Source organism: Planctomycetota bacterium (genome assembly GCA_016235865.1).
In the GTDB taxonomy this organism is placed as follows: Bacteria; Planctomycetota; MHYJ01; order JACQXL01; family JACQXL01; genus JACRIK01.
The window spans coordinates 1-115343 of sequence record JACRIK010000030.1; the positions used below are offsets into that span (position 1 = coordinate 1).

Below are 115343 nucleotides of genomic sequence, written 5' to 3' on the forward strand. Positions count from 1 at the left end.
CAGCACCAACAGCTCAGGTATCGCCACCTTTAGCAATCTGAGCATCACCACGACCGGGACGGCGTATCAGTTGCAGGCGCGGTCAGGCGCAGCCGGGCCGGTTAGTTCAGGCAGTTTCAATATCACGGCCGGGGCGCCGGGCAATTTGGTGTTCTTCCAGCAGCCGACCAATACCGCGGCTGGAGCGACAATATCAGAGGTTGATGTTAGCGTCAGGGACGCATACGGTAACCCGGTTGGTTTCGGAGTGCCTGTTTCTCTGACCACGACCGCTCAATTAAACGGGACCACCACGAAAAACACGAATACTTCAGGGATTGCCATATTCGATAACTTGAGCATTACCGCGAGCGGAATTTATCAATTGCAGGCGCGCTCCGGCGCAATCGGGCCGGTAGGCTCAAGCAGTTTCAGCATTACGGCCATAGCTCCGAACAACCTGGCGTTTGTCCAGCCGCCGACCACTACCGTTTCAGGCGCTCTATTTGCGCCGGTAATCACGGTTCGAATCCGGGATATCTACGGTAATACCGTAACAACCGCCTCCAATCCGGTAAGTATTACAGTCAGCGCTGGTTCAGCGTTCAGCGGGACAACTACCGGCGTGGCGGCTTCATCAGGCATAGCCACATTTAATAATGTTGGCATAACCGGAGCCGGCACCCTGCGCACCATGACTGCTACAGCAGCCGCTTTGACTATTGCTACCTCTGGCACCTTTGATGTTCTAAGCTACGGCGCGGCCGATAATCTGGCGTTTGTCCAGCAGCCGATTACTAATGGGATTGGCGCCATCATAACGCCGCCGGTTACAGTCATAGTCCGGGATGCCTACGCGAATCCTGTCCCGGCTGTCTCGGTCTCTGTAACCACCACCACCGGCGCCCTGATGAATGGCACGCTTATTACCCAAAGCAATGTCTCCGGCATTGCCACGTTTAATGATTTAAGCATTCCGGCAGAGGGATCCGGCTATGTCTTAAGCGCTACGGCCCTGTCCGGCGCCATCAGCGCCACCTCTGCTGCATTTGATATCGGCACCGCGCCGGTTATTACCATTACAGGAGCGACTACGGTTACAGGTACATCGGCCGTGCTGAATGCAACAGTCAATTCCACCGGGTTGTCAACCATAGCCTATTTTGAGTGGGACATCACTAATACATCTTATACCTATAGCACCACGGCGCAGGCCATCGGGTCCGGTTTAAGCGATGTTATTGTTACCGCAACACTAACATCTCTTAACCCCGGCGTTACTTACTATTTCAGGGCAGGCGCCACCAATATGGCCGGTACGACCACCAGTCCGGCCATATCCTTTACGGCGCTGGGGGTACTGCTGTCCAATGACGGCGGCGGCAACTGGCCGTATTACCGGCCCATGACCATCACCAATAACAGCGGCGCAACCCTGACGGATTATCAGGTGATGGTAGAGCCGTTCCGCGACTCGGGCGATTTCATCGGCAATAATATTACTAACACCGGTTTGGCCTGCTCTTTGCCGCTCTCTGAAGGCACGGGCGGCACTACTGCGGATGCCTCTGGTAATAACAATACTGGTACCCTGGTCAACAGTCCAACCTGGACGCAAGGCAGGTTTGGGAACGCTCTGCAATTTAATGGCTCAACTACCCGCGTCACTACTGCTGATAGCTCATCATTAGATTTCGGCACAGGTGATTTTACTATTGAAGGCTGGGTTAATTATTCATCTTTCGGCGGTGTTATGAGACTTGTAGCCGCGGGCAGTGATGCCGACGGAGCTAGTAATGAATGGTTTTTCGGCAACTGGGTTTCGCCTTACCGGCTGAATTTTGCCTGCCGGAACGCAGCTGGAAATGGTTACTATGAGGGGGGCTCTAATAATATAACGGTTAGTGCCGGCAACTGGTATCATATTGCCGTGGTTCGTTCAGGCACAGCGGTAACTTACTATTTTAACGGTAATAATGTAGGAGGTTTTACTATCCCTGTTAGTAATCACCCGATAAACGGCGGAAGCACCGGCGCGTTAATAGGCGCTAGATACCAAACCAATGCCTCAACCATTATTGAATATACCAATGGCTTGATAGATGAGATCAAGATTCACAAGCGCGCACTGTCGGCTGAGGAAATCTCTATGCGTTACGGCTCAGGACTGGTTGGCTCTTGGCACTTCTCCGAGCCGCTGACCGACACCTCCATTACCACGACTGATCTGTCAGGTTCAAGCAATAACGGCACGTTGGTCAACAGCCCAACCCGGGTAGCCGGACGCTTTGGTAATGCGCTTTCCTTTGATGGCACGGATGACAGAGTAGATGTCAGCGACACAGACAATCTATCATTTACTAATGGGATGTTTACAACAGAATTCTGGTTTAAAGCGCCGACTCAAATCGGCTCAGGTGATACACGTAATTATCTTGTTGCAAAAGGTGCTACCAGTAATTATGAGTATGGCGTTAATATTGACAGGATTACCGGGCTTGTCCAATTTGAAACATGGACATCTGCCGGCGCCGGCGCCGGATATATTACTTCTTCAATACGTTATGACGATGATACATGGCATTATCTGGTGGCGACAAGAGATGGTAATGGCACATCTTCAAATAGGGTTCGGCTTTATATTGACGGGCAAGAAATTGGTAGTGGTGTTCTGGTGACTAATAGTATGTCAAATACGACGAGTGGGATTCGCTTCGGCAATCGCAGTGACTTGACTGCCAGTTTTTATCGCGGATTAATAGACGAAGCCCGTATCTATAACCGGGTTCTTTCCGCCGCTGAAATTACGGCCCGCTATAATGCTGGCACACCCAAGGTCAAGCACGATTTGGCGGATATTCGGTTCGCGAGTTCGGATGGTTCGCAGGAGTATTCTTACTGGCAGGAAACCGATAGCCGATTTTGGGTGAAGGAGCCGTCTATCTCAGCGAGTGTGACCACCGGCATCAGAATGTACTACGGTAATATCTCGGCTACCTCGTCATCCAGTGGCACTAATACCTTTGCACTTTTTGATGATTTTGAGGGTTCGGGACTTCTTGCATGGACTAATAATGCTGGAACATGGTTAAATGAGGGGGGATATAGAAAACAAAAATCAACATCAGCCGTTTACTATAAAGCATCATATGTATCTACTAACTTAACTGATTATATTGTACATGCTAAAATGTATATCAATTCAGCAACTTTGGGTTCTGGACGACAGGGATTGACAATAGAAAGAGACGGCACATCTACTTGGTTTGCTGGAGTAATTTATGAATTCAGCCTCTCTCAAAGCGCAATTCTGGAAGAAGGGGCAGCATGGCGAAATACAGGTGCGATAGGATTTACTCCCGTGGTATATACGTGGTATGACTTGGATATGTTGAGACAGAATAATATTCAAAAAGTATCAATCTGTAAGGCGGGAACTCAACTATCATGGCAGGCCTCGGACACACGACCATTAAAACCGACCACAATTGCTGGATTATGGGGAGGTTTCGATACTGAGGTATGGTATGATGACTTCTTTGTCCGCAAATACTCGGCCATAGCGCCGATTCATTCAGTGCCGGGCGTTGAAAACGGGGTATTCGCCCCGACCAACCTGAGCGCCGTTGTTGTTTCCGAGAGCCAGGTCAATTTAACCTGGCAGGACAATTCAGACAACGAATTCGCCTTTAAGGTTGACCGTTCCTTTGACGGGGTTACCTACGGGATGCTGGCTAATATCGGCGTCAATATCACTTCATGCACCGATAGTACCGTCACGCCCACCGGCACCTATTATTACAAGGTGGCGTCTTATAAGGATCTGAGCAGCTATTTATATTCTAATACGGTAAGTGTTACCATCTCGGCTCCTGTGTCGCCTTCCAATCTGATTACCACTACAGGCGGCACCTCACCCATAACCCTGCAGTGGAGTGACAATTCATCCAATGAAACCGGGTTTTACCTGGAACGTTCATTGGACGGCGTGAACTGGGCCGTGACCATAACCGTGCCGGCTAATATCACCTCATACGCTGATGCAAGCGTGTCTATAAGTACCACGTATTATTACCGGATACGGTCATTTAACGGTATCGGCATCAGCGATCCTTCAGGTGTGATTTCCAATACGGTCAATGGCCTTTCCAACAGCGGCGGGGGAATCTGGCAGTATTTGCGCCCGATAACCGTAACCAATACCGGTTCTAATCTGATTGACTACCAGGTTGTGGTCAGTCCGTTTATGGATTCATCTTTTATTAATAATGCAGGTCTGGTCGGCTCCTGGCACTTTTCCGAGGTAGTTACGGCCACGACCACGGCGGATATGTCCGGTTATTATAACACCGGCACATTAACTAACGGAGCTGTTATTACTTCATCAGGCCGGTTTGGAAATGGATGCTCGTTTAACGGGACAAATAGATATGTAAATTGTGGTTCTCGCACAGTTTCAATTCCATTTACTTTTGAAGCTTGGGTAAATCCATCCACTTGGCCTACATCTGTGGGAATTGTTGAAGTATCTAACGGCGCATCCGTCAGGGTGGGTCTTGATAGTCAAGGCGTTGCCGGAAGGCTGAGCATATGGTATCAAGGTTCGGCCGGTAATTACGTTTCTTATATGACAGATGCTCCTGCCACCGGCAGCTGGACGCACATAATTGGCGTAATAAGCGGAACCGGAAGTTCCGACGGGATGTTATATTATAATGGTGTTCCGCAAACAATGACTTTTACATCCGCCGGAACTCCGGCTGCTTCTGTAAGTGCTACCTGTTTTATCGGGGCTATTGATACGGTGCCAAATTATCCTTTTGATGGCATTATAGACGAAGCCCGCATCTACAACCGGGCTCTGTCCGACACTGAGATAGCCACCCGCTACAACTCAGGCATACCCAAGGTCAATGGCGATTACGCCGATATCCGGTTTACCGATGCGGCCATGACCCGGGAATTGCCTTATTGGCAGGAAAGCGATAATAAATTCTGGCTCAAGATGCCGTCCCTGCTCAGCGGAACCACTCAGTTGAAGATGTTCTATGGTAATGTTTCAGCCACATCTTCATCTAGCATTACTAACACCTTTGTTTTTGGCGATGATTTCACCGGCGCAACTATAGATGTTGCTAAATGGGTAGAATATGATACGGGTAGTTGGCTTAACCAGAACAACCGATTAGTTTCCACCGGTGGTTCTAGTACATGGGGCAATCCCTCTGTCTACAGTATTGGTAATTTTAACAGGACAGATTCACTGTCGTTGGAGTTTGATTATAAATGGACCGGTTCCGCCTACAGTAACTTCTTTGGTTGGAAAGATGCAACCACGGGTCGAGATTATACAGATATGCCTTATGGATTTTATTCCAATGCCAGTCAAGCCGATGATGTTTATGAGGATGGTACGAATAGAGGTGATGTTGGTCAGAACTGGACCTCAGGTCAAGCATATAAAATTAGGATGCGGCTCAAGACCTCATCCGGTTGTATATATGAACGCTCTACCGATAGCGGTTTGAGTTGGGTTACTTGGTATGATTCGGTCTATTCATCCGAATCGTTGCTCAAGGTCGCTTTAATCAGCGGCGGTCCGAGCGGCGCATTATTTGATTCGGACAACTGGCGCATCAGGAAATATTCGGCCATTGAGCCGGTTTTGGCAGTCAACTCTGAAGTCCAGGTTAATACACCGTCTAATCTGACCGCTACGGTTGTTTCCGGGAATCAGATTGACCTGAACTGGCAGGACAACTCGGTGGGCGAACTGGGCTTCAAGGTTGAACGCTCATTTGACGGCAGCGCTTGGACCCAGATCGGAACAGTCATAGGCAATGTGACCATTTATTCCGATACCACCATAACTCCCAATAATTATTATTACTATCAAGTCAGGTCGTATGATGCCAATGGCGATTCTCCGTATTCCAATATTGAAACGATTTGGAGTTCTTTGCCCAGCCAGCCGGATACCCTGATAACCACGACAGTTACCGCTGGTTCAATCACTTTGCAATGGGCTGATAATTCCAGTAACGAGACCGGATTTGAGGTCTGGCGCTCGATGAACGGCGTGACTTACACCTTGGTGGCCACGCTGGCTCGTAATACCACTTCTTATACTGATAACGGGCTACTGATGTCAACCGCCTATGCCTACCAGATTCGGGTTTATAACGGTATGGGCACCAGTAATTATTCCGGTTCGGTTAGTCAAATAACAGGATCTTTCTACCCGGTATATATAACCTTTAACAATACCTCAACCGGCCAAAATGGCACCATACAAACGAGTACTATAACGCAGACCGGAGTTTACCGGATAGAGGCTTGGGGTGCCCAAGGCGGTAGTGGAACCTCATATACAGGAGGTCTGGGTGCAAGAATGATGGGAGATTTTACTATAACTGCCGGGACACAGCTAAAAATCTTAGTCGGACAACAAGGATTAAATCAGGCCACCTATAAATCAGGTGGCGGTGGCGGTGGAACGTTTGTCACTGATAACAGCAATAACCCGCTAATCATTGCTGGTGGTGGTGGTGGTGGTGGTGGAAACTCTAACCCCCAAAATGGACAGCCTGGATTGACAGGAACCTCTGGCGGCAATGGTTCTCAGGGGGTAGCTACTGGTGGAACAGGCGGTGGCGGCGGTGGTGCTTCCGGTGGCGGTGGCGGCGGTGGTGGACTTACCGGGAATGGTACTGCTGGTTGGACACCCGGGGGGATGAGTTTTATAAATGGCGGTACAGCTGGTGGCTTGAACGGTGGATATGGCGCTCAAGGTGGCTTTGGTGGAGGATCTAGTGGTGAGTGGAATAATCAAGGTGCAACAGGAGCAGGGGGAGGATATTCTGGAGGTGCAGGCACAGGTTCAAATGGTGTAGCAGGTGGTGGTGGTTCTTACAACGCCGGAACAAACCAATCTAATTCTAGTGGCGCGAGAACCGGACAAGGGCTGGTGACTATTCAGGGTATTTCTGGCGCGTCAGAAAATTTAAATATTACCACCAACCTGATGGCCACGGTGGTCTCCGATACCGTTGTTGCCCTGACCTGGCAGGATAACTCGCCGGGTGAAAACGGGTTTAGAATTGAACGCTCATTGGACGGGGTTGACTGGACCGTGACTTATACCCTGGCCGCCAACACCACGGCCTATACTGATACGGCTGTTTCAGCCGGCACGACTTATTATTACCGCGTCCGGTCTTATAACTTCCTTACAGAACATCCCAATTCCAACATTGAGCAGACCAGGACTTCACTGCCCAGCGCGCCGAGCGGTCTGGTAACCGCCACGGTTTATTCGTCTTACATCATGTTGCAATGGGCAGACAATTCCAATAACGAAACCGGGTTTGAATTGGAACGCTCTGTTAATGGTATTACCTATACCCTGCTGGCCACGCTCATGCGCAACACCACGGTTTATACCGATACCGGGCTGGTTAGTGGCACGCCTTACGCCTACCGGATCCGGGCCTATAACGCTATCAGCGCTAGCGGTTATTCCAATATACTCAACGTAACTACCCTGGGATTTGCCGCCTTCGGTGGGACCATCACATTCAGCGGCGGCTATACCATTCATACTTTCACGGTCTCCGGGACATTCACGGCGAATAGCAATAGGAATGTTGATGTCCTGGTGGTGGCCGGCGGCGGCAGCGGCGGAAATCATAATACCACCAATGCCAACGGTGGCGGCGGCGGCGGCGGCGTTATCTACAATACTTCTTATTCCGTAACGTCCGGGGCTATTGCGGTGACGGTCGGCAATGGCGGCGCGGCTATTACAAATGTTACTACCAGCGTGGGTTACAACGGACAAAACTCTGTCTTCGGGTCGCTGGTTGCCCTGGGCGGCGGTGGTGGTGGTTCGACCGGCTCCGCGAATGTGGCGGGCAGCGGCGGCAGCGGCGGCGACAAGGCCAATAACGGCGGCGCGGCCGGGGTCTCTGTTCAAGTGGGCGGCTATGGTAATTCCGGTGGTGCCAGCGCTATCGCCTGGACCGGCGCAGGCGGCGGCGGCGCCGGCTCAGCCGGATTTATCGGCAGTAGCTCTGTAGTAACCGGTGGCAATGGCGGAACCGGGATATCCAGCACCATATCGGGTTCGCTGAAATATTACGGTGGTGGCGGCGGCGGCGGCGCCAACAGCACCGAGCGGGCCGGTGACGGCTATGACGGCGGCGGCCGCGGCTGCGGAAACACCACTTATTACGCCTACAATTATTACCCTGACGAGGTTAATTCCACGACCAGGGGCAGCGGCACTCCCAACGCCGTGGCCAACACCGGCGGCGGCGGCGGCGCTGGTTCCTATTGGTCAGGTAGTGGCGGCGGCAATAACTATTGGACTACCGGTTCCGGAGCCGGAGGCTCAGGTATTGTCATCATACGCTATTTGACCAACGATATCCAGGTTAATGCTACCACCAACCTGCGGGCCACGGTGGTCTCCGATACCATTGTTGCCCTGACCTGGCAGGATAATTCGCCGGGTGAAGAGGGCTTCAGGTTGGAGCGCTCCGAGGACGGGAATAACTGGACTGTGACTTATACGCTGGGTGCCAATACCATGGCCTATACCGATACGGCTGTTTCAGCCGGCACGACTTATTATTACCGGGTCAGGTCTTATAACTTTATAGGGGATAACGCAAATTCCAATACTGAGGTAACCAGGACTTCGTTGCCCAATGCGCCGAGCAGCCTGGTAACTACCACGATTTATGCCACGGCTATCGTTTTGCAATGGGCCGATAATTCCAATAATGAAACTGGCTTTGAGGTCTGGCGCTCTACGGACGGCGTGACCTACACCCTGGTTGCCACGCTGGACCGTAATACCACCTCGTATACCGACAGCGGCTTGGCTATGGCTACCTCCTATGCTTATCAGGTTAGGGCCTATAACGGCATCGGAACCAGCAGCTATTCCAATGTGTGTATTGCGACTACTTATGCAATAGAAGCAACGGGCGGTACAACATCTGTTAGTAATTATACCACTCATATTTTTACTTCAGGCGGGACATTTACAGTTACAGCAGGTAGCGGGAATGTTGAAGTCCTGGTGGTTGGTGGTGGCGGCGGAGGTGGAACACAACATGGCGGCGGTGGCGGTGCGGGTGGATTGATTTATAACCCGTCTTTTGCTGTGGTCGTTGGTTCATATCCTATAACTGTGGGTGCCGGAGGCGCTGGTGCTCCAGCTGGAGGAAACGGAGATAGACCACGTGGAACTAATGGCTCTGATTCAGTATTCAGCACATTAACCGCAATAGGGGGCGGTGGGGGCGGTTCTTATAGGACCGGCGCGGCATTAAGTGGTAATGATGGCGGCTCAGGTGGCGGCGGTGGTTCAGGAGGAAGTAGCGGAGCCGGCGGAGCTACGACACAAACAGGTGGATTTGGAAGCGCTGGCGGTTCTGATACGCTAAATGTAGCCCCTTGGAGGGGCGGCGGTGGCGGTGGAGCTGGAGCAGCCGGCGCTACCGGTATGACGACCGGTAATGGCGGAGCAGGAAAAGAATATTCTATTTCCGGCGTTAGCACCTATTATGCGGGCGGCGGCGGTGCCGGCAGCAATACTGGAACTGGCGGCGCAGGCGGTCTTGGCGGCGGCGGGGCTGGCTCATCAAATGGAGCATCAGGCCCCGATGGAACTGCGGGAACTCCTAACACCGGCGGCGGTGGCGGCGCCGGCGGGGCATATAATTATGCCGGCGGCGCTGGCGGCTCGGGCATCGTTATCATCCGTTATCTTCCTTCAAGTGGTATTGTTGCCACCGGTGGGACAATCATACCTGCTGGCACAAAAACTCATATCTTTACTTCAAGCGGCACATTGGCTGTTACCGGCGGCGGTAATGTTGAGGTCTATGCCTGGGGTGGCGGAGGGGCCGGTGGCAATGTCGGCGGATGGGGTTATGGAGCTGCGGGCGGTGCCGGCGGGGCTGCCCAGGGAACCTTGAATGTAGTTTCCGGCACATATAATGTTGTCGTGGGCGGTGGCGGAGTGATTAACAGTTATGTCGGCGCCGCGGGCGGCGGCGGTCCGGGTTCAAATAATAATGTTGATAACCAGTACGCTGGCGGCGGCGGCGGCTATTCCGGAATATTTGCATCATCTGTTTCCCAGGCTAATGCCCGTATTATTGCGGGCGGCGGCGGCGGCGGCGGCAGCAGCCGGGCCGGCACGGGAAATGCCGGTGGCGCGGGTGGCGGCGCATCAGGCGAAAGAGGATTTTCACCTTACGACAGCAAGACCTCATATGGCGGTAACCCTGGTACCCAGGCGGGTCCGGGCGCCGATGCCAGCTGCGATAGCGCCCAGGCCATTGGCGGGCAATGGGCCCTGCAGGGCGGCGTGGTTAGGATTAATAGTGCGGGCGGTGGCGGCGGCGGCGGCTATTGGGGCGGTTCTGCCGGCGGTTACAGCGAATCCAATACCATGGCCGGCGGCGGCGGCGGTTCTGGATATCTGCATCCAACCCTGATATCCGGCGGCGTGTTGACAGCCGGAACTGGTATAACACCGGGTGATTACGCCAATGCTTACCGAGGCACGGCCGGTACTGCCGGCGTAGTAGCCGGCAATGGCAATAATGGCGTAGTCATAGTCAGGTATTTACAAAGCGGCAATAATATTACCGGCAACCTCGCGGCCCAGGCGCTTTCCAACACCACGATTGCCCTGACCTGGCAGGATAATTCGCCGGGTGAAAACGGGTTCAAGATTGAACGTTCGCCGGAAGGCATTACTTGGACGCAAATAGTCACTGTGACGGCCAATGCCACGGCCTATACCGATACGGCTGTTTCAGCCGGTACGACTTATTATTATCGTATCTGTTCCTATGATTTGCTCGCAAACCATCCTTATTCCAACATTGAGCAGACCAGAACTTCGTTACCCGCCGCGCCGAGCGGACTGGTAACCGCCACGGTTTATGCCTCAACCATCGGTTTGCAATGGGCGGATAATTCCAACAACGAAGACGGGTTTGAAATCGAGCGTTCTATTGAAGGCATCACCTACTCCCTGTACGCCACGGTTACGCGTAACACCACGGTCTATACCAATACCGGGCTGGTCAGCGGCACGGCCTATGCCTACCGGGTCAGGTCCTATAACGATTTCGGCCCGAGCGGTTATTCCAATACGATTAACATAGTTACCTCTAATGTATTCTTGGCTACCGGTGGGACTATAACATATACCGGCGGCTATACCATCCATACCTTTACATCTTCCGGGACATTCACGCCGAACGGCAGCCAGAATGTCGAGGTCCTGGTGGTGGGCGGCGGCGGCAGCGGCGGAAACCACTCCACCACCAATGCCAACGGCGGCGGCGGCGGCGGCGGCGTCATCTCCAATAGCGCGTATTCAGTGGCTCCGGGCGCCATGGCGGTGACAGTCGGCAATGGCGGCTCGGCCATTCCTGTTGTTGCTGCTGTGGGCAACAACGGGGGGAATTCGGTCTTTGGTTCGTTGGTGGCTCTGGGCGGCGGCGGCGGCGGTTCGACCGGGTTGGTCGCGATTGCGGCTAGAAGCGGCGGCAGCGGTGGCGGTAAGGCCAATGGCGGCGGCGCGGCCGGGTCTTCTATTCAGGCGGGCGGCTATGGTAATTCCGGCGGTGCCAGTGCCGTAGCCTGGACCGGCGCGGGCGGCGGCGGAGCCGGCTCAGCCGGGTTTGCCGGAAACACCGGCGCAACCGGCGGTAATGGCGGGACTGGGATATCCAGTACCATATCGGGTTCGCTCAGATATTACGGCGGCGGCGGCGGCGGCGGTGGCAACAGTAGTGAGCGCGCCGGTGATGGCTTTGACGGCGGCGGACGCGGCTGCGGCCAAACCTCTTACTACGTCTATAATTCTTACCCGGTCGAGGTCAATGCCACGACCCGGGGCAGCAGCACTCCCAATGCCATTACCAATACCGGCGGCGGTGGCGGCGGTGGTTCATACTGGGCGCCCAACGGCGGCTGGACTACCGGCTCAGGCGCCGGCGGCTCCGGCATCGTCATCGTCCGTTATTTAACCAATAATCAGGTAAATATTTCCGGCAACCTCCAGGCCACGGTTATTTCTGACACTGAAATTACCCTGACCTGGCAGGATAACTCGCCCAGCGACCAGGGATTTAGACTGGAGCGCTCCGAAGACGGGAGTAACTGGACCGTGACTTATACTTTGGCCGCCAACACCACGTTCTATACTGATACGGCGGTTTCAGCCGGCACGACTTATTATTACCGGGTCCGGTCTTATAACTTTATAGAGGATAACCCCAATTCCAACATTGAGCAGACCAGGACTTCCCTGCCCAATGATCCGAGCGGCCTAATAACCGCCACGCTTTATTCCTCTGCCATCGTCTTGCAATGGGCGGATAATTCCAATAATGAAAATGGTTTTGAAATAGAACGCTCCACGGACGGAATTACTTACTCCCTATGCGCCACGGTCACGCGCAATACTCAGGTCTATACCAATACCGGGTTGGTCAGCGGCACGGCCTATGCATACCGGATTAGGGCCTATAACGCGGTCGGCGTGAGCGGTTATTCTAATATAGCCAGTGCAACTACCCTGGGGTTCTCGGCCACCGGCGGCACAATATCTTATGGTAATTATACCACTCATGTCTTTACTGCCAGCGGGGCATTTACCGTTACCGCAGGCAGCGGGAATGTTGAAGTCCTGGTGGTGGCCGGCGGCGGTGGTGGTGGTTGGCATCACGGCGGCGGCGGCGGCGGCGGTGGTGTCGTTTACGATACTGCTCTTGCTGTAGGTGCTGGTTCTTATCCTATAGTTATAGGAGCGGGCGGAACTTCCCCCGGTCCCGATGATACTTATGGGAATAATGGCGGTGATTCTACAGCATTTGGGTTACTTGCTTCTGGTGGCGGTGGTGGAGGTTACTACAGCAATAACGCTGGGAAGGCTGGCGGCTCTGGTGGCGGTGGTGGTGGTTATAACGGAACAGCCGGTTCATCAGACCAATCTTCTCGTATGGCTTCAAGTGGTACACGAACAGTTTATGGAAATGCTGGAGGTAATAGAACCGGTTCCGGGAGCAATACCAACGGTAACGGTGGTGGAGCAGGTGGCGCATCAAGCAGTAGTCAGGGTGGTCCTGGTATCTACATAAGTGCGTTTTCGTCATTTGGTTCAAACGGTTATTTCGGAGGTGGCGGCGGAGGCGGCAACGATGGTGTCGGAAATAGCGGTATGCACGGAGGTGGAAATGGTGGAAATGGTGGTGGTGGCGCCGGCACAGCAGCCACTGCAAATACCGGTTCCGGCGGCGGCGGCGGCGGCGGCAGTTCTGGAGACGGTCGTCCAGGCGGTTCCGGTATCGTCATCATTCGTTATCTGGCTTCAAGCGGTATTGTTGCCACCGGCGGGACAATTATACCTCCATCTGGCACAACAACGCATATTTTTACAACCTCCGGAACATTCACGCCGAACGGCAGCCAGAATGTCGAGGTTTTGGTGGTAGGCGGCGGCGGCAGCGGCGGAAACCATAGCACCACCAATGCCAACGGCGGCGGCGGCGGCGGCGGTGTCATCTCTAATAGCGCGTATTCAGTGGCTCCGGGCGCCATGGCGGTCACAGTCGGCAATGGCGGCGCGGCTATTACAAATGCCACTATGAGCGTGGGTTACAACGGAGAAAATTCGGTCTTTGGGTCGCTGGTTGCCCTGGGTGGCGGCGGCGGTGGTTCCACCGGTTCCGCGAGTCCGGCCGGTAGCGGCGGCAGTGGTGGCGGTAAGGCCAATGGCGGCGGAGCAGGCGGGACTTCTACCCAAACAGGCGGTTATGGTAATTCCGGCGGCAATGATTCTCAAAACTATACCGGTGCAGGCGGTGGCGGCGCCGGCTCGGCCGGGGTTGGTGGCAGCGGCGGTACAGCACCGGCTGGCAATGGTGGGGCCGGGATAGCCAGTACCATATCGGGTTCGCTCAGATATTACGGCGGCGGCGGCGGCGGCGGCGCCAACAGCAGCGAGCGCGCCGGGGATGGCTTTGACGGCGGCGGACGCGGTTGCGGAACTACTTCTTACTATGGTAACACTTCTTACCCGGTCGAGGTCAATGCCACGACCCGGGGCAGCAGCACTCCTAATGGTATTGCCAATACCGGCGGCGGCGGCGGCGGCGGTTCCTACTGGGCGCCCAACGGCGGCTGGCTCAACGGCTCGGGCGCCGGTGGCTCAGGCATCGTCATCATACGTTATAATGACACCCAAACAAATATTGCCTCCAACCTGCAGGCCACGGTTATTTCTGATACGGAAATCGCCCTGACCTGGCAGGATAATTCGCCCAGCGACCAGGGATTTAGACTGGAGCGCTCTTTAGACGGGAATGACTGGACCGTGACTTATACTTTGGCCGCCAACACCACGTCCTATACTGATACGGCGGTTTCCGCCGGCACGACCTATTATTACCGGGTCCGGTCTTATAACTTTATCGAGGATAATCCCAATTCCAACATTGAGCAGACCCGGACTTCCCTGCCAAATGATCCGAGCGGCCTGATAACCGCCACGGTTTATGCCTATTCCATCGTCTTGCAATGGGCGGATAATTCCAATAACGAAACCGGGTTTGAATTGGAGCGCTCCACTGACGGCATCACCTACTCCCTGTGCGCCACGATTACGCGCAATACTCAGGTCTATACCAATACCGGGCTGGTCAGCGGCACGGCCTATGCCTACCGGATCCGGGCCTATAACGCTCTCGGTCCGAGCGGTTATTCCAATATCGCCAGCGCAGTTACCTTTGGATTCTCCGCCATCGGAGGCACAAAATCTGATGGTAATTACACCACTCATATCTTTACTTCCAGCGGGGCATTTACCGTTACCGCAGGCAGTGGGAATGTTGAAGTCCTGGTGGTGGCCGGCGGCGGCGGCGGCGGCAAAGCAGAACCTAATCCAAGCGGCGATGGCGGCGGTGGCGGCGGCGCCGGCGGTTTGATTTATAATTCGTCTTATGCTGTGGCTGTTGGTTCATATCCGATAACTGTCGGTGGCGGTGGTAGTGGTTCCACTGCGAATGCCAGCCGGGGTGGAAACGGCTCTGATAGTGTTTTTGGTACGCTTGCCGCGGTCGGCGGCGGCGGCGGCGGGTCGGATAATGATGATGCCACCGGCGTAAATAGAGGGGCAGATGGCGGCTCTGGCGGTGGCGCGGCAAACAGATATAATGTCAGTACCGCTGCGAGTTCGGGAACCTCCGGACAGGGGAATGCCGGAGGTGATGCTACATCAAATACAACTTCATGGCGCGGTGGTAGCGGCGGCGGCGGCGCCGGTGCGGTAGGAGTAACACGATCAAGCAACGTAGGCGGCGCGGGTGGCAACGGTTTGTTAAGCAGTATTAGCGGTTTCCCCGTTACTTATGCCGGCGGCGGCGGCGGCGGAACGTGTAATAGTAGCGGTGGCCAGGGCGGTTCAGGCGGCGGCGGAGCCGGCGGCGGAGTTAATACTGCCGGGATATCCGGAACTGCCAACACCGGCGGCGGCGGCGGCGGCGGTGGTTCGGGCAGCGGTGGCGCCGGTAACGGCGGAGCCGGCGGTTCAGGCATCGTTATCATTCGGTATCTGGCTTCAAGCGGTATTGTGGCCACCGGAGGGACAATTATACCTCCTGGCACAACCATGCATACCTTTACCACTGCCGGGACATTTACGGTGGAAGGCACTGGAAGCGTTGAGGTCTATGCCTGGGGCGGCGGCGGTGCCGGCGGCACGGTCGGCGGCTGGAACTATGGCGCTCCGGGCGGGGCCGGCGGCGCGGCCCGGGGAACCTTGAGTATAAATTCCGGTACATATAATGTTGTGGTAGGCGGCGGTGGGGTGGTTAATAGCGTAGTCGGCGCGGCCGGCGGCGGCGGCCCGGGCAGAACTCCTACTGACAGTGATGGTAATAAATATGCCAGTGGCGGCGGCGGCTATTCCGGGATGTTTATGTCATCTGTTTCCCAGGCTAATGCTCTTATCATTGCCGGCGGCGGCGGCGGCGGCGGCAGCAGCCGGGCCGGCACCGGTAATGCCGGCGGCGGCGGCGGCGGCTCGGTGGGTCAGGTGGGATATTCTCCTTACGATAGCAAGCCCCAATACGGCGGTAATCCCGGTACCCAGACCGCGGCCGGAGCCGATGCCAGTTGTGACTCTGCTAATTATCCCGGCGGACAGGGCGCCCTGCAGGGCGGCGTGGTTAGGATTAATAGTTATGGCGGCGGCGGCGGCGGCGGCTACTGGGGCGGCTCAGCCGGCGGGTATAGCGAATCCAACACCATGGCCGGCGGCGGCGGCGGCTCGGGATATCTGAATACCACCCTGATATCCGGCGGCGTATTAACGGCCGGCACCGGCATCACGCCGGGCGATTACGCCAATGCTTATCGGGGTACGGCCGGAAATGCCGGCGCGGTGGCTGCCAATGGCAGTTCCGGCACCGTAATAATCAGGTATACAAACACTTCAGCCACTGCAAATGCTACCAGCAACTTACGGCTGGCGGTGGTTTCTGAGACCGCCATTACACTGACTTGGCAGGATAACTCGCCGGGTGAAAACGGGTTCAAGATTGAACGTTCGCCGGAAGGCATTACCTGGACCCAAATCGTTACCGTAACGGCCAATACCACGGCCTATACCGATACGACCGTTTCAGCCGCCACGACTTATTATTACCGGGTCCGGTCTTATAACTTCCTGGAAGATAATCCTTATTCCAATATTGCGTCAACCCTGACTACGTTGCCCGACGCGCCGAGTGCCCTGACCGCCACCACGGTTTCCGCCCTTTATATGCGCTTGCAATGGGCGGATAACTCCAATAACGAGACCGGCTTCAGGATAGAGCGCCAGACCATTCCGACCGATAGCGGATTTTCATTGATTGCCACAGTATCCCAGAGCGCCACTGCATATACCGATACCGGTTTAGCCATGGGCACCAGCTATAATTATCAGGTTTACGCCTATAACGGCATCAGCCCGAGCGGTTATTCCAATGTGCTCAGCGCCACTACCCTGACGGCCGAGAATCTAAGTCTGACCTTTACCAACACCTCAACCGGCCAAAACGGGAGTATCCAGACACTGACCATAACATACAGCGGCACTTACCGCATAGAGGTCTGGGGCGCCCAGGGCGGCATAGCCGGTAATACTGGAGGTTTGGGTGCCAGGATGCGTGGAGACTTTTATCTGAACGCGGGTGATGTGCTTAGCATTGCTGTTGGACAACAAGGTGTTAATGGTGCTTCAGCAGGGGGAGGCGGTGGTTCATTCGTGGTTAGAAGTGGCGTGCCGCTGATAATCGCCGGCGGCGGTGGCGGCGGCGGTCAAACTGGTGCCGGGATGGATGCCGTTACCGGGACCTCGGGTACCTACGATAGACCAAATGTTAACCCGGGCGGGTCAGGTGGTAATGGCGGTTCGGCTTCTGGTTCTTGGGGAGGCAGTGGCGGAGCTGGATTTTCTAGTAACGGAACTACCGGGGCAAATAGTTGTACCGGTGGGCTTAATTGGGCTAATGGATTAACCGGCGGGGCGCAGGGTAGTAGCTATGGCGCTGCTGGCGGATATGGTGGTGGCGGCGGTGCTACCTGGCCGGCTGGCGGCGGCGGCGGCTATTCCGGCGGCGGCGGTGCCTGGTCTAATGGCTCTGGTTCTGACAGGGGCGGCGGCGGTGGTGGTGGGTCTTACAACGCGGGTACTAACCAATCCAATTCCGATGGCGTTCGGACCGGACAGGGCCTGATGACTATTATCAGCCTTGATTTTTAGAGCCGGCGTAATGGTATTATCTTATGAAGGAATTACAGATTAAAGTTCAGAACAACAACGACGGCAGCGCGAACATCTCTATTCATGGCATGGTAGACGCCTATTCTTACGGCCAGTTGGAGCAGGCATTCAATAACCTGATTAATCAGGGTATTTATAATTTTGTGGTGGACCTGTCAAATGTGGATTATCTAAGCAGCGCCGGGGCCGGTATTTTTATCGGCACATTGGGCATAGTCCAGGAAAACAAGGGCAGTATTAAATTGGTTGACCCCAGGCCCAAGGTGCGCGAAACCTTTAACCTGCTCGGGCTGTCGCAATTCTTCGATATCACCGGCAATAAATAGCGCCGGCTGATAAATATATCTTGACTTTCGCCGCCTGATATCCTATTGTTTATAAGGAAATGATAAGCAAGATTATCAGCGCGGCGGTTAAGGGCATTGATGCCTGCCCTCTGGAGATAGAGGTCGATATCACCCGCAAGCACCTGCCCAATATCATCCTGGTCGGCCTGCCTGATGCCGCGGTCAAGGAGAGTATTTCACGGATTCTTACCGCCTTTACCAACGCCCATTACAGGTTTCCGGGCGAGAGTAAAATCACCATCAATCTGGCCCCGGCTGATATCAAGAAGGAAGGCCCGGTTTATGACCTGCCGATTGCCCTGGGCATCCTGGCCTCGTCCGAACTGATTAACAAGGATGCGCTGAAGGATTACGCGGTTATCGGAGAACTGGCTTTAGACAGCAAGGTTAGGCCGATAAAAGGCGCCTTGTCTATGGCCATGCTCTGCCGGGAAGAGGGCATAAAAGGAATTATCCTGCCCAGGGAGAATTCGGCCGAGGCCGGGGTGGTGGACGGCCTGGAGGTCATCGGCGTCAGGAATCTGGCCGAGGCAGTCGGGTTCCTGAATAAGCAGATTGTTATTAAGCCAACTATTATAGATATAGATGCCATATCCAAAGAGACCGATGACTATGACCTGGATTTCTCAGAGGTCAAGGGCCACGAATATGTCAAGCGGGCGCTGCTGGTCGCGGCCAGCGGGATGCATAACTGCCTGATGATTGGGCCGCCCGGATCGGGCAAGACCATGCTGGCCAAGCGGGTGCCGACTATACTGCCCAACCTGACCCTGCAGGAGGCCTTAGAGACCACCCGCATCCACAGCGTTACCGGCCTGTTGCCGTCCGGCCAGGCCCTGATAACCGTCCGGCCGTTCCGCGCTCCACATCACACCTTATCAGAACCGGGCCTGCTGGGCGGCGGCGCCTATCCCAGGCCGGGCGAGATAAGCCTTTCTCATAACGGCGTCCTGTTCCTGGATGAACTGCCGGAATTCCACCGGAATCTGCTGGAAGGCCTGCGCCAGCCGCTGGAAGAGGGTGGCATCACTATCGGCCGGGCCACCACCTCGGTCAGCTATCCGGCCAAGTTTATGCTCATCGCGGCCATGAATCCCTGTCCCTGCGGGTTTTACGGCGACAGCCGCAAGGAATGCCGGTGCACGCCCCGGCAAATCCAGAACTACATCGGCAAGATTTCCGGGCCGCTGCTGGACCGGATAGACATCCATATCGATGTGCCGGCCATTGCCTACAAGGAACTGTCCGCCAAGTCCGAAGGCACCTCGTCAAGCCAGATGAAACAGAGCGTGCTAAAGGCGCGCCGGACACAGGCCGAACGCTTTAAAGCGGAGAAGATTCTGGCCAACTCCCGGATGAATAACCGGCAGGTCAAGAAGTTCTGCAAGCTGGACGAAGAATCGGATGCGCTGTTAAGGCAGGCCATTGATGAACTGGGCCTGTCAGCCCGGGCATATACCCGCATCCTCAAGGTAGCCCGGACCATTGCCGATATCGAAGGCGCGGCTGATATCAACGCCCAGCACATCTCCGAGGCCATTCAATACCGCAGCCTGGACCGCAATAGTCGCATATAATATGTTTTTACCCACTACCATAGAAGAAGCAAATAAACTCGGATACAAGGAACTCGACATTATTCTGGTCACCGGCGATACATACATAGACAGCCCATTTATCGGAGCGGCTGTTATCGGCAAGGTGTTGGTTAATGCCGGGTTTCGGGTCGGTATTATTGCCCAGCCGGACATCAAGAGCGACAAGGATATCACCCGCTTGGGTGAGCCGGAACTGTTCTGGGGCGTTACCGCCGGTTCGGTTGATTCAATGGTAGCCAATTATACGGCATCAAAGAAACACAGACGTAATGATGATTTTACCCCGGGTGGAGAGAATACCAAACGGCCGGATAGGGCATCTATTGTCTATTCCAACCTGATAAAGAGATACTTTCCCGCCATTCGGCGGGACTCCGCTTCACAGCTCCGTAAAAATACCAAGCCCATTGTCCTGGGCGGGATAGAGTCCAGCCTACGTCGGATTGCCCATTATGATTACTGGGATGACGCGATCAGACGCTCAATACTGTTCGATGCCAAGGCCGATATCCTGGTCTATGGAATGGGGGAACAGGCAGTGGTGGAATTGGCTCATGCGCTAAAAACCCAACCTGTTTACACTGAGCGTAGCGAACACCGCAGTGACCACGAGCCCCTACTGGGGCGTAGTGAATGTGTCATTCCCGTCCAGCCGAAGGCGGGAGGAATCCAGAATTGGCAGGATATTAAGGGCCTCTGCTATATATCAAGTGAACCCAGGAAAGACTATATGCTCCTGCCATCATACGAAGAGGTTAAAGATGATAAGCATAAATTCATAGAGATGTTTCACACCTTCTATAACAACAACGACCCGATAACGGCTAAGGGCCTATGCCAGAAACAGGATACCAGATACCTGATTCAGAATCCGCCCTCGGAGAATCTGACCACAAAGGAACTTGATGCTATCTATGAACCCAGCCCCGGCACGCAGGGGCTGGGCGAGCTGGATTATGAGAATGAGGTGCATCCGTACTACCTCAAGCAGGGCAAGGTTCACCCCCACACTAAAATCTTTGGTGTGGGGGTAAAAGCCTTAGAGACCATCAAATTCTCCATCACCAGCCATCGGGGCTGTTACGGCGAATGTAATTTCTGTTCCATCACGGTCCATCAGGGCCGGACTGTTATCTCGCGCAGTCTTGAATCCATCATCAGGGAGGCGGAGAAACTGGCCAAAATGCCTGATTTCAAGGGCTATATCTCTGATGTGGGCGGCCCCACGGCCAATATGTATGCCATAGAGTGTGCTAAGAAACTAAAGATTGGAGCGTGCGTAGCCGCAGCGGAGTCCCGATTATTTCGGGACGGGGGCAAACGATGTCTCTATCCTAACATTTGTAAAAACTTAAAGATAGACCATTCCAGACAGATAGAACTCCTGCGGGGCTTAAGGCAGATACCGGGCGTCAAAAAGGTCTTTATCGGCTCAGGCATTAGGCACGATATGGTCATGGAAGACGCCAAATACGGGCTGAAGTATCTGGCTGAGGTGGTCGAGCATCACACCTCAGGCCAGCTCAAGATTGCGCCGGAACATACGGAAGATAATGTATTAAAACATATGGGTAAACCGAATCGGGATTATCTCAAGCGGTTCAAGGATGAATTTTATCGACTTAACAAGCAGTTTGGCAAGCGTCAATTCCTGACCTATTATCTCATCGCCGCGCATCCGGGTTGTTCGTATCAGGATATGCTGGAATTGAGGAAATACACCCGTCAGGAACTGAAAATCACGCCCGAGCAGGCCCAGGTCTTTACGCCTCTGCCATCCACCTATTCGGCCCTGATGTATTATACCGGGATCAATCCTTTCGCTGATGAAAAGATATTTGTGGAAAAGGATATTGCCAATAAGCAGAGACAGAAGGAAGTGATTACTAAATAAGTGTTTGAAACCACAGATTTCACAGATTACACTGATTCATCAGAAATGACTTGACTGATGATAGGTGATATGTATTCTATTACTGTATTACATGTTATTAGTTTATAATTAGAGTTAAACTGAAAAGTATTGTTTATGGAATTAGCTGAAATAATAAAGAATATAGCCGATATTCTGAAGACTCACGATTCAACAAATCCTAGAGACGAAGAAAAGAATTTTAAACCCGGAATTGGTCCTTTAGAAGAAACTCAAATTGTCCAGGAAATAGCGAAGCGTCTTATGGAAAAGGGAGTTGCTTCACAAATACATCAAGCTCCTGATTTATCAATCAATGATGAATGGGCCATTGAATTCAAGTTGGCTAGACCATTTGGTGATAACGGAAAGGAGGCTGAACATTGGTCTAAAAAGATTTTGCATCCATATGAAGGTAACAAATCTTTGTTAGGCGACTGCTTGAAATTAATGAGAGAAAAATCTTATCCTAAAAAAGCAGTTATTGCGATCGGTTATGAACATAATCCTGCAAAAATATCATTGGATCCTGCAATAAAAGCTGTAGAGGCGGTTGCGGCCGGTGTTTTAGACATTAAATTATCTGAACGAATAGAAGAAGTACGCGGCGATTTGGTCCATCCAGTGCATGAAGTTTTGAGGGTAATAGGGTGGGAAGTGAAATAACTGCTTAAAAGACATGTAAGACATATTCGGAATTATACTTCATAACATGAATTACACCTTCCCTAACCCCTTGAAATACAAGGATTTACTTGGGAAATGTGCTACGTAGCACATTTTAGCCCCTCCGCTTTGTCCTATGGGCTAACTGGCTCTATTCCCGACAAAAACTGCCGGGATAAGAGCCGGTAATTCATTACATTCATAACCGGCTCTAATGTGTGACGTCACACATTTTTACCGGCTTTGTTGGACGTCCAACATTTGACCCTACCATCTTATCTATGTAACCATATCCCCTATGCAGGAGGTTGGGCTGGGGTATGAGAGGTGCTCAGCCGGGGTATGAGAGGTGCTGAGCTGGGGTATGAGAGGTGCTGAGCTGGGGTATGAGAGGTGCTCAGCCGGAGTATGAGAGGTGCTGAGCCAGGGTATGAGAGGTGCTGAGCTATGGTATGAGAGGTGCTGAGCTGTGGTATGCGAGGTGCTCAGCCAGGGTATGAGAGGTGCTGAGCCAGGGTATGTGAGGTGCTCAGCCAGGGTATGCGGGGTGCTGGGCTATGGTATGAGAGGTGCTGAGCCAGGGTATGCGAGGTGCTGAGCTGGGGTATGCGAGGTGCTGAGCTAGGGTATGAGAGGTGCTGGGCCAGGGTATGCGGGGTGCTGGACTAGGGTATGGGAGGTGCTGGGCTAGGGTATGCAGGAGGCCCCTATCCCCCTATGTCATATTTTGCCTGATACAATATTTTATGAAACGCATCATCGGCCGGATTACGCAACGTCTTATTTATTCAGTGTTTATTGACAATGACCGGCCGGGAATGCGGCTGATTTCTCTTGAAATCAGGCGAAAACATGCATAGATAATACTGAATCAAGATTAACCCCCGCTCATATATTTATGCAAAAATATGACATTCCTGACTTGAGTTCCGAGGAAGGCCACCGGCTTTTTCATTACTTCCGTTGGCCCAAGGGCATCAGATGCCCCAGGTGCAACGTCCTGCAAAACAAGATTTACCGTGATAAGAAAACCAATCGCACCAAATACTACTGCGAGAAGTGCCGGTTATGGTTCAATGATTTCGCCGGCACCATCCTGGAAGGCACGCGGCTGTCCCTGAGCCAGTGGTTCAAGGCCGTATATATGTTCCTGAAATCAAACGCCACGGCAGCCGGGGTGGCCAGCGAGCTTAAGGTTAACCGCAATACGGCCCAGGCGCTGCATAAGAAAATAAACCGGGAAAAATTATGGTGCCAACTACTGCTTAACCGGTTTTGCGGCCGGACCAAGAATCGGGCGGTGGTCCAGTTTTCCCTTAAAGAGGTGGCTCATTATCTTGATATGAGCCGGCGCAATCTTTATCGGCTGGTCAAGAAGGGGAGTATCAAGGCCGTCCGGTCTGGTGGCCAATGGCGCGTCTATCCGGAAGAGGTTCAGAAATACCTGGCGGCCAAACTCACGTATTACGGGATATCCGGCAGATGGGCGGTCCGGGAACACCATTTCTTCCGGCCCGAGGTGCTGGATAAATACCGTAAAGACCCGGTTGAGTATTACATAAACGAAGACGTTTATCAGGGCTGGGTGGGTTCCAACAAGGACCATCACTATGTCCAGAAACTATTGGAGATAGCCGGTCGGAAACGATGGCATGCGGTCGGCCGGATGATATATTATAATATCCATTATTTCAGGATGATTACGCCCGAAGGCCGGCCGGCCTTGGCCGTCAGCCACCGGGATTACCAGGAAATGCCGGACGAACAGTATGTGCATTGGTCGGGATTTATAATTTCCGAGGGACGTAAGGGGTAAGTCGCCTACAAATGGTCGGTCTTGCGGATGTAGGTTTCCTTGATGGTCTGGGCACGCTGGATGAGATGCAGGTATTTTTCCAGCGGCGCTTTTCGGTGTTTGAGGGAATCCTGGAAGAGCGAGCGAATCTCGGCCCGCTTGATTACGCCCTGCAGGACGCCATCATAGAGTTTGTCGCCCAGCATATAGCCCAGGGCGTGTGAGTTGCCGATGAATTCATCCGTAGAGAGATAGGATACCTTTTTATAGGTCGGCCATTTATTCGTTTCCGTAAACTCCTTTTCCCGTTTCTTGTGTTCTACTACGAATAATGATATCTGATAGACCTCTTTGAGATGCCGGGTAGTCAGGCGTTTGCCCTTGTTTTGGGCCAGAAAGTCCACGAAATCCAGTTCCTTGTAGCACATCCGCTTGTGATTAATCACCTTGGAGCCAAAGAATCCCATGGCCTCGCGCAGGACGGCGTAGTAGAATTTGTCCTGTGTAGAGCGTTTTGCTTTATGGGTTCCACTTTCTGTGTATTTGTGATGGATGAAGTGGGACGCCTGTTCCGCGGCGTGGTTTAACGAGAGGTTAGTGAGACAAATGGTATCCGCATCCTCGATAAAGTAACTCTCGGTCTTTAACAGGTCGGTTTCAAGGTGCTTGGCCTCTTCAGCCGAGAGGGTTTCTTTCTTGATGTGTTTCAATAATTCCATATCCTGGGCCGTGCAGACGGTGAGCGAGTCGGTCTTGGGCACCTCCATCTCCAGGAATTCGCAGATAGTTCTGATTAGCTGGGCTACTTCGTCAATAAATGAGGTGCCGATATCGCCATCCGACCAGTCCTGATGCGCCGGATGGGTCTGCATCTGGCGCTCTTGGTTATACCAGTGGATGCAGGATTGGAACAGGGTCAGGGGCGTGCTGTTCATCACGCCATAGACATTGTCCTTGATTTTGACCACGTCTATCTTCTGTTCCTCGCCGGCCAGGGCCAGTTGCCAGTAGATGCGTTCGCTGTTCTGGCAGATGATGAGTTTCTTGGGCGGCGGAGTGATAATCTTATCCACCTGCAGGGGCAGGTGGTTCTCGCTGATATGCAGGTCGCCGAACAGGATGATGATAACGGCATTGGGGTTGTCAATATGGGCCTTGGCAATTATTTTGGCGGCGACGGAGTCGCGGCGGTGCAGGGACGAGACCTTCTCGCCTTTGGTTGAGAGCGACGGCTCGGAATTCAGGGCGATGACCTTGAGTTTATGCTCGCGGGCATAGTCCAGGATGACCTTATAATGGCTCCATTCAAAGCCCCAGGTTTTGTCGTAGTCAATCGCCTTTAGGAAGGCGGCCTCATCCGTCTTATTGTCCAGATACTGGTCTAAGATATCCTGGTGTTTGCCCTGAATCATTTCCAGGGCAAGGATAATCGGGCGTTGCGCCACGGCTTTCGGGGCGATTAAGCAGGCCTCCAGCAGGCGAATCAGGGTTTTTTGCGATTGCCTCAGGGTATGATAATCACCCAGATAGACAATATCAGACGCCAAAACCTGTTCGACTAATTCCTGCTTGGTGGCCGTGCGCTCATAACGGCTGGTGAGGTGCTTGTAATCCTCGTAGTATTGGTCAATCTGGGGGTTATGGCGGCAGTAGTCCTGGTAGAGGTCGGTCTTGAGTTTCTTGACCAGCCGTTTCTGGATTTCGATCAGTTCTTGGCGGACGGACATAGGGTATCAGTAGTCAGTAGACAGTATGCAGTAGTCAGTGGGGAAGGGAATGATTATACACTGTCTTCTGTTTATTTCTTTTTATTAAGGTATTCTTCCAGCTTCTTTAGTTCGGCTGGAGAGATAGAGAACGAGTGTTCGGGCTGGGGGAACTGGCGGTTCTTGACCTCGACCTGGTACCGGCCCAGGGCTTCTCCGATAACAGATGCGAGATTGGCGTACTGTTTTACGAACTTGGGCGTAAAGAGCTGGTATAGCCCGAGGATATCGTGGATGATGAGGAGTTGGCCGTCAACCGCATCGCCGGCGCCGATGCCGAAAATCAATACGGATGAGCGTTCGCGGATAATCGCCGAGACCTTGGTCGGCACGCTTTCCAGGAGTATTGCGAATGCGCCGGCTTCTTCCAATGCCTTGGCGTCCTGGACCAGCGCCAGGGCGGTGTCGGCGTCCTTGCCCTGGGCCTTGAAGCCGCCCAGCATAGAACTTGATTGGGGCGTCAGGCCGATGTGCCCGACCACCGGAATACCGGCATTGACAATGGCTTTGACCTTGTCGGCCACGCGGACGCCGCCTTCAAGTTTAATAGCGTCGCAATTGCCTTCCTTCATAAAGCGCCCGGCATTGCGCACGGCTTCTTCCACCGAGACCTGGTAGGACAGGAAGGGCATATCGCCGATAAGAAAGACATTGGGCGCGCCGCGCCGGACGGCCTGGCAGTGTCCAATCATGGTATCCATGGTAATGGGCAGGGTGGAGGAATTGCCGTAGACGACCATGCTGGCCGAGTCGCCCACCAGAATCATCTCAATGCCGGCCTGTTCCACCAGGACGGCGTTGGGATAATCGTAGGTGGTAATCCAGGAGATGGGCTCGCCTTTCTTCTTCAGTTCATAAAGATACGGGATGGAGATTCTTTTTATTTCGGCCATAAGCGCACCTCTGACTTTCTAAATTACCGTATATTGTAAAGGGTCAACCCCGTTAGAAGCAGGTCGCCACGGGCGACCGTATCATCGAATCTTTAACTTAGCGATAATTCTATTGCTGATATAGATATTTATATGAATATGGAACCAAATACTTCTAACGGGGTCAAGATATTTTGAAGGCATTTTAGCCCTGCGGTAGCCAGATAGAGAAGGTCGTGCCTTTGTCTAATTTACTTTCCACCGTGACGTTGCCGCCGTGGTTTTCGATGATTCGCTTGGCAATGGAGAGCCCCAGCCCGATGCCGTCTGATTTGGTGGTGAAGAACGGGTCGAATATCCGGGGGATATTATGCGGCTGGATTCCCTGTCCGCAATCGGTGATTTCTATCATAATACCTTCCTGTGAGGATATAAGCAGGGGGTTGGTGGATTTACGGGCTTTTACGGAGATGTCGCATTTTTCGCTGGCCGATGATTCCAGGGCGTTAATAATGATGTTATAGATGACCTGCTTGACTTGCTCGGCATCGATGTGGCAGATGAGTTTGCCGGCCGGCAAATCTGTTTTGATTCCAATTCCGTTTGGCGGGGCCTGGCGTATCATCAAAACGACCTCATTGATGATTTCCACGACATTAGCCGGCTGGACAACCGGTTTGCGGTCACGGGTAAAGTCAATAAAGTTGCTGACCAGATGGTCCAAACGCTCGGATTCTTTTATAATGGTTTTTATCAGGGTATTCTGGTCTTCGGAGAGCTGGGATTTGAGTTGGTTGGATATTTCCTGGACCCCGCCCCTTACGGAAGTGAGGGGATTACGGATTTCGTGGGCGATACCCAGGCTCATCTCACGCAATGAGTTGAGGAATTCACTCTGCTTCGAGATGTCCTCAAGTTTCTGCTTCAAGGTGATGTCGTTGATGATGACAATAAATCCCTTGAGTTGCATATCATCCGACTTGAGGAGCGAGGTTTTTATCTCCAGCAAACTGCGTTCCTGATTATGAGGTGAAGGTATATTCAGGATAAACGGCAGCTGGGAATCGGTTTTGGGGGAATCCTGGTTTAAGAACGTCTGGCTGAAGGCCAGGAATTTATCCTTTTGCTGCTTGTCCAACCTGGCCGCATCGTCAAGGAATTCTTTTAATAAGGTATCGGTGGGCGGATTTTCCAGCGATGATAGTTTGATGCCGAACATCTGCTGGACCGGCGGATTGGCATACATAACCTTGCCTTGAGGGGAGAGGACCAGGATGCCGCTGGTCATATTCTGGAGGATTCTGGCCTTAAGCAGCCGTTCGTAATTCAGGGCGATGACCAGGCGTCCCACGAAAAAAGCCACGAAGTGGATGATAATCGTGAAGAATAACAGGTATGGGAAGATAAACCTGAAACCCTGGGCGATATTTTTGACATAGTCCGGCGGCAGGAGAGGCAGGTCAAACCGGCCGGTAGCGCTGAATGAATAGATGATGGTAATCAGCGCCAGCAGGATGGCAGAAACACTGGCAAAGAATAGTCCAACCTTGGCTGAGATCAGGATATTTGCCGCCAGAATCAGCGCAAAATATATGGAGACGAAAATGCTGGCCGAGCCGCCGGTGCAATAGGCCAGAGAAGAGGTCAGGATGATGTCAACGCCTATCTGGAGCAGGGCAATGGTTCTTAAATTATCGCGGGCTATTTTGAGCAGGATCAGGTAGATGATATTGCTGAAACAGGCAATGGTTAGTATGATGTAGGCGGCCAGGAAGCGCGGTTGGAGAAAAAGGGTTTCCTTTAGCGGAAACTGGGAGATGATAACGGCCACCAGGGCCAGGATGGCGATGCAGAGCCGCCAGAACAGGACCCATTTCAGGCGTGAGAGCAGGATATTATGAGGTACTTGCATTAGGATGTTCTGCCAGCACTATTTTTTCTTGCCAATTGATTTCTGTATTTCGAAAATAGGCATCATTATGGCGATAACGATGCCGCCGACAATTACGCCCATCATACCAATCATCAGCGGTTCAATCATAGAGGTTAATCCCTCGACGGCAGTTTTGACCTGCTGGTCGTAGAATTCCGATATTTTTTCCAGGAGGGATTCCAGGGCGCCTGATTTCTCGCCGATGCCGATCATCCGGGTAACCATGGGCGGGAATATTTTACTCCGGCTCAGGGGCTCGCTGAGCGTTTCCCCCTTGCGGACATTTTCCTTAGCGGTATTTATGGCATCCTCAAGGAGCCGGTTGCCGGAGGTAGAGGCGACGATTTCCAGGGCGCCTAATATCGGCACACCGCTTTTAATGAGCGTCGAAAATGTGCGGGCAAAACGGGATACGGCTACTTTCTTAAACAGGTCTCCGAAGACCGGCAGCCGCAGGCTGAGCCAGTCGTAATAATATGCGCCTTTATTGGTTTTGATAATGGCCATAAGCCCCACGATAATCCCAATAATTCCCGGGACCCACGCCCAGTAGTAGGATTTCATTATCAAACTGATCAGCATAAGTACTCTCGTAGGCAGGGGCAGGTCTACCCCTAATCCCTTGAATATTTTCTCGAACTGGGGGATGATGAAAACCATCAGACCGACGACAATTAAAAGAATCAATGTAAGAGAGATGACCGGGTAAGTCATGGCTGATTTAATTTCACGTTTGAGTGCCTGGGCGCTTTCCAGATATTCCGCCAACCTGATAAGGATTATGTCCAATTGTCCGCTGGCTTCGCCGGCCTTAATCATGTTGATGTATATTTTCGAGAAAACTCTTGGGTAGGCCGTTATGGATTCCGAGAAATCAGAGCCGCTGCGCACTTTCTCAATAACCTCGCCGAGGACTAATTTTAACCCGGGCTTATCGATTTGTTCCTGCAGAACCTCAAGGCATTCCAGAAGGGGGATACCGGCTGAAATCATTGTGGATAACTGCCTGGTAAAGATAACCAGCTCTTCAGTGGATGCCTTTTTAGCCGGGGTTGATGAGAATAACCCACCGCTTTTTTTACCGGCTTCCTCGATAGTCAGGAGCGTCAGTCCTTTTTTGCGTAATTCGTTAGTGGCTTCAATACGATTGACGGCATTGACAGTGCCCTTGCTTTGTTTGCCGGTGGTTGACCTTGCCGTGTATTTGAATTCTTTCATAATCTCATGGTCTCCTCGATTTCAGGATATTATAGATTAAGTATTCTTTGATACTTCGTCAATGGATGTCAACCCCTGCATTGCTTTAATGATAGCACCGCGCCTGATAGTTGTCAAACCTAATTTGTTAATGGCGTAATCGCGGATTTCCAGCGGGGAAGAATCGTTGATAATCATTCTTTTTATCTCGTCATCCAGCTCCAGGACTTCATAAATAGCCACGCGCCCTTTATAACCTCCGGTGCACCGTGAACAGCCCACCGGCTCAAAGAGGGTGGCTTTGCTTATGTCGTCTTTCTTGAATCCGAGAGTGAGTAATTTTTTCTCATCAATGGTTTTTATCGGTCTCTTGCAATTGGTGCATAATTTTCGTATCAGGCGCTGGTTAGCAACCAGAAGGACTGCGGAGGAAATCATAAAACGGTCAATGCCCATATCAGCCAACCGTGAAACCGTGGAGACGCTGTCATTGGTATGGAGCGTGCTGAAGACCAGGTGGCCGGTGATAGCGGCCTTGACTCCGATATCGGCGGTTTCCAAGTCGCGCATTTCTCCAATCATAATGATATCGGGGTCCTGTCTTAAGATGGAACGGAGCGCCGCGGCAAAGGTCATGCCCTGTTTGGCGTTAACCGGCACCTGAATGATACCGGGGAGCTGATATTCCACCGGGTCTTCCACGGTAATGATGTTATCCTGCGGGTTGAATATCTTCTTGACCGCGCAGTAAAGCGTGGTGGTTTTACCGCAGCCGGTTGGTCCGCTTATCAGGACCATTCCATAAGAAGCGTCAATGGCCTTTTCGAAAGCCTTGAAATCCTTTTCTTCGAACCCTAAATCCTCAATTTTTAGGTTCAATGCCGATGAGTCAAGGACTCTCATCACGACTCTTTCTCCATGGACAGTTGGTATGATGGAGACGCGGATATCAACCCGCCGGTCCCCCTTTTTTATCTGGAACTTTCCATCCTGCGGAAGGCGTCGTTCGGCAATATCGAGGTGTGATATAATTTTAATACGTGAGACTACGGCATTATGGAGTTTCTTTGGCGGCGCAAATGCTTCTTGCAGGATACCGTCATAACGGAAGCGGACGGAGGTTTTCTTTTCATATGGTTCAATATGAATATCCGACGCCCCCTCATCCATTGCCTTGGAGAGCATCATGTTTACCAGCTTGATAACAGGGGATTCGCCGGCTTCATCTGATATTTGCGTTAAATCCAGTTTTTCATCCTTGTCCGCGGTGGATTTGCTTAATTCTAAATCAAGTGTTTCTCCGGACATATCTTCCATTAATTCATCCATTTTGTGTTCTTCGGGGTGATATGCCCGGACAATGGCATCTTTTATCCAGCGTTCCAATGTCAAAACTAATCTCAACTCGCATTTACTCAGGATTCTTAAATCGTCCAGTTTCACGACATCGAAGGGATCTGATACGGCGATGGTGAGAATATTGCCTATCCGGGAGATAGGCAATATATTATATTCGGTCGCTTTTTTCTCGGGAATTACCACCACCACTTTTTCGTCAAATGTGATTCTTTCAGGCACCACCGGCGGTATATTTACATCTGAAGATATGGCGGACAGCAAAGTGCTCTCGTCTATTACTTTTTTATCAATAAGAAGGTCAACAAAGGTCTTTTTCTCCTTATCGGTTAGCGCGATTATCTCTTCGGACTTTTCCTGGGTTATGGCTTTATTCTTTAATAGAATGCGGTTAAATTTCTTGTCGATACTGGATAACATAATGGATTAATTTAGTTATACTTCGGTCATCCTCAGGACTTCTTCAATAGAGGTTTTACCGCGTAATATATTAAGTATGCCGCAACGCCTTAAGCTGATCATGTTTTTTTGTTTCAGGGCATAATCCTTGATATCCATGACCGAGGAGCCTTTGATAATCATCCGGCGCATTTCATCGTCAATTTCCAGGGCTTCCAGGAAGGCAAATCGGCCTTTGTATCCTTTATTACAACGCGGACAGCCAGTGGGGCGATAAATAGAGGATGATTTGCATTCCGATTCCTTGAATCCGATCTCCACCATTTTTTCTATTACCGGTAACTTTTCCATCGGTTTCTTGCAGCTATCGCAGAGTTTTCGGGCCAGGCGCTGGGCGGCTATCAGAATTACCGAGGAGGCCACCAGGAATTTGTCCACGCCCATATCAATTAACCTTGAAATGGATGAGGCGGCATCGTTTGTATGTAAGGTGCTGAGAACCAAGTGCCCGGTCATGGCGGCTTTAATGGCAATGTCAGCGGTTTCGCCATCTCTGATTTCTCCGACCATTATTTTATTCGGGTCTTGGCGCAATATCGAACGCAGGGCTGTAGAGAAAGTAAAACCTCTTTTAGGGTTTATAGGGACTTGTCCGACCCCTTCTAGCTGGTATTCAACCGGATCTTCCACGGTCATTACGTTATCTTCTACGGACATGATTTCCTTAAGAGCCGAATACAATGTGGTGCTTTTACCACTGCCGGTTGGTCCGGTTACCAGAAGCATGCCGTATGGGGTATTGATTGCCCGCCGAAAGGCATCTAATGCTTCAGGCTCAAATCCCAAAACATCCAGGCCCATGGTAATGCTTGAGGAGTCAAGAACACGCATCACGACCTTTTCTCCAAAAATAGTAGGCAGGGTTGAAACGCGGAAATCTATCTGCCGTCCTTCGAACTTAATCTGAAATTTGCCGTCCTGAGGGATTCTTCTTTCGGCGATGTCAAGAGAAGTCATAATTTTCATTCTGGAAATAATCGCATTAAATATCTTCTTGGGGGGCGACATGGCTTCGTGAAGGACGCCGTCTTTGCGGTAACGAATCGAGACCATTTTTTCGTACGGTTCCACATGGATATCGCTGGCTTTTTCCTCCAGCGCCTTGTAGATAATTTTATTGACGAATTTAATAATCGGTGCGTCCTCGCCTGATTTGGTTAGCTCGGCGATGCTCATATCATCGCCGGTATCGATTTTCGTTATTTCGACATCATCCGTTAAGCTCTCATCCAATAATTTTTCCATTTCCTTTTCGCCGGGGTTATAGACAAGCTCTAATTTCTGCTTTATTTTTGCCGGCGTTGAAATGACCATCCGGATGTCGCAGTTGAAGAGCATTTTGGCTTCGTCGAGTTTTACAATATCATAGGGGTTAGAAAGAATAACCGTTATGAGGTTGTTAAGCTTATCTATAGGTATCATGCTGTATGATTCCAGCCGCTCTCTGTCGAATGACAGGACTAAATCCTCATCCGGCTGAATTTTATCTATATCGATAGGGGGAATATTAGTATCCAGGGCGACGAGAGCCAATAGGGTTGCCTCGGGTATGACATTGTTCTTGAGAATAGTATCCACATAAGACAGGTCGCTGTTGAGTGACTGGCTGATAATTTCCTGGTTTTTATCAGCGGTTATGATATTTTGCTTGAGAAGCAGGCTGCTTATTTTTTTATCTAAACTCGTTTTCATCTTGAGTAATTACGGTTTCTTTTTATCGCCGCTCTGCATTGATTGCATTATCTGTTTAATCTGAGAGCTGGTGCTGACGAACGCGAATATCTGGCAAGAAGTCTTCTTTTCTATCTCCTCAAATATTTTCTCGCCGAGGGGCGATGAGATCGCTATGATGATGATATTGCCGATTTTATCGAGGATGATGAACTGCTTCATAAAATCGACCGGCATAAGGTTAAACGCTTCTTTAGTGATGTTGTAACGGGTGGCGTCTATATAGGGTAAATTGAACTGGGTTGACATGGCGGCGGCGATATCCAGTTCGGTGACATAACCGAGTTTAATTAAATTCTCGCCCAATAACCCGCCGGTCTTTTGCTGCTCGCTGAGTCCTTCCTGGACTTGTTCATTGGTGATTAATCCCTCATTAATGAGGATTTCCCCTAATTTTCTTTTAGTTATTTTTGTGATATTTGGCATATAAGTATTTTATTGGTTTTTTTATATTAATTCAATTGCCAGAGCAACAGCGTTGCCGCCTCCGAGGCATAGCGTTGCCAATCCTTTTTTTAGATGGCGTTGTTTTAGGGCGTAAATAAGGGTTGTTAAGATTCGGGCGCCACTGCACCCAATTGGGTGTCCCAGGGCAACGGCGCCTCCGTGGATATTGACTATTTCCGGATTAGCCTTTAACTCGTTGGTTACCGCCACAGCCGCGGCCGAGAATGCCTCGTTGATTTCTATCAAGTCAAAGTCGGTTATTTTCATCTTTGTTTTTTGCAGCAGGTTCTTTACCGCCTCGACCGGCGCCATCATTACCCATTCCGGCGAGAGACCTCCCGCGGCATAATCTATTATGCGCGCCATTGGTTTTAAGCCCATCTTTTCCTGTTTCTCGGATGACATTATCAGCAGGGCGCTGGCGCCATCGCTTATCTGAGATGCATTACCCGCTGTAACCGTTCCGTTTTCCTTGAACGCAGGTTTTAACTGTCCCAGTTTTTCTGCCGTGGTATCTTCGCGCATGCCCTCGTCTTTATCTAATGTGATAGGTTCCTTGCCTTTTGGGGCGGGTATTTTAACGGACATGATTTCATCCTTAAAACTGCCTTCTTTTGCTGCTTTAACCGCTTTTTGGTGGCTTTGGGCGGCAAAGAAGTCCTGCATTTCACGGGAAACTTTATATTTATCCGAGACCAATTCAGCCGTAATGGCCATATGGAAATTATTATAGATATCCCATAAGCCGTCCAAAACCATGGCATCCACAAGTTCCGCGTGCCCCAATCGTTGCCCGAATCGCGCAGACGGTAAAACATACGGGGCATTGGTCATGCTTTCCATTCCGCCGGCAATGATTGACTGTGATTCTCCAGCCTTGATTGAATTAGCTGCCAGCATAACTGCTTTTAAGCCTGAGCCGCAGACCTTATTTATTGTCAGGGCGGGGACTCGATCCGGGACGCCGCCATAATGCGAGGCTTGGCGGGCCGGGTTCTGTCCCAATCCGGCAGCTACGACATTGCCCATTATTACTTCATCAACAATATCCGGCGAGACACCGGCTCGTTTAATTGATTCCGCTACTACCAGGCTGCCTAATTTTGGTGCCGAGAATGTACTCAATGAACCGTTAAATCTCCCAATGGGCGTGCGAACCGCACTTATAATCATAGCCGAATTCATAACTCGCCCTTTCTATGTTTCAAAGCGCAATAAATTCCTTGACTCCTCTTACGGATAAATTATAATTTAATCATCACTGATATGGATTTCCCCAGACTTCAATGATATTAAGGCTAGCCTAGCTCAATGGCAGAGCATCCCGTTCGTAACGGGAAGGTTATGGGTTCGACTCCCATGGCTAGCTTTACCTATCACACAGAAGCAACCGCCTGGTTTATTTCTTAATGGTCAGTTTGCCTTTTACGCCTATTTTCTGGAAATCCAACAGGCATTTGGTCGCTTCTTCTTTAGTTACATCTTTGAGAATAGGCACCAACAGGCGGGTTGTCAGTATCTGTGCCTGTTTCACGGGGATGCCTTTCATTTTTGCTATCAGTTCAGCCGTGGCCACTTTTTTCTCCGGGGGTATTGAAGTCAGGAATACGCTGCAGGTGCATAATTCCTCGGGAATGGGTGCCGTGCCAGGTTCTTCAACGGCAACTGGGGCCTCTACAATTTGTCCGTTTTCTTCTGAGCCGTTTTGGGTGGCCGTAGCCGGGGCTTCTTTGTTGCCATCAAGAATATCTATGGGTTCCAGGACATCGGCGTTATTCTGTGATTGGTCTTCTACCGGGGCTAATTCCACAACCTCATCGCTGTCTGAACCTGACTTGGTATCTGTCAGCGGCGGTAATTCCACCACGTCGCTTTCGTTCATATCCGGTGTTGGTTCCTTTGGTTTCACTCTGGTTGATGTAGTAGTTGATGTCTGTTTTAGCGGAGTTTCTTCTTTAACCTGGAGGTAACGAGCCAGGGGGTTGCCAATTCTTTTGAAGACAAATGTCTCGGCGCAATTAGGGCAGACAAAGGCATTACCGCGCCATTGGAAATCCACATATTTAATCAGTTCGCCTGTTGGGGCTACGGCGTAATTCGGCATCTTACTGGGCCAGACCACGCGCGGGATAGTCGGTGACAGGCGGGTGGAAATCATAAATTCTATTCCCGCCTTGGAAAGATTCACCAGGCGGTCTTTTAGTATTTTGAGAGTGTCTTTATTCAGGCCGGTCAGTAACACTATCGGCGCGCTTCTTAATATCTGCTCGGCCGGCTCTATTTCTAATGAGAATGAGTCTGCAAACTGCTCAATCACGGAAGGAAGGTTATGTTCAGCTACCCGCATAATTATTAAGTTATGGCCGGCTATTATTTGGCTTGATTCTGGATTCATAAATTACCTCCTATATCTAAATCCAACCATTTTCCGAATACCAGTTTGCTGTTTCTTTCAGCCCTTTTTCGATGGGCGTTGAAGCCCCAAAACCAATGCCTATTCTAATCTTTTCAGTCAGACAAGTCCAGTAATTCTGACTTAATTCCAACACTTTTTGGCTGTTTATCATGGACGGTTCACGGCCTAAGATATAGCAGAATCCTTCGTATATTTCCGCCGCCGTTTTGATAAAGCCGTCTGATAGTTTAACGCTGACGGCATTTTTGTTGACGATGTTACTGATGATTTTAATAACCTCATTGATAGAGTAATACTCTTTGTTAGCCACAAAGTATGTTTGGCCGATAGCGCGATGATCTTCTGCAGCAAGAATAGTGGCGTCAATCAGGTCATGGACATATATCAGACTGATATGTTTTTTATGGTTGAATTGCGGCTTGATGCCGCGGGCAGCCGCCTGGAAGAAAAATAATAAACCGCTGTCACGGGGGCCGTAAACCGGAGGCGGCCTGAGTATTGTTATGGGTAATAATGCATCATAGCTCTTTACGGCAATTTCGCCCTTGAGCTTGCTTTGGCCGTAATAGGAAATCGGCCGGCAGGGGGCATCTTCGGTTATTCCGTTAATGGTATCAGACGGCCCGGCTGCGGCCAAACTGCTTAAATGCAGGAAACGTTTCAGGTTTTTGTTATTTGCCTTGGCCATGGCTTCTATGAGATATTTGGCGGCTAGGAAATTGGCCTGGTCATAATCTTCAGCCCGATACGCCTTTATCAGCCCGGCCAGATGATAGACATAATCAGCATCTTTCAGGATATATGTTAAGGTGTTATAAGAAGCGGGGTTTGAGATGTCCAGATTAACAAACTTGAGGTTATCGGAGTGGGGGAGCGACTTAAGGTGCTGCAGGTTGCTGGTGTTTCTGCAGACGCAGTGTACCTCGTATTTTTTCTGTAACAACCGTTCAACGAGGTGCCCGCCGACAAAACCCGTTCCGCCGGTAACCAGAACTTTCATAGGCCAGAGATAATAGTAAATTTATCCGGTTAAGGCAATAAAAATGGTTGCTACCGCTGCTGCAGGCGATTTCTGAGGGATGGCGGGAATAAGACGATATCGCCGGCTTTAACCTGATTGTCCTTGAACCAGCCGCGATTGGTTTCTAATGCATATTGCGCCGGAGCGCTTGAAGTAATGCTTTCTAAGCTGAATGGTTTCATATCCTGGATTTCCAATATTGAGCCGTCCGGTTTGATAAAGGCAATGGAAAGCGGTATTGAGGTGTCTTTCATCCAGAAATTCAGTATCTTTCCCTCCGGGTAGGCAAAAAGCATTCCGTGGCCGGGCGCTAATGAAGTCCTGTATTGAAGTCCCTTGGCGCGCGTCTGTTCAGTGTCTGCCAGCTCTATCACGATTGATTTCCCGTTGATGGTTAGTTTATAGGTTGTCGGTGTATCCGACTGGCATCTCAACAGGAATATGATGCCTAGTAAAATGAATAATAAGCGTTTTATCGGCATGGCCTGATTTTAGATATGTTTTTATTCCGGTTTCGGTTTATCCTCTTTTAGGATACCGTCTTTCTTCTTTTCCTCTAATACTTTCTCTGCCGCCTTGGTTTCTTTCAGCAGTTCGGAGAATTCTTTCATTATATTGGGCTTGATGAATATGCACAGATGGTATTTACGGACGGAATCAGTGTCCTTCCTGAATAGATAGCCCAGGAGAGGTATATCTCCCAGCAGGGGGACCTTGGAGGTGGTCTTGGAGGTTACTTCGCGGGTCAGCCCGCCGATGACCACCGTATCCTTATCCGGCACGGTAACCGTGGTCTTGGCGGTCCTGGTGGTTTTGGGTGTTTTTTGGTCCGGTTCTCCCAAAAACTGTTCGGATTTCTGTTCAATCGCCAGTCGGACATAGTTATCCTCGCTGATAACCGGCGTGATTTTTAGGCTCATTTCTGCTGAGACATATCCAGTCCAGGAAGTTTGCGCCGGTTGCCCGACACCGCCGGGATAAGTCGTGGCAAAAGAGGGCGCCTGGTCTGACATAACAATTGATGCCTCGGTATTATCGTTGGCTAATATAACCGGGGCGGCCTTGAGGTTTATGCCGCTGTCTTTTTGAGCCGCCTGCAGTAAAAACGGGATATTATATCTGGTATCTTTCCAGGCGCCGATGGTTAAACTGCCCACGCCTTTTTCAGTTGCATTGGGAATAACAGGAATCTTGCCGCCGGTGGCGTCAAATGTAGAAATCCCGGTGCTGGTTCCGCCAAACCCGCCCAGGGCGCTGGTTGGCTCTTTGACCGATGCCAATTCTATGCCTAACTGGACCATCTTCTCGTCAGTCAGTTCCGCGATGATAACCTCCAGCAATACCTGCATCTTTCTGACGTCTATCTTTTTTATAAGTTCCAGCATCTCCTCATACATCGCCTTGGGCGCGCTGATAATCAAAGAATTGGAGTTTTTGTCTGCCTGGATGCTCACGGTTTTTTCCGATGGCTTGATCGCGGTGCCTAAAGTGTTTAACGGCTGTTTGAATACCGCATCCAATATCCTCTGGACATCTTCGGCATTGGTGTTGGTTAATTTATATATATAATAATCATTATCCTTCTTGGGCGCTTCGGCGTCAAAGACGTCGATAATCTTGAGGATATCCTTCATGTCTCTTTCCTGCGCCAATATTATGAGAGAATTGGTGCGTTCATCATGGAAGATACGCGGGGCGCCGCGCGCTTTGGTGCTGAATCGCAGCTGGATATAACTGTCTAAATTAGCCTTTACGGGCATTACCGACACGTTCTTTAACTGCCTGGTCTCGAAAATAATACCTTCCTGGTCCAGCAGCTTGATGATTTCCCAGTGTCTTTTGATATTTGAGGCATAATCGGTAATTATAACAGTATTATTTTCCGGTATAATAAGATATGAGGCCTCCATACCCTTGCCTCTGAGCGGCGCCAGTTGTTGTGAAACGGTGCCGGCGTCAATATATTTGAGTTGGATGACCTGCGTAATTATCCGGTCATCGCTGGGCAGGTTTTCTATGTCTGAATTGGAGTTAATCGTTGCCGGATGTTCCCTGGCATCGGCAATCTTTACCAACTTCCAGGCCGGTTCGGTTCTGAGCAGGGTATAACCCTTCATTCGCAGGGTGGTGTCCAGGATGGAATTAACCACGCTGTCATATTTGTCCTCCGGAACCTTGAATGATAGGGGAATGGTATTAAATGTTTGATTCTTGATTTGGTCAATGTCACCCAGGACTATTTTATTTTCTCTTTGTGCAACATATTGCAGAAAGGTGGTTATCTGGACGCCGCCGATGGTAACGGTGTTCATCTTGGGCGGTTGTGCTGTTTTATCCGCCCCTGATGCGCCTGAGCCGCCTGTAGCGCCGCCCTGGGGGGCATCCTGGGCCAGCCCGCACAGCGAGAATAAGGCGGATAACGCCATGATACCGATTAACACCGACCATGCCTGCCGGCTGGCAGGTAATTTGTTTGACATAAAGGTGTCTCCTATAATTAGCATTAACCGTTAAAAAGTTACCTCATTTATATTGAACCCCTTATTTGTGTATACTATTATACCCCCAAGACAGGGTAATGTCAAGAGCTTTTATAAATATCGGCAGATTATGAACAATACTCAATTGGTAAAGAATATCCTCAAAGGCCATAAGGTGGCTGTCTCCCGGGCCATCTCGCTGGTGGAGAACGAGCACAAGGAAGCGGACAAACTGCTGTCTCAGCTCTATTGTTATGTGGGTAAGGCCAAGCGTATCGGTATCACCGGCCCGCCCGGCATCGGTAAGAGCACTTTAGTTAACGAATTGGTCATTGCTATGCGCAAACAGAACAAAAAGGTCGGCGTCATTGCCATAGACCCGAGCAGTATCTTTTCCGGCGGGGCTATTTTGGGCGACCGAATCCGGATGCAGCAGATTGGCGTGGACGAGAATGTCTTTATCCGGAGCATGGCTACCCGGGGCGTGCACGGAGGCCTGAACCGGACCGCCTCAGAAGTGGCGGATATCCTGGATGCCGCGGGTAAGGACTATATCATCTTTGAGACCGTGGGCGTGGGCCAGTCCGAGGTGGAGATATTCCGCACGGCTGATGTCACGGTCGTGGTGCTCTCGCCGGAATCAGGCGACTCCATCCAGGCAATGAAATCAGGACTGATGGAGATAGCTGATATCATTGCCGTCAATAAATCCGACCTGCCCGGGGCTGATGCCTTTGTCGGTAACCTGCGCAATACTCTTGAAATTAGTCGCTCAGGGCGTGGTAACAATAAACACATCGCTATTATTAAAACGCAGGCCAACCAGGGCATTGGCATTACCGAACTCTTAGACACCATCACCGGTTATCTGGGGCAGATAGCCCAGAGCGGGCAACTGGCCATAAAGCGTCAGGAACTCCTCAAGGAGCGCATCAAATCGCTCATCCTCTGCAAGATAGAAAACACCATCACCACCCACCCGCAAATCACCAGGCAGATAGAGGAGTATCTGAAGGAATGTAATACCAAGCCAAAGATAACACCGTATGAACTCGTCGACAAGGTTATAAAAAGAGTTGTAAAGTGATAAACGCTGATTATATCTTGTGCAACGATAGTAAATACGACGAGACCGCGGAGCGAACCCGAAGGGACCGGGAAGAACGAACCGGCAACGAATGCGAAGCAAATTGGTGGATAAGGTAATTAGAGCCAGTTAGGAGCACAGCGACTTATCCCTCTGACGGGATCCCGTTGAGGGACTGGCTCTTATCCTGTTAAGGATAAGGAAAGTGGTTAAGAAATAGCCACAGATTAACACTGATAATTAGGAGGTATTACCGATGAAAACATATCGTTGCCCAACTTGCAAGAAACCTCTCACGAAAAATGAATTTGAGAGAGCTCTTGGTATACTTGACAAACGTGAGAAGTACTACAAAAACAAAGAAGCATCCTCACAAAAGAAGGTCCAAGACCTAAAAAATATGTGGAAAAAAGACAAACAGGCACAATCAAAGAAAATTAAAGACGCAGGGAAGTCAGGTGAGCGTAAAGGAATACGGAAAGCGGGACGCATGGTGACCGGTTTAAAAACAGAAAATGAAAAACTACACAAACGAATTAGCCAACTTGAAAAAGGTAAAACACCTCAAACTGAAGGTTTAGAATTTGAGGAGAAACTTGCCGCTCGTTTAAGAAGAGAATTCCGCGAAGATGACATTCAGCACAAAGGTAAAGGTGGAGATGTTCTTCACATTGTAAAGTTCAACCAAGAACCTGTTGGTGTTATCATCTACGAGTGTAAGAGGGAGTCAAAAATAAAGCCTCAACATATTCGTCAAACATATCTTGCAAAACAGTCTCGTGAAGCGGAATTTGCCGTCTTAGTAACAACTGGTCAAAAGAAAGGTTTTAGTGGGCTCTCACAAATGGACGGAGTTTTGGTAGTTTCTCCTCTTGGCACCGTTCCTCTTGCTTCTCTGCTCCGGGGTTATCTTAAAGAAATGAATAAAGCAAAAATCCCTAAAGATAAGCGGACAATAATTGCACAGCAACTTATGAAATACATAACAAGCCCACAGTTCAAGAATCCTATTGATGAAGTGGTGCAACTTTCTTCTGAACTTCAAGGCATGGTTATAGAGGAATATAAGGATCATTGTCGTACGTGGAACAAACGATTGAATAATTATAAAACGATTGAATGGGATAGTTCACAGATTCGGAAGAATTTACAACTTGTTCAACACGGCAAGAAACCAGAAGTAAGTATTCATCCGAAAGCTACCTTGTTACAATTGCCTGCTCCTTTATGATGATGGAATTCTGGGGGCGGTGAATGGTTCACTGACGTCTCCGAAAGGTTCGTACAGGGCGGGGAATGATTCACTGATGTCTCCAAACGGTTCGCTCAGGGCGGGGAATCATTCACTGATGTCTCCAAGCGGTTCGTAGAGGGCGGGGAATGGTTCACTGATGTCTCCGAACGGTTCGTAGAGGGCGGGGAATGGTTCACTGATGTCTCCGAACGGTTCGTAGAGGGCGGGGAATGGTTCACTGAAGGGGCTGAATGGCTCGTTTATATGAGCGAATAAGTCATCTAACTGTATAATATTTAATGGGTTGTAGCTAATTCCCCATTGTTAAAGGGGGATAAAGGGGGTTATTACAACCCCCCGGCCCCCTTTGTTAAGGGGGAGTTCTGGAAAAGAGGTGTAAAATGCCAAAAAAGGACTATATACCGTATTCGGATGCGGAGTTTGACGAGTGGTTCCGCAATTTTGCGGCTAATATTGGGCCGATTGCAACACGGCTCGAAATGCCACCGGCTTTGATTACCGCGGTACTTGATGCCTATGCCAACTGGAAGCCGGGCTATGTGGCGCAACAGACGGCAAAGAATGCTCACCAAGCCGCCACGGCAATCAAGGATGAATTACGCGACACGGGCAAAGAAGCGGTCAGGCCTTTGGTCGGGATAATGCAGGCGAATCGGGACCTGACCGACGGAGAACGGGCCACACTGCGTATTACAGTGCCGGACCGGAAGCTGACCCAGGCCTCTCCGGACTATGTGGCGGCTTTAGACCCGCCTCTGTTACTACTGGACTGGTCCGGGCGCGGATTGGTAGTCGTTCATTTCGGCGTCAATCCGTCCAATGAAAAGAATAACGGCAAGCCGCTGGGGCTTTTCGGCGCGCAAATCTGGTGCCGGCAGGATGGCAAGGACTGGGAGTATGTGGCGGTTGATACCAACAGCCCCTATACGCACAATTTTTCTATCACCGAACCGGTCAAGGTGGAATACCGGGCTCAGTGGATAGATAAACAGATGCGCCCAGGTGGTTTTAGCCAGACGGCTAAGTGCGTGGTAACGCCCTGAGCCAGCCGAAGGGTAACACCTTAAAGAGAACACGAACAATTCGTGCTATTCGTTACATTCGCTTCGCGGTCTCTTCGAGTTCGTGTGATTCGTGTTTATCTTTTTCTTGACCTTTTTCAAGGTGTTTATTATACTTTCTGTCTATGCCACAAGCTACAACAACAAGCAAGCCGACTCATACGGATGCTGAGTCCAAACCGGAAAAGGTCCTATACAAGCCCGAAGACTTGCAGGGTTTCTCTTATGAGAAAGACCTGAATAATCCGGGTGAATTCCCGTTTACCCGGGGTGTGCATCCGGATATGTATTCAGGCCAGCTCTGGACCATGCGCCAGTTCTCCGGTTTCGGTACTGCCAAGGATACCAACCAGCGTTATAAATTCCTGCTCTCGCGCGGCCAGACCGGGCTGTCGGTCGCCTTTGACCTGCCGACCATAATGGGTTATGATTCAGACCATGCCCGGGCCAAGGGCGAGGTGGGCAAGTGCGGCGTGGCTATCTGCTCCCTGGAGAATATGGAGACGTTGTTCAGCGGGATTCCGCTTGATAAGGTCTCGACCTCAATGACCATCAATGCCCCGGCGTCAATCCTGCTGGCATTCTATGTGGCGGCCGGCGAAAAGCAGGGAGTGTCATCGGATAAACTGCGCGGCACCATCCAGAACGATATCTTAAAGGAATACATCGCCCAAAAATCCTGGATATTCCCGCCCAAGCCGTCTATGCGCATAATCACGGATATCATGGCATTTTGCGCCGAACACGTGCCTCAGTGGAATACGATTTCCATTTCCGGCTATCATATCCGCGAGGCCGGCTCAACGGCCGTGCAGGAATTGGCATTTACATTAGCCGATGGTTTCGGCTATGTCGAGACCGGGATAGCGGCCGGGCTGGATGTGGATACCTTTGCGCCCCGGCTGTCTTATTTCTTTAACGCGCACCTGGATTTCTTTGAGGAGATTGCCAAATACCGGGCTGCCCGGAGAATCTGGGCCCGGCATATGAAGGATAAATATCATGCCAAGGACCGGCGTTCCTGGTTGCTACGCTTCCATACCCAGACCGCCGGATGTTCTTTGACGGCCCAGCAACCTGAGAATAATATCGTCCGGACTGCCTATCAGGGCTTAAGCGCGGTCCTGGGCGGCACCCAAAGCCTGCATACCAATTCCATGGATGAGACCCTGGCATTGCCGACTGAACACGCGGTGACTATCGCCTTGCGCACCCAGCAGTTAATCGCCTATGAAAGCGGAGTGACCAAGACCGCTGACCCATTGGGCGGTTCGTATTATGTAGAGGCGCTGACCAATAAGTTGGAGGCCGAGGCCGAAGCGTACTTTAAAAAGATAGAGGAATTGGGCGGGGTGGTTAAGGCAATTGAGCAGGGCTTCTTCCAGCGCGAGATTGCCAAGTCCGCTTACGATTACCAGAAGGATATAGAGTCCAAGAAGCGGATTGTGGTGGGGATTAATGAATTCGTGGATGATAAGGAGCCGGATATTGATTTGCTCAAGATTCCGGCCTCGGTGGAGAAGAATCAATGCGCCCAGTTGAAGGCATTGCGCAAACGGCGCGATAACCTCAAGGTCAAGCAGACACTGGAAGAAGTCCGCCAGCGCGCCAAGGACGGCCGTAACCTGATGCCGGCTATTATAGATGCCGTGAAATGTTATGCCACCGAAGGTGAGATTATCCAGACCTTGAGAGCCGAATTCGGGGAATACCGGGAACCGCCAATTTACTGGTGAGCCCCGTTAGAAGCGTTCCCGAAGGTTGGTTAGAATATAGTATTAGTTTAGATACATCACTATTGTTCGCTTCTAACGGGGTAAGTACCCAAAAAGTTGACATTATCCACAAAATATTATAAGTAAGGGATTCTGTATATGAGCCGAAAAATCAGAGTATTGGTGGCCAAGCCGGGCCTGGACGGCCACGACCGCGGCGCCAAGGTGGTGGCCTGCGCCCTGCGTGATGCCGGGATGGAGGTCATTTATACAGGTCTGCACCAGACCCCGGAGATGGTGGTCCAGTCGGCCGTGGAAGAGGATGCGGATATCGTGGCCATGTCCATCCTGTCCGGCGCGCATATGACCCTGTTCCCGGAGGTCTTAAAACTGATGAAGAAACAGGGCTTGAAGAATGTTCTGTTATCCGGCGGCGGAATCATATCGGATGAGGATATAAAGAAACTCAGTAAGCTGGGCGTGGGAAAACTCTTTACCCCGGGCGCGCCTTTAGCTGATATTGTAGATTACTGCACTAAAGAAGGTGCTAAGATTATAGCCAAAAAGGAGAAATAGAAATGAAGACCGCGACAAAAGATATTGATACTGATATTCTGCTGGAGAAAGAAAATGTTGATTTGGATGAGCTGATGGGCATGCGCAAGGCCATGTTGCTCTCGATGAAGACCAGAGGGCAGTTGGAAAAGACCTTCTCCCGGGCTGACGAGGCCAAGAAGGAATTATCATCCCAGGCCAAGGCCATTGCCCGCAAGGGCGTCATCTGCTGGATGCTGGACAAGACCGAGGAAGCTATTAAATACCTGGAAGAGGGCTCGTCCACTGATGAGGCGACCTATATCCTGGGGCTGTGTTATATGGAAACCGGCCGGAACGAGAAGGCCCATAAATTACTGGCCGCGTCTTATAAGACATATTCTGATTCGCCCGAAGTGTTTGCTTCTTACCTTGATTCCCTGATAAAGACCGGGCAGATTGACGAGGTGTTGCAGATAATCCAGAAGGTTAAGGGGAAATTTGCCAAGTCGCCGATGCTGTCGTATTATCACGGCCTGTGCTTGGAACAGCAGGGCGATTATGACAAGGCCGAGGAAGAATACGAGAACGCCCTGGATATTGATTCTGAATACGCGCCGGCTATTTTCCGCCTGGCCTACCGGTATGACCTGAGCGGCAAGGACGAGGACGCATTGGAACTCTACGAGAAGTTACTTCACATCAAGCCGACCCATATCAATGCCCTGATAAACCTGGGCATATTTTATGAGGATAATGATGAACCCCAGAAGGCATTGGAATGCTATGAGGCGGTGTTAAATATCCATCCCAATCATTCCCGGGCAAATCTTTATAAAGAGGACGCCCGTTCGTCTCTGGTGATGTATTATGACGACAATCTCAAACGCAAGGAACAGGAACTAAAACGGCTGCTGAGCCAGCCGCTTTCCGAATTCCAGCTGCCGACCCGGGCCAGGAACGGGTTGGATGAATTGAATATTAAAACTATCGGCGAACTGGTCAGGAAAACAGAAGATGAATTACTTTCCCACGAGAATTTCGGCGCCAAGTCATTAGTTGATATCAAGGATTTATTAGCCCGGCGGGGATTAATGCTTTCTGCGGAAAACCGGCCGATTACCCTGGAATCACTGCTCAAGTCCTATATCTCCGCCGAAACGCCCAAGCAGGTCGACGTGGTTAATAAGCCCATTTTTGAGATTGATTGGTCCGCGCGCGTTAAGGCATCGTTAACCAGGCTGAAGGTTTACACCTTCGGTGATTTGGCCAATAAGAGCGAGAAGGATTTTATGGATTTGCCCAATTTCGGCCAGACCTCCCTGGATGAGATAAGGCGCCGGCTGGAGCAATTTGGATTATCCCTGAAATCTTCAGAATAGATAGATTAAAAATTGGAATACTTCTATTTTACCGTCATTTTCCTCTTCGGGATTATCATTGGCAGTTTCCTTAATGTCTGTATCTTTCGTCTGCCCCGGGAGGGCATGTCCATCCTGAAGCCCGGCTCATTCTGTCCGGCTTGCAAGATCCCGATCAGGTGGTATCAGAATGTTCCTTTATTCTCTTTTATTATTCTGGGCGGGAAATGCGCCCAGTGCTCGGCTCGGATTCCCTTGCGTTATCCGCTGGTTGAATTCCTTACCGGGGCGCTCTTTGTCCTGTCCGCCTACTGGTACCTGGCGCCTTTTGATAGCCCGGCGGACGGCGAACGGATAGTCCGTTTTGCGGTCACAATTTATCTGGCAAGTATCCTGGTCGTGGCGACATTTATTGATATAGATTTTCGTATCATACCTGACGAATTGACCGTCTCGGGTATCATCCTGGCATTATTAGTCAGCGCGCTGTTCCCCTTGCTCCATAAGCCGGTCTTTCAGGCGCTGCCTTCTTTTGCCAATGGATTGTTCAGTTCGTTAGCCGGAATCATTGTCGGAGGCGGAGTGGTTTATTTAGTCGGTGTCTTCGGCAAACTGGTTTTCCGCAAGGATGCGATGGGATTCGGCGATGTCAAACTGATGGCCTTCTTAGGCGGGTTCCTGGGCTGGGAGTCCACGCTCTATATCTTCATCGTGGCTTGTTTCATCGGTTCCATCATCGGCATCACCCTGTATTTTATCACCAAAGACCATTATATCGCCTTTGGCCCGTATATTGCCCTGGCGGCGCTGGTGGTGATGTTCTTCAAGCCGCAGATAACCGATATCGCTTTCCACCGGTACCCGGAGTTTATTCGGGGGATCTTCCTTACTTAGAATATTTGTTTTATTTTATTGACATAGAATAAGATATAAAATATCGTCAGTTACAATATGACAAACAAGTTCCAAAAATACTATGCGTCATTAACCCCCGAAGAGCGGATGTTGCTGACTTTAAGGGATGAACTCTATGGCGGGCAGTGGGAACGGATGACCAAAGACCTAAATGACCGCCTCAAAGGGCGGCCTTATATCTTCAAATTAGTCGAGCGCATCAAAGACGACCTACAGCGCGTTGAGAAACTCCAGGAGTACGAGAAGAAGCATGGTATCAACCTGGCTGACTTTGTCAATGCAGAACCAGAAAAGCAATAAGAGTTATATTATGAAATCCAAGTCTGTATTACCGATGCTGATAGCGGCGATGGTTATTGCCGGCCTGACCTCCTGCGGCTTATTTGAAAAGAAGTCCAAGCAGACGCCTTCGGGAGACAGTGTTGGAGCCGAATTGCGCAGCAGTGACATAAAACAGATGGAATATTACCGGGGCTATATAGCCAAGAATCTGCCTTTCAAGCAAATACGCTGGGAAGCGGTCTTCAGCGGCGAGAAGGTGCGCCAGATGTCCAGATACGGCGATTCGTTCTACGTTGAAACCAATGCCCATCGTTTTTATAGTCTGAACAGCAAAACCGGTTTCCGGCAATGGCAACTGCAGCTGCCCGGGCCCATAGATTACTTCATCTCCACGGTCGGCGATTTGCCCAAGAAAGAAGCCGAATTAAGAAAGAGTCTTGTAACGGTGGAAAAAGAAATATCAAGCGAGAGCAAGAGCAAAGACCGGGACGAGGACAAAATCAAGTCGCTCAAAAGGCAGCTCCAGGCCCTTCAGCAGGAGTTTATCTCGCTGCGACTGAGGGATGTGCTTTACTTGACCTGCAAAGGCAGCTTATATTGCATAGATCGCTCGGTCGGAACTATTCTCTGGCAGGCACAGCTGGAGTTTGTTCCGGGTACCGCTCCCTGCGCCACGATTGCATCGGTTTTTATCGGCTCGTTGGATGTGCACCGCGTCTATCAGGTTGATACCACTTTAAGATACGAAAAGGACTGGTTCAAGATAGCTGAGCCGGTTAACACCACGCCTCTTTACGAAAACCTCATTCTCTATTTCGGCTCGCAGGACGGCAAGGTTTATGCCTATGATACCGTGGAACACAAGTTATTATGGTCTTATCAGACCGAGAAAAGTATTGTGGCGGATATGATTCTGGACGGGGATATCCTTTATGTTCCTTCTGCTGATTTTGCGATATACGGGATTGACCGTTATGCCGGCATCCTGCTCTGGAAGTTTGAGACCGGCTCGGCTGTTACCACGCCCATGAGAGTGGATAAGATGGTTACCAAAACGGTAATACCGGTCAAGGCGCCGGCGGCTGAAGCGGGAAGCGAAGGAGCCGAAAATCCGGCCGAGAGCGCCCCGGTCAAGATGCAGGATACTATTTCCCGGACCCTGTATGCCTACAGCGACAATAACGGCCTTTATGCACTGGATTTGATAACCACCTCCGTTATCATCAAGGACGAAGACCCGTCAAGACCTGACCGGGAAAAGATAATGCGCCGGGCAAACCCCAGATGGAAATTTGAGGATGGCCGGGATTTCCTAATCAGGGGGCAAAAACGCATTTACGTCACGGGTCTTGATAATCGGACGCTTTATGCGCTCGGCACAGGTGAGCGTTTGGATGTAAAAGAAAAATACGACCTGTCTTATTTCCCGGCCCGCTTCGGAGATTTGACTGAAGGCATACTTTATCTGGCCACTCCGGATGGATACCTCTTCTCGGTCAAGGAACCGTAATTTTCTACCCTCTGAAGAAGATAAATGTCACCAGGATGAATATCGGAATAAGAATCAGTATCGAATAAGCCATATATCCGAAGAAGGACGGCATTTTAATCTTCGATTCCTCGGCAATCGCCTTGACCATGAAATTAGGGCCGTTGCCGATATAGGTATTTGCGCCCATAAAAACCGCGCCGCAGGAAATGGCGGTTAAGAGGAATACCCCCTGTCCGCCAACAGCCAGAAGGTCCTTAAGATACATTGCACTCAAGGGAACATTTAATATTCCGCTGGCCGCAGAGGTCATGGTCAGGTAGGTCGGCGCGTTATCCAGGAAACTGGACAGCGACCCGGTGGCCCAGAAGAAGTGCCACGGCTGGGTCAGCCCCAGCTCTGTCCCGCGGGCATTGAGTATCATCAGCGCCGGTATCATGGTCACGAATATTCCGGCAAATAATACCGCCACCTCGATTATCGGGCCAAAGGTAAATCCGTTAGATTGCCGGGTATGTTTCCTGGTAAACAAGAGTGAACACACGGCCATCAGCATCATCAGCGCCTCTTTGATTCCGAATTCCCAGTTTAGGTATCCGGACAGGAATATGGCCGCGACCACGCCGCCCAGGAAGAGGAAATTCAGGGTGCCTTCCATACCCAATGCTTTCTTGGGCTCTACCTGCTGGTCCAGGTCGCCGGGTGTGGCGATATCTTCCTTGTGGAATTTCCATTGGTCATAGATATTAAAGGCGACCAGCAGGATGCCGCAGACAAACAGCCATTCCCAGACCAGGTTAAATGTCCAGAGAAAAGGCACGCCTTTGAGGAATCCCAGGAACAGAGGCGGGTCGCCCAGCGGCGTCAATAACCCGCCGCAATTGCTGACGATGAATATGAAAAATATGATGATATGGGCCTTAGCGCGGCGCGCCTTGTTGGCCCGGATGAGCGGCCGGATTAAGAGCATGGAAGCGCCGGTCGTGCCGATGAAACTGGCCAGGACGGCCCCGATGGCCAGTACCACTGTATTGATTAAAGGCGTGCCGGCTAAAGAACCTTTGATGTAAATACCTCCGGCAATCACATAGAGGGCGCCTAATAAGATAATAAACGATACGTAATCCAGGGCGACCACTCCTAGTTCAGGCGCATGCACCTTGAGAATATAGATAGCCACCGGGATGCCTAAAATCAGGGAAATAATCCCTTTGTGCAGGTTACTTTCCCACCAGTGGGCAAAGGCCAAAGGAATAATGGCGATGGACAAAAGCATCAGGGCAAAAGGTATTACGGACCATAAAGGCAGGTGTTTGCCGACCTCGGAGGAACTTTCTCCGCTGGCCCAGGTCAATCCGGCGATGCCCAATAGCATAATCAGTCCGCTGGCGATATGTCGTAATTTAATCATAGCTGCATCACTTTCTAAATAATTAAAGCCCCAATATGGCAAGGACTAAAGAGTCTGTCAAGGTTTTTAAATCCTCATTTTATCGGCCAAAAAGTAATAACTTATCTTGACCTTCCGGTCGATATTGTTTATATTGCGTGCCTAATATCGGGGCCCGTAGCGCAATGGTAGCGCAGCGGACTCATAATCCGTTGGTTGCCCGTTCGAGTCGGGCCGGGCCCATTAGAAACTCTTACGAACGCAGTGAGTTAGAGTTTCTTACCCCGCACATAGCTTTATTCTATGCGTCTGCGAAGTAGTGGTTTATGTGCGGGGTTAGATGATTTATAGTAGTAGGATAAATTACGTGAACTTCAACTTTACTCCAACCGGTATCGGCAGTATTCCTTATATTGACCCCAAGGCATCGGTCCATCTGGTACTGAAGTATTTCAAGCAGATTCCTTTCTGGCCCCAATTGCCCCAGCGGATATTTTTTGAAGGCATGGGCACCCAGTTCAGCGAAGGCCTGCCCGGACTGGTAATTAGCCTGGAACAGAATGCGTTCTACATTGATACCGCATCCGGGCAACTGGAGAAGGAAACAGCCCGCTTTTACGAGAAATACCTGGCTGGCGACTTGGATGCCTTTGCCATTTCACCGGATTATGCCTCGGGTTTCCACGAGCTAATCAGCCAGATCAAGTCCAAGAAACTCAAGCCGATGTATGTCAAGGGCCAGATAACCGGGCCGCTGACCTTCGGCGCCTTGGTGACCGATAAAGATGGCCAGGCCATCATGCATCATTCCTTATTGTCCGACGTGCTGATTAAGAACCTGATAATGAAGGCCCGCTGGCAGATTAAGGAATTTAACGAGCTCGGATTAAAGAGCATCATCTTCCTGGATGAGCCGTATCTGATGGGCTATGGCTCGGCTTTCATTCCCTTGAGCCGTGAGATTGTTATCAAGCAGTTGACCGAGGTGATAGACGCGATTCATCAGGACGGCGCCCTGGTCGGCATACACTGCTGCGGCAATACGGATTGGGCTATGATTATGGAGACGCCAGTTGATGTCCTGAATTTTGACGCCTACGGGTTTATGGACAAGCTGTCGCTATATGCGGATATGGTGAAAAAATATGTCGACCGGGGCGGGGTGATTGCCTGGGGCATCGTGCCTTCGATTATGCTGGATGGTCTGCCGTCAGCCAAAGAGCTGGCCGGTATATTGAATAAAGGGCTGGCTGAGTTGGTTAAAAGGGGAGTGGATAAGAAGCGGCTGATGAGCCAGTCAATCCTGACGCCGTCCTGTGGATTAGGCGGGCTTCAGGAAGCGCAGGCCGAGGAGCGGCTGAAGTTGTTGATAGAGGTTGTGGAGAGCGTAGAGCGTGGTGCCTAAGGCGAATAGTTATGGAAGATATTAACAAGCTGATGCAGAAATTCAGCATTTTCGAAAACGATATTATTGAATCGTTCATATCATCCGGCGGGCCGGGCGGGCAGCATGTCAATAAAACCGCGTCTTGCGTGTATCTGAAACATATTCCCACCGGCATAGAGGTTAAATGCCAGAGCCAGCGTTCCCAGGCGGCCAACCGCATTACGGCCCGGAAGATTCTGGTGAAACGGATAGAAGAGCTTTATTTGAAGCGGGCGCTGGCCAGACGCCAGGCCATGGAAAAGATTCGCCGCCAAAAACGCCGGCCGTCCCGGGCCGCCCGGTTAACACGCCTTGAAGCCAAACACCGGCATTCCGTTAAGAAGAAGTTGCGCTCGGACAGGGAAGAATACTAAAGAAATTTTTTACAACAGGCCCTTTGCGTAGCAATGGTCGGCAGCATTTAGCCGGTGGCTAAAGCGCACCGGGTACTTAAGCGGATTTAACGGATATTAATCCTAATCGGTTTAATCAGTTAAATCCTGTTGTAAAATACCGTTGTTAAACCACGTCGTTAACCGCCAGTAAGGTATTTATCAATAGAGCGAGCGGCTATTTTCCCTTGTCCCATAGCTTCTATCACCGTAGCCGCGCCGGTTACAATATCACCGCCGGCATAGACACCCTTCATGGTGGTGGCCAAGGTCTCGGGATTGGCATTGATATTGCCCCATTTATTCAGTTCTATTTCGGGCGTGGCTTTTAGCAGGAGCGGATTAGGCCCGTTGCCGATAGCTACTACCACCGTATCAACTTCTATTTCAAATTCCGAGTCCTTGATGGGAATCGGCCGGCGCCGGCCTGATTCATCCGGTGCGCCTAATTCCATCTTGATACATTTTATGCCGCGGACACAGCCGTCCTTGCCCAGAACCTCAATGGGATTGGTCAGCAGTTGGAAATCGATGCCTTCCTCTTGGGCGTGATGAATCTCTTCCTTCCGGGCCGGCATCTCTTCCGGCGACCGGCGGTAAACGATATAGACCTTTTCCGCGCCCAGGCGCAGGGCAGTCCGGGCTGAGTCCATGGCTACATTGCCGGCCCCGACCACGGCTACCTTTTTGCTCTTGACCATAGGGGTATCGTATTCCGGGAAGAGATAGGCCTTCATCAGATTGACCCGGGTCAGATATTCGTTGGCTGACAGCACGCCGATAAGGTTCTCGCCGGGGATATTCAGGAACATGGGCAGTCCGGCGCCGGTGCCGACAAACGCGGCTTTATAGCCTTCCTTGAACAGCTCGGTCAGGGTAGCCACCTTGCCGACGAGCATATTGGTCTCCACCTTGACGCCCATCATAGTCAGGTAATTCACCTCGGCCTGGACAATCACCTTGGGCAGTCGGAATTCCGGGATGCCATAGACCAGGACGCCGCCGGTTTTATGGAGCGCCTCAAAGATGGTCACGTCATAGCCCTTGAGCGCCAAATCGCCGGCGCAGGTCAGTCCGGCCGGGCCTGAGCCAACCACGGCCACCTTGATATTCTTTTTCTCGGCGATATTCGGGATTTTAACGGCGTTGGTATTGCGTTCAAAGTCAGCCACAAATCGTTCCAGCGAGCCGATAGCTACCGGCTTGTCCTTCTTGCCGACGATGCAGACCTTTTCGCACTGGCTTTCCTGGGGGCAGACCCGTCCGCAGACGGCCGGCAGGGCATTGGTGGACTTTACCTTGCGGGCCGCTTCCACAAACTTGCCTTCGGCTACCAGCTTGATAAATTCCGGAATCGCCACCTCAACCGGACAGCCCTTGACGCAGGCCGGCTTTTTGCATTGCAGGCAGCGCTGGGCCTCTTTCATGGCGATTTCCTGGGGGAATCCGAACGGGACTTCGTTGAAATTCTTGATGCGGTCGTGCGGTTTCTGTTCGGGCATCTTCTGGCGTTCAATCTTTTCTTTCGGCATACATGTCCTCTCTAACTTAATAACTAAGAAAACTTCGTAACTTCTGCCACGAAGGCACAAAGACACTAAGAAGAAATTAATGAGTTGTTTTCTTCGTGCCTTAGTGTCTTGGTGGCTATAAACATTTTTTTAATTCGTGTCTTACTTCACCTGTTTCTGCGCGGCCATCGCCAGGTCAATACAACTCGGGCTATGCTGGAATTTCTCCACGGCCGTCTTTTCCTGGACATTATAGGTCCGGAGCCGTTTCTGGAGTTCGTCAAAATCCACCAGATGTCCGTCGAATTCCGGGCCGTCCACGCAGGCGAATTGGGTTTTGCCGCCGACCGTCACCCGGCAGACACCGCACATGCCGGTGGCATCGAGCATAATTGGATTCAAACTGACCATGGTCTTGAGATTGTATGTCTTGGTCAGGTTAGCCATGGCCTTCATCATCGGCACCGGGCCGATAGCCACGGCCAGGTCAACCTTGATTCCGCGGGCCATGACCTGTTTGAGCAGGTCTGAGGTGAATCCCTTGATGCTGTAAGAGCCGTCGTCGGTCGCCACCAGGAGTTCATCCGAGACCTTGGCCATTTCTTTTTCCAGGATGAGCAGGTTCTTGGTGCGCGCGCCGATGAGCGAGATGACCTTGTTGCCAGCCAGCCGCATGGCCTGGGCAATCGGATAGACCGGGGCAATGCCGATACCGCCGCCCACGCAGACCACGGTACCGTATTTCTCAATGTGGGTGGCCTTGCCCAGCGGGCCGACCAAGTCGTGAATACTCTGTCCGGGCTCCATCTGTCCCAGTTGCATGGTGGATTTACCCACGGCCTGGAAGACAATGGTGAGCGAGCCGGCGACCGCATCCGCATCGCAGATGGTCAGGGGCACCCGTTCCCCGTTTTCGTCTATCCGGAGCACCACGAATTGGCCGGCCTTTCTGGCTCGGGCTATGCGTGGCGCGTCTATGACCATCTTATAGACGCAGTCCGAAAGCACCTCTTTGGCAAGTATCTTGAACATAAGAATTCCTCTCTTACTGGCCGCTTGTCATTCCTGCCCCGTATGTCATTCCCGCGAAAGCGGGAATCCAGCGGAACGACTTACGACTATTAAAATCCAAAACGAATTTCTTCAGTATAATTTATTATTTATGGATTCCAAGTTTTTAGATGAATATTTTGTATCGGGTGATAAGAGGGGGCAGGGTATCCCCCAGATATATAGGGGGTATATCCCATATACTTGAGGGGTATATCCCATATACCTGGGGGGTATATCCTATATACCTGTATGGTATATCCCATATACCCGTGGGGTATATCCTATATACTTGAGGGGTATATCCCATATACTTGGGGGGTATATCCTATATACTTGGGGGGTATATCCCATATACCTGGGGGGTATATCCCATATACCTGAGGGGTATATCCCATATACCTGTGGGGTATATCCCATATACCTGGGGGGTATATCCCATATACTTAGGGGGTATATCCCATATACTTAGGGGGTATATCCCATATACTTAGGGGGTATATCCCATATACCTATGGGGTATATACCACCCTACGGGGTGGTATAGGGGGAATCCCCCTAACTTATATTTGATATGTATAGTTTAATTTTATCTTAGATGCAGGGTATTAATTAATTCATTGGCCAGACGTTTGGTTTCATTCAGATGGCGGGTGAATCTGCGGCTGAGCCAGTAATACAGGAGCATCAGGCCGATAATGAAAATGAGTTCTATCAGCATTACAAAGGATGTTTCAATGATGTTATTCAACAGCACAGGAAGACATTTGAATATTGTTAAGCTGGTTTTCATCTCATGGAGCAGGGAAAATAAATTACCCATAACAGCGAAATAGGTAACGATTACTGATATCATCCCGGCCAGGAGCAGTAAACTTAACCTGATATCAAATCTAGCGGTCTCGCGTTCAATAGCCAAATCGGCGGCTTTATTGATTTCCTCTTTGCCCTGTCTCTGGAAGGGAATCAGGGAGCGGATGATATTGAATAGTCCACTTCGGTTAGTATCGCATAAAGCCAAAGCTTCCTGATGTTGCTTTGCTTTAAGATGTTGCCTGAGTTGAGGCATCAAGGAGTTAATTGATTTTTCATCACGGCTGAGGCCGGAGAGATATAGGGTGGCCAGCCAGCTGACTATGGCGGCCAGTATGATGATAATCCAACCGTTGGTATTAACCTTGAATTCAAAGCGCGGCTTTTTTACCGGCGGAGTTTCTTTATAGTTTATAACAGGCGGACTGATTACACTGGTGCTTTCCGGGGCTTTTGAATCATAGTAATTCGGTATAATCACATAGCGGCTGATATTACACTTTCTTAATATATTTAATGCGTTTACCAGCGCCTGGTGCGGCACCCGGTCATCCGGATATATCCTAATCAGCAGGTTTGAGTGCTGGGTCTTTAATGCCTGATAGAGCGAATCCCAGTCCGAATAAATCCGCTTATTGAATTCTATGGTGGTGCACAGGGGTTTATCAGGGTTATATTTCAGGCGGATTAACAGGGATTGCTTATCTGCGATACTGGTCTTTGGCGCATAATAATAAAATATGCCTTCGAAAGATTTGTAACCAGAGCCATAAAATATCAGGGAAACATCTGCTGTCTGTAAGGCCCAGATAAAGATGGGGATTAACAGGCATCCCAGTAGGATATAGACATCCAATCGGAAGGTGTGGGTAATCTTCCGGGCCCATTCACTGGCGTATTTATTCATCTTATAATCCTGATTAGTAACCAGGCGGCATTTCCACGGCGATTTCCATCTTCCATAGCCGGGTCTTGGAGCAGGCTTCACGGATAATCCTGAATAGTCTACAGGGAGCGTTCCCGTCTGCCCTTATCATAACCGGGCGATTGGACCAGCTTTTGGGGTCGTCTCTGATTTCCCGGTCTAAATTTCCTTCAACTTGTAATCTTTGTTCTAATTCTAATCTTGTTAATTCCTTGCCTTTTATCTTTATCCTCCAGTGCTCTTCAATCTGGCAGGGCTGAATCAATATGCCGTTTTTATATCTTAACTCCGGACAGTCTTTTCCATACGGCACCTCATGGTTGATATTCACCATCAGCCGGTACTTATTCGGATGGTCGTCTGCCACAGCCGCATCGGCCTTGGCCAAATATACCCGCTCAAGTTTCTGGTTGAGGGTATCTGTACTGAACAGGATAAATAAAAATATCATCGGGCATAATAAGAATATCATGATGACGGCCAGACCTAAGAAGTTGGGTAGTTTGGACTGGCTGGCTAAGTTAGATGCTTGTTTTAGGTTCATATAAATAATAATACTATGTTCGGAACCTGGATATTATTTTTTCAGCTATGATATTCAATTCGAGGATATAATAATTAATCCTGTTCTTGTTCAGGAAGTAGAAAAAGACAGCGACAAGCAAGGCCAGAATACCCAGGCATATGGATACCAATGATTCCTCGATGCCCTGTGCCAAAGCAGCAGGGGATGGAGAACACATTGTCTTCAAGACCCCGAAAGTTGCCAGTATGCCCAGGACGGTGCCTAATGTTCCAATGATAGCTGAGAGCGTGGCAATAAACAGGTATTTATTCGGGGCGTTGGCAATTTTGAAGGTGTGTTTTTGCAGTGTTCCATCCATTGCGCTGGCAATGGCGTTCGTATCCTTGGTATCCATATCAAACCCGGCCTTGACGATTTCAGCCAGATGGGCATCGGTGGCCTGGCATAGCTCTAATACCTTAACATGGTCGCCACTTGATAGCAGTTCATCTAATTTAGATGCGGTTTGCGGTGATGCCATGTTTCCTGTGCGGAACTTAAAGAAATCCATAATGCCATATACAATCGCATTAAAACCCAGGAAGGCGAGGATATAGCTGTAAATACCGCCGGCCTTGAACAGGTCCATTAATGTAGTCTCCCGCCATCCTTCGTGGGGCTCCGGCTTGGTTAACCAGTAAGTACAAAACATTATACCGATTATTGCAAAGAAGATTAAAATTTGCTGTCCTATAAATCTTGTCTTGTTCATCTCATTCCTCCTTTTGTTTGGCGTTTAGTTGGAATCTGTGAATAATTCTGGCGTTAATCAATGATGCTACTCTTAAGATGGATAATTTAATACACTATTTCTTCTTGCTTTGTCAAGACAATCAGTGGCTATTCTTTTCTGGCCTCTAACATCAGGGCTTTGTTAGTTAACACCAGGGTTTTGTTAGTCAACAACGGGGCTTTGTTAGTCAACAACGGGGCAGTTGTGACTACAATCAGGGCAGTTGGACATACAATCGTGGCAGTTGGACATACAATCGGGCCAGTTGGACATACAATCGGGCCAGTTGGACATACAACCAGGGCAGTTGGACATACAATCGGGGCAGTTGGACATACAATCGGGGCAGTTGGACATACAACCAGGGCAGTTGGACATACAATCGGGGCAGTTGGACATACAACCAGGGCAGTTGGACATACAATCAGAACAGTTGTATATACAACTGGAGCAGTTGGACAGGGGTTAAAATCACCTGAAGATGATATAACCTATATAAAATATAGAGTTATGATAAAAATGGCGCTAAAGACGCTCCAGCCAGTGGGGGACAATAGTTACAGGCGTTTATAGGGAAATACACACCCCTACCCCTCTTATTAGAGGGGATTAAAACGGGTACTTTTTCCCCTGATAAGAGCCTCTTTTGGTCAATTCCTCTTCAATCATCCTGATAATAGCGCTTTTGCTTACCCCCCATTTGGGGGCAATGAGCAACTCGCCACTCAACTCGCCGGTCAGGCGCATCAGCACCATTTTAGGTGGTAAACGTTCTATGGTATCGCAGACCAGAGGGATGTATTCCTCTAATGTCAGTAGTTTTATGGGTGCTTCCTTATGCATTTTAGCCAGTTGGGTATTCTGCGCCACATAGAGGTGGTGTAGTTTAATGCCATCTACGCCGAAGTCAATCACCTTTTGCACGGATTGGAGCATATCATCTCTGGTCTCGTTCGGCAGTCCCAGAATCAGATGCGCGGCAATGGAGATGTTTCTGCCCTTGGTCCGCTTAACCGCATCCTCAAAATCAGCGTATTTATGGCCCCGATTGATGAATTCCAGTGTCTTGTCGTGAGCGGATTGCAGTCCGTATTCCAGCCAGACGTCATACTTTTTCGTATATCCGGTAATCAGGTCCAGGGTTTTATCCGGGACGCAGTCAGGCCTGGTGCCGATTGACAGCCCGACAATATCCGGGTGGGCTAATGCTTCGTCATAGAGGGCTTTTAGTTTATCAACCGGGCCCAGGGTATTGGTATATGCCTGGAAGTAAATGATGAATTTATCGGCCTTGTGGCGCTGGCGGTAGAAGTCCATGGCCTTGGCGATTTGTTCGCTGATGGGCGGACGGATTGGTAGACGGGCATAGGGACTGAACGAGCGGTTCTCGCAATAGATGCACCCTCCGGTGCGTGTATCAGACGAACGATGCGGACAGGTAAATCCGGCGTCCAGGGCGATTTTGTAGACCTTCAGGCCGGGGAACCTGTCCTTGAGATAGTTCTTAAAGGAATAAAATAACATATATAAAAATAGTATCGGAAATTATAAACACGAATAGCACGAATGGAACGAATCACACGAATGTCATTGCGAGCGGAGCGAAGCAATCTCCATCAGATTACTTCGTCACTTTGTTCCTCGTAATGACATTTTATTCGTCTCATTCGTCGTATTCGTCTGATTCGTGTTAGTATTTTCCCTGGCCGCTTAGTAAATGCGCGAAGACCTTGGTATCGGTAATCATATTCTTAATCAGGCAGTATTCGTTGGGCTGGTGCGCCATTTCACCCAGCGTTGACCAAACCACGGCCGGGTATCCGTGTTGCCGGAAATGGGCCGCAAAGGTTCCGCCGCCGATGCCGACCAGCACCGGCTTCTTGCCGATGACATACTTGATTGATGCGCTGAGCATCTTGACTGCCTGGGCGGACGGGGCAGTGTATGACGACGCTGATTCATTGACCGGCTCTATGGTAATCTTGAGCTTGAACCCAGCCCTTGCGTGCACCCCGCCCTTGCGTGCAAGGGCTGGGTGCAAGGGCTGGGTGAACTTCCTGGCTATTCTGGCGGCTTCCTGCCGGAATATCCGTTTGATATGTTCCGGTTTGTATTTGGGCAATATCCGGCAATCGAAGTAGAAGATATCCTCGCCCGGAATGGTATTGACGTTCTCCACATTGGCGTCTTTTCGGGTCGGCTCAAAGGTGGAGACCGCCGGATTGAATAAGCGGTCTTTGAGTTTGAACTGCCGGTGCAGGACATTATCCAGTTGGCAGAGTAGATGCGCTCCGGCCCGATGGGCATTGATTCCTTTGTGGGGCATCGAGGCGTGGCATTGTTTGCCCTTGATGGTAATCTTGAGCCAGAGAATTGATTTCTCGGCAATCTCAATCTCGCGGCTGTCCGGGCTTCCGCTATCCGGCACGATGATGATATCCTGTTTTCTGAATAGTTTTTTGTTATCCAATAGCCACTGGATGCCGAAATGGCTGCCGGTCTCTTCATCAGCCAGGAATCCCAAGGCGACGTCGTATTCCGGCACCAGATTCAGGTCCTTCATGGCCTTGGCCGCAAAGATAGAGGTGACGATGGCCTGCTGGTTATCCTCGGTGCCTCTGCCGAATACCTTACCATCTTTGACCACGGCTTTATACGGGTCGGTGTGCCAGAGATTCCGGGCGCCGGGCGGGACAATATCAATATGGCTGATGAGCCAGATGGTCTTAGAATGGTTTTTGCCTTTGATACGGGTAATCAGGTTAGGCCGATATCCGCAGGGCGCTGATTTGTCAGGCGCGCGGTATTCTTCGATATTGCTGAAACCCAATTGCTTGAGCGCCTTTTTGAGATACTCGGCCTTTTTCACCTCGCCGATGCCTTTGCTTATCGGTGACAGGGCCGGGATAGCGGTCAGTCCGGCTTGGAGGCGAATCATCTCTGGCTGGAGCTGTTGGATGCGCCTGAATACCTTGTCGATGATGTTGTTGTGTTGCATAGTTGTTCACTCGCTTTCTTGCAGTACAGGAAATTATAAACACGAATAGGACGAATTGAGGCGAATCACACGAATAAGAAATTATCAGTTAAGATTCATATCCCTAAAGGATATTCGTGACATTCGTTTCATTCGTGTTATTCGTGTTCCTCTTTTTCCTGCCTACTTTTATTATCAGTATCAGTCCAATAGTCAGGGCTATAAAGATGCCGAATCCCAATAATGATTCCATTGGCCCGTCCGGGATTTCACCCCTGAGATTAAGTACCTTATCTACTGAAACCGATGCCAGCAGGGCCAGGATGATGCCGACCAGGGCGTCACCGGCTACCAGTCCGGAACTGAACAGGATTCCTTTTTCATTTATCTTCTCGAATTCATCTTTTTTGGTGGTCGTTGATACCAGTCCGGCCACCAGCCCGCCGATGATTATCGGCGCGGACAGGGTAAAGGGCAGGTATAGTCCGATGGCAAACGGCAGTGACGAGATGCCCAGCAGTTCGACGCAGATACCGATAAATATGCCGATGAGCAACAACACCCAGGGCAGTTGCTGCGAGATGACGCCTTTGACGATGATGGACATGAGGGTGGCCTGGGGCGCCTGTAATTTCCCTTCCGGGCCGAGCCCGTATGTTTTTTGCAGGAGCAGGAGCACCCAGGCAATGACCAGGGCCGGGGCCAGGACGCCGATAAACTCCGCAATCTGCTGTTTGTAAGGCGTGGCGCCGACCAGATATCCGGTCTTGAGGTCCTGGGAAATATCGCCGGCCATGCAGACCGCGATGCAGACAATGGCGCCGATAGTCATGGCGATAATCATACTGCTCTGGTCGGTCCAGCCGAATGCCACGAATATCAATGAGACCGCGACCAGGGTGGTGATGGTCATGCCCGATACCGGACTGGAGGACGAGCCGACAATGCCGACAATCCGCGAGGCGACGGTGATGAATAATCCGCCCAGGACCATTATCAGCAATACGCCGACCAAGCCCTTGGGCCAGGATGAGGCGGTGCCGACAGCCGGCTTGTAGAAGACCAGATAAGCGATAGCCGCAATTATGGTCAGGATGGAGATGATGAAGATATATTTGAATTTGATATCTTTATCGGTTCGGCAGACGGTTGATTCTGCCTGCTTGTTGAAGAGTTTGCTGAAACCCTGGCGGATGGAACTGATAACTATAGGCAGTGATTTGAGCAAGCTGACGATACCGCCCAGCAGGACTGCGCCGGCGCCGATGTATCTGATATACACCTTCCAGATGCCCATGGCGTCGAGTTGGTTGATAGGGCTGGTAGCCGGCGGGACAGCTGAAGCCAGATTCGCGCCGATGAACTGAATCATTGGAATCAAGACCAGCCAGCCCAGGACCGCGCCGGCAAACATCAGCGCGGCGATGCGCAGGCCGATGATATAACCAACACCCAGGAGAATCGGCGTGACCTCGGCGCCTAATGTGGTCTGGACCTGAGGATTGTTTGATAATTTCAGGTTGAAGCCGACCACGTCTTTCCAGAGTCCCAAGCCATACATCAGGAATTTATAGAGCCCGCCGATGATGACGCCGCCGAAGACCAGTTTGGCCTTTGAGCCGCCTTCCTGGCCGGCTACCAGAATCTGGGCGCAGGCCGTGCCTTCAGGATAGGGCAGGGTGCAGTGCTCGCGGACTATCAGAAAGCGCCTGAGCGGAATCATAAACAGGATACCCAGGCATCCGCCCAACGCGGACATGATAAATATCTCCAGGATAGAAGGCGCCACGCCTAGGAATATCAGGGCCGGGACGGTGAAGATGATGCCGGCGGCCAGCGATTCGCCGGATGAGCCGATGGTCTGAACCATATTGTTTTCCAGGACCGTGCCCTTGCGCAGGATGCCGCGTAAAATGGCCATAGAGATAACGGCAGCCGGGATAGAGGCCGAGACGGTCATGCCGACCTTCAGTCCGACATAGGCATTGGCCGCGCCGAAGACGACGGACAGGATGATGCCCAGGATGATGGCCCGGACGCTGAATTCGCTGATGGATTGTTCGGCCTTGATATATGGCTGGAAATTATCCTTATTATCTTGCATAGGGGGTAATAATATATTAAATTCTAATGAAAATCAAATTTAATATCAGTAACATTACATGAGGAGGTTTTATGTTAGGATTTTTGCAGAATATCGGGATGACGGAATTGATAGTCATATTAGTAATTTTAGTGTTTCTTTTCGGCGCCACCAAGATACCGCAAATCGCCCGGTCGTTAGGCAAGTCGGCCCATGAATTCAAGAAGGGGATGCGCGAAGGCGACGAAGAGGTAAAGGATAAAAAAGACGAGGACAAGAAAGAAGCTTCTAAGTAAGAACTAAGCGAAGCGTGACCGTGAGCAATCCCCCGAATGCTTTCGGAGGGGATGCGGAACGAACCCGCTACTGCGGGACTGTAACATGCCCACAATACCTGGACGATTAGCTCAGCTGGTTAGAGCGCTTGGATCACACCCAAGAGGTCACAGGTTCGAATCCTGTATCGTCCACCATTCAAAACCACAAAGCCAGACCAAAAGTCGGGCCGTTGAGATTCCTGGTCTTATTATTTATCAGGGAATGATACCCGCCGAATATTTCCAACGAACCGCTGTGCCAGCCGACCGTGGTATCAAAATTGGTGGTTCTGACGTCAGACGGAGAGGCGAAACTGGCCGATGTCCGGATACTCCAGGGCTCGGCCGGGAAATAGTCAGCCCTGACCTGGAATGAACCGCTGCTGTGCACTGTATCAGTCGCATCGGTCAGGAAGGCCAGCCCAAATCCGACCTCGGTAACAAAGTTGGTGTTCGGCGTCAGGCCGATGGTGTTGAAATGGGTGGTAAAGTAGTTCATCGACAATGTATTATTGCTCACCTCTTCCAGGTAATGATTATTCTCCATATCCCAGGTCCAGCTGGAGGGGAACAGGAATTTACCGTATAATCCGTAGGATTTGATGTTACTGTCGATCGTATTGTAGTAGGTCCGGAACTGGAACGCCGTCATATTGCCTGATTCGTTGTCAGTGAAAACATAAATCCCCGGCTGGGGCTGTTGTGGCTGGTTGTACGGGCAGGAACTATAGCGGTAGCCGAAATCGCCGAATATCAGGGCGCTGAAGACATCGCTGAATAAGTCCGCCCAGAACTCGTCCCAGAAATCACCGCCGTCATCGTCATCGCCGTAATAGGTATCGTTATCGTGCGACTTCTTTTCGCGTCCGGAGGTGTCTTTATCCTTATATGGCTCGGAGAATTCCTTTAATTTGCTCTTTTCTTCCGGTTTAGATGGTTTTGGCTTATCTTTGTCGTGTTTGGGTTTTTCCTTGTCCTTATCGCGATTATCATTATGCCCTGATTTTTCCTTATCTTCTTTAGGTGGCTTAGTTTTGTCCGTCTTATTTTTATCCGCTGATATTTCCAGTGAGGGACATATATGGAAAATGGCAAAAAGGCATCCCAGCATTAATAGAATCCTGATATATTTTGTCATCTACTTTCCTTTCCTTCCGTGGCCCGGCGGTCCGTCATCATCGTCGTCCTTGTCTCCCAGGCCGGGCGGCATGTTTTTATCGCGGTTGGGTCTTGACTTCTCCTGGCCGGGCGGAACCCTGAGATGTCCGGGCGGTATCTGGCCGAAGCGGACCGGCAGCCGGTGCGCCTCGATCACGCCCCAGGGACCGTTGTAAGAGTAACTGACATACCATGAGTTATTGGCAAAATAGTACCAGAGATTATCGTAAAAGAAGATATTGACATAGCCCTTGACATAATAGACCTCCGGCACGGTGGCAATGACAATAATCTCAGGCCTGGCCTTGAAGACCGGCGGGACAAATACGGTTACCTCGGCTTGTTTGGCCGGCTTCGCGCACCCGGCCAGGATGATAAGGCAGAACAATATGCTGGATAATCTGGGCATAATAGATTTCTCCCTTCCCTTTAATTATAACAAGCGCTGATTTATCGGTCAAATAAAATCCTGGCTAATAGTATTTGACAAATTGATTTAGATATGTATATTAAACTATATGGAAAGAAGAAGTTTCTTGAGGCTGGTGGCCATCAGCGGCGCCGGGTTATTTATCCTGCCGGACAGATTCAGTCCGGGCCTGTTTGCCGCACCGGCCAAAACCCGGGTGGTGATAATCCGGAATTCCCAGATGAGGAATTCAGAAGGGGAGACCGGCAAGATGGAGGTAAAGCGCACGGTCTACGAGGCGCTCCGTTCGCTTTCAGATGCAGGTTCGGGCGAGGAATTGCTCCAGTCAATCATTTCTCCAAAGGACGTGGTCGGTATCAAGGTTAACGCCTATCTGGGCGATAAGAATAACGCCACCAGGCCAGACGTGGCATACAGTTTGGCGGAATTCCTGATAAAGACAGGCGTCAAGGATAATAACATTATCATCTGGGACCGGGCCGCGGACGAACTGGAGCAGTCCGGTTATGTTATTAAGGACAATAAGGTAGATATCAGGTGTGTTGCCACCAATACCAAACGGGTTCAGCGCCTGAGCAAGCCCATGGCCGGGTTTGACGATAACGCCGTCACGGTCGGTTCAGCTCAGATCAAGGTGTCCAGTATTGCATCCAAGGCCTGCAGTGTTTTGGTGAATATGCCGTCCCTGAGGACATTCAAGTTCAAGGAAAATACCGGTATCAGCAATGCGATAATGAATATGTACGGTGCAGTGGAGATAACCGAGGAGAATACCCAGGCGTTGTATGGCAATGACTGCAATCCGGGCGCGGCTGATATTTATAATATCAAGCCGATTAAGAGCAAGACCAAACTGGTGATTTGCGATGCGATTTACCCGCTGTATAACGGCGGACCGGCCGAAGACCAGCGGTATCACTGGAATTATAACGGCATCATCGCCGGCCTTGACCCGGTAGCGGTTGATATAGTGGCCCAGGGCATCATCCAGAAACATCGCGACAAGGTTTTAGCGGACACGCCTAAATTAAGGTCTGATTATCTGGAAACCTGCGCCGGCAGTAAATATCGCTTGGGAATTGTCGACCTCAAGGAGATAGAGGTCATAGAAAAAGAGATTTAGTTAAGTTTAATATCGCCTTCAAACACCATTTCGGCCGGACCGGCCAGCGAGATTTTACCGCTTTTAAGCTTAGAGATTTCCAGAACTCCGCCCGGCAGGCTGACCTTTACTTTATTATTCCGCAGTTTGCGTGTGGCAATTCCGGCCATAACGGCCGCGCAGGCGCCGGTGCCGCAGGCCAGGGTTTCGCCTACCCCGCGTTCCCAGACCCGCATATCTATCGCGCCTCTGTTCTTCACCCGGACAAACTCCACATTAGTCCTTTGGGGAAACAGGTGATGCCTTTCCAGCAACGGACCGTATTTGGCAACAGGAAATCTGCTTACATCTTCATCAATGAAAACCACGCAATGGGGATTGCCCAACACCACCTTTATTTTTGATGCTGTTATCTTACGTACGGATGATGGAGCAGGTAGGGTGACGCTGACCTTAGCGACTTTATTCCTGTTAATAAGGAGTTTTAGCGGGATATTTCCGCTAAGAGTTTCAATGATGAGTCCGTGTTTATTTGTTAGTCCCTGCTCGAATACCAATTTGCCCAGGCAGCGGATGCCGTTGCCGCACATCTCGGCTTCAGAGCCGTCGGCATTGAATATGCGCATCCTGAAATCGTGATTCTTATGTCGCGCCGGCAACACCAGGATTACGCCGTCCGCGCCAATCCCGGAATGGCGGTCGCATAATCGCCGGATTAGGGGCCGGGTGAATGATGATTGTTCCTTGCCGGATGGGACAAATAGTATGAAATCGTTGCCGATTCCGTGCATCTTGAAGAATTTCATACTGTGCTTAGTAAAGATTATTTTTTAGGCGGCCCGGCCAGTGTTTTTACGGCGTTAGTAATGTTGTCTGCCGTCTGGATAAAGTTGAACAGTCCGAATATCTGCAGCGCCTCCTTGACGGCCGGTTGGGGCTGGACGATGACGACATTGCCGTAGTTTTCCCGGCAGGAGTTGGCTATTTTTATAAAAGACCCGATGCCAGATGACGTAATAATATTCAATCTGGACAGGTCAAAGATAAACCGGTGGGTCCCTTCATCTTGTATTTTGGTTATCGCTTCTCCGAACTGGTCTTCGGTGTTATTGTCCAGGATTCCTTCCAGCCCGATAACCGCGATATCATCCGGCATTTTCATTGTCTTAACCACCAGGTTAGTCATAACTTATCCTTTATCTGTTTTTATGGATAAATAATATGTTAGCATTTTTTAATACGGAGTCAATGAAAATCATTTTCGACTTAATATGCTAATAATATCAGACATCTCAACGGCCGACAAGAAAGTGCCGATTAGAGGGATATTTTTTTCCAGCGTCCGGTTTTATAGATGATATTATAGATGACAGAGCGGATGAGCCAATCAATCGGCATGGTCAGCCAGGCGCCGGCCAATCCCCAATGAAGTATGCTGACAAAAAGGAAGGCGAGCGGCAGGCGAATCAGCCAGACGCCTATGAAATTAATGTAAAGCGGAGTGGTGGTATCTCCGGCGCCCCGGAAGGTCCCCTGGTGTATCATGGCATAGCCCAGGAAGGGCTGTTCGATGGCGGCAATCATCAGGCAGAATATCCCGAGCGTCCGGACATCCGTATCTCCGGTAAAAACGCTGATAATCTGGGATGGAAATAATAAGAACGCCAGTCCCAGAAGTCCCATTATGACCAGGGCGAACCTGATGGATTGCCGGCAGGTCAGGTTTGCCAGGTCAGTTCTTTTGGCGCCCAGATACTGGCCGACCAGCGCTGCAGTTGCCATTGACAGGCCCATTCCGGGCATAAATGATAGGCTTTCTATCCTTAAGATGATATGGTGGGTCGCCAGTGATGCCTGGCCCAAACCGGCCACTATTTTCAGGACGACCAGTCCGCCCATCGAGGTTATCATTGGTTCAAATGCTGCGGGCAGGGCTATCTTTACCATGGTTTTCAGGGTAGCTTTGTTGACCAGCCAGAAATCCTTGATTGATAATTTGACGGCTGATTTCTTTGAGAACAGGAAGGAAAATAATATCAGGCCTTCAATAACCGACGAGCCGAAGGTGGAAATCGCGGCGCCCTTGACCCCCATTTCCGGGAAACCCAGTTTCCCGTAAATCATGATATAGTCGCCGATGATATTGAGGATGTTTGCAAAGATGGTGACCATCAGGGACGTTCTGGTATCGCCGGCGCCCCGGAGTATGGCGGTGGATATGAAGAACAGATAATTCATCACAAAAGCCGACAGGGTAATGGCCAGATAAGTTACCGCCTCTTTGTGGAGGATTGAAGATGCCGGGGTGAAAATAGCCACGATATTCCCGGCCAGTGCCGCGCCAAACAGCGATATTATTCCGCCCAGGATAATTCCGATGGTCAGGGCCGTAACGGCATTAGTTTTGGTTTTGAGCCCGTTTTGTTCTCCGATTGAACGAGCCACCATTGCGGTAGCGGCAATAGGGATACACAACATGGTCAGGCGAATCATCATTGTGATAGGACCGCTCAAGCCCACGGCGGCCAGAGCCGACTGGCTATACCAGCCTAGCATGATGGTGTCGGACAGGAACATGAGCGACATCAGGAGATGCTGGAGCATCACAGGCCAGGCCAGATGTGTCACGGCCCGGCGCACGGCTTTGATGTCTTCCTGGTTTTGTTGCATAAAACTGAATTATATATCAAAGCAATTAACAGGTAAACCCCGCACATAATTATAGTGATAGGTTAACGATGTGCAGTGCATTACTCTGTATCAGCAATATGATATTTTATTAACATTATTTATGTGCGGGGTAAAGTAATTGTTGCATTGTCGGGAATAATGGATATAATAAAGCCATGAAAGTAATCGGCATCGAGACCTCATCCATCCAGGGCGGCGTGTCCATCCTGGAAGAGACGGATAATTCAATAACCTTACAGCGAAGTACGGCGTTCAGGCGCGGCCTGGTTCACGGCAAGCTGCTGGTGCCAGCCCTGGACAAACTGCTTAAAAGGGCGCATTGGCGGAAAGATAAAATAGACCTGGTGGCGGTGGATATCGGGCCCGGCTCTTATACCGGTCTGCGGGTCGGACTGGCGATTGCCAAAACCATGGCCTATGCGCTCAAGACAAAGATTGTCGGGGTAGTTTCACTTGATGTTTTGGTAAGAAATGTTAGTGCCAATGATGTTCATCAATATATCTGCCCGGTAATCGATGCCCGCTGGAACCAGGTCTACACGGCCATATACGAGAAGTCAGCTGATGGCTACAAACGGCGGACGGATTATCTTGCCATAACCCCTGAAGATTTGCTAAAGGTAATCAATAGATACCGGGGGGAAATCCTGTTGTTTGGAGACGGGCTCAGGGCTTACAGCGATATTTTCAAACGGCTGGCCAATCGGGCCGAATTCGCCCCGGAGCATTTATGGCTTCCCAGCGCAGCGAATGTGGCTACCCTGGGATACGAATCGTATCAGTCCGGGAAACGGGATGACCCGATAAAACTGCTGCCTCTTTACCTGCGGCTGACCGAGGCAGAGCTGAACCTGAAATCTTGCAAGAGGAGGACTACAGGATAAATGAAAAAGTATCGCACCTGGTCAGAGGTTAATCTCAAGACGCTGTCGGATAATGTCCGGAACCTGCGCGCCAAGCTCGGCCCTGAGGTCCGGATAATGGTGGTGGTCAAGGCCGACGCCTACGGGCACGGGGCAGTGCCGGTGGGCAAGACCGTGCTGGAGAGCGGCGCCTCCATGCTCGGCGTGGGCGATTCATCCGAAGCCATTGAACTGCGCCAGAGCGGTATCCTGGAGCCAATCCTGATTTTAGGCGCGGTGATTGAGGAGGAAATCGGCTGGATGGTCAGCTACAACATCACGCCGACCATTCACTCAATGGACCTGCTGGAGTTGTTCAATGAGGAGGCCCGGCGCCAGGCCAAGCAGTTCAATATTCATCTCAAGATTGATACCGGTATGAGCCGGCTGGGTTCCACCCCAAAGCGGGCCCTGGAAATAGCCCGTAAGATGGCCGCGTTCCCCAATATAAAATTGGAAGGGGTCTGTTCGCATCTGTCCTGTTCCTCCAACCACAAGGAAAAGAGTTTTACCGAGAAGCAGATAAATTCATTCCGCCAGACCGTGGGAGAAATGGAAAAAGAGATGGGCAGAGCGATTCCCTTAAAGCACATCGCCAATACCGGCGCGATTCTCTGCAACCGCGACGCCTGTTTCAGCATGGTCCGGGCCGGCGGAATCATCTACGGCATCGACCCGGGCAACCTGCGCGAGGTGTCCGACCTGTTCAATCCCATCCTGTCGCTCAAGTCGCAGATTGCTTTCCTGAAGATAGTGCCGACCGGAACGCCGGTTGGCTACGGCCGAACCTACACCACCAAGAAACGCACCAAGATTGCTACCATTCCGATTGGTTACAACGACGGTTATCCTTATCATCTTTCCAATAAAGGATATGTGCTGGTCAACGGCCTGAAGGCGCCGATTATCGGCTCGGTGACCATGGACTATATTATGGTTGACGTGACCGATGTCCAGCAGGTAAAGGTGGGCGATGAGGCCATTCTTATCGGCAAGTCCGCGGACCGGGAAAACCGGATTACGGTTGAGGAATTATCCGCGCTGACCGGCACCTCGCCTTATGTCATTACCTGCGGGCTGGGCAAGCGGGTGAAGAGGATGTATATAACATAATATATGATATACCTCCTTTCTGTGTCATTCCGTGCTTGACGCGGAATCTATAATTCTTGTGGATTAATGGATTCCCGCCTTCGCGGGAATGACATTGAACGAACATTATGAAAAAGACCAGATACAAGAAGCTGGGTTTTGCCACGATTGATATCGAGCGTGAGAAGCGGTGCGGGTTTCCCGAGGTGATATTCTGCCAGGGCAAGATGCCGGCCGACACCGCCCGGATTGCCCGGGAAATACTAAGGCATCACAAATATCTGCTGGCCACCCGGGCTGACGAGAAAACCTATCGGGCCGTTAAGCGCATCGCCAAGGATGCCGTATATCACATGAGGCCGCGGATTATCACCATTGACCGTAGAAGCAAACCGGAATGCCGGATTAAGCCGGGCTTGATTGTGGTTATTACCGGCGGGACCTCGGATATCCCGGTGGCAGAAGAGGCCAGAATCACGGCCGAGATGATGGGCAATCGGGTCGAGACCCTTTATGATGTCGGCGTGGCCGGCATCCACCGGATTCTGGACCATTCTCAGCTGATCCGAAAAGCCAATGTGATTATTGTGGTGGCCGGAATGGAAGGGGCGCTGGCCAGCGTGGTGGGCGGCCTGGTGGACAAGCCGGTGATTGGCGTGCCGACCAGCGTGGGCTACGGGGCGCATTTCCAGGGCCTGGCGCCGCTGTTGACCATGCTCAATTCCTGCGCGGCCGGCGTGGCAGTCGTCAATATTGACAACGGATTCGGAGCCGGTTATATGGCTTCGTTAATTAATAAATAAATCATAAGAATTAGCCACGAAGACACTAAGACACTAAGAAGAAATGACTGGGTGTATCTTCGTGCCTTTTAGGGGCAGTTTGGAATCCCATAGGGATGACCTTTACTCCCCTTATACCAGTATGCGTTAGCATGCATTGGCATGTGACTTAGTGGCTATACTTTTAATTCTATACAATGAAATATATCGCGATAATTATTCTTTTCCTATTCCTGTCGCTATTTCTGGCGGCTGAAGACGCCACTAAAGGCATCAATTATTCCATCAAACCGCTGTTAAAGCAGGACGGGTCGGCGTATTTCCTGTCTGTCAGCGGAACCACCAACCTGCCTGACAAGGCGCTGTTGGATATTACCTTCACCTATCGTTTCCCGGGCGGAGACAACGAGCGATACCTTGATTACAAGCGATGTTTGGTTACAGCCAGCGCTTATCAGGCCCAATTAGGGCCGCTCAGGCGCAAGCCCCCGGCCGGCGAGTATCTATTTAAGGTGACCTTTGACCCGGACCGGCAATCCGATGAGGTGCGTAAATACCTGTCCTCCGAAGGCGGATCCGCCTCTGGCGGAGAATCAAAATACCAGGTCGTGGAAAACCTCAGCAAGACCGAGGTCCTGGCCATCGGCGCCTCGGCCGAGGATGCGCCCAAGGAACGCCGGCAGATGATGGCGATTATCCAGAAGGAAGGCCTGACATTAAAGGCCGTCTCTGATGACATCAAGGGGCATTATTCTAAGTATCAGGAGACGCTCCGGGCTGCGGAGCCGCAGCGGAGTCCCGATAATTTCGGGGAGGATATCAAGGCGTTGCGTCAATGGTCAGCGGACATCATTGGTAAACTGGAATCGCTGGTCAAGGCCATCCTGCTGGAGGACGAACTGCGGGTATTTGAGAGCGTGACCCAGGCCAAGGCGTCAATAGAAAACAGCGCCTTTTTGCTTAAATCGCTCCTGAAGAAACAGGACGAGATGCTGGTCTTAAAAGAGCAGCCGGTGAAGGATGCGGCTGAATTCAACCGCAAACTGGCCGTGATTACGGAAGAGATTGACGGGCTATATAAGCTGACCGACCGGGAGGTGACCAAGAACCTCAGGGAGCTGGGCATATTCTCGCTCAATAAGGATGCGCTCCTTGGCTCGTTGGGTAAAATAGAAGCCATCATAAACCAGGCGTCTGAGAATGAGCCGTTAAAAGACGCGGGTAAATCTGTTATTATGCAGGAGGTGGTGGCGTTGTCCCAAAACCTGCCGGAGATGTTCTACGACGATATGCACAAACTGGTATCTGAAATTATCGGCCTGATGAAAGGCAATGACCCAATAGCCAAGCAGGCAAAAGATGGGATTATCCTGAGGATAAAAACATTAAGGAGTGAAATAGAAGGGAAGTAGGCAAAATTCTTGTAAGCGGATTAAGCAGATTCTGCGGATTTAGCTGATGATTTTATCCGTTTAATCTGCCAAATCCGCTTAAGTACCCGGTGCGCTCCAGTGGGTGCTGTCCGACCATTGCTGCGCAAAGGGCAGTTTACGAAATTAATGACAGTATAGAGGAGTGATATGAAAAAGCTATTCGGTTATTTTGTCAAGGGCCTGCTGGTGAGTGCGCCGCTGGCCGCGACGGTTTACGTGGTTTACCTGGTCTTTAACTGGGTGGACGGCTGGTTGCGCATCCCTTATCCCGGGGTGGGTTTTGTGGCCACGATTATCCTGATTACCCTGACCGGGTATCTGGCCTCGGGCCTCTTTTTCAAAGGGCTGATGAAGATGCTTGATGCGCAGGTCAGCCGGATACCGCTGATTAAGCTAATTTACTCATCATTAAAAGACCTGATGAAGGCGTTTGTCGGCGAGAAGAAGATGTTTGACCGTCCGGTGCTGGTGAAGCTATATGACACCTCCGAGGCAATGGTTATCGGGTTCATCACCCGTGACGACCTGTCCATGCTGGGCATCAAGGACTCGGTGGCGGTTTACCTACCCCAGTCGTATAACTTTGCCGGGAATCTGATAATCGTGCCGCGGCGCAATGTCACGCCGCTGGACAAGAACGGCCCGGAGGTCATGGCCTTCATCGTCTCAGCTGGCCTGAGCGGGAAATAAGTCAGAAAAATTGACCCTTTGCGTAGCAATGGTCGGGAGCACCCACTGGAGCGCATCGGGTACACGTGTCCCCGGATTACGCAGAATTAGCACCGAGTTGAGGAGTTTGTATCATGGGTATTTTATCGTTTCTATTCGGGAAAAGTGGTTCTCGAAATGTCAGTCCAGAAAATTTGCCATGGTATGGAGCCACTTCTATTTATAAATTCATAGAGAATCATCTTGATAAAGAAGGCGCAAAATTGACCAAAATTGGAGAAAAGCTACCGGATGATGAGAAGTTTAACAAAGGGAAAAGACTAAAATTCATAGCCGGGTGTAAAGATAATGTTTTCTGGGAAGCGCCATTAAAGACACGGAATAAAAACATCAAGCAAGTTTTTTCTTTGGTGAGGCAAATAGTCCGGAAGAAAGAATTAAGCGGAAAGATATCTTTATATAATTTGCTGATTAAAGATGAATTGTCTTTGTTTGTAGACCAGGTGCTTGAGCTAATCGTTAAAAATAAGACTTTCTCGGACCCTTACCTGCACGACTATGCTGTCTGGCTGGCGAAGGGATCTCCTGATAGAGGACCGGTCAAATTCGGAATTGCCTTGCTGGGGGCTAGCGGGGGCGAAGCTGACGTTGAAATTATTAAACTGCTCGGTAAGCACGACGAATTCACGCTGTATAGCGTGGTTGCTATGATTAACATATTAGAAAACCCTCTTAATGAATTATGGGATTTAGCTAAATGCGTGGATGGTTGGGGAAAAATCAATGCGGTTGAGAGAATGCCAAAATCAGACAATCCGGAAATTAAAGACTGGTTATTACGCCATGGTTACAACAACAATATTATGAATGAATATCTGGCATATCAATGTGCCACTAACGGAGATTTAAAAACGGCCTTGTCGCAGGATAATTTAGATGATGAATTGTTAAACTCGGCTGGCGATATAATTAAAGCACTTATTAACGGCGGTCCAACCAAAAATATAATGGATTATGAGGATGGAATCTATGTAATTGAAAGATACCTTAAGCTCATCGAGTCAAAAGCAAATACGATAGAGCATTTCATTACAATAGCTGTAATTAGGGATTTCTTATCATCATATAAAAACAAAGAGGAAAAGACTAAAAAGCTCATCCTGGAGGATGGCTTACGTGATAACCTGTTGCAGATTACTCAAGGTATTATTAATCGACCGAAATGGTCAGAGATTGTTAAGAGTAAATTTAAGACAGATAATTATGCGGAATTCTTTGACGTCAACCGGGTCGCCAAATGGCTTGGATTGGATATGTGGGATGTTTACTGGGAACGACTAAACAAAAAGCCGTTCGAGGACGGACGTTGGTATGATATAATGACCGCGGTAAACTCCGAGCGCATTAAGGTTATTGTGGATTACGCCTTAAAAGTACTCCCCTTAGATAAAGTTGCAACCGGTCCCGCAGATGAGGCTGGAGGTGGAGAAGAGTATAAGATTCACAGGTGTTTGGATTTTATCTTACAGAATCTGGGCAAATATCCATCTGTTGGGATCTTTTTGGTAAAAGCAGGATTGAGAAGTCCGGTAGTCAGGAACAGAAACCTAGCTCTAAGAGTATTATCCGAATGGGGCAAGAAGAATTGGGATGCAGAGGTGGAAGACATCTTGAAAGAATTACTTTCGATTGAACCTCTCGAAGATGTTAAAAAAAGAATCAAACAAGTATTGCAAAATAAACCCTTAAAGTAATGCAATACACATCCTACATCCTGAAACACATGTTCACTACGTTGTCTCGCAGTAGCGAGTTCCCAGTGCGCTTCGTCCGCCGGACGAATGCTTCTGACCAGTGCGTTGCACAGGGCAACCGGCTGTAACCCTGGTTTGGGTCGATGACAGGGCCGATGACACACACCTGCCGGCGAAACCTGCTAAATACTTGACTTGAAAGACATCGTTTTTGTAAAGTAGCCCTTATGATCAAAATTGCTCGTAGCAATCTGGGGATACATAATTAAGGAGGTTGATATGTCTTACAAAGCATTCAAGGGCAAGTGGCAGGCGTTCGGGGACAAGCCCATTATCAGTATGCCTCCCGGTGCGCTCCAGCCGCCGGCTGGATGCTCCCGACCAGTGCTTTGCACAGGGCTGTCCACCGGTCTGATTTGTTTTAATAAGGCCTGTTATGATACCTTTATCAAGCCCACTAACTGCAAGTATGTTAAGCTCTATTACGAGCCGGATATGAAGAAGGTGGCATTCACATTCCGCAATGACAGGAAAGGCGAGTTTGTGCTTCCGGTCAATCTGACCAAGACCGGCGTTCTGGCTGTGGTTAATGGCAAGACTTTCTTTAACCAGTTCGGAATCAAATACCCGGAGCAGAGCCGGTCATTCCCGGTCCATCAGACCAAGCCATCAAGCGGAATTAATGGGATTGAGATCAAGCTCACCGAATATATGTCCAACCGCTAAGGCATTTCTGTAATTCACCGACATCATATATAACTGAATTCTTTAGGTATGGGTAGGGCGCTATACCAGTATGGATGGTGTACTATACTAGTATGGATAGTATGCCTTAGGGGTATGGGAGGTGTGGCACAGGGGTATGGGAGGTGTGGCACAGGGGTATGGGAGGAATGGCACAGGGGTATGGGAGGTGTGACACAGGGGTATGGGAGGTGTGCCGCAGGGGTATGGGAGGAATGGCACAGGGATATGGGAGGTGTGCCACAGGGGTATGGGAGGTATGGCGCAGGGATATGGGAGGTGTGGCACAGGGGTATGGGAGGAGTGACACAGGGGTATGGGAGGAATGACACAGGGGTATGGGAGGAATGGTACAGGGATATGGGAGGTATGGTAAGGGGGTATGGGAGGTGTAGTAGGGGGGTATGGGGGGTGGCGGTATAGGGGTATTGCCGGTTTTTGCCGGTTTTGCTACAGCTTGCTACATTTATACCAGAAAATACAAAATTTGCCACGAAGGCACCAAGGCACTAAGGGCATATTTTAACGGTCTCCCGTAGGGACAACCCCCTGCCCCCTTTGTTAAGGGGGACTAATGGGTAGTGTATTGGTGGCTACGGTTTTTCTTGAATTTGTCCGGAATCAATGTAATCTGCGGCTATGAATAAACCGCTGGGATTAAACGAGGTCTGTTATTATCTGGGCGTTTCGCGCTGGACCCTGATGCGCTGGATAAAGAAGGGCATACTGCCGGCCCAAAAATTGGGCGGACGGTGGGTGGTTGAGGAACGCATCCTGCATAAGTTTTCTATTGAACGCGACAGCGCCTTATTCAGCGCCAAGTCATCCAGGAAACCAGCCACTGTATCTGATATTATTTCCTCTTATGGCCGGCGCCAGGCCACCTATCAGGATAATAAGCCGTTGAAGTTAAAAGAGGTGATGGATGTCCTGGGCGTCTGCCGCCGGACCATCACCGGATGGATTAGCCAGGGCAAGATAGCCGCCAGCAAAATGGGCGGGCAGTGGGTGGTCTGGGAAAACGATTTGAATGAGTTTGTCAAGCGCCGGATGCTTTTTCTGGATGATGCGGCCGTAAAGATGAGGTTTTTCAGCTCCAGTGTTCTGGAGCAATACCGGAAGGATACCAGATATTACGTGCACGAGGCGGCGTTCCACGGCCGGGTGGGCAACAAAGAGGAGCGGGAGAAAATGCACCAGAAACGTTCCCTGACCAAGCGGCATCCGCATCTCTGGTCCAAGGAATACTTCGGCAAGGATGACTACAAATTAATGGACAGCCGCTCGTTTGCCGAACTGCTCTTCTGGAAGGTGCGGCACAAGGACGGCGGCTGGATGATTGCAATTGACCCGCGGGCATTTCACCTGATACCGGAACCGGAGCGGCGCAAGTGGTCTGTCTTTGAAGCGCACAATCCGGTTTATTAGACAGAATAACTCTAATAAAATTTATATTATAGATTGTCACGCGTCCCGCCTGACATTGGGACGCTCGCAATGACGTCACTGCAGGTAAACACACCCCTTACCCCTCCCCGAAATAATCGGGACTCCGTTGCGACTCTGCTTAATAGAGGGGAATCCTATCCGCTTTGCTACGGGATAATTCGCACTAACTCATCACTTTCGAAGTGCGAGTAAACAACCCCCTAACCCCCTTTTCTAAGGGGGAATGGAGCGCTACTTCATTTCCTGGATGGTGATGCTGTTGAAAAAGACCTGGCCGTTTTGGACCATCAGGCCAATGGCCGGTGAGGCGGAGACCAGGTTGTCCTTAATCATTTTGCCGTCCAGGATGGCCTTATAGCGGTTGTTTTCCCTGATTAACTCGAATTTGTGGACGCTGGACACGCCGATGGAACTGCTGAGCGAGACGACATCATAGTCGTTTTTATCGCCGCCATAAATGAAACCGACCGGGTCGGTCTTGGAGGAGCGGTTGCGTTCGATGGAGAATTTTACCGTCAGGGTGTATTGCGCCGGGACCTCGCCTTTCCAGAGCAGGATGGCTTCCGAGTTTGACACCCTGGGGTCGGCCTCGATTTTGCCTTCTTTGACGCGCCAGTTCTGGTATTTATCGGTTCCCCAGACATTGGCTTCGGGCGGATATTGGTCTTTTATCTCCCAGTCATTCAGGTCCTTGCCGTTGAAAATATGCTGGATTTGGCCGGCCTCGGCTTTTTTGGCATCGGGGCTGAATTTCCGGAGCGGCTCGAAGTTTTTCTTCATTTCTTCCAGTTGCATGTTATCGGAATCAAGCCTGAAGGCCATCTCGAAGTCAGCGTTCATCTGGGCCAGGTCATTCTTTTTCCAATAGGCCAGCCCGCGCCAGGCATAGGCCGGGGCGCATTTCGGGTTAATCTTTATCGCTTCGTTGCAGGTGGCGACCAGGTTGTTATATTCGCCGTTATAGAAGAGCGTTTGGGCCACCCGGAGATAAGATTCGGCGCGTTTATTGGCCGGGTCGTTAGCGCCCGGGTCGCTTTTCGGCTCGACCGGGGCCCGGGGAGCGCCTAATTTGGCCGACAAATCCTGGGCGCTCTTGTTGGCCGGGTCCACCAGCAGGAGATATTGGAGGACGCGCCAGGCAAAGGAATTGTATTTCTTGTTGGCGCAGTCCGTCGCCAGCGTCGAGGCGGACGCGGTATAGCCGGTCTTTATGGCGGTGAATTTCTTGCCGTTGGGGTCGATCTTATCCAGCGCCTGGGATGTCTGGGACATGAGTTTTTCGTCGTCCTTGGACATGAATCTCTGTTTCAGGCATCTGGCGCAGAGCCGGTAGCTGTTGAGCGCCTTTTTGTTGTCGCTAAGTTTCTTGTAGCATTCGCCCAGGTTAAACAGGGCATCGGGGAAATCGGCCCGGTAGGACATGGCCTTGTTAAATTTCTCCACGGCCTCCTCATACTTGTTGGCTTTGAGGAGCTCCAGGGCGGACTGGTAATAGAGGCTGGCCAATTCGCTGTTTTCGCCGGCGGTCTTGTCCTTCAGTGATTTATTCATCTCTTCCCGGGCTTTTTTCAGCAGGCCCGCTGCCTCCTCGTTGTTCCGGTCCAGCTGGCGGGCCAGGGCCAGGATTTCCTCGGCCAGGATATAATCCTCTTCGTTGATGCACTGGTTTCCCAGATCCAGGAGCTTGAGCATGAGTTCCTTGTTAAGGGCGGTTATCTTTTCCTCCAGCATCCGGAATTTCTCGGTCTTGCGCAGGGTGTCATCGCGCAGCTTAATCATTTCTTCGGACGGCGCCGGGAGGGCGTTGATGATTTCCACGCATTGCTGGTAGTATCCGTAGCCGGATTCCTCGTCTTTGAGGGTGGTGCAGATGTCGCCGAGTTTGGCGTAGGCATCGGGGAAATTCTTGTTATAAGTGATGGACTTGATGAAGAGTTCCCGGGCCTTGTCATACTGTTTGGATTTTAACGAGGCCAGGCCCAGGCCGTAGAACTCGCGGGCCGCTTCCTGGGCTTCTATGTCGGGTTCTTTGGATTTGGGTTTTTCTTCTGCGGGTTTATCCTTCTCCTTGGGCGGCTCTTTTGCCGTCGGGGGCGGTTGAGATGATTCATTGTCCAGGACCTTGAGCGAGCGGGCGTGCTTGAGGGTGCCGTTGATTTCCTTGAACTTACCGGAAATGATTTCGGCATCCTTGCCGGTGAATACGTCAATCACATCCATGCAGATGTTCTGCGCCTTCATCAGCATTTCAATGGCCTTGTCCAGCGCGGCGTTGCGTTCAGTCCGGTTGTCTATCTTGTTGGCGCCGGCGGTAAGTTTCTGCGCCTCGGTCAGGAGGTCGGTTAGTTCTTTGTCAATGGTTTGGGCGTCCTTGTAGATGCACTTGATGCGGTCTCTTTTGACGATTATTTCGCCGTCTTCGGTGGCAATCTTTACTTTATCGCCGTCGTCGGTTATCTTGCCGATATACTTGCTGCCGTCTTTGAGGATGACCACCTCGGACAGGGCCGGGGCGGCAATCGTGAGAAAAGTAACGATGACGGCCAGCAGAACGGTAATCTTCAATCTGGACATATTACTTTACTGTATTGTTAGACTGTTGAGAACCCAACTTTTGCTAAACAAAATAATAATTCTCCGGAATAAGCAATTATCTATTTGTTCTGGCCGTAGTTAGCGTATTTTTTCTGGAATTTCTCTATACGCCGGGCGGTATCCACGTATTTTTCCTTGCCTGTGTAGAAGGGGTGGCACTTGGAGCAAATCGAAACGGCGATTTTATCTTTGGTGGAACGCGTCTGGAATGACTCGCCGCAGGCGCAGGTAACGGTGGCATCTTTGTAGTCCGGGTGAATCTTTTCTTTCATAGCGGTATCTTAACTCCTTTGTTTATAATATAGTATCCTTTTACCATGAGATTATATAAATGTCAAGTAAAATGAGCAGATAACTTACGATAATTTATCGTAAGTTATAGACACAAGCCGTCTGCGAATTTGATCCCGCTGAAGAGCGGGATAACGGTCATAATTTATAAATTATTCTGGTTACGGATATTCCCAGGTGTCGTTAAGCCGGGCGCCGTTATATCCGCCGAAGATAATAATCCTCCGGCGGGCCGAGTCGTAGGCAATGGAATGCCAGTACCGGGCCAGCGGTTTGTTGGCCGTGGTTTTCTGGGTCCAGGTCGTGCCGGTCCATTCCCAGGTATCATCCATGTAGCCGCCGGATTCCTGGCCTCCGAAAAGGACAATCTCCTGACGCAGGGTGTCATAGACCGCCGTGCAATACGCCCGGGCCGATGGTTTGGCCGGCGGGTTTAGCTGGGTCCAGTTAGCGCCGTTCCATTCCCACATATCGTTTTTTAGCTGGCTGTCCCGGCCGCCGAACAGGATAATCTTCTGGCTGGCATAGTCATAGGTGATAGCGTGTCCGGTTCGCCCGGACGGCTTATTAACCGGGTTTTTGTTTACCCAGTTGATGCCGTCCCATTCCCAGGTATCGTTGAGATAGGTGCCGGAGATAACGCCGCCGAACAGGACGATTTTCTGGCGCTGGGCATCGTAGGTCAGGGAATGCCCTTCGCGCGCCGGCGGCTTAGCCGACGGGTTTTTTTCCGTCCAGTCCGCGCCGTCCCATTCCCAGGTGTCATTCTTGCCGACCAAGTCCATTCCGCCGAAAAGGATAACCACTTTTCGGTTGGCATCATAGGCCAGGGCGTGATTGCGCCGGCCGGGCGGTTTATTGCTGGAGTATTGCCAGACCCAGTTCGTGCCGTCATAAAGCCAGGTGTCATCGCGGTTATCGCTGTCCCAACCGCCGAAGAGGACCATCTGACCGTGTTCGGCATCGTAGGCGCTGGCGTGCAGCCAGCGGGAGGTCGGCTTGTCTGTGGTGCTGATGGAAATCCAGGTGGCGGCAATGGTGGTGGCCGTAATTTCGTTGGAGGTCGAGCTGTCCCCAACCGCATTATAGGCCAGCACAGTATAAGTGTAAGCGGTCAGGTCATTGAGGGCGGTATCGGCGAAACTGACGACGTTGGCGGCTGCCGTGCCGACTTCCGTAAATTGCACTTCACCCGGCGATTGGCGTTTTATCCTGAAGCCATCTTCATTGCTGGAGTTGTCCTGCCAGAGGAGATTTATCCTGTAAGAGCTGACCGCCGTGCCGGTCAGGTTGGACGGAGCCAGCGGCGTGATTGATGACGGAGACGGAGTGGTGACAGAGATGGCATTGGAATAATTGCTCATACCGACTGAATTCCAGGCCCGGACCCGGTAATAATATGTAGTGGTTTCAGTGACTGAGAGATGGGATAACGCATTGTTGTTGGCGGCCGGATTGCCAATCTGATAATAATCCGGTTCGGATTCCTTTCTTGATTCCACGGCAAAGCCGTCCTCGTTGTTTGAATTATCGTTCCAGAGGAGATTGACCTGGACCGGCGAGACCGCAGTGCCGGTGAGATTAGAAGGGGCGTTGGGTGGAAGAGACAAGGTAATCGCCGAGAGGACGCCAGAATAAAGGCTGTTATAAAGATTATACGCCCTGATGCGGTAGTAGTAAGTGGTGTTGGGGGTTAGCGTATTATCAGCGTGGCTGGTGACATTAGCCGCGACCTGGGTTATTTCCTCGAATGTGCCGCCCGGAATTTTGCGTTCTATCTTAAATCCGGTTTCATTATTGGATTCATCGTTCCAGAAGATATTTATCTGGCTGGCCGAGACCGTTTCCAGGCGGGTGATGACCGGAGCGGACGGCGGACCGACGGGTGTGGTAACCGAGGCTTCGTCAGAATACGAACTGTAGCCACCCTCGCCAAAGGCGCGGATCCGGTAATAATAGGTGTTTTGCGGCTGGATATTGTTATTGTCATCATAGGAGGTGAAATTCGCCAGCAGGGAGAGTATCTGGACGTAAGTGCCGCCGGTCTTCTTGCGTTCCAGTTTAAATGTCTGCTCGTTACCGGAGTTGTCATCCCACTCCAAGGCAATTTCGTTATATGAAAGGGCGGTAGCGGATAAAGCCGAGGGCGCCAGGGGCGGCGGTCCTTTGGTGGTAATAGCGGTTGAAGTGGCCGGCGGCGATGAATTGCCAAAGGAATTATAGGCGGTCAGCCGGTAATAATAGGTGCTGGTGGCGGTGACGGTCTGGTCGGTGTATGATACGGTGCTGCCGGATGACGAAACCGCGCCGGTCTGGGTGATTTCCGTCCACGAGTCAACGCCATTAGGCGAGCGTTCGATCTTAAATCCCTCCTCGTTATCTGATTGGTCGGTGAACCGGATGGTCAACTCGTATCCGTAAACCGTGGAGGTAACCGGGGTTGATGGCGCGGCGGGGTTATAGGTCGGCGGCGGATAAGTCGTATCCGAGGCGATATCGGAATAATCGCTGTAATTGCCGGCCGTTGAATCATAGGCCCGGACCCGGTAATAATAGGCAGTGCCGGCCGATAAGGTCCGGTTGCTGTAAATCTCGGCGTTATCGGCGGTGGTGGCAATTTCGGTCCAGGAGCCGGTGCCGTTCGGCGAGCGTTCTATCCTGAATTCGGTTTCGTTATTGGAATTATCGCGCCACTGGAGATTTATCTGGCTGGATGAGACGGCCCAGGCTTCAAGCTGGTCCGGCGCCAGGGGCAGCCATGACGGCGTGGTCACCGTGGATACATCGGAATATCCGCCATAACCGCCGTCATTCCAGCCGTATAGCCGGTAATAATAAGTCGTGCCGGGCATAACCGCGGTGTCAATCCACGATGTGGTGTTGGAAATCGGACTGGTTATCTCCTGGAAATTACCGCCTTCGGTTTTGCGCTCTATCTTGAATCCGGTTTCATTATTGGAATTGTCAGTCCACTGGAGCGAGACCTGATAGGGGACTCCGGCATTAGCCGTGGTGGTCAGTCCCGATGGCGCCGTTGGCGGCATGGGCTGAGTGGTGGCCGAGAGTTCATTGGAATTGGAACTGTCGCCCAGAAAATTATACGCCCTTAACCGGTAGTAATATTTTGTCTCGGGCAGAAGCGAGGTGTCCGAGAAAGAAATCACATCTGTCGCGACAGTGGTAATCACGCTGTAAGTCCCGTTGACGGTGGTTTTGCGTTCTATTCTGAAGCCTTCCTCGTTAAACGAGTTATCCTGCCAGCGGATGTCTATTTGCTGGAAAGAGAAGGTGTTGGCCTGCAGGAGCAGGGGGTTGTCAGGCGGGCCGGGCAGGGTCTGGGCTTCGGCCTGGTTGGAAGATGGGCTGTTCCCGCCGCTGTTGAATGCCTTAACGCGATAATAATAAAATGTCTCCGATGACAGGTTTGTATCCGCATAGTAGGTGGTATTGGCATTTACAGAGGCGAGGTATGAGAATCCGCTTTGTCCCTGTTTTTGGCGTTCAATGACGAAGCCGGTTTCATCCGTGGAGTTATCGTCCCAGGAAAGATTAATCCGCGAGGGAAGCGTGGCGTCAGCCGTGAGGTTCGAAGGCGCTTTGGGCGCGGCGCTGCTGCCGCTGTTGTCATCTCTGAAGAGACAACCGTTGGTGATGGATAAGAGCAGAAAGACAAGAGATGAAAGGACAATTATATCCCGCCTTTTCATATATATATTATACCTTATTGAGATAAATAAATCAAGTAGATATTGACAAAATTGTAACAATGTATAAAATTAGTCGCCATCAATGGTGAGATATGGGAATTTGATATTGCTTTGAGCGAGTATTAGAAATATTGTGATAATCGATTAAAGTTATGAAACAGACACTTTTGTGGTTTGTCATTTTGGTTTCTGCTTTGGTGTTCCTCGGTTATTTCAGTAGATTTGGTATGACTGAAAAAGGAGAGATTATGAAAGAGATTACACTCCCTGCCGCCAAGGCAACCGGCCAGATGCCGTTGGAAGAGGCTATTCAGAAACGCAAATCCGTGCGCAAATATTCTACCAAGGAGCTGACCTTGGAGCAGGTGGCGCAGATTCTCTGGGCGGCTAATGGCGCCAACCCGCGCACCAAGAACTTCATTGCCCGCAATGTCCCGTCCGCCGGCGGAATCTTTCCGATGACGGTTTACCTGTTGAATAAGAACGGGATTTATCGCTATCAGCCATTAACCCATTCCCTGGCGCTGGTAAAGGAAGGTGACGCGAGAAAGGAATTATGCGAGGCGGCATTCGGCCAGGGGTTTATCAAGCAGGTGCCGGTTGATTTGGTGATTACGGCCGATGTGGCCAAATGCGCCCAGCGCTATGGCGAACGCGCCCAGAGATATACGGATATCGAAGCCGGGCATATCGGGCAGAATGTATCGCTGCAGGCCGTATCACTGGGTTTGGGCACGGTCATGATCGGCGCCTTTAATGACGAGGCGGTCAAAGATGTCCTGGCTCTTCCGGATAATGAATCTCCGCTGTATATTATCCCGGTCGGCTATGCCGACGAGTAAATGAGGCAGAGGGTATTCTGAGTTTTACTGTTCAGTGATGCGGTTTTTTTCTTGTCTCAAAGCATCTTTCGTCTATAATAGCCATTATGGTATCCCTTGAGCTTTTGCTAACCCTGAATTCCCTGCGGATTGGTTCGGCATTCTACGAGCGGTTGCTGCGACATTTCGGCTCGGCTGAGGCCATCACACGGGCAAGCCCGGAGAAAATACTCAGGATTCCGCGGGTTTCCACATTTGCCGGAGAACTGCCCAAGGCATTGAGGGAGCAACGGGGCCGGCAGGAATTGGAGCTGGCCCGAAAACACGGCATCAAGGTCATCTCGTTTGAGGATGCGCAATATCCGCCCCGGCTTAAATCAATCTTTGATTATCCCCTGGTGCTATATGTCAAGGGTAATATCAAGGTGCTTGACAATGATCTGGCTGTTGCCATCGTCGGGACACGGCATAACAGTATTTACGGGCAGATGCAGGCCGAGCGGATGGCTTATACCCTGGCGCAGCGCGGGTTCTGCGTGGTCAGCGGCCTGGCCCGGGGCATTGATACCTATGCGCATCAGGGTGTGCTGAAGGTCAAAGGCGGCCAGACCATTGCGGTCCTGGGCAACGGCCTGAAACACGTCTATCCGGCTGAGAACAAGAAACTTCTGGAACGAATCTGCGAGAACGGGGTCGTAGTTTCCGAATTGCCCTTTGCCATGGCGGTTAATAAGATAAATTTCCCGACCCGCAACCGAATTATCAGCGGCCTGAGTTTGGGCACGGTGGTGATAGAAGCGCCATTAAGAAGCGGCGCCTTGATTACGGCTGACTTTGCCCTGGAACAGGGACGGGAGGTTTTTGCCCTGCCTGGCAAAGTGGATAACCCGTCCAGCCAGGGATGCCATAAACTGATTAAACAGGGCGCCAAGCTCATTGAAGGCGTAGAAGATATCCTGGATGAACTCAATATTCCTTCTCCGGCCAGAGAGGTGTCAGTTGGCGCGCGCCTGGTTCAATCGCTGAGTGCCGATGAAAAGTCCTTATTGTCTATACTGGATGCCTCAGAGCAATTGAGCATAGACGATATTATAGACCGGGTTAAACTGCCGTCTTCCCTGGTTTTGACCACGCTCCTGACCCTGGAAATGAAGAAACTGGTCAGGCAGATGCCCGGGAAGAGTTATATTAGAATGTAGTTATGCGATTTGAATATCCACTGGTTCTGTTAGCGATTCCGTTAGCGATAGGGCTGTTGGCGATAATGGAGTTCAGGGCCAGGAAGACAACGCTTCACGCTCGGAGTTTATCCCGCCCAGTGCGGGGCTATACGCTATACACTTCCCTATGCCTGCGCTCGCTTATAATTATTCTGCTTGCCTTTATTGTGTCTGGATTCCGGATAAAAGCCCAGCCTCAAAACCTCTGCCGGATTTATCTGATTGATGATTCCGCCAGCGTGTTTCTTGATAATGATAAGCTGCTGGCATCTATAAATGCTAACATTAAGCAATTAGGCAGGAATGATGTGAGCCGTATTTTATATCTGACCTCTACGGATAAGACAGTGACTAATATCGAAAAGGCGATTTTATCAGCCAAGGGGTCATTCCCGGCCGGGTATCGCAAGGAGATATTACTGTTTAGTGATGGTAACGAGACTGAAGGCGATGCCCGGAAGGTTATTCCGTATCTCAAGCAGGAGGGAATTACGCTTTATACTATCCCGATTGGGCCTAATGAGATAGTAGATATAAAGATAGACAGTGTTGAGGCGCCGAAGTTCGTACGGGAAGGCCAGCCCATAGAACTAAAATGCCGCATATCCAGCACGGTTAATACCATGGTCGATATCCAGGTTTATAGCAATGGTAAACTGATAGGGGAGGCAGACAGGATATCATTATTGAAGGACCAGGATAATCTCGTGGTCGTCAACCTGCAGGCCCAGGCCGAACCAATCCAGTATTATGAAATAAATGTTTCATCTCGAGAACTGCATGAGATAGTAGTGGAGAATAATACCCGGCAAGAGGTTATCCAGAAGATAGGGAAGCCGAAGGTATTATATTTTCCGAGTATTATGATTTCGAATCCAGTACATAGGATGATTCCCCGGATTATCGGATCCGACAATGCATTTGAATTAAAAATAGGGGATATACCGAACGCATTCAAATTATATGACATCATTATAATTGATAATCTTCATTTTAATGAAATTCCTTTTGTGAAAGAGGTAATAATACCGTTTGTTTCCAATGGGGGTGGATTATTGATAGTGGGCGGGCAGAATAGTTTTGGATTAGGTAATTATCAGAATAGCGAGTTTGAGAAGATTCTGCCGGTCTATGCCACGCCGCCTGAGGATTTGTCGCTTGTCGTAATACTGGATGCCTCAGGCAGCATGGATGAGATATCAGGTGTTGCAGGCAAGAACAAGTTCCAAGTGGCATCAGAGGCATTGGAGAGTTTTGCTGCTCTGCTCAGCAAGATAGACAGGTTGGAGGTAATGGCATTTAATCAGGGATATGAGACGATTTTACCGTTCCAGAATGCGGATGATATTGTTTCTAAACTAAAAGATGGTATTGCCAGGGTCAGGCCGACCGGACCGACTGCCATTCTTCCGCCGCTGCAGAGGGCAATCAATACATTGAGCAATTCGCCGTCCGCCAAAAGGCACATCATTTTGTTATCGGACGGACATAGCACTACTAACGAAGCGCTGGATGGTTTTAAGCAGATGGCTGACAAACTCCGTCAGAATAACATTACGATTTCAGTCATTGCCACTGGTGGAAATATCAATGAGGAAACCTTAAAGGCGCTTACCAAAGAGGGAGGGGGCGGAAAAATCTATCGGCTGAATAGTAAAGATAAAGACAGTTTAGCCGTTAACCTAAAAGAGGATTTATCGGCCCACAAGGGGTTCTATCGCGAGGCGGAAAGTTTAGTCGTTTCAGCATTAATAAAAGACGATATCCTTAAGGGCATCGGCAATATTCCGCAGATTTCCGGATATAACCGCACCGCCTTAAAGCCTAATTCGCGTCTGGCGGCGTCCGTGTTAGGCGGCGAGCCGATTATAGCTGACTGGCAGTACGGCCTGGGACGGGTGATGGTCCTGACCACCTCGCTTGATTCCAAATGGACGGTCAGATGGGATAAATGGAATGGGTTAGGGCAGATGATAACCCAGTCATTGCGTTATCTTACCGCTGATATCGGCCAAAATCAGCTATTTGATATCTCAACAGAGGTGCTGGCTGATGGCAGTATTAAATTAGTGGTGAAAGCGCCTGATAATTTACAGCTTGATGCGCAAGTTGAGCCGCTTACCGAAATGGCTACTGATATTCAGACCGTACGGATTTTACAGGTTGCGATTGGCAAATATGAGGCGATTTTGCCGTCTCAAGAAGGGATTGTCATCTCCGTGTTTTACCAGAAAGAGGGCAGTAAACAATTACTTGGCCGGGTTCCGGTAGTTGCCCAGTATGCAAGCGAATGGCGCAGGTTCACGCCGGATATGGGGTTCTTGAGAAACATAGCAGGATCAACAGGGGGGAAGCTATTCACCGCCGATGAATTTATAAAAGGAGCTACGCTAAATGCGATTAACAATAAATCCGAGACATCCTACCGTAATATAAGTGCCATATTGATACTGGCGGCATTAGGCGTATTTCTAGCAGACTTGTTAATCAGGCGATAGTCACTAAATCCGTTGATGCGTTACTTCTTCTTGATATTTTTCTCTGAATCATCATCAGAGGAGTCTTTTCCTGTTTTATCTTCAGATTTATCATTGTTTTCCGTGTTTTCATATAACAGGGTGACATCCTTAATCTGAAGCTTGCCATCCTGCATAACAATAACGATGCGGCCTCGCTTATCAAGCCCAATCTTTTCCAGTTCCTCATCCTTGAGAGTATGGGATCCGATCTCGTTTCCGTTACATGATGCTGATATTTCTGTCCCTCTGGACGTGAATTTTAGGGTATTCCAGTCGTTGTTCTTATAATCGACATCTTCCAGTGATTCGCTTTCCCACGGTTTAAGAACTTGAACAAGAATAGATCCATATCCGGGGATGGTTTCGTAGTCCCGGTAGCTTCCCATCACCTGTACTTTTTTACCGCTTGTATCTATACTCGCTCCGACAAAATTGTAATCGTCGTTCATTTTGCAAATGATAAATGCCGGTCCTTTGTCTGGTCCGATTTTACCCTGGAATTTGAAGATGATACTTATGGTATAGTCAAGGCAGGTTGGTTCTTTGTAACGTATCATAGTGTACTCGGAGGCGCAATTGATAGTGGAATCTTTTACTGTCCACCCGCCCGCTTCCTCATCTTCGTCATCCTGTTCCCAGTTATTGATATCCTTGCCATTGAATAGTTTAATCTCGGTAGTTACAGAGTTGGTGGAGCCTTCCTTGGATTTTAGTTCGCAAATACGCAGCATCTGGTTGAGGTCACTGGTATTTTCCGTCACCGGCATTGTCCCGCCATATTTCCCTTTCAATTCATCAAGGTTTTGTTTGGCTTCAGACCATTTGCCGGATTTGAATAAATCCACTGTTTTATTCAACAGCACTTCCGCCTCTTCGTCTTTTAATCCATCGGCGCCTTCACGGAAATGGAATTTCATGACATAGTTCTTCCATTGTTCTTCCAGCTCTTCCATATTGATAGGCGTTTTTCCGTCCTTGGAGACGAAGCTATATTTATAGACGTCATCTAATGTCTTGATTTGACTATCTTTTTTCTTGCCGGCATTAAACTGGGTATAGTCCATAAATGCGTTGAAAAGCCGCCCCATGATGTAGAAGTAATCGCCGGCCGGATATGGCTTGGTTTTATCCTCTTTTTTGGGATAGGTAAGGAGGAAATGAATAAATGACCAGGCCTCGGCATAGCAGAGCGAACCGTTAGTGTAAAAAGTCCTTTTGTCCATTTTCATCAGGTCTGCCAAGGGATAATATTTCTTGTTTCGGATGGCTCTTTGAATAGTCGGCAGTCTTCCCGTGGCAATAGGGCCTTTATGCAGGCACATTCTGAATTTTCCGTCTCTCACTTCGGAATTGCCCATACAATCGGCCACGCCCTCATCGTACCAGCGGGGCACGCCTTCTATTTCCTCATAAGGCCTGCCGAAAATCATATGATGGAATTGATGGACGCCCTCATGGGACAGATAATTATATATTTTTTCCTTATTTTTAGAGAAGAAACCGCACAGATATTTTTCCGAAGGGCTGTAAAAGGCGCCGGCATTCCCCAGGAGGGTTCCTTTGACAAACTGTTTCCGGTTCTTGTACATCTTGATTTCAAATGGTTTTCCCAATGCGCCGCTCCAGTTGAGGAGTTTAGAAAGGGCATTAAAAGACAGTTCCATCCGGTCCAGCAGTTTTCTGCCGTCTGTCTCGGGCGCCGTGGTTCTCAGGGTATAGTGGCTCTCGGCGCTTTTCTTCAGTTTGAGCCATTCCTTGTCGGGCGGGTCTTCACCGCCGTACCGCTGCGCCCAGATAACAATACCGATAAGAAATATCAAACAAGCGGATGTTATCAAAAGAGGCCAATTCGAGATTCTCTTGATTATCATAACATTTCTCCTTTGATATAGTATGAGGTTATTATTTGCCGGTTACCTCAGCCGTTAAGTAAAGGGCTCAAACGCAATGGCGCCTAAGCAAGATGGTTTTTTACCAATACCGTTACTATTAATATAACCGGTCCGCCTAATTTGTCAAGTAGAATATAATAATTTATAGGCCGGTATAATTATGCTGATTGCGCTATTAGAGTTTACGGATAACTCCAGCTCCTGCGTGCAGGGGCTGGGTTGGAGATGATATTTCTCCGGGAGAGGTTATATTCAGTTTCGCAGGATAAGATAATACAGGGCGGATACCACCGTGGCGATAGAATTAGCCGTATCATGTATTCCGTTGACAAATTAGGGCGATGGCGATGATTATGACGATTACAATTAAGCGCTATTCTTCTTTAATTTAAGTATATTTCAGGGCGATGCCTTCAATGATGTTGGCTACATCTTCACAACGGTCTGTAGCTGTTTCCAGGTCCTGGTATATTTCCTTCCATTTGATGACCTTGATGGCGTCGTTGGTATCGAAGAGTTTGGCCATGGCCTGATGCATCAGTTGGTCGCCTTCATTCTCGTAGGTATGAATCTGGACGCAGTGGGTAATAAGTTCCCGGTGATTCTTGATATTACGCAGGTCGTGGATGCTGTGTTTCAGGATTTCCGTGGCCTTTTTCAACACCTCGGCGAATGACAGGGCTTCCGGCGTAATGGCATCTATTTTATAGAGGGCCAGACGGCTGGCCGCGCCATCCATCAAATCCACGATATCATCCATTCTGGTAATTAGGTGGTAGATATCCTCTCGGTCAATTGGTGTGACAAATGTTTTATTGAGCATTTCGATGGTTTCGTGGGTGATTAAATCGCCCTTGTGTTCCAGGTCTTTAATCTTCTTGACATCCTCCTGGATAGAAGCCGGAAACTTACTGAGATAATCATGTAGCGCATTGGCCGTATCCGCCGCATTAGAGGCGGCTTTTTCAAACAGCTCATAGAAGGCCTTGTCTTTTCCGATGATTGAACCAAACATAATATAGTCCCTTTCTTTTGTGGGTGTTAACCCCGAACATAAGCCAGATTACTTATTTTTCAGTAGGTTAATAAATAGTCGCATTTAACCAAACACGTAATATTTATACAAATATTATGTGCGGGGTCAATTAAAGAAGGCGTTTTTATTACGAAGGATAGGGGGATGATAAAAGGGGCTCCGAATTATAACTCCGGAGCCCCTTTTTTGGTTTAGTCCAGACGTCAGTTAAAATAGTCCCAGAATCTTGCCGTTTTCATCCAGGTCGTAGTGGGTGCCGGCCGGGACAGATGGCAAACCGGGCATGGTTCTCATCTCGCCGCAAAGCGGATAGAGGAAGCCCGCGCCGACCGAAGCCCGCACATCCCGGATCGGTAGGGTAAATCCGGTTGGTCTGCCTTTCAGTTCTGGATCGTGCGAGATTGACAGATGCGTCTTGGCCATGCAGATGGGCAATTTGTCATAGCCCAGTTCCGTATAGAGTTTAATCTTGCGGTTGGCTAGCGCTTCATAGCGGACATCCTTGGCGCCGTAGATACTGGTGGCGATGGTCTCAATCTTCTTCTTAATGGGCCAGTCAAGTTCGTAGAGGAATTTGAACTGGGACGGTTTTTCGCAGGCTTTGATGACAGCCTGAGCTAGGTCCTTGCCGCCGTCGCCGCCATAAGCCCAGACCTCGGAAGGCACCGCATCCTCGGCCCCGGCCTGTTTGGCGAACTTGCGAATCAATTCTATTTCCTTTTCCGTGTCATGGGTAAAGCGGTTAACCGCCACCACGACCGGGATGCCGTGCAGTTTCATGTTTTCAATGTGTTTCTGCAGGTTGGCGCAGCCCTTTTCCAGAGCCGGCAGGTTTTCCTTTATCAGTTCTTCAGGTAGGGGCTTGCCGGCCACGACCTTGCCTGCTCCGCCGTGCATCTTTAGTGCCCGGACCGTGGCTACCACCACCGCGCAGCTTGGTTTCAGGCCGCTGGCCCGGCATTTGATATTGAGGAATTTCTCAGCGCCCAGGTCGGCCCCGAATCCGCTTTCAGTGATTACGTATTCGCCCAGCCGCATGGCTATCTGGTCGGCCACAATGGAGTTATTGCCGTGTGCGATATTGGCAAACGGGCCGGCGTGGACAAAGCAGGCCGTGCCTTCCATGGTCTGCATCAAATTGGGCTTTAGGGCATCCTTCATCAGCATGGTCATTGAGCCGCCGCACTTGAGGTCATCAGCCGTAACCGGCTTGCCGCTCTTGGTGGTGGCAACCACGACCCGGCCCAAACGCTTTCTTAAATCCTTCAGGTCAGTGGCTAGGGCTAGGATGGCCATAATTTCAGAGGCCACCGAGATATCAAATCCGGTTTCGCGGACCGTGCCTTCGCCGTTCAGGCCGGTGATGATATTGCGTAATGCCCGGTCGCTGACATCAACCACCCGGCGCCAGAAGATGTTATCCGGGTCAATATCCAGTTCGTTGCCGTGGAACAGGTGGTTGTCGACAAATGCGGCCAAAAGATTATGGGTGATGCTGATGGCGTGGACATCGCCGGTCAGATGCAGGTTAAAATCCTCCATCGGGAGCACCTGGGAATAACCGCCGCCGGCTGCGCCGCCCTTGATGCCGAAGACCGGGCCTAATGACGGCTGCCTGATGCAGACAATGGCGCGCTTGCCGACCTTGTTTAACGCCTGGGTCACGCCGATGGTGGTCACGGTCTTGCCTTCGCCTAACGGAGTCGGGGTGATGGCCGTGACATCAATGTACTTGGCCATCGGTTTGTTCTTGAGGTCTTCCATGATATCCAGTGATATCTTGGCTTTGTAAGGGCCGTACATCTCCAGGTATTTATCCTTGATACCCCATTCCTTGGCTACCTCGGTAATGGGCCGCATCTTTGCGGCCTGGGCGATTTCAATGTCTGAGGGCACAGAATACTTGGCCTTGGCGGCCTTGCCGGAACAAGTTCCCTCACACTTGCTCTCGCGCGGTTGTGCATTAGGCATAATTCATTTCTCCTCTCTTACTCGCTGTTAGACTTTAGTCGTTACAGCGAGTTAGACCCCGCCGTATGGCGGGGTTGTCAACTTCCGGTTCATCAGCCTCTGGCTGGTTATAATTGTTAGACTTTTTTAGGTCTATATATTAATGCGAGTGTAATCCCGGTAATTATTGTCTGGAGTACGCCGAAGACGAACCACTTAATAGCCAGGGGTAAAGTAATCGGGAAGGTAATCCAGTTGGCAAATGCGCCGCCAATCCACATCAGGGTGCCGAGCATCAGACCGAAACGCACCCCCTCCATAATGCCCTTATTCTCATAGCCTTTAACGAAGATATATGTTATCAATAACATTGATGGGATATCCAGGACATTGAATAACCACATCCAGGACATCATATCCGGGCGCCAGATTGAACCCAACGCCATGTATTCATTCGTCAGGATAACGCCGTGGATGACGAATGTGGTTATTTGTAACACGATGTAAGCCACCAGTGCGGCGAGCAGATACCGTTTTACGTTCATAGACACCTTTCTTACGGACTGTTATGGCGACATCGGAGCCAGTTACAGTTCGTTAGACCCCGCCGAACTCCGCAGAGACCGCGAAGCGAATGGCGGGGCCGACTGATTTTTATAACGCCTTCATATAGGCGGTTAGGTACGAATCGCAATAGATAAATTTATTCAATAATAATTCCGCCGTAATCATTGAATCCATCAGGTTCTTGTCCATCGGGTCAACAATGGCTTCGTCAAGGCCGTTGGCAATCGCCATGACCAGGGCCATCCGGTTGACCATCGGCCGGTCCAGGCATCCCTGTGAGACGTTGCTCAATCCCACCACGGTTTTGGGCGCCGGGTCAGACAGGGTCTTGAGTTCCCGGATGGTCTGGAACATCATCGGCGTCTGGGCCTGCCCGAATTTGACCGGCAGGACCACCGGGTCAAGATGGATATCATCCGTGGAAATACCGGCTTCCATTGCGCAGGCCAGGATTCTCAGTCCGATTTCCACCCGGGCCTGGATATTATCCGGGATGCCTTTTTCATCCATACACAGCCCCAGAAGCCCGGCATTATATTTCTTGGCCAGGCCGACCAGGACTTCTAATTTCGCCTGCTCTCCGGTGGTTGAATTGATGAGCGCTTTCTTCTTGCAGGCCTTGAGTCCGGCTTCGATGACCGGCGGTTTGGCGCTATCTATGGATAGGGGGGTGTCAGTCACTTCCTGGATGGTTTCCACCAGCCATTGCATGGCCGCCACTTCATCAGCCGCGGCCGGTCCGACATTGACATCCAGAATCCGGGCGCCGCATTCCACCTCTTTCTTGGCGATATCCTGTATGATTTTCTTGTCCTTTTCCTGGATGCCCTTGCGGACCATCTTGAACATCCCGTTGATTCGTTCTCCAATAACTATCATAAATAAACCCTCTTTCTATAAATGTTCTACTTCTGTCATTCCTACCTCGCTTGTCATTCCCGCGAAGGCGGGAATCCAGAAGGAAAGAACTGGATACCTGCTTTCGCAGGTATGACGATAAGGGGAGTAATCATTTACTCGCCATTTGGGACATATACTTTCTGGTTAATTCAATGGCCTTGGGATGATACATCACGAGCATATCGCTGCCGCCCAGCAGGAATCCGATGGCCGTTGTGGCTTCCCACATAATGGCCCGTTCCGCGGCCTTGCCCCACATGGGCATATCTGATTCCGGGGCCTTGGCTTCCTTGGTCTTCCATGATTCGTTGGATACGACCGCAATCATCGGATATGCCATGGTTTTGTCGCCGCCCAAAGCAGCCAGCCGGGTGCGTTCCATGATGGAATAAGAATATTCAAATCCATAACCCAGGGCGCCGGTCGAGGGGAAAATAACTATTCTGTTTGACGGTATCTCCATATCCAGCAGGAGGATATTAAGCTGCTTGCAGATATTGATATCCAGCGGGCTTTCGGCGATGATATTGTGCCCGTCCGCGATGCAGGTGGCGGCCAGGACCTTGTAGTTATCCTGGGTGGCCGTGCCCATCAGGCATCGCTCGCCTTTCAGGGCCTGGGAGATGGCCGGGAAGAGCTGGTTGTCCTTTTCAGCGCTGCCGCATCCCCAGATGACCAGCGGAATGGAAACCGCGGCTTTGACCTCTTTGACGGTTTTGACCACATCTTCAACCGAGGTGTTTTTATTTTCAGGATGCGCGCCGGTCAGGCGCAGGCAGATGGCGTCGGCCTTGTATTCATCCTGGCATTTCCTGGCCCACTTGGCCGGGCTGTTTATCACGTCCTTGAACGGTTCGGTCAGGGCGGCCGGCCATTCTGGATTGACCATATCAACTACTTCCATGGCAATGGCCGGAGGATTGGGAATCGCGCCTTCTTCGGTTAAAAAGGGGAGCGTATTCTGGCCGCCTAATTTGACGATCTTGGAGCGGGTTCCGCCTTCGGATGACGTGGCGCCGATGAGTACTTCATTTACTGCTGATGACCATTTTTCTAATAACTTTGCTACCGGCATATCCTAAATCCTTTCTATAAAATATCTTCGGTGTGTGAATGGTCTGGGTTAGTGTATTTCTTCACGAGTGATTGTCAATAAATTTGTCTAATATTCTTGGGTACTACAGAGCCATTAACCATGGTAAAGATGCTCTGAGGCGTCTTTTCTATCAGATAGGCCAAGACGTCATTGGGCTTTGATATTTTCCGGCCTGGTTTTATCGGGAATACGGCGATATCAGCCGCATAACCGGTCTTGAGCGCGCCGATTTTATCGACCAAGCCGACCGTCCGGGCGCCGTTGATGGTGCCCATCCGGTATATCTGGCTCGGACTCAAATCCCGGTGATTCCTCCGGATGAAATTCATCTCGCTCAGGATGCTTAAGTCCTTGTTGCTGCCCAGCCCGTCCGTGCCTAATGAGACATTGACGCCGGACGCCAGCAATTCCCGGAACGGATGCTTGCGGTGCCCGAAATAATGGTGGCTGTTGGGGCAGTAAACCACGCTGGAGCCGGAAGCGGTCAATAGTTTTATATCATTGGCTGTAAGATAATTACAGTGGATGAAAAAGGCGGGTGGCTTGAGCATTCCCAGCTTTTTCATATAGCCCACCGGCGTGGTCCTGGGCGGGCGCCAGTTATCGGTCTGCCGGCCGATTTTCCTTAAGTAGGTTACCATCTTCCCGCAGCCGGCATTAAGGAATTCCACCTCCTCTTTCAGCTCTGACAGGTGGGTTGATAAAATGACTTTCTTCTGACGGGCTAAATTAAAAAGCATCTTGTATAATTCGGGCGATACGGAAAACGGCGAGTGCGGTGCAATGCCGGTCCGGAGCAGGCCGTTTGAATGCCTGTTTGCGTACCTCAGGGTATCCTTGACCCTGGCTAATGTCTCTCTGGCCTTGGTTTTATCAAGGGATATGGCTTCTTCCACCAGTATCCGGCGCAGTTTGGCCTTGCGGTGGGCCGGCAGTGTAAAGCGCAGCCGGGTATGGTCCACCAGGGTGGTGATTCCGTTTCGGGCTGAAATTCCGTAACTGTGTTTTATTATCCGGAGATAGTCCTTGACCTTCAGGTCTTTGCGCCGGGCAATCACCTTCTGGGCCCATTCGGTGAATTGCTGGGGCGGCTTTATCGGATTGCGTGAATAACCGTAGAGCGGCGGGCCTTCCAGATGCGTATGGGCATTGATTAAGCCCGGAGAGATGATGGCGTTCCCGAAATCAAAGGTCTTTCCTTTTATGGTCTTGGTTGGGCCGTAAAAGATGTCCTTAATCACGCCTTTTTCCACGGCGATAGCGGAATTTTCCAGGATGATATCCGGCGTAATGATAATATATTTCGCTCTGAGAATAATCATTTTAATATTTTAGCCAGTCCTTTGATGTTTTTTATGGACACGTCGGCCTCATAGTTCTTATCCAGCCGGCCGGCCTTGAATTCGCCCTGAAGCACGCGGACCGTAAAAATCCCCAATTCCCGGGCGCCCTTGAAGTCGTCATAAGGGTTATCGCCTACATAGACGGTCTCCTGCGGAGCGGCATCCAACTTCTCCATGGCCAGCCGGTAAACGAATGGATTGGGCTTTTTATATTGGGGGGAGTAGTCAGCCGTGAATATGACGGTATCGAACGACTTATTCAGGCCCAGTGCGGCAATCTTGTTGCGCTGCATCGTCGGATGCCCGTCGGTAACCAGTCCCAGCCGGTATTTCCGGCCCAGGGCAGTCAGCATCTGCTTCACGCCCGGATAGGGCTTTATGGCCGGCTTAAAACCGTGATAGACCCCTTGGGTCTTGGTGAGCAGTTCAGCCGAGTAAATCCCCAGGATGCGCAGCAGGTCGTCAAAGATGAATTCGTAGTGGCTGGTCTTGATTTTCCAGATGCGGTTAATCAGGGCGTAGGTGTCCCGGTAATTAAGGCGATGGTTCTTGGCCAGGTATTTGGCCACCTCGGCGAATGCCTGTTTGAGGAACAGGTTCTTGTCGTATAGCGTATTGCCTAAGTCAAATAGGATGGCTTTAATATTTTTGGCTGCAGGATGTTTTAGGGAAACCATAGGCATATTATATAATAATTGGAAACAGGGTCAATTTTATCACACGTAATTTCATGTGACAACCCCCTAACCCCCTTTCATAAGGGGGAATTTGTTCCCTATTAGTCCCCCTTAACAAAGGGGGAATAAAAGGGGGTTGTTTGATTCTGTTGTTTAACTATTTAGTATTTTATGTATTATCTCCGCGGCGCGTTGGGAAGCCCCTGCCGAGCCCAGTTTGGCCTTGACTTTGCCTAACTCTTCTTTCATCCGGTTTCTGGCATCAGGGTCCAGCAGTTCAGTCACGGCCTGGGCAATCTTGGCCGGTGTGCAGTCCTGCTGAATCAATTCCGGTACCACCTTTTTGTTGGCGATGATATTGACCATGGCGTAGAAGGGCGTCTTGACTAACGGACGGAAGACCAGTTCGGTCAACAGCGGCACCTTGTAGATGACTATCATCGGCGTCTGGAATAGGGCGGCCTCGACCGTGATTGTTCCAGAGACTGTTATCAGAATATCGCTGGCCGCTATGACCTCGTAGGTCTTGTTGTAGAAAGGGATTATACCAGAAGTCCCCTCTAATAAGAGGGGATTCCCGCCTGACCGCAGTCGGGCGGGTAGGGGTGTGTTTGTTGGACGGCTCATTTTGCTGATGATGGCCGGCGTAATATCCGGCGCCGCTCCGAGGATGTATTTAATATTGCCACCCTCTCCAATCCTCTCTTCACTTATCCTTCCCTCTCCCCTTTGGGGAGAGGATAGGTGAGGGGTGAAACTGGTGGTCTTTGAAAGTATTTGAATCGCCTTCTGCATTATCGGGAAATGTCTCTTGAATTCCGAAGGCCGGCTGCCCGGCAACAGCCCGATGACCAGGTCGTCCTTGCCTAATCCTAACGCGTGTCTGGCGTCATTCCTCATGTCATTCCCGTCCCGCCGGAAGCGGGAGGAATCCAGATTTCTGTTTTCTATTACATCCAGCAGGGGATGCCCGACGAATTCAGCCGCAACATTGAACCGATTATAGAACTCCTGTTCAAACCCGAAGATGACAATCATCTTATCCACGTATTTCTGGATAATCTTTACCCGGGATTGCCTCCAGGCCCAGATTTGGGGTGAGATGTAATAGACGACCTTGATGCCGAGTTGCTTCAGGCGCGGGGCCAGGCGCAGATTAAAATCCGGGAAATCAACCAGTATGGCTAGGTCGGGTTTACCCCCACACCAATGGAATTGGTGTGGGGGTGAAGTCTTGCTGGCACTTGTGCTGAGCGCTTGTCCCGGAGGGACACCGTGCGAAGCATAAGACACCAATTTCCGGAACACCTGTGAAAAGTGGGTGATTTTGAGGAGCGGGTCCAGCCCGGTCCCGGCATTCTTAGTGAATGGCGTTAATAATTCGACTCCTGCCTCTTGCATCTTGGCTCCGCCCAGTCCGCTAAACTTCAAATCTGAAATCTTAAATCCTAAATCTGAACTTTTCAGCGCCCTTACCAGATTACTCGCATGCAAATCCCCCGATGCCTCTCCGGCTACGATTAGAATATGACGCATATTAAGACATTATAAATGAAAGGCAGTATGGGGCAAGTAATATTCACCACAAAGAATTTATCTGGATCCTTCGCGCCTTTGCGGTAAATAACTTATTTTGTCTATTAAGAGTATTCAGGCGACCGGGTTGTCGCCTAATCCGGAAACACTATTTTTCAAACATTGCTCTAACTTACGCAATGGCAATCGATTAAAGAAAATGAAAAAATCCGAGATTTTTGGATTTGTAGACGTGTTGTCGCCTGAGTTCCGAAAATAGGTGGGGGGAGATGGTGCTCCACTAAGGGAGAGTTAGAGCATGGGACTGCGGGGTGAAGGGTATGGTACTGGGGGGTGCAGGGCATCCCCCCTGGGGGTGCAGGTCAGGGTACTGCGGGGTGCGGGTCAAGATACTGAGGGGTGAAGGTTATCCATAAGGGATAGTCCACTGGGCATACATAGGGATAGGGGGCATGGGGAGGCGGGATGCCCTGCCAGGTACTGCGGGATGCAGGTCAAGTTACTGCGGGATGCGGGTCAAGATACTGCGGGGGTAGGGGCAAGGTACTGCGGTGGTAAGGGCATCCCTAAGGGAGAAGCCATAGGGCATACTATGGGGTGCTGGGTATGGGTATGTGGAGTTAGGGTATAGGGGATGGTGGTTTAAAATGCTCGAATTACCTGATTTTCTTATCTTCTATCAGTTTATCCACCTTTTCCAGGGCGGTTTTGGTCTTCTGATAGGTGGCGTCATTAATCACGCCTCGTTGGTGGTATTTTTCCAATAGGGCATTGTATTGCTTGATCATCTCCGGTCGGCGATACAAACCAAAAGAACTCATTACATAGCAGGTAACCATGGTCAGAGAAATAGGAGCCAATGATAGCAATATCATGATAGTTCCGCCGATTATATTCAGAATCCGCTTTATCAGTGGTTGATTAGCCGGTTTCTTAGCTTTTCTAAACAGCATTATAAACATCACAAGAATAAGCAATATGCCTATGCGTACCGTCCACATCTCAACCAATAGCCATTTATATTCCACATAAGTCATCCGGGTGCCCAGCGAATAGACATAGATACCTTCATCCACCCGGACAGAATAATGCTGACCGCTGTCGTCCGTGGCCGGCGAACCCTGGAACAGTTCCGGCGGCAACCCGCGCCGATTCTCATAGACAAAGGGCGTCAACCATGGCGAGAGAATACCCGTCTCAAAGACCTTTATATCCCGTCCACGCCTCTCGTATTCATATTCATCAGGTAGCTCCGGATTCTTTAGGATATTATCCAGCACCGTTAACCCCTCATTATTATCCGGATAGCGGTTGTTCTTGGCGTAGTAGCTTTTGAGCCCTTGGCTGATGGTGGCCAGATGCTTTTGCATGGTGCGCAGGTGCCCCTTATACCACGATGGCTCGTAGGTATACTTGGGATTGTTGCAGAAAAGACCGCCAATAGCCAAGGTCAAGCAGATACAGGTAAACCAAAGATATCGCATAGGCTTAATCGTTTCCTTTAAAATACTTGTTCACTTCATCCATGGCCTTCCGGGTCTTTTGATAGGTAGCGTCTTTAATTATCCCTTGCTGGTGGTATTTATCCAGCAAATCATTATATTGGCTGATAATCTCTGGACGGCGACTGAGGTCGAAATATGGTGCCATGCTGTAACATGACACCGTATTTTGCATCGGTTTTTTCAGTCCGATAAGAACTGTTCCCAGAATTATAATAATTCCGCCGGCTATCTTTATCAGTTTAATCCATAATTTAGCGGGGTTTCTATTACTTAGTTTATTTGCCTTGATAAAGAGGTAAAGAAAGATATTCAGCAGGATAAATGATATAAACGGTAGACACCAGACAATTATTCTGGTCCTGGTTCTTTTTGCTAAGGCATCAATATAGTCCTGATAGTAGGATATAGCGCCTACAGAATACACATAGATTCCGTCAGCCACCCTGATGGAATAAAGTCCTCCTTTATACTTATTTACCGGCGAGTCGCTAAAGAGGTTTTCGGGCAATCCGTTTCTATTTTCGTATACGAAAGGTTCGAACCAGGAAGAAAGAATCCCGCTTTCAAAAGGGCACATACCTCCTTGTAACCCGTAATATACGCTGCCTTTGTCCTTTGGCTGTTTCCCCATAGGCGCAGGCAGGTAGGCATATTCTTCAATCAATTGGGCCTTCAATTCCGATAAAACCGCCAGCCCCTCATCGTTGGTTGGATAACGATTATTCTTGGTGCGATATAATTTAAGATGCTTTGAAATAATCTGGAGATGACCCTGAACATTGTCAAGGATATCTTTCTCGTAACGGGGATATTTGGTGTAATAATATGCTAAATGACCGGTAACAGGCTCAGAGATTGGATGATTGGGCCAGGCGAATCTATCTATATTGACGATGAAGTTGATGAAGAAGGTCACCAGCAAGACGGATACGCAGATACAAGCAAACCAGATATAGCGCATCAGTTTAATTCCTTTCTGTGTTCACCTGTGTGTATCTGTGGTTCTAGTATTAGTCCGCCATTGACGTTATCTTATCTTTTAATCCCTTGCCTGTCAACCCCTTTTTGAGCGTTTCGTTTTTGTAATGTTTCAGGAACGGTTCTTCAGCGCAGAGCGAGCATCCGCTTGAAGACACCTCAGCCGCGGCCTTGCATCCCCCTTGGCAGGTCTGGACCATCCGGCAGTCCTTGCAGAATTCCGGCACTGCATCCATAAACGGCTTTATCTTTTGCTTGGCAGTCAGTTCCTTGAACGAACTTTTGAGGATATTACCTAATATGGACGGCGTATGGTTGCACATCCTGAGATTGCCCAGCGGGTCAACTGTATAATAAGCCCGCTTGGTGCCGGCCGCGCAATATCCGAAATGCACCTTTTTGAACCGGCTGGTGTCAATGATGCAGGGCTGAATCGGGATGGAGCAGGAGATGCCGATTTTGTATTGGTCCATGGCAGATTCTATGGTTTCTAATGCCTTAATCACCTGTTCAGGCGTAGGCAGGAGTTCGTCTATGTGCTTGGTGCCTTCACCGCCGACATTGAACCGGTTAAACATAATCCCGTCCGCGCCGATGGCCAGGGACAGTTCTATCATCTCCTTCAGTCCGTCTATATTGCGTTTGGTGCCGACAAAGACCGTGACCACCCGTCCGCGGTGCAGTTTGATATTGGCAACGGATTCCACCACCTTATCAAAGGAGCCCGGGTTACGGGATAATGCGTCATGCGTCGTGCGTTCGGCGCTTAAGAGGGGGAGTTCAAATAATCCAACGCCGAGTTTGATATAGTCGCTGGCTATCTCTTCGGTAATCAGAGTCCCGTTGGAGATGATGTTGATGGCTACGCCCAGTTCCTTGGCGCAGGTAATCAGTTCCGGCAGGTCAGGACGCAACAGCGGCTCGCCGCCGGTAAAGGTCAGTTGCTTGCAGGAGGTCTCTTTTACTATCCGCCTGATTAGGCCTTTGGTCTCTGCGGTGGATAGTTCTCGCTGGGGATATTCGCCTCTATTTAGAGGGGTTTGGGGTGTGTTAGCCTTCGAGGCATTGTAGCAGAACAGGCAGTCATTATTGCATTTCTGGGTCACCTCAAAGATAATGGAATCCTGCCGGGTGACCAGAAAGGCGTCTTTTAATTTACCTATAATTCCCATCTTTTTCTATCTTATCTATCAGTTCTTGGGCCTTTTTTATCATGTCATTTTCTACTTTAATTCTATTCTCAATTTCTTCGTCTTTTAAATTAAAACCTTTCTTGTACCATAAAAATCTTTCATTATCAGTGCTGGCTAAAATTTTAACATCACTTTTCAGTTTTCTTATTACATTGTAATATATCCATTCATCTATTTTATTCTCCCTTATCATTTTTTCTATAAGGGGCAAGCGTATTCTTAACATCTGCATTTCCGTTTTAGGTACTGCGCTTCCATTCATATAACATGTTACGTCAACAGGGTGTAGTGCTTGCAACTGCTCAAATTCATTCCTGATAAGATCCATCAGGGAAATAGAGATTAATCCCTTAACAACTAACTTCTGCAGGTCATTAAGTTTTGTATTAGTTTCTTTACGGCTTTCTTCAACTTCTTTGAGTGTTCTAGGTTTATCTCTAAGTTTAGAAGCCGTCTTCCACTGCTCAATCATCGCCTTCCATTCAGGCGTGGATTCTAACTGGCCTTGCTCCTTGGTTTCTACGCCTGAGAGTTCCATGATAAGGTCAACCACCTTGTTCTTGTCGTCCTGCGAAAGTCCATCCAAGACCGACTTCTGGGTGTTCCAATCAGCTATCAGATTCTCATAATCAGACAGGATAGTGTTTTTAACCTTGTTACATATGGTGTAATCAATCTTGCCTTCCTTTCTCATCTTGTCCAGCAGGGCATACTGTTCTTCCAATGCATCCAGTGTTTCCATCCTCCTGACCGAAGCCATGGGCATATCATAACAAGTAGATCCTGAGTGTGTCCGGTTAATATGTCCCATCCGCAGACTAAACAGCGCGTTCAGGGTCAGCTTTAGCGCCTGGGAAAACTTCTGCTCCTCTTGAATCCGGTCTATCAGCTGGCTTACTTCTGGTTCCAGTTTGGATGACGCGACCTGGGTTTTGGTTGCATTCAGCGTCTGCCAGATACTCCTTAACTCCTCTATTGATCGGCTGGTCTGCTGCTGAAGTATTGACACTTCATAACAGGTGACCCTGGGCGTCTCGGATGTCTTCTTATTGCAGGTGACCGAAGTCAGGAATGCCAGCACAATGGCCACGCTAATCCAGAATTCCCTGAGCCATTTGTCTTTTGTCTTATAATATCTGATAGCGCGATAACCGAAGATGAATAATACCAATGCCACCACGCAGGCGCCCAAGGCCAGAAGAATATACCATATTCGTTCCATAAATAGGCCCTTCTCTTACGGACTGTTAGTCCCGATGATTTTCTGGACGTTACAGTCCGTTGGACCCCGCCGAATGGCGGGGCTTTCCTTGACTTCTTATATAATATTAGACAATCTTCAACCCTATTTTTGCGATGGAATTAGATATTTTTCAACTACGTGGACATCTTATGCTGTATAGCTTGAAACATAACATTTTCTCTTTTATTTGGCAAGGATTATCATCGGTTGGATATGTGATGTGACCGACACACCCCTTACCCCTCTTTTTAGAGGGGAGTAAAGAGGGGGATTTTTCCTGCCTGAAAATTCTTGACTACCATACCGGGAAAACATAAGATTAGCCATTAAGGCATGAAGGAAACAACCCCCTTAATCCCCCTTTATTAAGGGGGAATTTGCTTCACTCCCCCTTAGAAAAGGGGGCAGGGGGTTGTCTTCGTGGCTATTAGACAGGAGTTTGAATATGGACAGAAATATGGCATTGGAATTCGTCCGGGTAACCGAGGCGGCCGCATTAGGCGCGTCTAAATGGGTGGGCCTGGGCAATGACAAGGCGGCGGACCAGGCGGCGGTGGATTATATGCGTAAGGCGTTTTCATCTATCGCTTTTGACGGCACCGTGGTTATCGGCGAAGGCGAACGTGACGAGGCGCCGATGTTGTATATCGGCGAGAAAATCGGGCAAACCGGTTGCCAGGGCCCGAAATTAGATATCGCCATTGACCCGCTGGAAGGCACGACCCTGACCGCCCAAGGACGGGCTAATGCCATATCGGTTTTGGCGGCCGCGCCGAAAGGTCATTTCCTGAACGCGCCGGATACCTATATGAAAAAGATTGCCGTCGGTCCGGGCGCGGCTGGCGTGATTGATATTAACGCGCCGGTAAAGGATAATGTTAAGGCCGTGGCCAAGAAACTGGGCCGCGATGTCAGTTCTATTACCGTGGTCATCCTGGACCGGCCCAGGCACGCGGATATTATCCGCCAGGTGCGCGAGGCCGGCGCCCGGATTTATCTCATTCAGGACGGCGATGTGGCCGCCGCAGTAGCCACCGCCTTCCCGCTGGATTCCGATATTGATATGCTCTTGGGTACCGGCGGCGCGCCGGAAGGGGTGATAGCCGCCGCCGCGTTGCAATGCCTGGGCGGCGATATGCAGGGCCAGTTGCAGCCGCGTAACGAGGAAGAAGTCAAGCGGGCCGCTAAGATGGGCGTGAAGAATATTGATAAGGTTTTTACCATTGATGAATTGGCCAAGCCGGATGATATTATGTTCGCGGCGACCGGAGTGACCAATGGCTCGTTCCTAAAGGGCGTCCGGCCGTCCAAGGATGGCGCCATGACCCATTCAGTGGTGATGCGCTCCAAGACCGGGACGATTCGCTATATTGAGGCGTATCATAAGTTTTCCAAAAAGCCGGTGTACTAAGCCCCCACACCAATCTTGTTGTTACATTCAACAAGCGAGTAGATTATATATAGGGTGGGAGTTAAAACTGATGATACCGATTTACTTTAGATTGGTGTGGGGGTAAACTCTATATCTTCCCCAGTATTTTATGGCAGATGGCTAAGGCATCACGGCCGTCCGCGCCGGATACCTGGGGTGTTTTATTTCCGCTAATGGTTTCCACAAACGAGGTCAGTTCCTGTTCCAACTGGTCATAGGGCGTAATGGCCAGATTGCGGACATTGATGAATTTATCGAGCATGAATTCCTTGGGATTGAATCCGGGCGGCGGATTTGCGGCCAGGGTGGACAGGTCGCCCTTGCTTTCATAGACGCTGGCTGTCCGTTCCGCAAAGTCAATCGATGTGTAGGCTTGGCCGGTAAACCCAGCCCTTTCTGCATCGTTCTGAATACTAACTTCAGATGATTTATCTGTGGTAGGACTTTTGGGATAACTGGCGCTAATCGGAAAGGGCTGGGTGAATATTCGCATCTTCCTCATGGCCTTGTCCGAGGCCCGCGAGGCGGTCAGGTTAGCCACACAGCCGTTGGCAAATACCAGCCGGGCATTGGCTAAATCGTTTTTCTCCGAGATTATCTTTACGCCCACCGCATCCACCTTTTTAACCGGTGATTTGACTATGGACAAAATCAGGTCAATGTCGTGTATCATCAGGTCCAGGACGATGTCAATGTCTATGGAACGGAATGAGAACGAACTCAGGCGGTGGCATTCTATGAACTTCGGGTTCTGGAGGTATTCTTTGGCCGCCACGAATGCCGGATTGAACCGCTCGATATGCCCGACCTGCAGGACTGCCTTGTGTTTCTCAGCCAGTGAGATGAGTTTATTGGCTTCTGCTACGGTTGTCGTAATGGGTTTTTCTATGAAGGTATGGATGCCCTTGGCCAGCGTCTTGCGGGCGATGGCGTAATGCGCCACGGTCGGGGTGGCAATGCTGACCGCATCCACGTGCCGCAATACCTTTTTGTAATCAGTATAGGCCTTGGCCTGGTAGAGCTGGGCGATTTCTTCAGCCGCCGGCTGGTTGGTATCCGCCACGCCGACTAAGGTGCAGCCCGGTATCTTGGACAGGTGTTTGGCGTGGTTCTTGCCCAGGTGCCCGACTCCGATAACCGCGATTCTGATGTTATTCATTTTCAGCTTTTCCCGGTAATAGGTAGGGGTTTACTATCTTTGGTATTTTGTAAGCGGCGCTAACCGCCAGAATGACCCAGAGGATATCAAAACCGCCCAGCACACTGCCGATATTTTCAATAAATGACGATATCATGTTGCCGCTGAATAAGGTAAACTGATTAAGTAATTCCGTTAATTTCGTTGGGTCAATTCCTTGCTCTTTGGCCGCCTCAGTCGCTCCCTTCCTGAAGAAGTGATAAAACGTAATATACTTGCCGATAAGAACGCCGATGATGCTTGATGCCGAGGCCAGAATCTGCAATACCGGACCGCCTTTTTTGCCGGATGCAAAATACACCCCGTAACCGGCCAGGACGCCCACTCCGATAGCCGCATATCCGATTTCGTAATTAGTCAGAATGACCATTAATCCCCAGATGATGCCGGCTACGATGGCCGCCGCGCAGGCCCCCAGGAATCCGGTCAGATAATCCGAGCCGTCCGGCTGCTGGGCTGTGAGTTTTTCCTTGAAACTGGTATTGCAGTTCCGGCAAAGCATTAATCCATTGACCCGAATCGTCTCTTCTTTTGGCAGGGTGTTATTACAGCCCTGGCAGGCGCGGGTTTCCTGCTGCGCTACCGGAGGTTTTATGTCTGCCATAGTTACGCTCCTTTCCGTAGGTGGTTATTTGTATTATTTTTTATTCTTCTGTTCCAGTTTTTGCAGGAATCCTTCAACGCCTTTGGTCTGGGTGGGCATGTATAACCTTACTAACTCCAGCGCCTTTTTGGAGTTTTCTATGGCCTGGTCAATCCGGCCCAGCTGGTCCAGGACCACCGAGGTATTGTGGTAGTGCTGGTAATCCTTGGGTGCTAATTTGATGAGGGTCAGGTTGACTTGGAGTGAATCCTCAAACTTATTCTGGTTGAAGTATTCCTCGCCTAAGCGGATGAATTCGGAGCGAATCATGGCATTCCCCGGAGCTACGCTAAACGCCTTTTCGTAGTTCTCAATGGTTTTTCCGGCGTCGTTTAATTGCTTGTAGGACTTGCCGATAAGCACATAGGCCTCAGCCAGCTGGCTGTCTAGCGCCACGGCCTTGAGATAGTATTCGATTGCTTTGTTGTAGTCCTGTTTGGTAAAATAGATATTGGCCATCTCCTTGGGAACAGTCGGGTTTTTGGGGGAAAGCATGGCCAGTTCACTGTAGGTCTGTAATGACCGGGTTAATTTGGATTCCTGGTCAGCCGGGTTGTCCTTAATCTGGTCTGACCAGAGGCGATAAGTTCGGGCGATTTCAATATTATGGAACCGGTTGAGCGGATTGGCCTTTAAGGCGCCGCGCAATGTCTCGATGGATTTGTTATAATCGCCGCTGCTTTTGTAGGCCCGGGACAGGTTGGCATAATAATAATCGGTCTGGGGCGATAACTCAATGCTCTTCTGGAAACTGGCGATAGCTTCAGCCCAGCGCTGTCCTTTTTCGTGGTTCTCGCCTTCCCGGCACCAGGCATCCGCATAGTCTTCGCGCAGGTTGGTGTAATGGACGGCGATGAATGACAGCGGGATTAATATGACTGCGGCTAATACGGTGGAGAATGATGCCTTATTTGCCTGAAACGAAGCGGCGTCCTGCCTGATAAAAATCGCAACGACAAATATGGTTGCACCGACAAAGGCATAGGCATAGTTGATGAATGCTGTGGGGAATAAGGTCAAATCGCTTAATAGGGCGGAGAAGATAAAATGGAATATAGCGCCCCAGATGATGGCGGTGAATAAATAGATGATGGTGTCGATGACCCGGGCCGAGCGGATGGCCGCGAAGACCAGGTAGAGAGTGGATATAAATCCGATAGTCACTATGATAATGTAGAAATTCGCGGGAAGCCCTTCGGGGATAAATTTCCGCTTGAGCAGGGCAAAGGAGAAGAAGGCGATAATCAGTCCGGTGAGCAGTCCATAGACGAGCGCCAGATTGATGGTGTCTTTCTTGTCACTAGCGCCGATATCCGTGGAAGCGGGCTTGGCCTGGGGCAGGGAGTTGATGATAAAAAGTATGATTGCTGCATAAACCCAGAAGTAAAGCCGGGTGGCGGTGACGCCGAGGCCGAACTGGAGCTCGGCGAAATTACCGATAACAGCTGAGATTAATCCGATGAGCAGGAGTAGATTATTCCCGCCTGATACGGGCTGGGTTTTCCAGGTCAGAAGCAGGTAGGAAAATAGGCCGGCCATAAATCCGAAGGGTATGGCTATTCCGATGAATATCATCTTGCCCATGATTATCGGGATAATCAGGCCGAGTGCGACCCCGCCAGCCAGCGACAGGATGAATAATTTCCGGGAGTAAAGCGAGGTAAAAAATCCGAGCCGGTTGAATGTGTAATATATTAGCAGAGAGATGATTCCCAGGTAGGTTAATAAGCCCATAATGCCCGAGGTGATGAGGATATCAAAGGTGTCGTTGTGCGAATGGTCCGGTATAGCGCTGCCTTCATACCGGCCGAAAGAGGAAGGGGTATATTTGTGATAAAGCGGGAAAGGCGATTCCAGCCCGTGCCCGAAGGCCAGCCGTTCAGGCGATGACCTCAGGATGTCTATCGCGCCTTCCCAGATAAGGAGCCGGACCTTGCCGCTGCCTTCCATCTCGTAGAGTTGGGCAGTCCGGCCGAAGCGTTTTTGCAATCCGGATAACGGTCCATTCGGAATATTCAATATTACCATGAAGGTTATGAAGACGGCGGTTATGGTCACGACCGAGAGAAACAGCCGTTTCATCTGCCTGAGTCGGACGAATAGCATGAAAAACAGGAATAGGCTGATGATAAATCCGACAAAGGGACCGCGGCTCTTGGTCAGGAGCATGCAGTAGATATTTACGGCCAGGACCAAGGCGTAAAGGATGATTATCGGAATATTCCTGCGGAATCCGTCGGTGATGTATTCCATCAGGCGCGACAGGATGAGCGGGATGACGATAATCAGATAAGCTCCGGCAAAGATAGGGCCACCTAAGGTGGTGGTCACGCGGGTGCGCTCGCCGCCGGCCCAGGCCACCGTGTCTATCTTGAAATATTGCAGGATGCCATAGACGCTGACAATGGTCGCAGACAGAATCATGGTATGGAGCAGGCGGCTTAACTGGCCTGGTTCCCTGAGATTACCCAGAACGATAAAGAAGGTTACGATATAACAGGCCAGCGAGTAGAATCCTTCTTCGCGCAGGAAATAGCCCTTGAAGCTGAAATAGGGCGTGATAGAGAAGATGGATGAGATGAAATAGATGGTTCCCAGGGCCAGGACTGAGCCCAGGATTATCCGGTTACCTTTTTCTTTGAACGCGGCATCCAGGGAGAATCCTTCAGCGGACTTCTTGACAAACCAGGCCAGGAGCATGACGATGGTAATGGATCGCAGGAGATAGGTCTTGTCGGACTCAAAGACCCGGGTGGTATAGGGGTTAAAGAATACCGGGATGCCGGCCAAGGCGACCAGCCAGCAGGCCTCAATTATCCGACTGCAGAATTTAACTAACATCTTTTCTTGACCCCGCACATAATATAGTGCTATAAAGTCTGCCGTTGAGAAGTTTTTCCCTGCATTGTCATTCCCGTGTAAACGGGAATCCAGTATTTATTAGTGGTCTGGATTCCTGCTTTTGCAGGAATGACGAACTATGGAAGTTAATAAAATACACAATATTATGTGCGGGGTCAATAAATCTTATATCTAAACACAGGATGCCAGTATGGAAAGAATAGTATTGCTATTGATCGGTATATTGGCGCTGGTGGTCCATCCTCTTTATTCCCATGGCGCGTCGGAATTTATGCCGATCAATATAGATGAAAAGGTGACTAACTTTGTTGATTTCAGGATTGGCGCCGAGACACTGCGTTACGAGGAGGCCGAGCCGGATACCAAGACGCTCGGCAAGGCAGAGACGATGAATCTGGTCGGGATGCTTGATATCTGCCAGGAATACCAGCAGTTTCAGGGCGGAATCAGAGGAATTATCCCTTTGACTGTCGGCGATGCCCGGGAGGAATGGGATGTTAATAGCGTGATAAATTATCAGACCGATAATTTGAGTTATTACTGGTCGCGGATTGACGGTTATGTCGGTTACGCCTTCAAAGAGAGCGACGATTTCACAATGCCGGGCGTCTGGTATGCGGGTTTGCGACGTTCGGAGGGTATCCAGAAGCGTTCGGATTTTGTTGTCGGCGGCGTTCCGTCAAATGCCAAGGTTACCGAGAAGATACAATCTTACGGATTATTTATCGGTTATAAGGGGGAAACTAATCTGGCCCATGAGCGCCGGCCGGAATGGAGCGAGGAATTCACGCCGGTCCTGGTGGCCAACTGGCGGGTGGAATATCACAAGCCGGTTCTCAACCGGGTTACCAACACCTCTTTGCCCGGAGCGCTTTTTACCGATCGGATTGGTTATACCGTGGAATTCGGAAGCGGCGTGTCATATAAAGTAAGCCCGTCATTTTCGACCACATTCAATGCCTATGGGGGCCGGATGTACTGGCAGGGCAGCGCCTGGGAGAATTTTGGTACCGGATTCGTCAAGTGGCCTGAAAACAAGACCGATTATCTTGGCGCTAACCTGGGTTTATTGCTTTTATTTTAATATTTTAACCGCGCTAGGCGGGGCGGTAGCGGTGCCCCGAAGTCCCGCAAGGGATGGACCTGCAATCCGCTATAGCAGGGCTGAATCCCGCTTGGAGGTATTGTCTTTTTATAATACTCTTTAAGCAAGTGGCGTTGAAGGTTGGGTCCTATGCAATATGCAGAGTAGTATAACCCCGCCAGGTCCGGAAGGAAGCAACGGTCCCTATTGTGTTTATGTGCCGTAGGAATACCTGGCTGGAGCCGGCTACTTAACGGGCTTATAGGGAGCAATCCGAAGAGCGGTGCGCGGCTTTTTACTGGCTGTTAGACCTCTGGTCGTTGATCTGCGCGCCCCGACCCCGAAAGCATTCGGGGCGGGGTGCTCGGAGTCATGCTTCGCTTAGTCCCAGCCAGTTATCCCGCCCCGATGCAACATCGGGGCGGGTTTTTTATTTGATGTTTATCTTCTGCCTTGTGGCGCGCGCATAGTCGGAATCAGTTTCTCCGGCTTGCGGTTCATTGCCTCGAGCATCACCTTTTTGGCCTGTTCTATGTAAGGTACCTGGAATATGGCGATGGCCTTGCCGGCCGGGCCTCCGGCGGTGCAGTAGGCGGATTCAATATTGATATGCGAGCGGCTTAACTTTTCGGCCAGCGCTGCAAAGGCGCCGGGACGGTTCGGGATGTCCACGGAAATTACATTGGCCTCTGTAACCGGAGAATCGAACTTTGACAGAAGAGTCCGGGCGACATCGGGTTTATCCACGACCATCTTCATTACATCGGATCCTTTTGAATCGGTGATGATTAAAGCCTTGATATTGACCTTTTCATCTGCCAGGGCCCGGGCGATATTGGCCAGCACGGCCGGTTTGTTCACGCCGGATACGCTGAACTGCTTTTCTATCTGCATCTTTTACTCCTTTACTGTTGCTAGGGGTTAATCAGTCTTAATACTATAGATATTATTGGGGCGGCTGTCAAGATTTTTATCAAGCGTCGCTCTTTTTATTGCCCGAGTATTGCGGCAGGTTTCATTGGAAATGCCATAAATATTATTGGTTTCCAGGTAATTCATCCCCGGGCATTGGCGGCAATAATTAATCTCAGCGCAATCGGCGCAGGCCGCTTGGCTCGGGCTGTAAAAGTCGCGTATTTCCCCGAGCCACTTTGAATTACTCCAGATATCGGAAAAGGCATTCTTCATAATATTACCGGCCGGTACCGGCAGTTGGATACAGGGATAAACATCGCCATACGAATTTATGGCGCAGTATGAACGGCCTGAGGAGCAGGAGTTGCCGGGTTGGCCACCGGCGGCTGTTGGCATCATATCCCGGTAGATTACTTCTAATTCCTCGTCTGATAAAGATAGTTTGGTCGGGGTTTTATCCCGGTCGTCTCGCGGGGTAATAATCGGGTCTAAGTCATAGGGAATATCCAATTGCTCGGCCAGGCGAAGCATGTTTTTATATTCCCGGAAATTGCTTTTCATGATTATATATTTAAATCGCATGCTTAGGTTGTTTTGCTTTAACCTTAATACGGTATCTATGGTTTTGTTATGCGAACCTTTATGTCGGGTGATGCTGTCGTGGGTCTCCGGCTTTGCGCCATAGATGCTTAAATGAACATCAATAATATTAAGTTGCTTCAGCTGGCGGGTTAATGATTCGGACATGAGAGTACCGTTGGTGAAAATGCTGATAGCCATATTGAGCGAATGTGCTTTGCGGCATATTTCCAGGAAATTCGGGTGCAGGAGCGGTTCACCGCCGCTGATGGTCAGGAAAAGACAACCCATTTGGCGTAACTCGTCCAATAAGCTGAGAATTCTTCGGAGCGGCATTTCTTCCCGCTCGGTATTTTCTATGCGGTAGCAATGCCGGCACTCAAGATTGCAGCGGCGGGTCGGTTCCAATAAAACTGTGAGCGGAATCAATAACCGGTCAGCCCGGCCGGAGATTTCTTCCATTATGGAATTTGGGTTGTTTTTATTCATTGGTTACTTTTATCAACTTAAGTTCTGACATCTTGTCCAGTAATTGGATTACGTCCTCGCTTGCAGCGGAGGGATCCACGTTATATTCATCCGTAATGGTTGTGATTATATCTCTTATTGCCTGTCTTTGGCTCAGGAGTTCCCAGACCCGCGAACCGACATCGTTCAACTGATGCATCAACCTGTTTTTGGGATCGACGATGATGGTGTCGTCTTCAATCTTCTGGAATGGATAATTGATTCTTTCCGCCGAGTCGTCTAATCGTATCATAATTAATGCCTCCTGATGATCTGCCAGGGTATCAGACAGAGCGATATAAGCAATCTGACAATATTGTCGCACTGTTTTTCCGTGGCAATGATTTTATTATTTCTGGTAATATTGATAACCTTTCCGATGAAATCGCAATCTTTGTCGATGGTAAATAATCCGAAAGATGATATCGAGTCGCCTTTGACAATAAGTTTAGTATGATTTTTCCAGACCAATCGATGGATGCAAAGATTATTGCTGGTATTAACGGCCACGATATTACCGATTCTCGAGTCGTTCAGGGAACAACGTCTGATAGCCACGCAATCGTCCTTGATGATAGAAGGGCGCATGCTAGTGCCCGTGACTTTTATTAATGTATAATTATTATCTGACATTGTGAGAAATAATTCTTATGATTGTTTTATAATGGGTATTCTTGGCCATATTTATTTGGTAAGTTGGCTTGCAGAGCAAATACCTTGCGGCCGAGTTAAGTATCTGCTGAGCAGTTATATCAGAGCGAGAACCTATGCCAAAGAATAAAACGAGTTTGAGTAGTTTCTTCATGGCTGATGACGGCGACAGGGGGATTAATTTGGGACGGGTATTTTTGTTCAGGAAATAAATACCCTTCAGGGCGCAGGATATGGGTTGGCCGCCTCTCTGGAATTCACCCCAGAACGGCGTGCCCATCAGGATTGGGTTCCGGCCTGAGAAACGCAAGCCCACCAGTTCATCACTGAGCACATTGTGATAGGGCGCCTTTTTGGCCAGAGTGGTTTTACCAGTGCCGCTTCTGCCGGCAAAAAGATAACCGCTGTTTTCATGATTTATGCCGCAGGCGTGTATCAGGAACCCGTTATCTTTTATCAGGAAGTGGGAATAGAGCAA

At 50.2% G+C, this 115343-nt stretch carries 83 protein-coding genes, 3 tRNA genes and 1 other RNA gene (1 of these 87 running past the window's edge); 37 read left to right on the forward strand and 50 right to left on the reverse strand.

Annotated features, from left to right (window positions below; translation table 11 throughout):
* The 6 genes from HZA49_09550 to HZA49_09575 all read left to right on the forward strand — a co-directional run.
* Nucleotides 1-17821: DUF2341 domain-containing protein (locus HZA49_09550; GenBank protein MBI5779683.1), on the forward strand; the 17821-nt coding region annotated here is incomplete at its 5' end.
* A 23-nt stretch (nucleotides 17822-17844) separates the two neighbouring features.
* Complete coding sequence (locus tag HZA49_09555) at nucleotides 17845-18168, forward strand: STAS domain-containing protein (GenBank protein MBI5779684.1); 324 nt, start codon at nucleotides 17845-17847, stop codon at nucleotides 18166-18168.
* A gap of 59 nt (nucleotides 18169-18227) precedes the next feature.
* Nucleotides 18228-19766 carry a YifB family Mg chelatase-like AAA ATPase gene (locus tag HZA49_09560; protein MBI5779685.1) on the forward strand — a complete coding sequence of 513 codons (1539 nt, stop codon included), beginning with the start codon at nucleotides 18228-18230 and terminating at the stop codon, nucleotides 19764-19766.
* 1 nt (nucleotide 19767) lies between these two features.
* On the forward strand, nucleotides 19768-21681 hold the full coding sequence (locus HZA49_09565; GenBank protein ID MBI5779686.1) for a YgiQ family radical SAM protein: 1914 nt from the start codon (nucleotides 19768-19770) through the stop codon (nucleotides 21679-21681).
* 135 nt (nucleotides 21682-21816) lie between these two features.
* Nucleotides 21817-22365: a hypothetical protein gene (locus HZA49_09570; GenBank protein MBI5779687.1), complete on the forward strand. Its 549-nt coding sequence runs from the start codon at nucleotides 21817-21819 to the stop codon at nucleotides 22363-22365.
* Nucleotides 22366-23263: 898 nt separating this feature from the next.
* Nucleotides 23264-24181, forward strand: a complete 918-nt coding sequence (locus HZA49_09575; GenBank protein MBI5779688.1) for a helix-turn-helix domain-containing protein — start codon at nucleotides 23264-23266, stop codon at nucleotides 24179-24181.
* A 5-nt stretch (nucleotides 24182-24186) separates the two neighbouring features.
* Here the strand turns inward: HZA49_09575 and HZA49_09580 are convergent, their stop codons facing one another.
* The 8 genes from HZA49_09580 to HZA49_09615 all read right to left on the reverse strand — a co-directional run bounded on the left by HZA49_09580 (nucleotide 24187) and on the right by HZA49_09615 (nucleotide 35106).
* Entirely contained in the window at nucleotides 24187-25887 is a 1701-nt protein-coding gene (locus HZA49_09580) for a ChaN family lipoprotein (protein ID MBI5779689.1), read from the reverse strand.
* A gap of 71 nt (nucleotides 25888-25958) precedes the next feature.
* On the reverse strand, nucleotides 25959-26819 hold the full coding sequence (gene panB / locus HZA49_09585; protein ID MBI5779690.1) for a 3-methyl-2-oxobutanoate hydroxymethyltransferase: 861 nt from the start codon (nucleotides 26817-26819) through the stop codon (nucleotides 25959-25961).
* A 184-nt stretch (nucleotides 26820-27003) separates the two neighbouring features.
* The gene (locus HZA49_09590) at nucleotides 27004-28710 is read right to left on the reverse strand and encodes a PAS domain-containing protein (GenBank protein MBI5779691.1); all 1707 of its coding nucleotides are present in this window, start codon (nucleotides 28708-28710) and stop codon (nucleotides 27004-27006) included.
* 18 nt (nucleotides 28711-28728) lie between these two features.
* Nucleotides 28729-29949 (reverse strand): type II secretion system F family protein, encoded by a 1221-nt coding sequence (locus tag HZA49_09595; protein MBI5779692.1) that lies wholly within the window; start codon nucleotides 29947-29949, stop codon nucleotides 28729-28731.
* Nucleotides 29950-29985: 36 nt separating this feature from the next.
* Nucleotides 29986-31704, reverse strand: a complete 1719-nt coding sequence (tadA, locus tag HZA49_09600) for a Flp pilus assembly complex ATPase component TadA (GenBank protein ID MBI5779693.1) — start codon at nucleotides 31702-31704, stop codon at nucleotides 29986-29988.
* 15 nt (nucleotides 31705-31719) lie between these two features.
* Nucleotides 31720-33435, reverse strand: coding sequence for a Flp pilus assembly complex ATPase component TadA (tadA, locus tag HZA49_09605; protein ID MBI5779694.1), 1716 nt, complete (start codon nucleotides 33433-33435; stop codon nucleotides 31720-31722).
* Between the two features lie 9 nt (nucleotides 33436-33444).
* The gene (locus HZA49_09610; protein MBI5779695.1) at nucleotides 33445-33900 is read right to left on the reverse strand and encodes a hypothetical protein; all 456 of its coding nucleotides are present in this window, start codon (nucleotides 33898-33900) and stop codon (nucleotides 33445-33447) included.
* 21 nt (nucleotides 33901-33921) lie between these two features.
* Nucleotides 33922-35106, reverse strand: coding sequence for an acetyl-CoA C-acetyltransferase (locus tag HZA49_09615; GenBank protein MBI5779696.1), 1185 nt, complete (start codon nucleotides 35104-35106; stop codon nucleotides 33922-33924).
* A 112-nt stretch (nucleotides 35107-35218) separates the two neighbouring features.
* On the opposite strand from HZA49_09615, the gene HZA49_09620 reads away from it, so the two are divergent.
* Nucleotides 35219-35290, forward strand: a tRNA-Thr gene (locus HZA49_09620).
* A gap of 30 nt (nucleotides 35291-35320) precedes the next feature.
* On the opposite strand, the gene HZA49_09625 is transcribed toward HZA49_09620, so the two are convergent.
* The 4 genes from HZA49_09625 to HZA49_09640 are packed head-to-tail and all read right to left on the reverse strand — an operon-like array spanning nucleotide 35321 to nucleotide 39838.
* Complete coding sequence (locus HZA49_09625) at nucleotides 35321-36316, reverse strand: hypothetical protein (GenBank protein MBI5779697.1); 996 nt, start codon at nucleotides 36314-36316, stop codon at nucleotides 35321-35323.
* 16 nt (nucleotides 36317-36332) lie between these two features.
* Nucleotides 36333-37337, reverse strand: coding sequence for an NAD(P)-dependent oxidoreductase (locus HZA49_09630; protein MBI5779698.1), 1005 nt, complete (start codon nucleotides 37335-37337; stop codon nucleotides 36333-36335).
* A 50-nt stretch (nucleotides 37338-37387) separates the two neighbouring features.
* On the reverse strand, nucleotides 37388-37840 hold the full coding sequence (locus HZA49_09635; protein ID MBI5779699.1) for a DUF192 domain-containing protein: 453 nt from the start codon (nucleotides 37838-37840) through the stop codon (nucleotides 37388-37390).
* A gap of 21 nt (nucleotides 37841-37861) precedes the next feature.
* Nucleotides 37862-39838 carry a hypothetical protein gene (locus HZA49_09640; protein MBI5779700.1) on the reverse strand — a complete coding sequence of 659 codons (1977 nt, stop codon included), beginning with the start codon at nucleotides 39836-39838 and terminating at the stop codon, nucleotides 37862-37864.
* Between the two features lie 130 nt (nucleotides 39839-39968).
* Between HZA49_09640 and meaB the strand changes: the two genes are divergently transcribed.
* The 9 genes from meaB to HZA49_09685 all read left to right on the forward strand — a co-directional run bounded on the left by meaB (nucleotide 39969) and on the right by HZA49_09685 (nucleotide 49558).
* Nucleotides 39969-40925 carry a methylmalonyl Co-A mutase-associated GTPase MeaB gene (gene meaB / locus HZA49_09645; protein ID MBI5779701.1) on the forward strand — a complete coding sequence of 319 codons (957 nt, stop codon included), beginning with the start codon at nucleotides 39969-39971 and terminating at the stop codon, nucleotides 40923-40925.
* Nucleotides 40926-41181: 256 nt separating this feature from the next.
* Nucleotides 41182-42156 carry a hypothetical protein gene (locus HZA49_09650; GenBank protein ID MBI5779702.1) on the forward strand — a complete coding sequence of 325 codons (975 nt, stop codon included), beginning with the start codon at nucleotides 41182-41184 and terminating at the stop codon, nucleotides 42154-42156.
* A gap of 404 nt (nucleotides 42157-42560) precedes the next feature.
* A complete protein-coding gene (locus HZA49_09655) occupies nucleotides 42561-43223 on the forward strand; it encodes a hypothetical protein (protein ID MBI5779703.1) in 663 nt (220 codons plus the stop codon).
* Nucleotides 43224-43366: 143 nt separating this feature from the next.
* Entirely contained in the window at nucleotides 43367-44977 is a 1611-nt protein-coding gene (locus HZA49_09660) for a methylmalonyl-CoA mutase family protein (protein ID MBI5779704.1), read from the forward strand.
* Between the two features lie 138 nt (nucleotides 44978-45115).
* Nucleotides 45116-45532 carry a cobalamin B12-binding domain-containing protein gene (locus tag HZA49_09665; protein ID MBI5779705.1) on the forward strand — a complete coding sequence of 139 codons (417 nt, stop codon included), beginning with the start codon at nucleotides 45116-45118 and terminating at the stop codon, nucleotides 45530-45532.
* Between the two features lie 2 nt (nucleotides 45533-45534).
* Nucleotides 45535-46872, forward strand: coding sequence for a tetratricopeptide repeat protein (locus HZA49_09670; protein MBI5779706.1), 1338 nt, complete (start codon nucleotides 45535-45537; stop codon nucleotides 46870-46872).
* A 12-nt stretch (nucleotides 46873-46884) separates the two neighbouring features.
* On the forward strand, nucleotides 46885-47745 hold the full coding sequence (locus tag HZA49_09675) for a prepilin peptidase (GenBank protein MBI5779707.1): 861 nt from the start codon (nucleotides 46885-46887) through the stop codon (nucleotides 47743-47745).
* 57 nt (nucleotides 47746-47802) lie between these two features.
* Nucleotides 47803-48066 (forward strand): hypothetical protein, encoded by a 264-nt coding sequence (locus HZA49_09680; protein MBI5779708.1) that lies wholly within the window; start codon nucleotides 47803-47805, stop codon nucleotides 48064-48066.
* 10 nt (nucleotides 48067-48076) lie between these two features.
* Entirely contained in the window at nucleotides 48077-49558 is a 1482-nt protein-coding gene (locus HZA49_09685) for a PQQ-binding-like beta-propeller repeat protein (GenBank protein ID MBI5779709.1), read from the forward strand.
* Between the two features lie 4 nt (nucleotides 49559-49562).
* Here HZA49_09685 and HZA49_09690 read toward each other — a convergent pair whose 3' ends face one another.
* The gene (locus HZA49_09690) at nucleotides 49563-50948 is read right to left on the reverse strand and encodes a sodium:proton antiporter (protein ID MBI5779710.1); all 1386 of its coding nucleotides are present in this window, start codon (nucleotides 50946-50948) and stop codon (nucleotides 49563-49565) included.
* 150 nt (nucleotides 50949-51098) lie between these two features.
* Between HZA49_09690 and HZA49_09695 the strand changes: the two genes are divergently transcribed.
* The 3 genes from HZA49_09695 (at nucleotide 51099) to HZA49_09705 (ending at nucleotide 52727) form a co-directional block, all read left to right on the forward strand.
* Nucleotides 51099-51170, forward strand: a tRNA-Ile gene (locus HZA49_09695).
* A 124-nt stretch (nucleotides 51171-51294) separates the two neighbouring features.
* On the forward strand, nucleotides 51295-52332 hold the full coding sequence (locus HZA49_09700) for a methionine synthase (GenBank protein ID MBI5779711.1): 1038 nt from the start codon (nucleotides 51295-51297) through the stop codon (nucleotides 52330-52332).
* Between the two features lie 11 nt (nucleotides 52333-52343).
* A complete protein-coding gene (locus HZA49_09705; GenBank protein MBI5779712.1) occupies nucleotides 52344-52727 on the forward strand; it encodes a peptide chain release factor-like protein in 384 nt (127 codons plus the stop codon).
* Between the two features lie 158 nt (nucleotides 52728-52885).
* Here the strand turns inward: HZA49_09705 and gltA are convergent, their stop codons facing one another.
* From gltA to HZA49_09730, 5 genes are all read right to left on the reverse strand, one after another.
* Nucleotides 52886-54277 carry an NADPH-dependent glutamate synthase gene (gene gltA, locus HZA49_09710; protein ID MBI5779713.1) on the reverse strand — a complete coding sequence of 464 codons (1392 nt, stop codon included), beginning with the start codon at nucleotides 54275-54277 and terminating at the stop codon, nucleotides 52886-52888.
* Nucleotides 54278-54418: 141 nt separating this feature from the next.
* Nucleotides 54419-55288 carry a sulfide/dihydroorotate dehydrogenase-like FAD/NAD-binding protein gene (locus HZA49_09715; GenBank protein ID MBI5779714.1) on the reverse strand — a complete coding sequence of 290 codons (870 nt, stop codon included), beginning with the start codon at nucleotides 55286-55288 and terminating at the stop codon, nucleotides 54419-54421.
* Nucleotides 55289-55895: 607 nt separating this feature from the next.
* Entirely contained in the window at nucleotides 55896-57026 is a 1131-nt protein-coding gene (locus tag HZA49_09720; GenBank protein MBI5779715.1) for a hypothetical protein, read from the reverse strand.
* 13 nt (nucleotides 57027-57039) lie between these two features.
* Entirely contained in the window at nucleotides 57040-57588 is a 549-nt protein-coding gene (locus HZA49_09725) for a hypothetical protein (protein MBI5779716.1), read from the reverse strand.
* 13 nt (nucleotides 57589-57601) lie between these two features.
* Entirely contained in the window at nucleotides 57602-58321 is a 720-nt protein-coding gene (locus HZA49_09730) for a MotA/TolQ/ExbB proton channel family protein (GenBank protein ID MBI5779717.1), read from the reverse strand.
* A 159-nt stretch (nucleotides 58322-58480) separates the two neighbouring features.
* On the opposite strand from HZA49_09730, the gene HZA49_09735 reads away from it, so the two are divergent.
* Entirely contained in the window at nucleotides 58481-58915 is a 435-nt protein-coding gene (locus HZA49_09735) for a hypothetical protein (protein MBI5779718.1), read from the forward strand.
* Nucleotides 58916-58951: 36 nt separating this feature from the next.
* On the opposite strand, the gene HZA49_09740 is transcribed toward HZA49_09735, so the two are convergent.
* The 3 genes from HZA49_09740 to HZA49_09750 form a co-directional block, all read right to left on the reverse strand.
* Nucleotides 58952-59866: a TIGR01212 family radical SAM protein gene (locus HZA49_09740; GenBank protein ID MBI5779719.1), complete on the reverse strand. Its 915-nt coding sequence runs from the start codon at nucleotides 59864-59866 to the stop codon at nucleotides 58952-58954.
* Nucleotides 59867-60032: 166 nt separating this feature from the next.
* Entirely contained in the window at nucleotides 60033-61340 is a 1308-nt protein-coding gene (locus tag HZA49_09745; protein ID MBI5779720.1) for a M20 family metallo-hydrolase, read from the reverse strand.
* A gap of 103 nt (nucleotides 61341-61443) precedes the next feature.
* Entirely contained in the window at nucleotides 61444-63423 is a 1980-nt protein-coding gene (locus HZA49_09750; GenBank protein MBI5779721.1) for an oligopeptide transporter, OPT family, read from the reverse strand.
* 71 nt (nucleotides 63424-63494) lie between these two features.
* Between HZA49_09750 and tatA the strand changes: the two genes are divergently transcribed.
* Nucleotides 63495-63698 (forward strand): twin-arginine translocase TatA/TatE family subunit, encoded by a 204-nt coding sequence (tatA, locus tag HZA49_09755; protein ID MBI5779722.1) that lies wholly within the window; start codon nucleotides 63495-63497, stop codon nucleotides 63696-63698.
* 100 nt (nucleotides 63699-63798) lie between these two features.
* Nucleotides 63799-63875: transfer RNA gene (locus HZA49_09760), tRNA-Val, on the forward strand.
* A 1-nt stretch (nucleotide 63876) separates the two neighbouring features.
* On the opposite strand, the gene HZA49_09765 is transcribed toward HZA49_09760, so the two are convergent.
* Both HZA49_09765 and HZA49_09770 read right to left on the reverse strand, forming a co-directional pair.
* A complete protein-coding gene (locus tag HZA49_09765; protein ID MBI5779723.1) occupies nucleotides 63877-64857 on the reverse strand; it encodes a hypothetical protein in 981 nt (326 codons plus the stop codon).
* Nucleotides 64858-65286 carry a hypothetical protein gene (locus HZA49_09770; GenBank protein MBI5779724.1) on the reverse strand — a complete coding sequence of 143 codons (429 nt, stop codon included), beginning with the start codon at nucleotides 65284-65286 and terminating at the stop codon, nucleotides 64858-64860.
* 109 nt (nucleotides 65287-65395) lie between these two features.
* Here HZA49_09770 and HZA49_09775 point away from each other — a divergent pair, with 109 nt between their 5' ends.
* A complete protein-coding gene (locus HZA49_09775) occupies nucleotides 65396-66430 on the forward strand; it encodes a DUF362 domain-containing protein (protein MBI5779725.1) in 1035 nt (344 codons plus the stop codon).
* On the opposite strand, the gene dapF is transcribed toward HZA49_09775, so the two are convergent.
* The 3 genes from dapF to HZA49_09790 all read right to left on the reverse strand — a co-directional run bounded on the left by dapF (nucleotide 66427) and on the right by HZA49_09790 (nucleotide 69079).
* Nucleotides 66427-67215, reverse strand: a complete 789-nt coding sequence (gene dapF / locus HZA49_09780) for a diaminopimelate epimerase (GenBank protein MBI5779726.1) — start codon at nucleotides 67213-67215, stop codon at nucleotides 66427-66429. The genes HZA49_09775 and dapF overlap by 4 nt on opposite strands.
* A gap of 17 nt (nucleotides 67216-67232) precedes the next feature.
* Nucleotides 67233-67595: an STAS domain-containing protein gene (locus tag HZA49_09785; GenBank protein MBI5779727.1), complete on the reverse strand. Its 363-nt coding sequence runs from the start codon at nucleotides 67593-67595 to the stop codon at nucleotides 67233-67235.
* A gap of 131 nt (nucleotides 67596-67726) precedes the next feature.
* On the reverse strand, nucleotides 67727-69079 hold the full coding sequence (locus tag HZA49_09790) for an MATE family efflux transporter (protein MBI5779728.1): 1353 nt from the start codon (nucleotides 69077-69079) through the stop codon (nucleotides 67727-67729).
* Nucleotides 69080-69255: 176 nt separating this feature from the next.
* Between HZA49_09790 and tsaB the strand changes: the two genes are divergently transcribed.
* The 8 genes from tsaB to HZA49_09830 all read left to right on the forward strand — a co-directional run bounded on the left by tsaB (nucleotide 69256) and on the right by HZA49_09830 (nucleotide 77904).
* Complete coding sequence (tsaB, locus tag HZA49_09795; GenBank protein ID MBI5779729.1) at nucleotides 69256-69984, forward strand: tRNA (adenosine(37)-N6)-threonylcarbamoyltransferase complex dimerization subunit type 1 TsaB; 729 nt, start codon at nucleotides 69256-69258, stop codon at nucleotides 69982-69984.
* Nucleotides 69985-71115: an alanine racemase gene (gene alr, locus HZA49_09800; protein MBI5779730.1), complete on the forward strand. Its 1131-nt coding sequence runs from the start codon at nucleotides 69985-69987 to the stop codon at nucleotides 71113-71115. It begins immediately after the preceding gene.
* 107 nt (nucleotides 71116-71222) lie between these two features.
* Entirely contained in the window at nucleotides 71223-71897 is a 675-nt protein-coding gene (gene larB, locus HZA49_09805; protein MBI5779731.1) for a nickel pincer cofactor biosynthesis protein LarB, read from the forward strand.
* A 176-nt stretch (nucleotides 71898-72073) separates the two neighbouring features.
* The gene (locus HZA49_09810) at nucleotides 72074-73288 is read left to right on the forward strand and encodes a hypothetical protein (protein MBI5779732.1); all 1215 of its coding nucleotides are present in this window, start codon (nucleotides 72074-72076) and stop codon (nucleotides 73286-73288) included.
* 168 nt (nucleotides 73289-73456) lie between these two features.
* Nucleotides 73457-73999, forward strand: coding sequence for a DUF502 domain-containing protein (locus HZA49_09815; protein ID MBI5779733.1), 543 nt, complete (start codon nucleotides 73457-73459; stop codon nucleotides 73997-73999).
* 113 nt (nucleotides 74000-74112) lie between these two features.
* Nucleotides 74113-75732, forward strand: coding sequence for a hypothetical protein (locus HZA49_09820; protein MBI5779734.1), 1620 nt, complete (start codon nucleotides 74113-74115; stop codon nucleotides 75730-75732).
* Nucleotides 75733-76011: 279 nt separating this feature from the next.
* Nucleotides 76012-76458, forward strand: a complete 447-nt coding sequence (locus HZA49_09825) for a hypothetical protein (protein ID MBI5779735.1) — start codon at nucleotides 76012-76014, stop codon at nucleotides 76456-76458.
* Between the two features lie 657 nt (nucleotides 76459-77115).
* Nucleotides 77116-77904 carry a helix-turn-helix domain-containing protein gene (locus HZA49_09830; protein MBI5779736.1) on the forward strand — a complete coding sequence of 263 codons (789 nt, stop codon included), beginning with the start codon at nucleotides 77116-77118 and terminating at the stop codon, nucleotides 77902-77904.
* 252 nt (nucleotides 77905-78156) lie between these two features.
* On the opposite strand, the gene HZA49_09835 is transcribed toward HZA49_09830, so the two are convergent.
* The 3 genes from HZA49_09835 to HZA49_09845 all read right to left on the reverse strand — a co-directional run bounded on the left by HZA49_09835 (nucleotide 78157) and on the right by HZA49_09845 (nucleotide 84518).
* Nucleotides 78157-80499, reverse strand: a complete 2343-nt coding sequence (locus HZA49_09835; protein MBI5779737.1) for a tetratricopeptide repeat protein — start codon at nucleotides 80497-80499, stop codon at nucleotides 78157-78159.
* An 80-nt stretch (nucleotides 80500-80579) separates the two neighbouring features.
* Nucleotides 80580-80792 carry a 50S ribosomal protein L31 gene (gene rpmE / locus HZA49_09840; GenBank protein ID MBI5779738.1) on the reverse strand — a complete coding sequence of 71 codons (213 nt, stop codon included), beginning with the start codon at nucleotides 80790-80792 and terminating at the stop codon, nucleotides 80580-80582.
* Nucleotides 80793-80972: 180 nt separating this feature from the next.
* Complete coding sequence (locus HZA49_09845; protein MBI5779739.1) at nucleotides 80973-84518, reverse strand: fibronectin type III domain-containing protein; 3546 nt, start codon at nucleotides 84516-84518, stop codon at nucleotides 80973-80975.
* A gap of 227 nt (nucleotides 84519-84745) precedes the next feature.
* On the opposite strand from HZA49_09845, the gene HZA49_09850 reads away from it, so the two are divergent.
* The 3 genes from HZA49_09850 to HZA49_09860 all read left to right on the forward strand — a co-directional run bounded on the left by HZA49_09850 (nucleotide 84746) and on the right by HZA49_09860 (nucleotide 89057).
* A complete protein-coding gene (locus HZA49_09850; GenBank protein MBI5779740.1) occupies nucleotides 84746-85360 on the forward strand; it encodes a SagB/ThcOx family dehydrogenase in 615 nt (204 codons plus the stop codon).
* Between the two features lie 86 nt (nucleotides 85361-85446).
* The gene (gene dprA, locus HZA49_09855; GenBank protein ID MBI5779741.1) at nucleotides 85447-86538 is read left to right on the forward strand and encodes a DNA-protecting protein DprA; all 1092 of its coding nucleotides are present in this window, start codon (nucleotides 85447-85449) and stop codon (nucleotides 86536-86538) included.
* Nucleotides 86539-86726: 188 nt separating this feature from the next.
* The gene (locus HZA49_09860) at nucleotides 86727-89057 is read left to right on the forward strand and encodes a VWA domain-containing protein (GenBank protein ID MBI5779742.1); all 2331 of its coding nucleotides are present in this window, start codon (nucleotides 86727-86729) and stop codon (nucleotides 89055-89057) included.
* A gap of 20 nt (nucleotides 89058-89077) precedes the next feature.
* Here HZA49_09860 and HZA49_09865 read toward each other — a convergent pair whose 3' ends face one another.
* The 13 genes from HZA49_09865 to HZA49_09925 form a co-directional block, all read right to left on the reverse strand.
* A complete protein-coding gene (locus tag HZA49_09865) occupies nucleotides 89078-90949 on the reverse strand; it encodes a DUF1080 domain-containing protein (protein ID MBI5779743.1) in 1872 nt (623 codons plus the stop codon).
* A 409-nt stretch (nucleotides 90950-91358) separates the two neighbouring features.
* Nucleotides 91359-91985: a DUF47 domain-containing protein gene (locus tag HZA49_09870; protein ID MBI5779744.1), complete on the reverse strand. Its 627-nt coding sequence runs from the start codon at nucleotides 91983-91985 to the stop codon at nucleotides 91359-91361.
* A 228-nt stretch (nucleotides 91986-92213) separates the two neighbouring features.
* Nucleotides 92214-93977: a formate--tetrahydrofolate ligase gene (locus HZA49_09875; protein MBI5779745.1), complete on the reverse strand. Its 1764-nt coding sequence runs from the start codon at nucleotides 93975-93977 to the stop codon at nucleotides 92214-92216.
* 116 nt (nucleotides 93978-94093) lie between these two features.
* Complete coding sequence (locus tag HZA49_09880; protein ID MBI5779746.1) at nucleotides 94094-94501, reverse strand: hypothetical protein; 408 nt, start codon at nucleotides 94499-94501, stop codon at nucleotides 94094-94096.
* Nucleotides 94502-94610: 109 nt separating this feature from the next.
* The gene (locus tag HZA49_09885; GenBank protein ID MBI5779747.1) at nucleotides 94611-95402 is read right to left on the reverse strand and encodes a dihydropteroate synthase; all 792 of its coding nucleotides are present in this window, start codon (nucleotides 95400-95402) and stop codon (nucleotides 94611-94613) included.
* A gap of 130 nt (nucleotides 95403-95532) precedes the next feature.
* The gene (locus HZA49_09890; GenBank protein ID MBI5779748.1) at nucleotides 95533-96498 is read right to left on the reverse strand and encodes an acetyl-CoA decarbonylase/synthase complex subunit delta; all 966 of its coding nucleotides are present in this window, start codon (nucleotides 96496-96498) and stop codon (nucleotides 95533-95535) included.
* 74 nt (nucleotides 96499-96572) lie between these two features.
* Nucleotides 96573-97841: an amidohydrolase family protein gene (locus HZA49_09895; GenBank protein ID MBI5779749.1), complete on the reverse strand. Its 1269-nt coding sequence runs from the start codon at nucleotides 97839-97841 to the stop codon at nucleotides 96573-96575.
* Complete coding sequence (locus HZA49_09900) at nucleotides 97838-98545, reverse strand: HAD-IA family hydrolase (protein MBI5779750.1); 708 nt, start codon at nucleotides 98543-98545, stop codon at nucleotides 97838-97840. The genes HZA49_09895 and HZA49_09900 overlap by 4 nt, the downstream gene beginning before the upstream one ends.
* A 147-nt stretch (nucleotides 98546-98692) precedes the next feature.
* A complete protein-coding gene (locus HZA49_09905; GenBank protein ID MBI5779751.1) occupies nucleotides 98693-100075 on the reverse strand; it encodes a hypothetical protein in 1383 nt (460 codons plus the stop codon).
* Nucleotides 100076-100731: 656 nt separating this feature from the next.
* Nucleotides 100732-101559 carry a type II secretion system protein GspG gene (locus tag HZA49_09910; protein ID MBI5779752.1) on the reverse strand — a complete coding sequence of 276 codons (828 nt, stop codon included), beginning with the start codon at nucleotides 101557-101559 and terminating at the stop codon, nucleotides 100732-100734.
* Nucleotides 101560-101563: 4 nt separating this feature from the next.
* Nucleotides 101564-102541: a type II secretion system protein GspG gene (locus tag HZA49_09915; GenBank protein ID MBI5779753.1), complete on the reverse strand. Its 978-nt coding sequence runs from the start codon at nucleotides 102539-102541 to the stop codon at nucleotides 101564-101566.
* A gap of 49 nt (nucleotides 102542-102590) precedes the next feature.
* Entirely contained in the window at nucleotides 102591-103730 is a 1140-nt protein-coding gene (locus HZA49_09920; GenBank protein MBI5779754.1) for a radical SAM protein, read from the reverse strand.
* The gene (locus HZA49_09925; protein MBI5779755.1) at nucleotides 103714-104973 is read right to left on the reverse strand and encodes a hypothetical protein; all 1260 of its coding nucleotides are present in this window, start codon (nucleotides 104971-104973) and stop codon (nucleotides 103714-103716) included. Before HZA49_09925 ends, HZA49_09920 begins: the two co-directional genes overlap by 17 nt.
* Nucleotides 104974-105439: 466 nt before the next feature.
* On the opposite strand from HZA49_09925, the gene glpX reads away from it, so the two are divergent.
* Nucleotides 105440-106405 carry a class II fructose-bisphosphatase gene (gene glpX, locus HZA49_09930; protein ID MBI5779756.1) on the forward strand — a complete coding sequence of 322 codons (966 nt, stop codon included), beginning with the start codon at nucleotides 105440-105442 and terminating at the stop codon, nucleotides 106403-106405.
* Nucleotides 106406-106514: 109 nt separating this feature from the next.
* On the opposite strand, the gene HZA49_09935 is transcribed toward glpX, so the two are convergent.
* Genes HZA49_09935 through HZA49_09945 form a run of 3 tightly spaced genes read right to left on the reverse strand, consistent with a single transcriptional unit; the run spans nucleotide 106515 to nucleotide 111108 of the window.
* The gene (locus tag HZA49_09935) at nucleotides 106515-107585 is read right to left on the reverse strand and encodes a Gfo/Idh/MocA family oxidoreductase (protein MBI5779757.1); all 1071 of its coding nucleotides are present in this window, start codon (nucleotides 107583-107585) and stop codon (nucleotides 106515-106517) included.
* On the reverse strand, nucleotides 107578-108228 hold the full coding sequence (locus HZA49_09940) for a hypothetical protein (protein ID MBI5779758.1): 651 nt from the start codon (nucleotides 108226-108228) through the stop codon (nucleotides 107578-107580). Before HZA49_09940 ends, HZA49_09935 begins: the two co-directional genes overlap by 8 nt.
* A 33-nt stretch (nucleotides 108229-108261) precedes the next feature.
* A complete protein-coding gene (locus HZA49_09945; GenBank protein ID MBI5779759.1) occupies nucleotides 108262-111108 on the reverse strand; it encodes a tetratricopeptide repeat protein in 2847 nt (948 codons plus the stop codon).
* Between the two features lie 211 nt (nucleotides 111109-111319).
* On the opposite strand from HZA49_09945, the gene HZA49_09950 reads away from it, so the two are divergent.
* Together HZA49_09950 and ffs are read left to right on the forward strand one after the other, a co-directional pair.
* Nucleotides 111320-112213: a hypothetical protein gene (locus tag HZA49_09950; GenBank protein MBI5779760.1), complete on the forward strand. Its 894-nt coding sequence runs from the start codon at nucleotides 111320-111322 to the stop codon at nucleotides 112211-112213.
* 8 nt (nucleotides 112214-112221) lie between these two features.
* Nucleotides 112222-112504: signal recognition particle sRNA large type (gene ffs, locus HZA49_09955), an RNA gene on the forward strand.
* A 150-nt stretch (nucleotides 112505-112654) separates the two neighbouring features.
* Here the strand turns inward: ffs and HZA49_09960 are convergent.
* The 5 genes in view from HZA49_09960 to HZA49_09980 are tightly spaced (at most 27 nt apart) and all read right to left on the reverse strand, a layout consistent with a single transcriptional unit that may run on beyond the window.
* Complete coding sequence (locus tag HZA49_09960; protein MBI5779761.1) at nucleotides 112655-113107, reverse strand: acetolactate synthase; 453 nt, start codon at nucleotides 113105-113107, stop codon at nucleotides 112655-112657.
* Between the two features lie 27 nt (nucleotides 113108-113134).
* Nucleotides 113135-114196 carry a radical SAM protein gene (locus tag HZA49_09965; GenBank protein ID MBI5779762.1) on the reverse strand — a complete coding sequence of 354 codons (1062 nt, stop codon included), beginning with the start codon at nucleotides 114194-114196 and terminating at the stop codon, nucleotides 113135-113137.
* Nucleotides 114189-114467: a PqqD family protein gene (locus HZA49_09970; GenBank protein ID MBI5779763.1), complete on the reverse strand. Its 279-nt coding sequence runs from the start codon at nucleotides 114465-114467 to the stop codon at nucleotides 114189-114191. Before HZA49_09970 ends, HZA49_09965 begins: the two co-directional genes overlap by 8 nt.
* A 2-nt stretch (nucleotides 114468-114469) precedes the next feature.
* Nucleotides 114470-114847 carry a hypothetical protein gene (locus HZA49_09975; GenBank protein ID MBI5779764.1) on the reverse strand — a complete coding sequence of 126 codons (378 nt, stop codon included), beginning with the start codon at nucleotides 114845-114847 and terminating at the stop codon, nucleotides 114470-114472.
* On the reverse strand, nucleotides 114837-115343 hold the 3' portion of the coding sequence (locus tag HZA49_09980; protein ID MBI5779765.1) for a hypothetical protein. The gene runs 324 nt beyond the window's last position; only the last 507 of its 831 coding nucleotides appear in the window; its start codon lies beyond the right edge, outside the window — the gene reads right to left on this strand; it ends in the stop codon at nucleotides 114837-114839. Before HZA49_09980 ends, HZA49_09975 begins: the two co-directional genes overlap by 11 nt.

Excerpts from the sequence above, each read along its gene's own strand:
- HZA49_09555 (MBI5779684.1), top strand. The coding sequence starts at position 17,845 with ATGAAGGAATTACAGATTAAAGTTCAGAACAACAACGACGGCAGCGCG.
- HZA49_09690 (MBI5779710.1), bottom strand. The coding sequence starts at position 50,948 with ATGATTAAATTACGACATATCGCCAGCGGACTGATTATGCTATTGGGC.
- HZA49_09785 (MBI5779727.1), bottom strand. The coding sequence starts at position 67,595 with ATGACTAACCTGGTGGTTAAGACAATGAAAATGCCGGATGATATCGCG.
- HZA49_09730 (MBI5779717.1), bottom strand. The coding sequence starts at position 58,321 with ATGAACAAGACAAGATTTATAGGACAGCAAATTTTAATCTTCTTTGCA.
- HZA49_09945 (MBI5779759.1), bottom strand. The coding sequence starts at position 111,108 with ATGTTAGTTAAATTCTGCAGTCGGATAATTGAGGCCTGCTGGCTGGTC.
- HZA49_09725 (MBI5779716.1), bottom strand. The coding sequence starts at position 57,588 with ATGAACCTAAAACAAGCATCTAACTTAGCCAGCCAGTCCAAACTACCC.
- HZA49_09960 (MBI5779761.1), bottom strand. The coding sequence starts at position 113,107 with ATGCAGATAGAAAAGCAGTTCAGCGTATCCGGCGTGAACAAACCGGCC.
- HZA49_09845 (MBI5779739.1), bottom strand. The coding sequence starts at position 84,518 with ATGAAAAGGCGGGATATAATTGTCCTTTCATCTCTTGTCTTTCTGCTC.
- HZA49_09655 (MBI5779703.1), top strand. The coding sequence starts at position 42,561 with ATGCCAAAAAAGGACTATATACCGTATTCGGATGCGGAGTTTGACGAG.
- HZA49_09680 (MBI5779708.1), top strand. The coding sequence starts at position 47,803 with ATGACAAACAAGTTCCAAAAATACTATGCGTCATTAACCCCCGAAGAG.
- HZA49_09970 (MBI5779763.1), bottom strand. The coding sequence starts at position 114,467 with ATGATACGATTAGACGACTCGGCGGAAAGAATCAATTATCCATTCCAG.
- HZA49_09870 (MBI5779744.1), bottom strand. The coding sequence starts at position 91,985 with ATGTTTGGTTCAATCATCGGAAAAGACAAGGCCTTCTATGAGCTGTTT.
- HZA49_09905 (MBI5779751.1), bottom strand. The coding sequence starts at position 100,075 with ATGCGTCATATTCTAATCGTAGCCGGAGAGGCATCGGGGGATTTGCAT.
- larB (MBI5779731.1), top strand. The coding sequence starts at position 71,223 with ATGAAAAAGACCAGATACAAGAAGCTGGGTTTTGCCACGATTGATATC.
- HZA49_09920 (MBI5779754.1), bottom strand. The coding sequence starts at position 103,730 with ATGGGAATTATAGGTAAATTAAAAGACGCCTTTCTGGTCACCCGGCAG.
- HZA49_09775 (MBI5779725.1), top strand. The coding sequence starts at position 65,396 with ATGGAAAGAAGAAGTTTCTTGAGGCTGGTGGCCATCAGCGGCGCCGGG.
- HZA49_09850 (MBI5779740.1), top strand. The coding sequence starts at position 84,746 with ATGACTGAAAAAGGAGAGATTATGAAAGAGATTACACTCCCTGCCGCC.
- HZA49_09630 (MBI5779698.1), bottom strand. The coding sequence starts at position 37,337 with ATGAAAGTTCTGGTTACCGGCGGAACGGGTTTTGTCGGCGGGCACCTC.
- HZA49_09670 (MBI5779706.1), top strand. The coding sequence starts at position 45,535 with ATGAAGACCGCGACAAAAGATATTGATACTGATATTCTGCTGGAGAAA.
- HZA49_09935 (MBI5779757.1), bottom strand. The coding sequence starts at position 107,585 with ATGAATAACATCAGAATCGCGGTTATCGGAGTCGGGCACCTGGGCAAG.
- tsaB (MBI5779729.1), top strand. The coding sequence starts at position 69,256 with ATGAAAGTAATCGGCATCGAGACCTCATCCATCCAGGGCGGCGTGTCC.
- dprA (MBI5779741.1), top strand. The coding sequence starts at position 85,447 with ATGGTATCCCTTGAGCTTTTGCTAACCCTGAATTCCCTGCGGATTGGT.
- HZA49_09770 (MBI5779724.1), bottom strand. The coding sequence starts at position 65,286 with ATGCCCAGATTATCCAGCATATTGTTCTGCCTTATCATCCTGGCCGGG.
- HZA49_09685 (MBI5779709.1), top strand. The coding sequence starts at position 48,077 with ATGAAATCCAAGTCTGTATTACCGATGCTGATAGCGGCGATGGTTATT.
- dapF (MBI5779726.1), bottom strand. The coding sequence starts at position 67,215 with ATGAAATTCTTCAAGATGCACGGAATCGGCAACGATTTCATACTATTT.
- HZA49_09740 (MBI5779719.1), bottom strand. The coding sequence starts at position 59,866 with ATGTTATTTTATTCCTTTAAGAACTATCTCAAGGACAGGTTCCCCGGC.
- rpmE (MBI5779738.1), bottom strand. The coding sequence starts at position 80,792 with ATGAAAGAAAAGATTCACCCGGACTACAAAGATGCCACCGTTACCTGC.
- HZA49_09865 (MBI5779743.1), bottom strand. The coding sequence starts at position 90,949 with ATGATAATCAAGAGAATCTCGAATTGGCCTCTTTTGATAACATCCGCT.
- tadA (MBI5779693.1), bottom strand. The coding sequence starts at position 31,704 with ATGTTATCCAGTATCGACAAGAAATTTAACCGCATTCTATTAAAGAAT.
- HZA49_09580 (MBI5779689.1), bottom strand. The coding sequence starts at position 25,887 with ATGTCCGTCCGCCAAGAACTGATCGAAATCCAGAAACGGCTGGTCAAG.
- HZA49_09625 (MBI5779697.1), bottom strand. The coding sequence starts at position 36,316 with ATGAATCCAGAATCAAGCCAAATAATAGCCGGCCATAACTTAATAATT.
- HZA49_09715 (MBI5779714.1), bottom strand. The coding sequence starts at position 55,288 with ATGTTCAAGATACTTGCCAAAGAGGTGCTTTCGGACTGCGTCTATAAG.
- HZA49_09765 (MBI5779723.1), bottom strand. The coding sequence starts at position 64,857 with ATGACAAAATATATCAGGATTCTATTAATGCTGGGATGCCTTTTTGCC.
- HZA49_09810 (MBI5779732.1), top strand. The coding sequence starts at position 72,074 with ATGAAATATATCGCGATAATTATTCTTTTCCTATTCCTGTCGCTATTT.
- HZA49_09910 (MBI5779752.1), bottom strand. The coding sequence starts at position 101,559 with ATGCGATATCTTTGGTTTACCTGTATCTGCTTGACCTTGGCTATTGGC.
- HZA49_09825 (MBI5779735.1), top strand. The coding sequence starts at position 76,012 with ATGTCTTACAAAGCATTCAAGGGCAAGTGGCAGGCGTTCGGGGACAAG.
- HZA49_09595 (MBI5779692.1), bottom strand. The coding sequence starts at position 29,949 with ATGAAAGAATTCAAATACACGGCAAGGTCAACCACCGGCAAACAAAGC.
- HZA49_09890 (MBI5779748.1), bottom strand. The coding sequence starts at position 96,498 with ATGCCGGTAGCAAAGTTATTAGAAAAATGGTCATCAGCAGTAAATGAA.
- HZA49_09900 (MBI5779750.1), bottom strand. The coding sequence starts at position 98,545 with ATGCCTATGGTTTCCCTAAAACATCCTGCAGCCAAAAATATTAAAGCC.
- HZA49_09570 (MBI5779687.1), top strand. The coding sequence starts at position 21,817 with ATGGAATTAGCTGAAATAATAAAGAATATAGCCGATATTCTGAAGACT.
- HZA49_09640 (MBI5779700.1), bottom strand. The coding sequence starts at position 39,838 with ATGTCAAACAAATTACCTGCCAGCCGGCAGGCATGGTCGGTGTTAATC.
- HZA49_09615 (MBI5779696.1), bottom strand. The coding sequence starts at position 35,106 with ATGAATTCGGCTATGATTATAAGTGCGGTTCGCACGCCCATTGGGAGA.
- HZA49_09925 (MBI5779755.1), bottom strand. The coding sequence starts at position 104,973 with ATGGAACGAATATGGTATATTCTTCTGGCCTTGGGCGCCTGCGTGGTG.
- HZA49_09815 (MBI5779733.1), top strand. The coding sequence starts at position 73,457 with ATGAAAAAGCTATTCGGTTATTTTGTCAAGGGCCTGCTGGTGAGTGCG.
- HZA49_09720 (MBI5779715.1), bottom strand. The coding sequence starts at position 57,026 with ATGAATAAATACGCCAGTGAATGGGCCCGGAAGATTACCCACACCTTC.
- HZA49_09835 (MBI5779737.1), bottom strand. The coding sequence starts at position 80,499 with ATGTCCAGATTGAAGATTACCGTTCTGCTGGCCGTCATCGTTACTTTT.
- HZA49_09575 (MBI5779688.1), top strand. The coding sequence starts at position 23,264 with ATGCAAAAATATGACATTCCTGACTTGAGTTCCGAGGAAGGCCACCGG.
- HZA49_09705 (MBI5779712.1), top strand. The coding sequence starts at position 52,344 with ATGGAAGATATTAACAAGCTGATGCAGAAATTCAGCATTTTCGAAAAC.
- HZA49_09745 (MBI5779720.1), bottom strand. The coding sequence starts at position 61,340 with ATGCAACACAACAACATCATCGACAAGGTATTCAGGCGCATCCAACAG.
- panB (MBI5779690.1), bottom strand. The coding sequence starts at position 26,819 with ATGGCCGAAATAAAAAGAATCTCCATCCCGTATCTTTATGAACTGAAG.
- HZA49_09895 (MBI5779749.1), bottom strand. The coding sequence starts at position 97,841 with ATGATTATTCTCAGAGCGAAATATATTATCATTACGCCGGATATCATC.
- HZA49_09915 (MBI5779753.1), bottom strand. The coding sequence starts at position 102,541 with ATGCGCTATATCTGGTTTGCTTGTATCTGCGTATCCGTCTTGCTGGTG.
- HZA49_09660 (MBI5779704.1), top strand. The coding sequence starts at position 43,367 with ATGCCACAAGCTACAACAACAAGCAAGCCGACTCATACGGATGCTGAG.
- HZA49_09830 (MBI5779736.1), top strand. The coding sequence starts at position 77,116 with ATGAATAAACCGCTGGGATTAAACGAGGTCTGTTATTATCTGGGCGTT.
- HZA49_09590 (MBI5779691.1), bottom strand. The coding sequence starts at position 28,710 with ATGCAAGTACCTCATAATATCCTGCTCTCACGCCTGAAATGGGTCCTG.
- HZA49_09750 (MBI5779721.1), bottom strand. The coding sequence starts at position 63,423 with ATGCAAGATAATAAGGATAATTTCCAGCCATATATCAAGGCCGAACAA.
- HZA49_09560 (MBI5779685.1), top strand. The coding sequence starts at position 18,228 with ATGATAAGCAAGATTATCAGCGCGGCGGTTAAGGGCATTGATGCCTGC.
- HZA49_09885 (MBI5779747.1), bottom strand. The coding sequence starts at position 95,402 with ATGATAGTTATTGGAGAACGAATCAACGGGATGTTCAAGATGGTCCGC.
- tadA (MBI5779694.1), bottom strand. The coding sequence starts at position 33,435 with ATGAAAACGAGTTTAGATAAAAAAATAAGCAGCCTGCTTCTCAAGCAA.
- HZA49_09820 (MBI5779734.1), top strand. The coding sequence starts at position 74,113 with ATGGGTATTTTATCGTTTCTATTCGGGAAAAGTGGTTCTCGAAATGTC.
- HZA49_09650 (MBI5779702.1), top strand. The coding sequence starts at position 41,182 with ATGAAAACATATCGTTGCCCAACTTGCAAGAAACCTCTCACGAAAAAT.
- HZA49_09940 (MBI5779758.1), bottom strand. The coding sequence starts at position 108,228 with ATGGCAGACATAAAACCTCCGGTAGCGCAGCAGGAAACCCGCGCCTGC.
- HZA49_09950 (MBI5779760.1), top strand. The coding sequence starts at position 111,320 with ATGGAAAGAATAGTATTGCTATTGATCGGTATATTGGCGCTGGTGGTC.
- HZA49_09665 (MBI5779705.1), top strand. The coding sequence starts at position 45,116 with ATGAGCCGAAAAATCAGAGTATTGGTGGCCAAGCCGGGCCTGGACGGC.
- glpX (MBI5779756.1), top strand. The coding sequence starts at position 105,440 with ATGGACAGAAATATGGCATTGGAATTCGTCCGGGTAACCGAGGCGGCC.
- HZA49_09965 (MBI5779762.1), bottom strand. The coding sequence starts at position 114,196 with ATGAATAAAAACAACCCAAATTCCATAATGGAAGAAATCTCCGGCCGG.
- HZA49_09635 (MBI5779699.1), bottom strand. The coding sequence starts at position 37,840 with ATGCCGATAAAACGCTTATTATTCATTTTACTAGGCATCATATTCCTG.
- HZA49_09565 (MBI5779686.1), top strand. The coding sequence starts at position 19,768 with ATGTTTTTACCCACTACCATAGAAGAAGCAAATAAACTCGGATACAAG.
- alr (MBI5779730.1), top strand. The coding sequence starts at position 69,985 with ATGAAAAAGTATCGCACCTGGTCAGAGGTTAATCTCAAGACGCTGTCG.
- HZA49_09610 (MBI5779695.1), bottom strand. The coding sequence starts at position 33,900 with ATGCCAAATATCACAAAAATAACTAAAAGAAAATTAGGGGAAATCCTC.
- HZA49_09790 (MBI5779728.1), bottom strand. The coding sequence starts at position 69,079 with ATGCAACAAAACCAGGAAGACATCAAAGCCGTGCGCCGGGCCGTGACA.
- gltA (MBI5779713.1), bottom strand. The coding sequence starts at position 54,277 with ATGCCGAAAGAAAAGATTGAACGCCAGAAGATGCCCGAACAGAAACCG.
- HZA49_09975 (MBI5779764.1), bottom strand. The coding sequence starts at position 114,847 with ATGTCAGATAATAATTATACATTAATAAAAGTCACGGGCACTAGCATG.
- tatA (MBI5779722.1), top strand. The coding sequence starts at position 63,495 with ATGTTAGGATTTTTGCAGAATATCGGGATGACGGAATTGATAGTCATA.
- meaB (MBI5779701.1), top strand. The coding sequence starts at position 39,969 with ATGAACAATACTCAATTGGTAAAGAATATCCTCAAAGGCCATAAGGTG.
- HZA49_09875 (MBI5779745.1), bottom strand. The coding sequence starts at position 93,977 with ATGCCTAATGCACAACCGCGCGAGAGCAAGTGTGAGGGAACTTGTTCC.
- HZA49_09880 (MBI5779746.1), bottom strand. The coding sequence starts at position 94,501 with ATGAACGTAAAACGGTATCTGCTCGCCGCACTGGTGGCTTACATCGTG.